General features: G+C 65.9%; 104 protein-coding genes, 2 tRNA genes, 9 pseudogenes and 1 riboswitch (2 of these 116 only partly in view). Of the genes and pseudogenes, 60 read left to right on the top strand and 55 right to left on the bottom strand.

Features of this window, described 5'->3' with window-relative positions:
• Window positions 1-1,151, bottom strand: the 5' portion of a protein-coding gene (locus MAAFP003_RS23175; protein WP_096290015.1) for a helicase-associated domain-containing protein. 1,102 nt of this gene lie to the left of the window's left edge; only the first 1,151 of its 2,253 coding nucleotides appear in the window; its start codon is at window positions 1,149-1,151; the stop codon falls past the left edge of the window.
• Between the two features lie 138 nt (window positions 1,152-1,289).
• Here MAAFP003_RS23175 and MAAFP003_RS23170 point away from each other — a divergent pair, with 138 nt between their 5' ends.
• From MAAFP003_RS23170 to MAAFP003_RS23155, 4 genes are read left to right on the top strand one after another with little or no spacing between them, the layout of a single operon-like run.
• Window positions 1,290-1,490, top strand: a complete 201-nt coding sequence (locus tag MAAFP003_RS23170; RefSeq protein WP_096291359.1) for a hypothetical protein — start codon at window positions 1,290-1,292, stop codon at window positions 1,488-1,490.
• A gap of 11 nt (window positions 1,491-1,501) precedes the next feature.
• Window positions 1,502-2,032 carry a cyclic pyranopterin monophosphate synthase MoaC gene (gene moaC, locus MAAFP003_RS23165; RefSeq protein ID WP_096290014.1) on the top strand — a complete coding sequence of 177 codons (531 nt, stop codon included), beginning with the start codon at window positions 1,502-1,504 and terminating at the stop codon, window positions 2,030-2,032.
• Window positions 2,032-2,514, top strand: a complete 483-nt coding sequence (locus MAAFP003_RS23160; RefSeq protein ID WP_096290013.1) for a MogA/MoaB family molybdenum cofactor biosynthesis protein — start codon at window positions 2,032-2,034, stop codon at window positions 2,512-2,514. Before moaC ends, MAAFP003_RS23160 begins: the two co-directional genes overlap by 1 nt.
• Window positions 2,511-2,936 (top strand): molybdenum cofactor biosynthesis protein MoaE, encoded by a 426-nt coding sequence (locus MAAFP003_RS23155; protein WP_096290012.1) that lies wholly within the window; start codon window positions 2,511-2,513, stop codon window positions 2,934-2,936. Before MAAFP003_RS23160 ends, MAAFP003_RS23155 begins: the two co-directional genes overlap by 4 nt.
• Window positions 2,937-2,966: 30 nt before the next feature.
• Here the strand turns inward: MAAFP003_RS23155 and MAAFP003_RS23150 are convergent, their stop codons facing one another.
• The 4 genes from MAAFP003_RS23150 to MAAFP003_RS23135 form a co-directional block, all read right to left on the bottom strand.
• Window positions 2,967-3,911: a transglycosylase family protein gene (locus MAAFP003_RS23150; RefSeq protein ID WP_096290011.1), complete on the bottom strand. Its 945-nt coding sequence runs from the start codon at window positions 3,909-3,911 to the stop codon at window positions 2,967-2,969.
• Between the two features lie 11 nt (window positions 3,912-3,922).
• Window positions 3,923-4,099, bottom strand: a riboswitch (cyclic di-AMP (ydaO/yuaA leader).
• Window positions 4,100-4,336: 237 nt separating this feature from the next.
• The gene (locus MAAFP003_RS23145; protein ID WP_279304552.1) at window positions 4,337-4,624 is read right to left on the bottom strand and encodes a MoaD/ThiS family protein; all 288 of its coding nucleotides are present in this window, start codon (window positions 4,622-4,624) and stop codon (window positions 4,337-4,339) included.
• The gene (moaA, locus tag MAAFP003_RS23140) at window positions 4,617-5,696 is read right to left on the bottom strand and encodes a GTP 3',8-cyclase MoaA (RefSeq protein ID WP_096290010.1); all 1,080 of its coding nucleotides are present in this window, start codon (window positions 5,694-5,696) and stop codon (window positions 4,617-4,619) included. The genes MAAFP003_RS23145 and moaA overlap by 8 nt, the downstream gene beginning before the upstream one ends.
• Complete coding sequence (locus MAAFP003_RS23135; protein WP_096290009.1) at window positions 5,693-6,097, bottom strand: YccF domain-containing protein; 405 nt, start codon at window positions 6,095-6,097, stop codon at window positions 5,693-5,695. Before MAAFP003_RS23135 ends, moaA begins: the two co-directional genes overlap by 4 nt.
• 165 nt (window positions 6,098-6,262) lie before the next feature.
• Between MAAFP003_RS23135 and MAAFP003_RS23130 the strand changes: the two genes are divergently transcribed.
• From MAAFP003_RS23130 to MAAFP003_RS30165, 11 genes and pseudogenes are all read left to right on the top strand, one after another.
• The gene (locus MAAFP003_RS23130; protein ID WP_085221888.1) at window positions 6,263-6,673 is read left to right on the top strand and encodes a cold-shock protein; all 411 of its coding nucleotides are present in this window, start codon (window positions 6,263-6,265) and stop codon (window positions 6,671-6,673) included.
• Between the two features lie 37 nt (window positions 6,674-6,710).
• Entirely contained in the window at window positions 6,711-7,715 is a 1,005-nt protein-coding gene (locus tag MAAFP003_RS23125) for a glutathione S-transferase family protein (protein ID WP_096290008.1), read from the top strand.
• A gap of 179 nt (window positions 7,716-7,894) precedes the next feature.
• Complete coding sequence (locus tag MAAFP003_RS23120; protein ID WP_096290007.1) at window positions 7,895-8,146, top strand: hypothetical protein; 252 nt, start codon at window positions 7,895-7,897, stop codon at window positions 8,144-8,146.
• A 309-nt stretch (window positions 8,147-8,455) separates the two neighbouring features.
• The gene (locus MAAFP003_RS23115) at window positions 8,456-8,758 is read left to right on the top strand and encodes a WXG100 family type VII secretion target (protein ID WP_096290006.1); all 303 of its coding nucleotides are present in this window, start codon (window positions 8,456-8,458) and stop codon (window positions 8,756-8,758) included.
• Between the two features lie 38 nt (window positions 8,759-8,796).
• On the top strand, window positions 8,797-9,084 hold the full coding sequence (locus MAAFP003_RS23110; protein ID WP_096290005.1) for a WXG100 family type VII secretion target: 288 nt from the start codon (window positions 8,797-8,799) through the stop codon (window positions 9,082-9,084).
• Window positions 9,085-9,197: 113 nt separating this feature from the next.
• Window positions 9,198-10,718: an EspA/EspE family type VII secretion system effector gene (locus MAAFP003_RS23105; protein ID WP_133160885.1), complete on the top strand. Its 1,521-nt coding sequence runs from the start codon at window positions 9,198-9,200 to the stop codon at window positions 10,716-10,718.
• On the top strand, window positions 10,715-11,044 hold the full coding sequence (locus MAAFP003_RS23100; protein ID WP_096290003.1) for a type VII secretion target: 330 nt from the start codon (window positions 10,715-10,717) through the stop codon (window positions 11,042-11,044). The genes MAAFP003_RS23105 and MAAFP003_RS23100 overlap by 4 nt, the downstream gene beginning before the upstream one ends.
• Window positions 11,045-11,074: 30 nt before the next feature.
• Window positions 11,075-11,689 (top strand): hypothetical protein, encoded by a 615-nt coding sequence (locus MAAFP003_RS23095; protein ID WP_096290002.1) that lies wholly within the window; start codon window positions 11,075-11,077, stop codon window positions 11,687-11,689.
• Between the two features lie 50 nt (window positions 11,690-11,739).
• On the top strand, window positions 11,740-12,084 hold the full coding sequence (locus MAAFP003_RS23090; RefSeq protein ID WP_165796478.1) for a PE domain-containing protein: 345 nt from the start codon (window positions 11,740-11,742) through the stop codon (window positions 12,082-12,084).
• A 152-nt stretch (window positions 12,085-12,236) separates the two neighbouring features.
• Window positions 12,237-13,565, top strand: coding sequence for an EspA/EspE family type VII secretion system effector (locus MAAFP003_RS23085; protein WP_207768598.1), 1,329 nt, complete (start codon window positions 12,237-12,239; stop codon window positions 13,563-13,565).
• A 75-nt stretch (window positions 13,566-13,640) separates the two neighbouring features.
• A pseudogene (locus tag MAAFP003_RS30165) lies at window positions 13,641-13,877 on the top strand (type VII secretion target); the annotation flags it as partial.
• On the opposite strand, the gene MAAFP003_RS23075 reads toward MAAFP003_RS30165, so the two are convergent.
• Complete coding sequence (locus tag MAAFP003_RS23075) at window positions 13,777-14,985, bottom strand: alpha/beta hydrolase (RefSeq protein ID WP_243394222.1); 1,209 nt, start codon at window positions 14,983-14,985, stop codon at window positions 13,777-13,779. The pseudogene MAAFP003_RS30165 and the gene MAAFP003_RS23075 sit on opposite strands and share 101 nt — an antisense overlap.
• A 32-nt stretch (window positions 14,986-15,017) precedes the next feature.
• A complete protein-coding gene (locus MAAFP003_RS23070) occupies window positions 15,018-17,387 on the bottom strand; it encodes an arylsulfatase (RefSeq protein WP_096289998.1) in 2,370 nt (789 codons plus the stop codon).
• A gap of 79 nt (window positions 17,388-17,466) precedes the next feature.
• Here MAAFP003_RS23070 and MAAFP003_RS23065 point away from each other — a divergent pair, with 79 nt between their 5' ends.
• Window positions 17,467-18,081 (top strand): TetR/AcrR family transcriptional regulator, encoded by a 615-nt coding sequence (locus MAAFP003_RS23065; RefSeq protein WP_165796476.1) that lies wholly within the window; start codon window positions 17,467-17,469, stop codon window positions 18,079-18,081.
• Between the two features lie 17 nt (window positions 18,082-18,098).
• Here the strand turns inward: MAAFP003_RS23065 and MAAFP003_RS23060 are convergent, their stop codons facing one another.
• Both MAAFP003_RS23060 and MAAFP003_RS23055 read right to left on the bottom strand, forming a co-directional pair.
• Complete coding sequence (locus MAAFP003_RS23060; RefSeq protein WP_096289996.1) at window positions 18,099-18,587, bottom strand: DUF2771 domain-containing protein; 489 nt, start codon at window positions 18,585-18,587, stop codon at window positions 18,099-18,101.
• Window positions 18,584-20,179 carry an MFS transporter gene (locus MAAFP003_RS23055; protein WP_096289995.1) on the bottom strand — a complete coding sequence of 532 codons (1,596 nt, stop codon included), beginning with the start codon at window positions 20,177-20,179 and terminating at the stop codon, window positions 18,584-18,586. Before MAAFP003_RS23055 ends, MAAFP003_RS23060 begins: the two co-directional genes overlap by 4 nt.
• 209 nt (window positions 20,180-20,388) lie before the next feature.
• Here MAAFP003_RS23055 and MAAFP003_RS23050 point away from each other — a divergent pair.
• Window positions 20,389-21,165, top strand: a pseudogene (locus MAAFP003_RS23050) (DUF3027 domain-containing protein); the annotation flags it as partial.
• A 239-nt stretch (window positions 21,166-21,404) separates the two neighbouring features.
• Here the strand turns inward: MAAFP003_RS23050 and MAAFP003_RS23045 are convergent.
• A complete protein-coding gene (locus MAAFP003_RS23045) occupies window positions 21,405-21,860 on the bottom strand; it encodes an SRPBCC family protein (RefSeq protein WP_096289993.1) in 456 nt (151 codons plus the stop codon).
• 19 nt (window positions 21,861-21,879) lie between these two features.
• A complete protein-coding gene (locus MAAFP003_RS23040; protein WP_096289992.1) occupies window positions 21,880-22,155 on the bottom strand; it encodes a DUF2530 domain-containing protein in 276 nt (91 codons plus the stop codon).
• Between the two features lie 131 nt (window positions 22,156-22,286).
• Here MAAFP003_RS23040 and MAAFP003_RS23035 point away from each other — a divergent pair, with 131 nt between their 5' ends.
• Genes MAAFP003_RS23035 through MAAFP003_RS23025 form a run of 3 tightly spaced genes read left to right on the top strand, consistent with a single transcriptional unit; the run spans window position 22,287 to window position 23,879 of the window.
• Window positions 22,287-22,718: an Rv0880 family HTH-type transcriptional regulator gene (locus MAAFP003_RS23035; RefSeq protein WP_096289991.1), complete on the top strand. Its 432-nt coding sequence runs from the start codon at window positions 22,287-22,289 to the stop codon at window positions 22,716-22,718.
• Window positions 22,715-23,533 carry a TrmH family RNA methyltransferase gene (locus tag MAAFP003_RS23030; protein WP_096289990.1) on the top strand — a complete coding sequence of 273 codons (819 nt, stop codon included), beginning with the start codon at window positions 22,715-22,717 and terminating at the stop codon, window positions 23,531-23,533. The genes MAAFP003_RS23035 and MAAFP003_RS23030 overlap by 4 nt, the downstream gene beginning before the upstream one ends.
• Window positions 23,534-23,591: 58 nt before the next feature.
• The gene (locus MAAFP003_RS23025; RefSeq protein ID WP_096289989.1) at window positions 23,592-23,879 is read left to right on the top strand and encodes a DUF2537 domain-containing protein; all 288 of its coding nucleotides are present in this window, start codon (window positions 23,592-23,594) and stop codon (window positions 23,877-23,879) included.
• Here MAAFP003_RS23025 and sepH read toward each other — a convergent pair whose 3' ends face one another.
• Complete coding sequence (gene sepH / locus MAAFP003_RS23020) at window positions 23,880-24,635, bottom strand: septation protein SepH (RefSeq protein WP_096289988.1); 756 nt, start codon at window positions 24,633-24,635, stop codon at window positions 23,880-23,882. It lies immediately after the preceding gene.
• 141 nt (window positions 24,636-24,776) lie between these two features.
• Entirely contained in the window at window positions 24,777-25,901 is a 1,125-nt protein-coding gene (serC, locus tag MAAFP003_RS23015; RefSeq protein WP_423790937.1) for a phosphoserine transaminase, read from the bottom strand.
• Window positions 25,902-26,127: 226 nt separating this feature from the next.
• Between serC and MAAFP003_RS23010 the strand changes: the two genes are divergently transcribed.
• Both MAAFP003_RS23010 and MAAFP003_RS23005 read left to right on the top strand, forming a co-directional pair.
• Window positions 26,128-27,153: an AurF N-oxygenase family protein gene (locus MAAFP003_RS23010; RefSeq protein ID WP_096289987.1), complete on the top strand. Its 1,026-nt coding sequence runs from the start codon at window positions 26,128-26,130 to the stop codon at window positions 27,151-27,153.
• Between the two features lie 16 nt (window positions 27,154-27,169).
• Window positions 27,170-28,852, top strand: coding sequence for an FAD-dependent oxidoreductase (locus MAAFP003_RS23005; protein ID WP_096289986.1), 1,683 nt, complete (start codon window positions 27,170-27,172; stop codon window positions 28,850-28,852).
• Here MAAFP003_RS23005 and MAAFP003_RS23000 read toward each other — a convergent pair.
• Together MAAFP003_RS23000 and MAAFP003_RS22995 are read right to left on the bottom strand one after the other, a co-directional pair.
• Window positions 28,849-29,298: a VOC family protein gene (locus MAAFP003_RS23000; protein WP_096289985.1), complete on the bottom strand. Its 450-nt coding sequence runs from the start codon at window positions 29,296-29,298 to the stop codon at window positions 28,849-28,851. The genes MAAFP003_RS23005 and MAAFP003_RS23000 overlap by 4 nt on opposite strands.
• A 126-nt stretch (window positions 29,299-29,424) precedes the next feature.
• Window positions 29,425-30,546, bottom strand: a complete 1,122-nt coding sequence (locus tag MAAFP003_RS22995; RefSeq protein WP_096289984.1) for a citrate synthase 2 — start codon at window positions 30,544-30,546, stop codon at window positions 29,425-29,427.
• Window positions 30,547-30,617: 71 nt separating this feature from the next.
• On the opposite strand from MAAFP003_RS22995, the gene pdxH reads away from it, so the two are divergent.
• Window positions 30,618-31,289, top strand: a complete 672-nt coding sequence (gene pdxH / locus MAAFP003_RS22990) for a pyridoxamine 5'-phosphate oxidase (RefSeq protein ID WP_165796475.1) — start codon at window positions 30,618-30,620, stop codon at window positions 31,287-31,289.
• Window positions 31,290-31,471: 182 nt separating this feature from the next.
• Window positions 31,472-32,764, top strand: a complete 1,293-nt coding sequence (locus MAAFP003_RS22985) for a citrate synthase (protein ID WP_096289983.1) — start codon at window positions 31,472-31,474, stop codon at window positions 32,762-32,764.
• Between the two features lie 7 nt (window positions 32,765-32,771).
• On the opposite strand, the gene MAAFP003_RS22980 is transcribed toward MAAFP003_RS22985, so the two are convergent.
• Both MAAFP003_RS22980 and MAAFP003_RS22975 read right to left on the bottom strand, forming a co-directional pair.
• A complete protein-coding gene (locus tag MAAFP003_RS22980; RefSeq protein WP_096289982.1) occupies window positions 32,772-34,325 on the bottom strand; it encodes a phytoene desaturase family protein in 1,554 nt (517 codons plus the stop codon).
• A 2-nt stretch (window positions 34,326-34,327) separates the two neighbouring features.
• Complete coding sequence (locus MAAFP003_RS22975; protein ID WP_096289981.1) at window positions 34,328-34,585, bottom strand: DUF2630 family protein; 258 nt, start codon at window positions 34,583-34,585, stop codon at window positions 34,328-34,330.
• A 109-nt stretch (window positions 34,586-34,694) separates the two neighbouring features.
• Between MAAFP003_RS22975 and arfA the strand changes: the two genes are divergently transcribed.
• The 3 genes and pseudogenes from arfA to arfC all read left to right on the top strand — a co-directional run bounded on the left by arfA (window position 34,695) and on the right by arfC (window position 35,850).
• Entirely contained in the window at window positions 34,695-35,330 is a 636-nt protein-coding gene (gene arfA / locus MAAFP003_RS22970; RefSeq protein WP_133160883.1) for a channel-forming protein ArfA/OmpATb, read from the top strand.
• Window positions 35,318-35,398 (top strand): annotated as a pseudogene (gene arfB, locus MAAFP003_RS30035) (channel accessory protein ArfB); the annotation flags it as partial. The gene arfA and the pseudogene arfB, both read left to right, overlap by 13 nt.
• A 14-nt stretch (window positions 35,399-35,412) precedes the next feature.
• A complete protein-coding gene (arfC, locus tag MAAFP003_RS22965) occupies window positions 35,413-35,850 on the top strand; it encodes a channel accessory protein ArfC, sunset domain variant (RefSeq protein WP_096289979.1) in 438 nt (145 codons plus the stop codon).
• A 4-nt stretch (window positions 35,851-35,854) separates the two neighbouring features.
• On the opposite strand, the gene MAAFP003_RS22960 is transcribed toward arfC, so the two are convergent.
• Together MAAFP003_RS22960 and prrA are read right to left on the bottom strand one after the other, a co-directional pair.
• Window positions 35,855-37,195 (bottom strand): HAMP domain-containing sensor histidine kinase, encoded by a 1,341-nt coding sequence (locus MAAFP003_RS22960; RefSeq protein WP_096289978.1) that lies wholly within the window; start codon window positions 37,193-37,195, stop codon window positions 35,855-35,857.
• Between the two features lie 22 nt (window positions 37,196-37,217).
• The gene (gene prrA / locus MAAFP003_RS22955; protein WP_090609587.1) at window positions 37,218-37,928 is read right to left on the bottom strand and encodes a two-component system response regulator PrrA; all 711 of its coding nucleotides are present in this window, start codon (window positions 37,926-37,928) and stop codon (window positions 37,218-37,220) included.
• Window positions 37,929-38,182: 254 nt separating this feature from the next.
• Here prrA and MAAFP003_RS22950 point away from each other — a divergent pair.
• Window positions 38,183-39,082, top strand: a pseudogene (locus MAAFP003_RS22950) (ATP-binding cassette domain-containing protein); the annotation flags it as partial.
• Window positions 39,083-39,108: 26 nt separating this feature from the next.
• Here the strand turns inward: MAAFP003_RS22950 and MAAFP003_RS22945 are convergent.
• On the bottom strand, window positions 39,109-40,245 hold the full coding sequence (locus tag MAAFP003_RS22945) for an FAD-dependent oxidoreductase (protein ID WP_341477108.1): 1,137 nt from the start codon (window positions 40,243-40,245) through the stop codon (window positions 39,109-39,111).
• A 103-nt stretch (window positions 40,246-40,348) separates the two neighbouring features.
• Here MAAFP003_RS22945 and MAAFP003_RS22940 point away from each other — a divergent pair, with 103 nt between their 5' ends.
• The gene (locus MAAFP003_RS22940; RefSeq protein WP_096289976.1) at window positions 40,349-40,897 is read left to right on the top strand and encodes a TetR/AcrR family transcriptional regulator; all 549 of its coding nucleotides are present in this window, start codon (window positions 40,349-40,351) and stop codon (window positions 40,895-40,897) included.
• A 13-nt stretch (window positions 40,898-40,910) separates the two neighbouring features.
• On the opposite strand, the gene MAAFP003_RS22935 is transcribed toward MAAFP003_RS22940, so the two are convergent.
• Window positions 40,911-42,383, bottom strand: coding sequence for an acetyl-coenzyme A carboxylase carboxyl transferase subunits beta/alpha (locus tag MAAFP003_RS22935; protein ID WP_096289975.1), 1,473 nt, complete (start codon window positions 42,381-42,383; stop codon window positions 40,911-40,913).
• Between the two features lie 27 nt (window positions 42,384-42,410).
• Between MAAFP003_RS22935 and MAAFP003_RS22930 the strand changes: the two genes are divergently transcribed.
• Together MAAFP003_RS22930 and MAAFP003_RS22925 are read left to right on the top strand one after the other, a co-directional pair.
• The gene (locus tag MAAFP003_RS22930; RefSeq protein ID WP_096289974.1) at window positions 42,411-43,142 is read left to right on the top strand and encodes an enoyl-CoA hydratase; all 732 of its coding nucleotides are present in this window, start codon (window positions 42,411-42,413) and stop codon (window positions 43,140-43,142) included.
• Window positions 43,143-43,147: 5 nt separating this feature from the next.
• Complete coding sequence (locus MAAFP003_RS22925) at window positions 43,148-44,266, top strand: MBL fold metallo-hydrolase (protein ID WP_096289973.1); 1,119 nt, start codon at window positions 43,148-43,150, stop codon at window positions 44,264-44,266.
• Here MAAFP003_RS22925 and mug read toward each other — a convergent pair.
• A complete protein-coding gene (gene mug / locus MAAFP003_RS22920) occupies window positions 44,244-44,777 on the bottom strand; it encodes a G/U mismatch-specific DNA glycosylase (RefSeq protein WP_096289972.1) in 534 nt (177 codons plus the stop codon). The two genes, MAAFP003_RS22925 and mug, sit on opposite strands and share 23 nt — an antisense overlap.
• A gap of 42 nt (window positions 44,778-44,819) precedes the next feature.
• Between mug and MAAFP003_RS22915 the strand changes: the two genes are divergently transcribed.
• Genes MAAFP003_RS22915 through MAAFP003_RS22890 form a run of 6 tightly spaced genes read left to right on the top strand, consistent with a single transcriptional unit; the run spans window position 44,820 to window position 51,253 of the window.
• Complete coding sequence (locus MAAFP003_RS22915) at window positions 44,820-46,400, top strand: serine hydrolase (RefSeq protein WP_096289971.1); 1,581 nt, start codon at window positions 44,820-44,822, stop codon at window positions 46,398-46,400.
• The gene (locus MAAFP003_RS22910; RefSeq protein WP_096289970.1) at window positions 46,397-48,808 is read left to right on the top strand and encodes a cation-translocating P-type ATPase; all 2,412 of its coding nucleotides are present in this window, start codon (window positions 46,397-46,399) and stop codon (window positions 48,806-48,808) included. Before MAAFP003_RS22915 ends, MAAFP003_RS22910 begins: the two co-directional genes overlap by 4 nt.
• A 60-nt stretch (window positions 48,809-48,868) precedes the next feature.
• Window positions 48,869-49,057, top strand: a complete 189-nt coding sequence (locus MAAFP003_RS22905; protein ID WP_096289969.1) for an antitoxin — start codon at window positions 48,869-48,871, stop codon at window positions 49,055-49,057.
• 3 nt (window positions 49,058-49,060) lie between these two features.
• Entirely contained in the window at window positions 49,061-49,534 is a 474-nt protein-coding gene (locus MAAFP003_RS22900; RefSeq protein ID WP_096289968.1) for a type II toxin-antitoxin system Rv0910 family toxin, read from the top strand.
• The gene (locus tag MAAFP003_RS22895) at window positions 49,515-50,762 is read left to right on the top strand and encodes an SAM-dependent methyltransferase (protein ID WP_096289967.1); all 1,248 of its coding nucleotides are present in this window, start codon (window positions 49,515-49,517) and stop codon (window positions 50,760-50,762) included. Before MAAFP003_RS22900 ends, MAAFP003_RS22895 begins: the two co-directional genes overlap by 20 nt.
• Window positions 50,763-50,818: 56 nt before the next feature.
• Window positions 50,819-51,253, top strand: a complete 435-nt coding sequence (locus MAAFP003_RS22890; protein WP_096289966.1) for a hypothetical protein — start codon at window positions 50,819-50,821, stop codon at window positions 51,251-51,253.
• Between the two features lie 4 nt (window positions 51,254-51,257).
• Here the strand turns inward: MAAFP003_RS22890 and MAAFP003_RS22885 are convergent, their stop codons facing one another.
• The 4 genes from MAAFP003_RS22885 to MAAFP003_RS22870 all read right to left on the bottom strand — a co-directional run bounded on the left by MAAFP003_RS22885 (window position 51,258) and on the right by MAAFP003_RS22870 (window position 56,179).
• A complete protein-coding gene (locus tag MAAFP003_RS22885; protein ID WP_096289965.1) occupies window positions 51,258-51,743 on the bottom strand; it encodes a VOC family protein in 486 nt (161 codons plus the stop codon).
• A gap of 37 nt (window positions 51,744-51,780) precedes the next feature.
• Window positions 51,781-53,307, bottom strand: coding sequence for a carotenoid oxygenase family protein (locus tag MAAFP003_RS22880; protein ID WP_096289964.1), 1,527 nt, complete (start codon window positions 53,305-53,307; stop codon window positions 51,781-51,783).
• A gap of 1 nt (window position 53,308) precedes the next feature.
• Entirely contained in the window at window positions 53,309-54,535 is a 1,227-nt protein-coding gene (locus MAAFP003_RS22875) for an acetyl-CoA acetyltransferase (RefSeq protein ID WP_096289963.1), read from the bottom strand.
• 228 nt (window positions 54,536-54,763) lie between these two features.
• A complete protein-coding gene (locus MAAFP003_RS22870; protein ID WP_279304549.1) occupies window positions 54,764-56,179 on the bottom strand; it encodes an MFS transporter in 1,416 nt (471 codons plus the stop codon).
• A 468-nt stretch (window positions 56,180-56,647) separates the two neighbouring features.
• Here MAAFP003_RS22870 and MAAFP003_RS22865 point away from each other — a divergent pair, with 468 nt between their 5' ends.
• Window positions 56,648-58,132: a DUF4185 domain-containing protein gene (locus MAAFP003_RS22865; protein WP_423790936.1), complete on the top strand. Its 1,485-nt coding sequence runs from the start codon at window positions 56,648-56,650 to the stop codon at window positions 58,130-58,132.
• A gap of 15 nt (window positions 58,133-58,147) precedes the next feature.
• Here the strand turns inward: MAAFP003_RS22865 and MAAFP003_RS22860 are convergent.
• A pseudogene (locus MAAFP003_RS22860) lies at window positions 58,148-58,435 on the bottom strand (response regulator transcription factor); the annotation flags it as partial.
• Between the two features lie 440 nt (window positions 58,436-58,875).
• Between MAAFP003_RS22860 and MAAFP003_RS22855 the strand changes: the two are divergent.
• Window positions 58,876-61,617 carry a winged helix-turn-helix domain-containing protein gene (locus MAAFP003_RS22855; protein WP_207768597.1) on the top strand — a complete coding sequence of 914 codons (2,742 nt, stop codon included), beginning with the start codon at window positions 58,876-58,878 and terminating at the stop codon, window positions 61,615-61,617.
• 4 nt (window positions 61,618-61,621) lie between these two features.
• Here MAAFP003_RS22855 and MAAFP003_RS22850 read toward each other — a convergent pair whose 3' ends face one another.
• Window positions 61,622-62,851: a sensor domain-containing phosphodiesterase gene (locus MAAFP003_RS22850; RefSeq protein WP_096289960.1), complete on the bottom strand. Its 1,230-nt coding sequence runs from the start codon at window positions 62,849-62,851 to the stop codon at window positions 61,622-61,624.
• Between the two features lie 340 nt (window positions 62,852-63,191).
• Here MAAFP003_RS22850 and MAAFP003_RS22845 point away from each other — a divergent pair, with 340 nt between their 5' ends.
• Window positions 63,192-64,265 (top strand): GGDEF domain-containing protein, encoded by a 1,074-nt coding sequence (locus tag MAAFP003_RS22845; protein WP_243394179.1) that lies wholly within the window; start codon window positions 63,192-63,194, stop codon window positions 64,263-64,265.
• Window positions 64,266-64,287: 22 nt separating this feature from the next.
• Here the strand turns inward: MAAFP003_RS22845 and MAAFP003_RS22840 are convergent, their stop codons facing one another.
• Entirely contained in the window at window positions 64,288-65,289 is a 1,002-nt protein-coding gene (locus MAAFP003_RS22840) for an AraC family transcriptional regulator (protein ID WP_165796473.1), read from the bottom strand.
• 234 nt (window positions 65,290-65,523) lie between these two features.
• A complete protein-coding gene (locus MAAFP003_RS22835) occupies window positions 65,524-65,919 on the bottom strand; it encodes a MarR family winged helix-turn-helix transcriptional regulator (RefSeq protein WP_096291353.1) in 396 nt (131 codons plus the stop codon).
• Window positions 65,920-66,015: 96 nt separating this feature from the next.
• Here MAAFP003_RS22835 and MAAFP003_RS22830 point away from each other — a divergent pair, with 96 nt between their 5' ends.
• Both MAAFP003_RS22830 and MAAFP003_RS22825 read left to right on the top strand, forming a co-directional pair.
• Window positions 66,016-66,651 carry a TIGR03086 family metal-binding protein gene (locus tag MAAFP003_RS22830; RefSeq protein WP_207768625.1) on the top strand — a complete coding sequence of 212 codons (636 nt, stop codon included), beginning with the start codon at window positions 66,016-66,018 and terminating at the stop codon, window positions 66,649-66,651.
• 231 nt (window positions 66,652-66,882) lie between these two features.
• Entirely contained in the window at window positions 66,883-67,911 is a 1,029-nt protein-coding gene (locus tag MAAFP003_RS22825) for a fused (3R)-hydroxyacyl-ACP dehydratase subunits HadA/HadB (protein ID WP_096291352.1), read from the top strand.
• A gap of 92 nt (window positions 67,912-68,003) precedes the next feature.
• Here the strand turns inward: MAAFP003_RS22825 and MAAFP003_RS22820 are convergent.
• Together MAAFP003_RS22820 and MAAFP003_RS29275 are read right to left on the bottom strand one after the other, a co-directional pair.
• Window positions 68,004-69,184 (bottom strand): annotated as a pseudogene (locus tag MAAFP003_RS22820) (HNH endonuclease signature motif containing protein).
• Between the two features lie 81 nt (window positions 69,185-69,265).
• Window positions 69,266-69,367: transfer RNA gene (locus MAAFP003_RS29275), tRNA-Ser, on the bottom strand.
• Between the two features lie 29 nt (window positions 69,368-69,396).
• On the opposite strand from MAAFP003_RS29275, the gene MAAFP003_RS22815 reads away from it, so the two are divergent.
• Complete coding sequence (locus tag MAAFP003_RS22815) at window positions 69,397-70,104, top strand: hypothetical protein (RefSeq protein WP_096289957.1); 708 nt, start codon at window positions 69,397-69,399, stop codon at window positions 70,102-70,104.
• Window positions 70,105-70,312: 208 nt separating this feature from the next.
• Here the strand turns inward: MAAFP003_RS22815 and MAAFP003_RS22810 are convergent, their stop codons facing one another.
• The 8 genes from MAAFP003_RS22810 to MAAFP003_RS22775 form a co-directional block, all read right to left on the bottom strand.
• The gene (locus MAAFP003_RS22810) at window positions 70,313-71,500 is read right to left on the bottom strand and encodes an IS481 family transposase (RefSeq protein ID WP_096289956.1); all 1,188 of its coding nucleotides are present in this window, start codon (window positions 71,498-71,500) and stop codon (window positions 70,313-70,315) included.
• A 113-nt stretch (window positions 71,501-71,613) separates the two neighbouring features.
• Window positions 71,614-71,686, bottom strand: a tRNA-Arg gene (locus MAAFP003_RS22805).
• A 55-nt stretch (window positions 71,687-71,741) separates the two neighbouring features.
• On the bottom strand, window positions 71,742-72,566 hold the full coding sequence (locus MAAFP003_RS22800; protein WP_096289955.1) for an LLM class F420-dependent oxidoreductase: 825 nt from the start codon (window positions 72,564-72,566) through the stop codon (window positions 71,742-71,744).
• 25 nt (window positions 72,567-72,591) lie between these two features.
• A complete protein-coding gene (locus tag MAAFP003_RS22795; RefSeq protein ID WP_096289954.1) occupies window positions 72,592-73,656 on the bottom strand; it encodes a poly-gamma-glutamate hydrolase family protein in 1,065 nt (354 codons plus the stop codon).
• Between the two features lie 142 nt (window positions 73,657-73,798).
• A complete protein-coding gene (locus tag MAAFP003_RS22790; protein WP_096289953.1) occupies window positions 73,799-74,119 on the bottom strand; it encodes a DUF732 domain-containing protein in 321 nt (106 codons plus the stop codon).
• A gap of 128 nt (window positions 74,120-74,247) precedes the next feature.
• Entirely contained in the window at window positions 74,248-75,477 is a 1,230-nt protein-coding gene (locus MAAFP003_RS22785; protein ID WP_096289952.1) for an Nramp family divalent metal transporter, read from the bottom strand.
• Between the two features lie 137 nt (window positions 75,478-75,614).
• Entirely contained in the window at window positions 75,615-76,691 is a 1,077-nt protein-coding gene (locus MAAFP003_RS22780) for an NAD(P)H-dependent amine dehydrogenase family protein (protein ID WP_096289951.1), read from the bottom strand.
• 80 nt (window positions 76,692-76,771) lie between these two features.
• Window positions 76,772-77,563, bottom strand: coding sequence for an SDR family oxidoreductase (locus MAAFP003_RS22775; RefSeq protein ID WP_096289950.1), 792 nt, complete (start codon window positions 77,561-77,563; stop codon window positions 76,772-76,774).
• A 239-nt stretch (window positions 77,564-77,802) separates the two neighbouring features.
• On the opposite strand from MAAFP003_RS22775, the gene pstS (MAAFP003_RS22770) reads away from it, so the two are divergent.
• The 4 genes from pstS (MAAFP003_RS22770) (at window position 77,803) to pstA (ending at window position 82,138) form a co-directional block, all read left to right on the top strand.
• Window positions 77,803-78,915, top strand: coding sequence for a phosphate ABC transporter substrate-binding protein PstS (pstS, locus tag MAAFP003_RS22770; RefSeq protein WP_096289949.1), 1,113 nt, complete (start codon window positions 77,803-77,805; stop codon window positions 78,913-78,915).
• 185 nt (window positions 78,916-79,100) lie between these two features.
• Window positions 79,101-80,216, top strand: coding sequence for a phosphate ABC transporter substrate-binding protein PstS (gene pstS, locus MAAFP003_RS22765; RefSeq protein WP_096289948.1), 1,116 nt, complete (start codon window positions 79,101-79,103; stop codon window positions 80,214-80,216).
• Between the two features lie 42 nt (window positions 80,217-80,258).
• On the top strand, window positions 80,259-81,218 hold the full coding sequence (pstC, locus tag MAAFP003_RS22760; RefSeq protein WP_165796472.1) for a phosphate ABC transporter permease subunit PstC: 960 nt from the start codon (window positions 80,259-80,261) through the stop codon (window positions 81,216-81,218).
• Window positions 81,215-82,138, top strand: a complete 924-nt coding sequence (gene pstA, locus MAAFP003_RS22755; protein ID WP_096289947.1) for a phosphate ABC transporter permease PstA — start codon at window positions 81,215-81,217, stop codon at window positions 82,136-82,138. The genes pstC and pstA overlap by 4 nt, the downstream gene beginning before the upstream one ends.
• 16 nt (window positions 82,139-82,154) lie before the next feature.
• Here pstA and ku read toward each other — a convergent pair whose 3' ends face one another.
• From ku to MAAFP003_RS22725, 6 genes are all read right to left on the bottom strand, one after another.
• The gene (gene ku / locus MAAFP003_RS22750; protein ID WP_096289946.1) at window positions 82,155-83,060 is read right to left on the bottom strand and encodes a non-homologous end joining protein Ku; all 906 of its coding nucleotides are present in this window, start codon (window positions 83,058-83,060) and stop codon (window positions 82,155-82,157) included.
• A gap of 166 nt (window positions 83,061-83,226) precedes the next feature.
• Window positions 83,227-84,300 carry a GGDEF domain-containing protein gene (locus MAAFP003_RS22745; RefSeq protein ID WP_243394178.1) on the bottom strand — a complete coding sequence of 358 codons (1,074 nt, stop codon included), beginning with the start codon at window positions 84,298-84,300 and terminating at the stop codon, window positions 83,227-83,229.
• A 104-nt stretch (window positions 84,301-84,404) separates the two neighbouring features.
• Entirely contained in the window at window positions 84,405-85,307 is a 903-nt protein-coding gene (locus MAAFP003_RS22740) for a carbohydrate kinase family protein (RefSeq protein WP_096289944.1), read from the bottom strand.
• On the bottom strand, window positions 85,304-86,713 hold the full coding sequence (locus tag MAAFP003_RS22735) for a mannitol dehydrogenase family protein (RefSeq protein ID WP_096289943.1): 1,410 nt from the start codon (window positions 86,711-86,713) through the stop codon (window positions 85,304-85,306). Before MAAFP003_RS22735 ends, MAAFP003_RS22740 begins: the two co-directional genes overlap by 4 nt.
• A gap of 60 nt (window positions 86,714-86,773) precedes the next feature.
• Window positions 86,774-87,631 (bottom strand): HAD family hydrolase, encoded by an 858-nt coding sequence (locus MAAFP003_RS22730; RefSeq protein ID WP_096289942.1) that lies wholly within the window; start codon window positions 87,629-87,631, stop codon window positions 86,774-86,776.
• Window positions 87,628-89,151 (bottom strand): mannitol dehydrogenase family protein, encoded by a 1,524-nt coding sequence (locus MAAFP003_RS22725; protein WP_096289941.1) that lies wholly within the window; start codon window positions 89,149-89,151, stop codon window positions 87,628-87,630. The genes MAAFP003_RS22730 and MAAFP003_RS22725 overlap by 4 nt, the downstream gene beginning before the upstream one ends.
• Window positions 89,152-89,281: 130 nt before the next feature.
• On the opposite strand from MAAFP003_RS22725, the gene MAAFP003_RS22720 reads away from it, so the two are divergent.
• The 3 genes from MAAFP003_RS22720 to MAAFP003_RS22710 all read left to right on the top strand — a co-directional run bounded on the left by MAAFP003_RS22720 (window position 89,282) and on the right by MAAFP003_RS22710 (window position 94,422).
• Entirely contained in the window at window positions 89,282-91,549 is a 2,268-nt protein-coding gene (locus MAAFP003_RS22720; RefSeq protein WP_096289940.1) for an ATP-dependent DNA ligase, read from the top strand.
• Window positions 91,546-93,480, top strand: coding sequence for a fumarylacetoacetate hydrolase family protein (locus MAAFP003_RS22715; protein WP_096289939.1), 1,935 nt, complete (start codon window positions 91,546-91,548; stop codon window positions 93,478-93,480). The genes MAAFP003_RS22720 and MAAFP003_RS22715 overlap by 4 nt, the downstream gene beginning before the upstream one ends.
• Window positions 93,481-93,621: 141 nt before the next feature.
• A complete protein-coding gene (locus tag MAAFP003_RS22710) occupies window positions 93,622-94,422 on the top strand; it encodes an enoyl-CoA hydratase/isomerase family protein (RefSeq protein ID WP_207768624.1) in 801 nt (266 codons plus the stop codon).
• Between the two features lie 3 nt (window positions 94,423-94,425).
• Here MAAFP003_RS22710 and MAAFP003_RS22705 read toward each other — a convergent pair whose 3' ends face one another.
• The 3 genes from MAAFP003_RS22705 to MAAFP003_RS22695 form a co-directional block, all read right to left on the bottom strand.
• Window positions 94,426-95,292, bottom strand: a complete 867-nt coding sequence (locus MAAFP003_RS22705) for an LLM class flavin-dependent oxidoreductase (protein ID WP_096289937.1) — start codon at window positions 95,290-95,292, stop codon at window positions 94,426-94,428.
• 98 nt (window positions 95,293-95,390) lie between these two features.
• Window positions 95,391-96,164: an STAS domain-containing protein gene (locus MAAFP003_RS22700; protein WP_243394176.1), complete on the bottom strand. Its 774-nt coding sequence runs from the start codon at window positions 96,162-96,164 to the stop codon at window positions 95,391-95,393.
• A gap of 257 nt (window positions 96,165-96,421) precedes the next feature.
• Window positions 96,422-97,639, bottom strand: a complete 1,218-nt coding sequence (locus MAAFP003_RS22695) for a DUF4873 domain-containing protein (RefSeq protein ID WP_243394175.1) — start codon at window positions 97,637-97,639, stop codon at window positions 96,422-96,424.
• Here MAAFP003_RS22695 and MAAFP003_RS30160 point away from each other — a divergent pair.
• Window positions 97,592-97,696, top strand: a pseudogene (locus MAAFP003_RS30160) (hypothetical protein); the annotation flags it as partial. The gene MAAFP003_RS22695 and the pseudogene MAAFP003_RS30160 sit on opposite strands and share 48 nt — an antisense overlap.
• Window positions 97,697-97,746: 50 nt before the next feature.
• On the opposite strand, the pseudogene MAAFP003_RS22690 reads toward MAAFP003_RS30160, so the two are convergent.
• A pseudogene (locus MAAFP003_RS22690) lies at window positions 97,747-98,559 on the bottom strand (AurF N-oxygenase family protein); the annotation flags it as partial.
• 158 nt (window positions 98,560-98,717) lie between these two features.
• Between MAAFP003_RS22690 and cobF the strand changes: the two are divergent.
• The 4 genes and pseudogenes from cobF to MAAFP003_RS22675 all read left to right on the top strand — a co-directional run bounded on the left by cobF (window position 98,718) and on the right by MAAFP003_RS22675 (window position 101,167).
• Entirely contained in the window at window positions 98,718-99,470 is a 753-nt protein-coding gene (gene cobF, locus MAAFP003_RS22685) for a precorrin-6A synthase (deacetylating) (RefSeq protein WP_096289935.1), read from the top strand.
• 42 nt (window positions 99,471-99,512) lie between these two features.
• A pseudogene (locus MAAFP003_RS29730) lies at window positions 99,513-99,755 on the top strand (DNA-formamidopyrimidine glycosylase family protein); the annotation flags it as partial.
• A gap of 150 nt (window positions 99,756-99,905) precedes the next feature.
• Window positions 99,906-100,376: a zinc finger domain-containing protein gene (locus MAAFP003_RS29725; protein WP_243394221.1), complete on the top strand. Its 471-nt coding sequence runs from the start codon at window positions 99,906-99,908 to the stop codon at window positions 100,374-100,376.
• 41 nt (window positions 100,377-100,417) lie between these two features.
• Window positions 100,418-101,167: an SDR family oxidoreductase gene (locus tag MAAFP003_RS22675; protein WP_096289933.1), complete on the top strand. Its 750-nt coding sequence runs from the start codon at window positions 100,418-100,420 to the stop codon at window positions 101,165-101,167.
• Window position 101,168: 1 nt separating this feature from the next.
• On the opposite strand, the gene MAAFP003_RS22670 is transcribed toward MAAFP003_RS22675, so the two are convergent.
• Window positions 101,169-102,488, bottom strand: coding sequence for an oxygenase MpaB family protein (locus tag MAAFP003_RS22670; RefSeq protein WP_096289932.1), 1,320 nt, complete (start codon window positions 102,486-102,488; stop codon window positions 101,169-101,171).
• A 91-nt stretch (window positions 102,489-102,579) separates the two neighbouring features.
• Here MAAFP003_RS22670 and MAAFP003_RS22665 point away from each other — a divergent pair, with 91 nt between their 5' ends.
• Window positions 102,580-103,164 (top strand): TetR/AcrR family transcriptional regulator, encoded by a 585-nt coding sequence (locus MAAFP003_RS22665; RefSeq protein ID WP_165796503.1) that lies wholly within the window; start codon window positions 102,580-102,582, stop codon window positions 103,162-103,164.
• Here MAAFP003_RS22665 and pgi read toward each other — a convergent pair.
• Both pgi and MAAFP003_RS22655 read right to left on the bottom strand, forming a co-directional pair.
• Window positions 103,161-104,825: a glucose-6-phosphate isomerase gene (gene pgi, locus MAAFP003_RS22660; RefSeq protein WP_096289930.1), complete on the bottom strand. Its 1,665-nt coding sequence runs from the start codon at window positions 104,823-104,825 to the stop codon at window positions 103,161-103,163. The two genes, MAAFP003_RS22665 and pgi, sit on opposite strands and share 4 nt — an antisense overlap.
• Window positions 104,826-104,935: 110 nt before the next feature.
• Window positions 104,936-105,259, bottom strand: a complete 324-nt coding sequence (locus tag MAAFP003_RS22655) for a chorismate mutase (RefSeq protein WP_279304562.1) — start codon at window positions 105,257-105,259, stop codon at window positions 104,936-104,938.
• Between the two features lie 299 nt (window positions 105,260-105,558).
• Here MAAFP003_RS22655 and pcrA point away from each other — a divergent pair, with 299 nt between their 5' ends.
• On the top strand, window positions 105,559-107,898 hold the full coding sequence (gene pcrA / locus MAAFP003_RS22650; protein ID WP_096289929.1) for a DNA helicase PcrA: 2,340 nt from the start codon (window positions 105,559-105,561) through the stop codon (window positions 107,896-107,898).
• 78 nt (window positions 107,899-107,976) lie between these two features.
• Here the strand turns inward: pcrA and MAAFP003_RS22645 are convergent, their stop codons facing one another.
• A complete protein-coding gene (locus tag MAAFP003_RS22645) occupies window positions 107,977-108,540 on the bottom strand; it encodes a hypothetical protein (protein ID WP_423790935.1) in 564 nt (187 codons plus the stop codon).
• Between the two features lies 1 nt (window position 108,541).
• Entirely contained in the window at window positions 108,542-109,630 is a 1,089-nt protein-coding gene (locus tag MAAFP003_RS22640) for a M23 family metallopeptidase (RefSeq protein WP_243394174.1), read from the bottom strand.
• Between the two features lie 264 nt (window positions 109,631-109,894).
• Between MAAFP003_RS22640 and sucC the strand changes: the two genes are divergently transcribed.
• The 3 genes from sucC to MAAFP003_RS22625 all read left to right on the top strand — a co-directional run.
• The gene (gene sucC / locus MAAFP003_RS22635) at window positions 109,895-111,058 is read left to right on the top strand and encodes an ADP-forming succinate--CoA ligase subunit beta (protein WP_096289927.1); all 1,164 of its coding nucleotides are present in this window, start codon (window positions 109,895-109,897) and stop codon (window positions 111,056-111,058) included.
• A 12-nt stretch (window positions 111,059-111,070) separates the two neighbouring features.
• Window positions 111,071-111,973 carry a succinate--CoA ligase subunit alpha gene (sucD, locus tag MAAFP003_RS22630; RefSeq protein ID WP_096289926.1) on the top strand — a complete coding sequence of 301 codons (903 nt, stop codon included), beginning with the start codon at window positions 111,071-111,073 and terminating at the stop codon, window positions 111,971-111,973.
• Between the two features lie 108 nt (window positions 111,974-112,081).
• Window positions 112,082-113,151: the 5' portion of an acetyl-CoA acetyltransferase gene (locus MAAFP003_RS22625; RefSeq protein WP_096289925.1), read on the top strand. The gene runs 466 nt beyond the window's last position; 1,070 of the gene's 1,536 nt are visible here — the first part of the coding sequence; its start codon is at window positions 112,082-112,084; the stop codon falls past the right edge of the window.

Below are 113,151 nucleotides of genomic sequence, written 5' to 3'. Positions count from 1 at the left end.
CGGTCCAGTGGAGCCGCCGTGGAGTACAGCGAATCCGACAGGGCCGCATAGGGTTTGCCGTCCGGGCCGCGGCCGCCGATCAGCGCCGGTCGGCCCGGAAGATCGAGCCAGGCGCTGGCCAGCAAGTGCCACCGCTCGGCGGCGGACATCGCGGCGAAGCGGTCGGCGGCCACCGTCGGCGCCCAGTACAAACCGTCGGCGTTCTCCGGCTCCGGATCGGGCGTGCCATTGGCGATCAGCCCGGCCGCGGCCGCCACCTCGAGCACCAGGCCCAGCCGCGGCTCGTCGATGCCGGTTGCCTTGGCCAGTCGCTTGACCTCGCGTATTCCCAAACCACCGCTGCGCAGCTCGGAAACCGGTGTGGTGCCAAGGCTTTCCAGCAGCACGTCGAACTCACGCAGCAGGTCGATGACGGCGCCGGCGGCCGAAGCGTCGACATCATCGGATGTCGTCGTGGATACCACCGGGTCGGGTTGAGTCAGCTGCATCGGGCCGGGCTGTTCGCCGCGCAGCACCTGTGCGACGTGGCGGGGCAGGATGACCGTCTCAGCGTCGACCCGGCGCAGCAGCCCCATCGCCAGCAGCTGGGGCACCGGCCGATCCGCCGGGGCGCCGGGCGCGGCGTCACGGGTGCGTCCCATCGGAGAGCCTTCGAGCAGCTTGTCCAGCACCTCCTGCTGCGCCTGGTTGAGCCCGTTGATCAGCTCCGCAATCTGCTCGCCGGTGCGTGAGGCGTCCTCGAGCGTCACCTGCCCCGGATGCCAGGGCAACGCCATGCCGGCGTCGGCGGCCATCCGCGTCGCGACGTCGCCCCACACCAGGGCCCGCCGCCGCAGGTCGTCGAGCGCGTCGATCACGTCGGCCTCGGGAGCGCGGTCGTCGATGAGCGCCAGCAGCTTGGCGGTCGGCACCGGCGTGCTGTCCGCATGCAGCACCAGCAGGGCGTCGAGCACCGCCAGCCGAAGGAAGTCGAGCTCGTCGGTGGCAGCCTTGACCGACTGCCGCGCCCCGGCGCGCGCGGCCAGGGCCGCGATGTTGCCGGGTGGCGGCTGGGCAAGGTCCGGCCGTAGTTCCAGCAGTTGGATCAGCCGCTCGTCGGGCAAGTCGGCCAGCCAGGACCCCAGCGGGATATCCGGGGTGTTGTCGGTCATTGCTGACCAGCGTAAAGCAGCTTGCGGGTGGTCCGGCGACGACGACTGTGCACCAGGGCCTGCTGGCGGCTGTGGGGAAGAAATCTCCGAGGCCGACTAGCGCCACGCGCGCGGGCAGGACCTGTCAGAATGTACGGCGTGGCTGACATTGCTGAGGGCAAGGCGGGCAAAACCAGGTACGTCGACAACGGCTGGCCGACGACGGACCCCGACGACCATGCGGTAAGCGAGCTGGTGACCGATCGCACGGGTGCGCTGTCGCCATTCGGCGACCTGGTGTTCCCGGTGGAATCCGATCACCTGCCCTACGTTCACCCGGTTACGGTCATCAACCGGTAGGCATCCCTCCGATGGCTGGGGCCTCCGGGGCTGCTTCCAGACCTGAACAGGTCTGGCAAGCGCAGCAATCCCGCTCGGACGCACTGTCGCACCTCGATGAGCACGGCGCGGCACACATGGTCGATGTCAGCGAAAAGGGAGTCACCAAGCGCACCGCCGTTGCCGCGGGCGCGTTGCGCACCACCGCGCACGTCGTCGCGCTGATCTCCAGCGGTGGTCTGCCCAAGGGCGATGCGCTGGCGACCGCTCGGGTGGCAGGCATTCTGGCAGCCAAGCGCACCAGCGACCTGATCCCGCTGTGCCACCAACTCGCGCTCACCGGAGTGGACGTCGATTTCACCGTGGGGGAGTCGGACATCGAGATCGTCGCAACGGTGCGCAGCACCGACCGCACCGGCGTGGAGATGGAGGCGCTGACCTCTGTCAGCGTGGCCGCGCTTACGCTTTACGACATGATCAAGGCGGTTGACCCGGCGGCCCGTATCGACGATGTGCGCGTGCTCCGCAAGGAGGGTGGCAAGACCGGAAGTTGGGTGCGCTGATGGGCGAGCGGTCCGCACGGATCATTGTCGCGTCGACTCGGGCCTCGGACGGTGTGTACACCGACAAATGCGGCCCGATCATCGCTGAATGGCTTGAGCAGCACGGATTTTCGGCCACAGAACCTGAAGTGGTCGCCGACGGGAACCCGGTCGGAGAGGCGCTGCGCAACGCACTCGATGACGACGTCGACGTCATTCTCACCACGGGTGGTACCGGGATCTCGCCGACCGACAGCACCCCGGACCAGACCGTCGCGGTGGTCGACTACATGATTCCCGGCCTGGCCGAGGCGATCCGCCAATCCGGGTTGCCCAACGTGCCGACTTCGGTGCTGTCGCGCGGCGTGTGCGGCGTGGCCGATCGGACGCTGATCGTCAACCTGCCCGGCTCGCCCGGCGGCGTACGTGACGGCCTGGGAGTGCTTGCCGACGTGCTCGACCACGCCCTCGACCAGATCGCGGGCAAAGACCACGAGCGATGACGGTCGTCCTGCGTGCGGCGATGACCGACCGTCCGATCTCTCTGGCCGAGCATGAAGAACTGGTAGGCCATCGCTCCGCTGGGGCCATCGTCGGGTTCGTCGGCATGATCCGTGACCACGACGAAGGGCGCCGGGTGGTGCGGCTCGAGTACTCCGAGCATCCGTCGGCCGCGCAGGTGATGGCGGAGGTGGTGGCCGAGATCAGCGAGGCTTCCCACGGCGTGCGCGCCGTCGCGGCCAGCCATCGGATCGGTGTGCTGCACATCGGCGAGGCGGCATTGGTTGCCGCGGTTGCCGCCGATCATCGACAGGAAGCGTTCGCCACCTGCGCCCAGCTGGTCGACACCATTAAGGCGCGGCTACCGGTCTGGAAGCACCAGTTTTTCGACGACGGAACCGACGAATGGGTGGGTTCGGCCTAGCGCCGTCTGTTCAGCGCCGGCCCGCCCGCGTCAGTTGACGGGGGCAGGCTGCGCCAGCGAGTCCAGGGCGTCGTTGCCGTTGACGTCCTCGCCGCGGATCGCTTCCCACAGTTTCTGCGTGTAGCCGACCTTCGTGGCCTGTTGCACGGCGTCGGCGGGCGGCGGTGCGTCGGCGGGCGGCGGTGCGTCAGCCGGAGGCGGTGCGTCGGCGGGCGGCGCCGGTGGCAGCGCGTCCGCGGGAGGCGGCGCGTCGGCAGGAGGCGGTGCGTCGGCGGGCGGTGCCGGTGGCAGCGCGTCAGCCGGAGGCGCCGGCAGATCCGCCGGAGGCGGCGCTGGCAGATCCGCGGGGGGCGGTGCCGGTTGATCGAAGGACGCCAGCTGCACCGGCGCGGGCGGCGGTGCGTCGGCGGGCGGCGGTGCGTCAGCCGGAGGCGGTGCGTCGGCGGGCGGCGCCGGTGGCAGCGCGTCCGCGGGAGGCGGCGCGTCGGCAGGAGGCGGTGCGTCGGCGAGGCGGAAGGGGAAGAAAGAAGAGAAAGCCGGCGGCGGGGCCAGCGGGCCGTTCAGCCCGGGCAGGTCCAAGCCCGCCGGAGCCGGAAGGACCTCGCGCGGGGTCGGGGCCGACAGCCCGGTGCCGCACACGGGCCATGCACCGCGGCCCTGCGTCGCGAGAACTCGCTCGGCGACGGCGATCTGCTGCTCCTTGGTGGCCAGCTGGGCCGACGGGGCGTATTCGCCCCCGCCGTGCGAGGCCCACGTGCCGGCGTTGAACTGCACGCCGCCGTAGTAGCCGTTGCCGGTGTTGATTCCCCAGTTGCCACCCGATTCGCAACGGGCTACCTGATCCCATTCGCCATCCGTTGCCGCGGCTGCTTGACCAGCCATGGCAATGCTGCCGCCACCAAGTACCGCCCCCGTGAAGGCGATCTTGGCGACGCTGATGTTGGATGTCGAGGGCTTGCGGTGACGTCCACTCATACGCGCCGAATATTTCCTCTCGTGACGCGCCTGCGAGGTCAGCTGTCGGGTTCGGGTTCAAGAGGTCACCCGGCTTCCGTCGTCTCGCGAGAGCCGACGTCGGCTTCACCCCAAGGAGTCGCACGCGACCCCAGTCCGGCGGACCGGTGGGTCCCCCGTCTCCATCCAGATTTCGGTGTCCCCCGCCCATTGGATGGAGCTCGGCGCTACGGGTGAGGGAGGACCGCCGCTCGGTTGATCTTGGCGAGCCTTCGGAGACGGTAGCGGGTTCTGTCGACTCCGTCACTTTCTGCGAAACTCGGCGTTTCCCGCACGGACATCTTCGAAAGACGCAGGAGCACCTGGGATTTGCCCAGCTCACCACAACCCGATATCGGGCCGTGTCCGGGCCGTTATCATTCCGTTACGTGAGCTATCTCACAAAATTAGCCGCCGGCGAAGGGGGGTAACACGTCGATCGTGTTACCCGAGCGCAACGGTTTGGTTTCGTCGCGGACCGCGATGCCATCGCAGAGGTACGAGCAGCGATCCAACACGGTTGCAAGGCGGGTACCCGTAGCGGCGAGCTTTTCAACCAACTCGGCCACCGTGGCGCCCGCGCGCAGCACCACCGTTTCCGATTCGGCTCCGGAGGCCGCCCGTGCGGCGGCGAAGTAGCGGATCGTCACCTCGATGCTGTCGGTGTCCTGGAGGTCCAGGGGAAGTTCAGCCACCGATCGCGCTCATCGGGCGGTCAGGCTGGATGAAATTCGGGTTGTTGATCCCGTGGCCGGCGGGCTTGGCCCACATCGCGGTGCGCCAAGCCAACTCGATCGCGTCGTCGGACGCACCGCCGCGTAACAGGCCGCGCAGGTCGGTCTCGTCGGCGGAGAACAGGCAGCTGCGGATCTGGCCGTCGGCCGTCAGCCGGGTGCGGTCACACGTCCCGCAGAAGGCGTGCGACACCGAGGCGATGACACCGAACTTTCCGGCGGGCGTATTCGGGCCGGTGTCCACCAGCCACAGCTCGGCAGGCGCCGAACCGCGCGGCGCGGGGTCCGGGCGCAGCCGGAAGTGCGGCCGCAGCGCCGCCAGAACGTCGTCGGCCGTCAACGCGGCCTCCCGGCGCCACTCGTGCCCGGCGTCCAGCGGCATCTGCTCGATGATCCGCAACTGATAGCCGTGTTCGAGGCAGAACCCCAGTAGCTCCACGACATCCTCGCGACCGGTGGCGGGATCCAGCACCGCGTTCACCTTGACCGGCGCCAGCCCTGTCGCCTGGGCGGCGGCCAGGCCGGCCACCACATCGGCGAGCCGGTCCCGACGAGTGATGGCCGCGAAGCGATCCCGGTTCACGCTGTCCAGCGAGACGTTGACGCGGTCCAGCCCGGCCGCGGCCAGCTTGGCCGCGCGTCGCGCGAGCCCGACGGCGTTGGTGGTCAGCGAGATCTCCGGACGGGGCCGCAGTGCCGCCACTGCCGCGATCACGCCTTCGAGGTGGCGGGACAACAGCGGCTCACCGCCGGTGAACCGCACGCTGGTGATGCCGAGCCGGGTGACGGCGATGTGCATCAGCCTGGCCAGCTCCTCGGGCCGCAGCAGCTGCTCGCCGGGCAGCCAGTCCAGGCCTTCGGCAGGCATGCAGTAACTGCACCGCAGGTTGCAGCGATCGGTCAGCGATATGCGCAGATCGGTGGCGGCCCTGCCGTAGGTGTCGAGCAGTGGGCCGTCCGTTGGCATCCCGGCAGCGGGCGCGCCGCCGGTCAGACTCGGCACCGTTGGTAGACCCAGTGCGGTCAGCGTCATGCGGGCACCCGCGCGAATTGTGCCGTCGACCCCACCGGAACGATCTCCTTGCCCAGCGGCATCAGCGACACCGGGATGAGTTTCAGGTTGGCCAGCGCCAGCGGTATGCCGATGATCGTCACCGCCATGGCCGCAGCGCTCACCAAATGGCCGATCGCCAGCCAGATGCCGAACAGCAGCACCCAGACGACGTTTCCGATCAGGGCGCCGGTCCCGGCGGTCGGTTTGTCGACGATGGTCCGGCCGAATGGCCACAACGTGTACGAGGCGATGCGCAGCGCGGCGAACCCGAACGGAATCGTAATGATGAGCAAGAAGCTGATGAGCGCCGCAGCGAGGTATCCGACGGCCATCCAGAGGCCGCCGAATATCAGCCAGATTATGTTCAGAACCAGGCGCATATCACCTCCAGCAGTAATGCCAGCCTAGCGAGTGAGAAGGAAACGGGGGTGCTGGTCCGGCAACCACCCGAGTAGGATCTGAATCCGCATCGCGTCCTGCACAGGCGGGACGCTTCTTATGTTGTCCATTCCTAGACATTTCCTTCAGACAAGCAGGTGAGACCAGTGCCGACCGGCAAGGTTAAGTGGTACGACGCCGAGAAGGGGTTCGGCTTCCTATCGCAGGAAGACGGCGAGGACGTCTATGTCCGTTCGTCGGCGTTGCCCGAGGGCGTCGAGGGGCTGAAGACGGGGCAGAAGGTGGAATTCGGGTTGGCTTCCGGCCGGCGCGGACCGCAGGCGCTGAGTCTCAAGCTGATCGACCCACCGCCCACCCTTGCCAAGACGCGGCGCGAGGCACCCGCTGTCGATCACAAGCACAGTCCCGACGAGCTGCACGGCATGGTCGAGGACATGATCACCCTGCTGGAGGGCACCGTGCAACCCGAGCTGCGCAAGGGGCGCTACCCCGACCGCAAGGTCGCACGCCGCGTCTCCGAGGTGGTCAAGGCCGTGGCCCGGGAGCTCGACGCCTAGCACCGCCGGTTCTCCTCTGGAGTAGCAGAATGACGACATGGCCAGCTATGTCGCCGGTGCCGGGGAATTCACCCGCGACACCAACTACATCAGCACCCGCATCACCGCCGACGGACGCGACGGCTATCCGGTCGAGCCCGGCCGATATCGGCTGATCGTCGCCCGCGCCTGCCCATGGGCGAACCGCGCGATCATCGTGCGGCGACTCCTGGGTCTGGAAGATGTTCTCTCCATTGGGTTTTGCGGCCCCACGCACGACCAGCGCAGTTGGACCTTCGACCTCGACCCGGGCGGTATCGACCCGGTGCTGGAGATTCCGCGGCTACAGGACGCCTACTTCAAACGCTTCCCCGATTACCCCAAGGGCATCACCGTCCCGGCGATCGTCGACGTCCCGACCGGTGCCGTCGTCACCAACGACTTCGCGCAGATGACGCTGGATCTGTCCACCGAGTGGACCGCCTACCACCGCGACGGTGCACCCGAGCTGTATCCCGAGCGGCTACGCGCCGAGATCGACGAGGTCAACAAGAGGATCTATACCGAGATCAACAACGGGGTATACCGGTGCGGTTTCGCCGGCTCGCAGGACGCCTACGACGCCGCCTACGACCGGTTGTTCGCCACGCTGGATTGGGTGAGCGATCGCCTCACCGATCAGCGATACCTGGTGGGCGACACCATCACCGAGGCCGACGTGCGACTGTTCACCACGCTGGCCCGCTTCGACCCGGTGTATCACGGGCACTTCAAATGTAACCGAAGCAAACTGAGCGAGATGCCGGTGTTGTGGGCCTACGCGCGGGACCTGTTTCAGACGCCGGGCTTCGGCGACACCATCGACTTCGTGCAGATCAAACAGCACTATTACATCGTGCATGCCGACATCAATCCGACCCGCATCGTGCCCAAGGGGCCGGAACTGGCGAGCTGGCTCACCGCGCAAGGCCGAGAGGCCTTGGGTGGCAAGCCTTTCGGTGATGGAACGCCGCCGGGGCCGCCGGTCGACGGCGAGCAGGTGCCCGCCGGCCACGGCGCCTGACATCCCCGACGTGCCTGTCGCCGGGCGCCTAACGCCTTCGGGATGGTGCCCGCCGAAGGCACCCCTGAGTCTCCATGCAATCTCCACGCTGCCTCCAAGCGTCGGGCGTGCGGACGCGAAAGCATCTCTGTAGTTACCCATCGAGCCGCTAACCGGTTCTAACTACAAGGAGTTATCGCATGAGGCAATACCTGATCACCACTGGCTTGGGACTAGCTGCCGCCGCAGTCCTGTTGTCGGCCCCGACGGCCTCGGCCGCCCCGGCAGTCGGCCACGTCGACCGGATCGACGGCACCGCTGCCGCCATCAGGTACGCGCGCAAAACACCGGTCGACCCGCAGGTGCGAGACACACCCGGATCCAATCGCCGGGTGGAACTCGCCAAAGATCGTCCGAGGCACTCCGGGGGAAACACGCCGAAGAAGAATTAGCACCAAGCGACGCCCGCGAACGCGGCCCAACGGCATCGGCAACACGTTTGGTTGTTGCGCCGCGTTCCACCAATCGGGCCCGCCGGTGACGGTCAGTATCGCAACGATTTTCGCGCCGCTGTTTGCACCAGTTGATGATTTCCGTCTTCATTCGTAACTGAAAAGCTCCGTTGCCGAGCGCAATTCGCGGTGCAGCCGCGCCGATGACACAGGCGAGCGCGGGACCATCCCCCAGACTTCCCGGTATCAGGGCCGGAAGACTCACCATTTTTTGGCGAGGACACACGCACACAAAGAAAGAACTACGACATGCCAGAAATGAAGACCGATGCCGCGACACTAAGCGCGGAAGCGGAGAATTTCGACCGCATCTCCAACGAACTCCGACACGTCATCCACCAGGTGGAGTCAGCCGGTGCGGAGTTGGCGCCACAGTGGCGCGGTCAGGCTGGAGACGCCGCGCAGCTCGCGCTGGCGCGCTTCCGCGATGCGGGCCAGATCCAGGTCAAGGAACTCGGCGACATCACCGGCAACATCCAGACCGCCGGAATTCAGTACACCTCGGCCGACGACGAGCACGCCAGCTCGATGTCGTCGCAGATGGGCTTCTAACCCCCACCACCAACACCTCAAGAAACGGAGTACACGAAATGTCAGAACAGTCATGGAATTTCGCAGGTATCGAAGCCGGCGCCAGCACCATTCAGCAAGGGGTCACAGCGACCCAGGGTCTGCTCGACGAAGGCAAGGGCTCGCTGACCAAACTTGCTGCGGCGTGGGGCGGTAACGGCTCGGAGGCCTACCAAAACGTTCAGCGGCGCTGGGACGAGTCCTCGGCCGAACTGAACAGCGCCTTGCAGGGCCTTGCCAGCAGGATCACCGAGGCCAGTCAGTCGATGGCGCAGACGGAATCCGGTGTCGCCGGGATGTTCGCCTAGCACAGCCCAGCACCAAACGAGCACGAGATGGGGCGAGTTCGGCGCGAGCCGAGCTCGCCCCATCGTGTAGTCCCGCCCGGAATCTCCACACAATCTCCATCCGGCATCCAAGCTTGGCGCACCCGGGCACGGAAAAATTCCAATCACAAGATGAGACCAACAAATATGAAAGGACTATCGCGGTGACATCTTCGATTGCTGGCAGTTCTTATCTAGCATCGAACTTTTTCGACGATGCGGCGTCCGTCGCTTCTGCCGCCGGCGGAGCTGCGACCACTAGTTCGACTTACGCCTGGGCCATGGGAATCCATGATTTTGGCTTTATTACTAAGTCTGTTATTTCAGGAATATTCGCGGCAATCGACGGAGAGTGGGCGACTGCCGGGCTCAACTTCGCCGCGGCCGGAGGCAAAATCGCGTGGTTCCTAAAGGGGCACCAGTATGGTTTCAAAGAAACCTTTGAGAAGGCCAAAAAAGACGCTCTGACACCGGGTGCGCCGACGTTCATCCTCGACATGTGCCTGGTCTGGGTCGGGGTAATGGACTTCTTCGGGGGAGTTGGTACGGCCGAAGACGGGATCGAGTTCAAACTCGGCGCATCCCTGTTCGAGACCGTCCAAGCGCAGCTGGAATTGGCTTTGGCAGACGCGAGCAGGTGGAAGGGCGCCGCGGCGGAAGCGTTCAAAGAGCAGGTAACCGAACTGCTGGCTATCGCGTTGGAAATGGAAGACCTGGATCGGCAGACGCGGGACCGGATTGCTGAGCAAGCCGACGAAGTAAAGCGCTATCACCTCATTATCGCTTCGGTACTGGCGGGCATCGTCTTCGCGCAAGGTGTCGCGATCCTGCTCTACAAATTTCTTGGCCCCGTGTCATCGTTTGTTTTCCAAATGAGCTTCGCCGCGACGTCGATCGGCATGGTCATCCCCGCGGGCAAGTGGGAGAAGACGTCGTCCGATGGGGTCAAAACCCAAACTCGGCCGCTCGTCGACGAGTACGCAGCGGCGTTGGCGCGGTCGGAGAAACTCGGCGGCGAATTCGCTGGGGTCGTCTTCCCCGAGGCGCAGCAGACCACGGTCGGCAGTTTCGACAGCGACATGACCGGGGCGTCGGCCCTGGATGGCGAGGCGCCGACCCTGGCCTCGTTGGCCGGCATGCCCGGCGCCAACATCTCAGAGCTGCAACGCGTCATGCTGAGCACCCTGAGCGACGAGGATAGCCCAACGGCCAGCCCGGCGGAGGCGCCGAGCGTGGCGGATGACGGCACGCCAGTCGCCGCGTCGTTCGGCCTGCCCGCCGCCCTGGGCCGGGGGATGAATCGGTTGGTCGCGATGTCAGGGACGGCCGCCGAGATTTCGTCGGGCCTGTCCAAGCACCTCGATGTCGTCGACCAGGTGACCAGCCAGGTCGAGAAGATCTCGGGGATGGCTCAAGACTGGCAGGCGGCCGCGACCCCCGCCGAGGAGGACACCCCTGCCCAGGACGCCGAAACCGCTGGGGCCGCAGCAGGTTCCGAGTCGGCCGAACGCGCCCCGGTGACCTTCGCGGTGGCCAACGCCGCACCCGTGACAGGGCCGGCACCGCTTGCCCCGCAGCCAACCACGATTCCAATCGAAGCGGAGGCCGATCGATGAACACGCTAGTCATCCGACCGCAGGACCTTGAAGAGGCGGCGAAACACCTGGACGAGGCATCGGCGAAAGCCCTAGAAGCGTCGGAGGTGACCACGGATATCGAAAGCGAGCTCAGGAAAACGCACGGCCTGTACAGCTTGCCTTCGAGTAGCGAGTTCGACAGGGCCAACAAGGTACGCCGCAAAGCAGCCGTCTCCATTGCCGTGGTAGCCAACAACCTCGCGGCGAAGCTTCGCTACGCCGGATACCTCTACGACGGCGCCGATGAATTGTTGGCTTCGAACCTCGACAAGCAGTTGCTGCCCAACGATTTTCAGCAAGGTTGATTCGATCGCATCAAATGAAAGGATATTCACGTGTACAGCACATCCTATGTGGACGCTCACGGGACTGGTGATCTGTTTGCGGCACTTGACTTTTCAGGCGGGGTCAGCGCCGAGTCCGACGACTCGAGCGCAGCCTATGACATGCCGGTGGCCGGTGCGGCAGACACTGAGGAGCCGGTCTACAGCTTTGAGGAATACCTCGGCGCCGAGCCGGTCCAGGACACCGATACCGGGATCGCGGCGCTGGCCCACGACTGCGGCCAGCCACGCCACACCGACGACTCATCGACGGAGTTGATGGTCACGGTGACCAACCCGCCGGAGTCGGTCACGGTTGTGGCCTGCGCGAGCGGGCGCCTGCACCAGATTGAGGTGTGGCCGAAAGCCACCGGAATGAGTGGATCCGAGCTCGCCGAGGAGATTCTGATCATCGCCGATTTGGCACACCACCAAGCACGGGCCCGCCAGCGGGAGCTTTTAGTCCGCGACGCCCCGGTGCCGGACCTCCTCGACAACATCGGGGTCGACGGCACGCAGGCGGTGCATGAATTCGTACAGAGCATGGGGCTGCCGACCCCGCAGCAGGCCGCCGCGGCCACCGCGTCGGTGTTCGCCACCCGATACGCCGGCGGTGCTGACTGGTAGCAGGCCGGGCAGCCCGATTTCGACAGCGAAATACGATGGGAGACAGGATGATGACTCGACCACTGCTGGTGGACACCCATGGCCTGGCGAACGCGGGCAGCACGCTTGGGGACTTGGCGTTTCCCGCGCCGCCGCAGACGCTCGGGCCGGCCGGCGGGACCGATCTGGTGTCGGTGGCGGTCACCGAGACGGTGTCCGCCCTGGAAGCACCGGTTGTAGACGGATTGCCGGCCGCACAGGTCGCCTTGAATCGAACCGCGGCCAACTTGACCGCCGCCGCGGGCAGGTATGCGCGAACGGATCACCTTATGGGCCAACGCATCAGGGCTTTGCAGTTGGCCCTCGCCAAGGCCACATCGACCGGCACATGCGAACATGCGACTCAGATTTTTTGACGAAATATGTTGTACTGCTGTGCGTTTCAGCACGAAGCTCCACCAGAACCTCCCCGCAATCTCCACACCGCCTCCAAGTTGCGAACACCCGAATGGGGAAGCATTCCTATCACAGGCAGGCCAACAAACGTGAAAAAGGAGCAGTAGAAGCCATGGTTTACTCACTAAATTGGGGCGTTTCGGGCGCCATGGGAGGGTTTTATGACCTGGGCATCGTCACCGACAGGTTCGCGGTAGGGCTTAGAGGCCTCCTCGACGGGGATTCGACCCTGGCGGGGCTGAACTTCGCCGCGGCGGGTGCCGTCGGACTATATGCCTGGGGGAAAAATGAGTTGTTCTCCGATGCATTCCTCGAGACGACTGACCGCACTACCCCCAATAATTGGTCGCCGACGCTCATCCTCGACAGTTGCTTGATTACCCTCGTGCTCACCGACCACATCGGGGGGTCCGGTACGCCCGACGCCGGTGACGAGATGGCCGCCGGTGCGGACCTACACGAGACCGCCCAAGCACAGCTGGCGTCGGTCGTCACGGGTTCGGCGGGCTGGCAGGGAGCCGCCGCGGACGCGTTCACCGCACAGCACGCCGAGTTGCGTGCTCTCACAGGCGAGATGGCGGAATTGGATCGGCAGACCCAGGCGCAAGTGCAAGACCAAGCCGACGCGGTGACGACATTCCACCGAGGCATGGCAGGGTTAATTCTCAGCATCGTCGTCGCCAAGTACGTAGCGCTGGTTTGGTACAGCTACAACCCGACTCGTTCAATGATATTTCAAGCCGCCCTCAGTGCGGCGACGCTCGCCTCAATGGGGTCAATTATTGGACTTACGGAGAAGGCGTCCCGCAAGGTCGGCGACGAGACCCAGGCATTGAACGCGAAGTATCTATCGGTCGCCGAGCGGGCGGCCGCGGTGACCGGTGAATTCGCCAAGGTCTACCTCCCCGAGACGCAAGACACCACCATCCGTCAGTTCGGGACCGCCCTGACGGGTGCGTCGGAATTGGGTGTCGGTGCGGCGCCGATCCGGACCTCGGCCGCCGGTCGGCCCAACGCCGACCTCGCGGAACTGCAAAGTCCGGCGTTGAACACGTTGAGCGATGACCAGAGCACCTCCGGCGTCATCGCTGAGGAGGCCGATGCGTCCGATGCCAGATCTATTGCAGTGCAAGGGAGTCCGACGTTGAGCCGAGTGATGAATCGGTTGGTCGAGATGTCAGGGACGGCCGCCGAGATTTCGTCGAATCTGTCCGCGCAGCTGGACGTTGTCGACCAAATCATCGATCAGGTTGACAAGATCTCGGGAATGGCTCAGGACTGGCAGGCCGCGGCTCCAGAGGAAGACGCCACCGCCGAGGAGCCCGCGCCGGCCCTGGCGGCCGACACCGTCGGTGCCGCTGCCGGTGCCGAGGCGGTCGAAGGTGCGCCGGTGGAGTTCGCGCCCGTAGCCCAGTCGGAGCTGGCGCAGCTGGCCCTATGACAGGCGGCTCGCCGCAGCGTCGCGGTGAGCCGGTCCGGATAGCAAACCCATTCAATCAAGTTAGGAGATCAACTCATGCGCACGTTAACCGTCGACTCCCAGGGCATGGCAACACTGGCCAAGCCTCACGAGGAAGCATCGGTGCAGGCCCTGCAAGCAGCGCACGCGGCCGATGGGATCGCAAGCAAGGTCGAACGTTCACACGGGGTGTTCAGCGGCCATTCCAGCGCCCGGTTTGCCGACATGGAGCAGATTCGCCGGCACGCTGCCGTGTCGATTGCGGCGGTCGGCAGCGAGCTGGCTGCCAAGCTGCGCGCCGCCGGCTATGTCTATGCACGCGTGGATGATTCGTTGAGCGCCAACCTGGACAAATAACTCGTCGATCCTTTGGCCGGGCCACCCTGATCAGGGTGGCCCGGCCAAACTGTTTCCTACGGGTGGAACGACTTAGCCGAACGCAACGACGTCGTACGGCCTGACCGCTCAAGAATGCGTAGAGGGTGTCATCACGCGGCGTTGGCGGATCCGCATGCTCCCAGCCAACCCTGGCCAGCTCGAGATCCAATGCAGCGGCGCGCTTCTCGTTCTCACTGACGGCGCGCGCCGCCATGCCGCGGGCGTAGCCACCGCACAACACCAACCGGCTGACTCGCTCCGGGTGACGGGCCGCATAGGCAACCGCCACCGCCGCCCCCTGCGACACACCCAACAGCGGAAAGCGGTCCAACTGCACGGCATCGACCACGGATTCGAGATCGGTCACCCAGTCCTCGAAGCAGAAATCCGTTGCCTGCCAATCCGAAAGCCCGCAGCCGCGCTCGTCGTAACGGACGAGGCGATGGTCGAGAGACAGGTCACGCACCCAGTGCCGCCACACCGGGCTCTCGATGTCATAGCCCAGGTGTGTCATCCAGTTGGCGGCGCGGACCAACGGCGGACCGTCGCCGGCGATCCCATAGGCCAGCCGCGTCCCGTCGGCTGCCTGGCAGAAGCCGATGTGTTGGCGAGGTGCGGGGCCCTTGGCAGGTTTTGACTTGAAAAGTGTTGTTTCGGAGCAGGTTTCGGACGCCAAGGTACCGACGAACTGGTAGCCACGTCCGCGCACGGTCCGGATATAGCGCTGTGATCCGCCGTCGTCACCGAGGGCCCGGCGGGCCGTCTTGATCCGGCTGGTCAGCGCCGCCTCCCCGACGAACCGTCCGCCCCACACCGTGTCGAACAGCTCTTCCTTGCTCACGAAGCGCTGGTGGTTGGCAACTAATTGGGTCAGCACGTCGAATACCTGCGGCTCGACCCGCACGGGGTCACCGTCGCAACGCAATTCGTAGCGCCGGGTATCGAGGACGAAATCGTCGAACCGCCACACACCGCTGGGACGGCTGCCGGCGATGGTCGGCGTCGGTGCAAGCGTTGATGCCATCATGGTGTCCGGGCTCTCCTCGGTTAGTCGGGTCAGTCGCTCGTGAAGCCGAGCTGTACGACGGCGTCGGGATGTTGCTCGCCGGGTTCGGAGAAATCAATCGTGACTTCGTCCAGCACCCCGCCGCGGAAGGGGTTCGGCGACACATAATCGCCCGAAACCGAATAGGCGACACTGCGACCGGCCGAGACGGGCTGGGCCGGATCGAAGCCGGTCATCTGCATACCGGTCAGCGAGCCGACCGCGCGCCCGTCGACACTGAGCACTACGTCGCCGATAACGTCGAAGAGGCCGCTGCCCGTACCCTTCCTAGTGAATTCGGCACTAAAAATACTGTGCCCTAATTTGATTGGCTCACTCGAAGTGACGGTCTGCTCGACGCCGTCGAAGTTGCAGACGTAACGCAGTCGCCCACCGGCCAGATAGAGCGCGTGGCCGCACGGCCGGCTGCCCTGGGAGAACAACACGCCTTCGGCATCGGCGCTGTCGATCGACACCATCGCGCGGAGCGCGAACGACCGGCCGCGGATCAACCCGCCGTTCGGTGTACGTCCCGCGGGAGTGTCAGGGATGAAGACGGCCCGCTGGGATGACATGTCCGCTGCGCCCGCGGCCCATCGTGCGATCAGCTCGAACAGGCTGAGATCGTTCAGCGGGTAGGCGTTGCATCGCAGGGCCTCTTCGCGCCACAGGGCTTTGAGTTCGTCGAGCTTGTCCGGATAGTCGGCGGCAAGGTCATGGATCTGGCTGCGGTCGGCAGCGATGTGGAACAGCTCCCACCGGTCGTGGTCGAACTGCGACCAGCCGGGAACATGCGGCACCGCAGAGATGGTGGGGTGCACCGTGTTGGCGAACCAGCCGTCGTGCCAGATGCCGCGGGTGCCCAGCATTGAATAGAACTGGGTGTGCTTCTCGGTTGATGCGGTCGAATCATGCAGTACTGCAGCGAAACTCACTCCCTCGAGCGGCTTTTGGGGGATTCCCTTGACCGTGCCGGCCGGGTCGATGCCCAGTAGGTCGTACACGGTTGGCGTGATGTCGCTGACGTGCACGTAGTGATCACGCACCTCGCCGCAAGTGCTCAGCCCCCGGGGCCAGGAGATGATGCACGGGTCGGCGATCCCGCCTTCGTGAGAGGCGTAGCGCTTGAACAGTTTGAAGGGCGTGTTGAACGCCATCGCCCAGCCGTTGGAGTAGTTCATCCTGGTGCCCGGCCCGCCGAACTCGTCGTATTTCTGCAGTGTCGGCACGGATTCGCGGCCCGCGCGCAACGAGACAAATTCGTCAAGGCTTCCGGTGGGCCCACCCTCGCCGCTGGCTCCGTTGTCGGACATCACGACGATGATGGTGTTGTCCAACTGACCGGTCTCTTCGAGATGGTCCAGGATCCGGCCGATGTGTGCGTCGGTGTAGCTGAGGAATCCGGCGAACACCTCGGCCATTCGGCACGACACTCGCTTCTCGTCCTCCGACAGCGAGTCCCAGGGGGTGACGGTGTCGTGTTCGGGCCACGGCAACCCGTCGGGGTTGGTGCAGTCGGCGTAGGGGTTTATCGGGGAGAGTTCGGTGTCCCCGGGCAGCAGACCCTGGGCCTTCTGATTGGCCAGGGCGATTTCGCGGTAGCGGTCGTAGCCCATGTCGAATCGGCCCGCGTATCGGTCGGCCCATTCCGCGGCGACCTGATGGGGCGAATGCCCAGCTCCGGGACACATGTACATGAACCACGGCTTGTCGGGCGCGGCGGAGCGGTGGTCACGCAGAAAGCCGATCGCCCGATCGGCGAGGTCTTTGGACAAGTGGTAGCCCTGCTCGGGGGTCGCGGGCGGATCGATCGGCTGGCTGTCGCTGACCAGGCTCGGGTACCACTGGTCGGTCATGCCGTCGAGAAAGCCGTAGTAGCGGTCGAACCCGCGGCTGAGCGGCCAGTACCGGCGTGCGCCTGCCGCGTGGCATTCCTCGGGCGGCGCCAGGTGCCATTTGCCCACGGCGTAGGTCGACCACCCGCGCTCGGCGAGCACCTCGGACATCAGGGCCGTCTCTGAGGGAATGCGTCCGTGGTGTCCGGGGAAGCCTTGCGCCATGTTCACCACCGCGGCCACCCCAACCGTGGTGGCGTTACGTCCCGTCAGCAGGGCGGCGCGGGTGGGCGAACACAATGCCGTGGTGTGGAATTGTGTGAGCCGGACTCCGCGGTCGGCAATGCGCTTCATGTTGGGCATGTCGACCAGGCCGCCGTAACAATCCCAGGTGGCGATGCCGGTGTCGTCCCACAGCAGGTAAAGCACGTTGGGCGCACCGTCCGGCGCCGACGGGGTGCGCCACGGTGCCCAGTCCGGCTCGGAGTCGCGGATGTCCTCGGCGATCGTCCCCTGGAATTCCGTAGGACCCGTAAAATCTGTCATAGATGACAGATTAGGGCAAAGTGTCACTTGTGACAAGTTTTTGCCTTTTCGGTCGTCCGGTGCTGTCATAGTGGCTGTGGTGAGCACTGAGGTGGGCAAGCGCGAGGCACACAAGATCGCCACCCGGCGTGCCATCCAAGCCGCGGCCGACAGCCTCTTCGACGCTCGGGGTTATGCCAACACGACGGTCAAGGACATCGCCGACGCTGCCGGCGTGACCCAGCGAACCTTCTTCCGCTACTTCCCCGGCAAGGAAGTGCTGCTGGTCAACGACATCGAGAAATGGCTGCCGACGCTGGGCGCCGAGATCAGGCAGCGCCCGGCCGAGGAGATTCCACTGGACGCCGTCGAGAACGCGTTCTCGGCCCTCGTCGACCAGCTGCACGAGGTTCAACTGGACATCTCATGGCTGTTCCTCGAGGGCCCTCCGGGTCCGAGGCTGGCGAAATCGATCCCTGGGTTGATGCTGCGATTGGAACAGGAGATCGTCGACGCCCTCCTGGAGCGCTTGCAACGAAGCGCAGCGGTGCAGCCCGACGAGGAATTCCAGGTCCAGGTTCTCGCGCGCTGCGCGGTGGCCGCCTTCCGCAGCGCCGGGATCAGACACTGGCAGTTGGGCTTACGCAATGATGACGGCCCGAGCCTGGCCGAATTGTTGACTCAAGCGTTCGAGATTTTGCGGCGCGGTCTCTGAATCCACGTTCGAGGCGTCTAGCGCTTCAGCCGCACCGACCACTCCGCATGCGGGGCCTCGTGCAGTTCACCCGCCTGGTCGACCACCAAGGTCAGCAACTGCACGACGATTCCGGTCAGCCGCCCGCGTTGTGGGTCGTCCGATGGGATCGTCACGGCCAGCCGGGTGCCGGGCCGGAACATGGTGGTCGACGTGTTCGCGGGGTTTTCATACACCTGGAGCAGCCGCCACGGTGCGCGCGAAATCGCCTCGGGGACCGAGAGTTGGACCGGATAGCGGCCGGTGACCCGCAGCTCGCCCTGAGCTTGTGGTTGCTGGCAGTCATCAAGGTTGAGCACATTGCAGTACATGTAGGGCCCCACCCGGATCGAGTGCCCGTGCGAGTACGCGCTGATCTCCGGTCGCTGCGGGCCCGAGTCGCGCAGCAGCCACCAGGTGCCGACTCCAGCGCCGGCGGCCAGCAGCACGACCACGACCGCAAGGGCAACGGCCGCACCACGTTTCACTTCGGGACCGCCGCGGTCATGCCGCTGTCGCGGGGCATGCCTTCCTGCTCGACCATCACCGGCCGGTTACCGCCGAGGCCCGGGATCAACGAGTTGCCGCGGAAGCTGACGATGGTTTGCGCCAGACCCAGAATCAATATCGCACTGATGGCCGTGAAGCCTACCCACAGCTCGGTGTAGACCATCACCCCCACCGCGCCGCCCAGCACCCAGGCCAGCTGCAGCGTCGACTCCGAGCGCCCGAACCCCGACGCCCGGCTTTCTTCGGGCAGGTCGTCTTGCAGGGATGCGTCCAGCGACGCCTTGCCGATGGCGGCGGCGGCGGACGTGATCAGGGTGGCGATCGCGGCCGCCATCAGGCTGCCGGCCAGTGCGGCGGCCAATGCGACCGCGCACACCGCCACGGTGCAGCGCACCACCAGCACGGCGGGCCGGCCAAGTTTCAGCCGTGCGCTGGTGAAGTTGCCGGCGAAGTTTCCGAGCCCGGCCGCCGCGCCGATGATGCCCAGCATCGCGAGCTGCTCCCAGCCGTTGGCTTCGTGCGACTTCGCGACGAACGCGGGATACAGAAACAGGAACCCGACCATTACCTTGATCGTGCAATTCCCCCACAGCGAGGTAATGATGTTGCGGCCCAACGGCTGTCGCAGTGCCCCGCTGACTTCCTTATGCCAGCTGCGGCGCAGTGGCTCGCTGTCCTGGCGATAACTCAGGGTGGCCGGAACTTCACCCTCGGTCACCTCGACCCATCGTGGTATTCGCATCGACAGGAAGGCGCCCGCCACCGTCACCGCCACCACGACGAACAATGCTCCCGGCAGCTTGAGCAGGTTCGCGCCGGCGTACTCGACGCCGCCTGCGATCGCGCCGCCGACGATGGTGCCACCGAGCAGACCGAACATCGTCAGGCGCGCGTTCACGCGCACCAGGTCGATGGTCGGCGGCATCACCCGGGGCGTCACCGCGCTGCGCAACACACTGAACGACTTGGAGAAGACCATCATCCCCAGCGCACACGGATAGAGCACCCACGATGGGAAACTGCCGCTGGCGCCGTCGTAGTTCATGATCAGCAGCACCGCCAGCGCGGTACGCAGCCCGAAAGACAACGCCAGCGCGACGCGCCGGCCGTGCTGCAAGCGATCCAGCGCGGGCCCGATCAGCGGCGCGATCACCGCGAACGGCGCGATCGTAATCAACAGATACAGCGCGACTTTCGATTTGCTCTCGCCGCTGGCGGCGGCGAAGAACAACGTGTTCGCCAGCGCGACGGCCATCGCGGAGTCCGCCGCGGAGTTCGCGACCACCGGCCACGTCAGCGCGGTAAGGCCCGACTTGTCGGCGCCATCGGCGGTGGCCGCCCGTTGCACCATCCAATACATCCGGGAGCCCATCTCGCGGCTGCGCAGGGCGGCGGCGCGGGTGACAGTGATCCGTTCACGTTCACCCGAGGATTCGCGACGCGGGGGCGCGGCGTCGCGGTTCGGTTCTTTCTGCCGGCCCAGCGGGGGCAGGTAGCGGTTGGCACTGGGTGGCGCAGGTGGGCGGCGCGTGCGTCGATAGTCCGCGTCGTCGGTGGGGTAGTTGGCCATGCCGGGGTGCTGATTAGTCGATCCAGTGCGGGTCCGGCGGCCCGGGTTGGAGGGCCCACGGCCCGGATCGTCACGCCGCCGTCCAGACACAAATCAATTCTGTCCTATACCGGGGGGCAACCGGGCGTGGCTCGCCAACTTAGACCGAGGGGCAACCGGGTGCGGCTCGCCAACCTACTATTGGAGACGCGATGCATGGAGAAGACAGCGTGACCGGACCCATCGAGGAATCCGCCGTGGCAACCGTGGCCGACTGGCCGGCAGAGTTGACGGCGGTGCTCACGCGTGCGGTCGACCAGGCCAGGGCGGCCGTCGAGGAGTTCAGCGGACCCGACGCGGTCGGGGATTATCTGGGCGTCAGCTTCGAAGACCCGAACGCCGCCACGCACCGGTTCCTGGCTCACCTGCCCGGTTACACCGGTTGGCAGTGGGCCGCCGTCGTCGCTGCCTACCCCGGCGCCGACCAGGCCACGATCAGCGAGGTCGTGCTGGTCCCCGGGCCGACGTCGCTGCTGGCGCCCAATTGGGTGCCCTGGGACCAGCGGGTGCGCCAGGGGGATCTGAGCCCCGGCGATCTGCTGCCGCCGGCGGCGAACGACGAGCGGCTGGTTCCCGGCTTCATGTCCAGTGGTGACCCGCAGGTCGACGAGACCGCCGCCGAAGTCGGGCTGGGCCGGCGTTGGGTGATGAGTCTGTGGGGCCGGGCCGACGCCGCCGAGCGCTGGCACACCGGTGACTACGGCCCCGACGCGGCGATGGCGCGGTCCACCAAACGGGTGTGCCGCGACTGCGGCTTCTTCCTGCCGCTGGCGGGATCGCTGGGCGCGATGTTCGGCGTCTGCGGCAACGAGCTGTCCGCGGACGGGCACATCGTCGACAAGCAGTACGGCTGCGGCGCACATTCCGACACACCGCCACCGGCGGGCAGCGGTTCGCCGGCGTACGAGCCCTACGACGACGGTGTCCTTGACATCATGGCGCCTCCGCCGGCCCCGCCCGAGGCGCCGGCCGTGGTGTCCGAGCCGCCCGACGAATCGCCCGAGGCCGTGGCCGAAACGCCGGAGTCGCCGGACGAACCGGCCGAGGCCGTGACCGAAACGCCGGAGGCCGTGACCGAAACGCCGGAGGCCGTGGCGGAAACGGCCGAATCGTCGGATTCGCCGCAGGCCTCCGGGACAGCCGAGTCACCGGATGCCGCTTCGGAATCCGCGACGGATTCACTCGACTAGCTTTTCTCGGCCGCGGCCTTGATTCTCGCCAGCGAGGCGTTCATACCCTCGACCAATTCGCGTTCGAAGTTCGCTGTCCCGCCCAGGAACGCGTTGATCGACAGGCTCGCGTACGCACTGAGGCCGTTTTCGGCATGCCGACTTTCGACGACCCGGGTGCCGTCGCCGTTGGGCTCGAGTTCATAGCTCCAGATCGTCCGGTTTGTGTCGACCCGGAAAGCCAGCTTCTGCTCCGGAATGACCTCGACGACCGTGGCCGTGGTGGGCCAGAGCAGGCCCAGGCGCCGGTTGAGGTTCAGCGTGCGGGTGCCCGGACGCAGTGGTCCGAACGCCTTCATCCAGCGACACTGCGGACTCCACTCCGGCATGCGGCGGAAGTCGGAGATCAAGGCCCAGACTTTCGCGGCCGGCGCGTCGATGTCGATCTGCGCCTGCAGTAGCGGGGCTACCATCGCTTCCTCCCGGCTGAAGCTATTTAGGGTCGAGAAAGGTTTCCAGGCCTGTCTGGGCGCCTCGCTCGCCACGACGGGCCCCGGCGAGCTGCAGTAAGAAGATGGTCGTACCCACCGCGCCGGTTCCCAGCCCGGCCAGCGCCACCGGACGCCAACTCTCGAGCGAGGGAACGAGAAACGCGGCGGCCACGGCGATCAGCCAGCCCACGGCGCCGATCGTGATGAACGGCCACACTCGCAGCAGCCCGGATGGCAGCGGTGGCGGCTCGGGACTCCGGCCAGGTTCGGCGCTCATCGCGATCAATCTAACCCCGCAGCGGGGGCCACCGCGGCGTGGGCGTCGCTGTCTGTCCCAGCGAATGCGCGATAGGCGACCGTTCGACGTTTCTCAGCCCGAACTCTCGGGTTCCGATGTAACCTCGCGCCATGCCTGACAGCGATGCGCGGCTGGCGGCCGACCTGTCGTTGGCGGTTATGCGGTTGGCGCGCCAACTGCGGTTCCGGAATCCGTCCTCTCCGGTGTCGCTTTCTCAGCTGTCGGCATTGACGACCCTGGCCAACGAGGGTGCGATGACGCCCGGCGCCTTGGCGATTCGCGAACGCGTCCGGCCCCCGTCGATGACCCGGGTGATCGCGTCGCTCGCCGACGAGGGCTTCGTGGACCGCACGCCGCACCCCGTCGACGGCCGGCAGGTTCTGGTCTCGGTCTCCGAGTCCGGCGCCGAATTGGTCAAGGCCGCCCGACGCGCCCGCCAGGAGTGGCTGGCCGAGCAACTGGCGACGATGGACAGCGGCAAACGCGCCACCCTTCGCGAGGCGGCCGACTTGATGTTGGCGCTCGTCGACGAAAGCCCGTGAGCCCGCGCCTGGATGTCCAGGACGTCAACGATCCCGACGACCCACGGCTCGACGATTTCCGCGACCTCAACAGCATCGACCGCCGCCCGGACCTGCCGACCGGCAAAGGGCTGGTGATCGCCGAGGGAGTGCTGGTCGTGCAGCGCATGCTGGCGTCGCGGTTCACCCCGCACGCACTGCTCGGCACTGGGCGCCGGCTCGACGAACTCAAAGGCGACCTGCCCGGAGTCGGTGCGCCGTATTACCGCACGTCCGCGGAGGTCATGGCCCAGGTGGTCGGCTTCCACCTCAACCGCGGTGTGCTGGCCGCCGCGCGACGGGTGCCCGAGCCGAGCGTTGCGCAACTCGTCGAGGGCGCGCGGACGATCGCCGTGCTCGAAGGGGTCAACGACCACGAGAACCTGGGCTCGATCTTCCGCAACGCAGCGGGGCTGGGGGTGGACGCGGTGATGTTCGGCAGCGGCTGCGCCGACCCGCTCTACCGTCGCGCCGTGCGGGTGTCGATGGGACATGCGCTGCTGGTGCCGTATGCGCGCTCGGCGAATTGGCCCGGCGATCTCGGGATGCTCAAGGAACAGGGATTCCGGCTGCTGGCGATGACCCCCGACGCCGGGGCGTGCTCGCTGGCCGAGGCGATGGCGGCCGCACGCGATGACCGGATCGCGGTGCTGGTCGGCGCCGAGGGCCCGGGCCTGACCCCGGCCACGCTGCGGATCAGTGACGTGCGGGTGCGCATCCCGATGTCGCGCGGTACCGACTCGCTCAACGTCGCGACCGCCGCGGCGTTGGCGTTCTACGAGCGGGTCGCCCGGTGACGATGCGGGCCGCGACGCGGCCGGAGGAGGAACCGGGCAATCAGGTTAGGCTCGGCGCGTGAGCGACAAACTCGGCCCGCCCGCCCAGTCTGTGCCCTGGGCAACGGGTTTGACGGTCGCGGGTTTTGTCGCCGCGGTGACCGGTGCCGCGATCGTGGTGCTCAGTCTCGGGCTGGTCCGGGTGCATCCCCTGTTGGCCGTCGGGCTCAACGTGGTGGCTGCCGGAGGCCTGGCGCCGACGCTGTGGGGGTGGCGGCGCACCCCGGTGCTGCGCTGGTTTGTGCTGGGCGCGGGAGTGGGCGTGACGATCGCGTGGCTGGCGCTCCTCGCGCTCACGCTGTCGTAGCTAGCGCTGTCCGCCCGAGCGCACGCCGAGCAACACGTCTTCCCACGCCGGAATGACCGGCTTGCCGCGGCGGCTGTGCACCGGCGGATCCGGGGTGGGAGCGGGTGCCACCGGCTCCGGTTCTTCGAATTCGACATGGGCCACCCGGGCCAGCGGGCGCAGCGGACGCTCGAAGTCCGGGTCGATCAGCTCACTGGCCGCGTCGTCGACCGCGGTGACGGTGCCGCCGTGGGCGCCCGGAACGAAGAAGAAATGCGCAAGGTTGTCGGAGCGACCGACCTTCCAGGCCAGCTGCACGGTCCAGCGGTTGTCCTCGTTGCGCCAGGCGTCCCAACTGAGTCCGCTGGGGTCCAAGCCACGGGTGACCATCGCGGCGCTGACGGTCTCCAGCAGGGTCATCACCGCGGGGCCATCGGCCAGCATCGGATGCGCGGCGGTTGCCAGCTCGGCGGCGCGGTAGCGCTCCAGCAACACCGGGTGGGCGAACCGGCGAACCCGCGAGAGGTCAGAGCCCGATGCCGCGGCCACCTGCTCGACCGAGGCGCCTGCGCGGATCTTGGCCTGAATCTCCTTGGGGCTCAGCATGTTGGTGACTTCCATGTCGAGGTGTGGTTGCTCCGGCGGCGTCACTTCGCCACGCAGCAGGTCACGCAGTCGATCGTCGGCCGCCAGCTTGAATCGCTCTTCCGGGCCATCGCCCTCGCAGATGACGTATTTGCTGTCGGCGTCCAGCCCGACCATTTTGAGTTCCCGCATGGCTTCTCCTCGCAGGCTTTGTGCAGGTCAGCTTCAATTTCTCCGGACCCGTCACTGTGCCGCACTCTAGTCCAGCTAACGCCCACAACCTGTGCTGACACGCTGGGCGGTTTGCGCGCCGATGGCCGGAGGGCCCGATGGCTAAAGCCGCTCGACGACCCAGTCGACGCACTGCGTCAGCGCGCTGACGTCATCGGGGTCGACCGCGGGGAACATCGCGATCCTCAACTGGTTGCGGCCGAGCTTGCGGTACGGCTCGGTGTCGACGATCCCGTTCGCCCGCAATATCTTGGCGACCGCCGCGGCGTCGACGTCGTCGACGAAGTCGATCGTGCCCACCACCTGGGAGCGCAGCGCCGGGTCGCTGACGAAAGGCGTGGTGTACGGCCGCTCCTGCGCCCACGAGTACAGCCGCTGCGACGAGTCCGCCGTGCGCTTGACCGCCCAGTCCAGTCCGCCGTTGCCCAGCAGCCAGTCGAGCTGCTCGGCCATCAGCGCGAGCGTGCCGATCGCCGGGGTGTTGTACGTCTGGTCCTTCAAGCTGTTCTCGATCGCGATCGGCAGCGACAGGAAGTCGGGGACCCAGCGACCGGTCCCGGCGATGGCCTCGACCCGGGCCAGCGCGGCGGGGCTCATGATCGCCAGCCACAGTCCGCCGTCACTGGCGAAATTCTTCTGCGGCGAGAAGTAATAAGCATCGGTGTCGGTGATGTCGACCGGCAGGCCGCCGGCCCCGGACGTCGCATCGATCGCGACGAGTGCGTCGCCCGATCCGGCCGGACGCTTGATCGGGACCGCGACCCCGGTCGACGTCTCGTTGTGCGCCCACGCGATCAGGTCAACCGACGGGTCGGTTTGCGGCTCGGGTGCACTTCCGGCGTCGGCCTTGATGACGATCGGATCCCCGACGAACGGGTTCTTGGCGACGCAGGACGCGAATTTCGAGCTGAACTCGCCGTAGGTCAGGTGCAGCGAGCGCTTGTCGATCAGCCCGAACGCGGCCGAATCCCAGAACGCGGTCGCGCCCCCGTTGCCCAAGATGACCTCGTACCCGTCGGGTACGGAAAACAGCTCCGACACCCCTTTGCGCACCCGGCCCACCAAATTCTTGACCGGCGCCTGCCGGTGCGAGGTGCCGAACAGCGCGGCTGCGGTGGTGGTCAGCGCCTGCAATTGTTCGGGTCGGACCTTGGAGGGGCCGCAGCCGAAGCGGCCGTCGCGGGGTTTGAGGTCAGCGGGGATCTGGAGCTGGTCAGCCATGCTCATCAGGGTAGTGAGCCGACCCGGGACGGTGCTGGGGCGGGCTGTTTGTTCTGTTCCGCCGACGGCTACACATCGAGGATAGCGCCGCTGAGTGTGAGCCATACCACACGAAGTCGGTGACCACCGGTCAGGCAACAGTGGCCGTCCGGGCTCTAGAAAGTTCCCGGTACCTGCGGTACTGTTTGGACACAGTACGGCCGAATGTAAACCTCGCTGGGGAGGCTTGGGTATGGCTAGAACGCGAACGGTCCGGCGTTGGCGCAAGAGGATGGAAGTGCGCGACGACGCTGACTACGTCAAGATGCTCGCCACACTGTCTGAGGGGTCGGTGCGGCGGAACTTCAACCCGTACACCGACATCGACTGGGAGTCGCCCGAATTCGCCGTCACCGAGAACGATCCGCGGTGGATCCTGCCGGCGACCGACCCGCTGGGTCGCCATCCCTGGTATCAGGCCCAATCGCAAGAGCGCCAGATCAAGATCGGCATGTGGCGTCAGGCGAATGTGGCCAAGGTGGGTCTGCACTTCGAGTCGATCCTGATCCGTGGCCTGATGAACTACACGTTCTGGGTGCCGAACGGGTCTCCCGAATACCGGTACTGCTTGCACGAATCGGTTGAAGAATGCAACCACACGATGATGTTCCAGGAGATGGTCAACCGCATCGGTGCCGACGTCCCGGGCATGCCGCGCACGCTGAAATGGCTCTCGCCGTTGGTTCCGTTGGTGGCGGGGCCGCTGCCGGTGGCGTTCTTCATCGGTGTGCTGGCCGGTGAGGAGCCCATCGATCACACGCAGAAAAACGTTCTGCGTGAAGGCAAGTCGCTGCATCCGATCATGGAACGGGTGATGGCGATTCACGTGGCCGAGGAAGCGCGGCACATTTCGTTCGCGCACGAATTCCTGCGTAAGCGGCTGCCGGAGTTGACCAAGAGGCAACGATTCTGGACGGCGCTGTACCTGCCGCTGACCATGAAGATATTGTGCCGGGCAATCGTGGTGCCGCCCAAAGCTTTCTGGCGCGAGTTCGACATCCCGCGCGAGGTCAAGAAGGAACTGTTCTTCCGGTCGCCGGAATCGCGTAAGTGGCTGTCCGACATGTTCGGCGATGTGCGCATGCTGGCCTACGACACCGGCCTGATGGAGAATCGGTCCGCGCGGCTGATGTGGCGGATCTGCAAGATCAACGGCAAGCCGTCGCGCTACCGCAGCGAGCCGCAGCGCCAGCACCTGGCCGCTGTGCCGGCCGCATAGCACTGCGAGTTCGTCTATGCCGCACGTTATTACCCAGTCGTGCTGTAACGACGGGTCCTGCGTCTTCGCCTGTCCGGTGAATTGCATCCACCCGTCGCCGGACGAGCCAGACTTCGCGACGACCGAGATGCTCTACATCGATCCGGTCGCCTGTGTGGACTGCGGGGCATGCGTGAGCGCCTGCCCGGTGGGCGCTATCGCGCCCGACAGTCGGCTGGAGGACAAGCAGCTGCCGTTCGTCGAGATCAACGCGTCGTTCTACCCGGAGCGACCCTCCGACGTGAAGCTGCCGCCGACATCGAAGCTGGCGCCGGTGATCCCGGCCGCACAGGTGCACGCCCGTCGCCGGCCGTTGACCGTGGCGATCGTCGGGTCCGGTCCCGCGGCGATGTACGCCGCCGACGAGCTGCTCACCCAGCGCGGCGTGCGGGTCAACGTCTTCGAAAAGCTGCCCACGCCTTACGGTTTGGTGCGCGCCGGGGTCGCCCCCGATCACCAGACCACCAAGAAGGTCACCCGGCTCTTCGACCGGGTCTGCAGCCATCGCCACTTCCGGTTCTATCTCAACGTCGAGGTCGGCAAGCACCTGAGTCACGCCGAGTTGCTGGCGCACCACCACGCCGTGCTCTACGCGGTCGGTGCGCCTGACGACCGGCGGCTCGACATCGACGGCATGGGCCTGCCCGGCACCGCAACCGCCACCGAGCTGGTCGCGTGGATCAACGGTCATCCCGACTTCGTTGATCTGCCAGTCGATTTGAGTCATGAACGCGTGGTGATTGTCGGCAACGGCAACGTCGCGCTCGACGTCGCCCGCGTGCTTACGACCGACCCGGACGAGTTGGCCCGGACCGACATCTGCGACCGTGCACTCGAAGCGCTTCGCCACTCGGCGGTCCGCGAGGTGGTCATCGCCGCCCGGCGCGGGCCTGCCCACTCGGCGTTCACCCTGCCCGAATTGATCGGGCTCACCGGCACATCCGACGTGGTGCTCGATGCCGGCGACCACGAGCTGGTGGCGCGCGACCTCGCCACCGCCTCGGACCGGTTGACCCGAAACAAGCTCGAGAACTTGAGCAAGCTCGGCGACGCGTCAGAGCCCGGGCCCCGCCCGCGTATCCGGCTGGCCTATCAGCTCACGCCCTCGCGCGTCCTGGGTGAGCGGCGCGCCACCGGGGTGGAGTTCTCGATCACCGGCACCGAAGACACGCACCGGATCGATGCGGGTCTGGTGCTGACGTCGATTGGCTACCGCGGCAAGCCGATTCCCGGTCTACCGTTCGACGAGTCGACGGCGGTTGTTCCGAACGACGGCGGTCGTGTGGTTGATCCCGAGTCCGGCCAGTCGGTGACCGGGGCCTACGTGGCCGGGTGGATCAAGCGCGGCCCGACCGGTTTCATCGGCACCAACAAGTCGTGCTCGTTGCAGACCGTCCAAGCGCTGGTCGCCGATTACAACGCCGGCGCGCTGACGGACCCGGTGACCAGAGCCGACGGGCTGCAGCGACTGGTGCGCGCCCGCCAGCCCGACATCGTCGACTCCGCGGGATGGGCCGCAATCGATGCCGCCGAGGTCGCCCGTGGCATTGACGACGGCCGCCCACGCAACAAATTCACCGACGTCGCCGACATGCTGGCTGCCGCGGCGACCGCGCCACCGGCGCCGAAACGCCGGCTGTTGGCGCGGCTGCTCGGCTAGCTGCTCGACATCGCCGCCTGGATCTCGTCGGGACTGACCTCGCGCACCGGCTGACCCAATGACCAGCGGTGGCCGAACGGGTCCTCGACCACGCCGTACCGGTCGCCCCAGAACATGTCCTCGAGCGGGACCACCACCGTCGCGCCCGCGTCGACCGCCCGCTGGAACTTGGCGTCGACGTCGGTGACGGTCAGGTGGATCGTCACCGGCGTTCCGCCCAGCGACTTCGGTGTCATCGACTTGCCGCCGCAGGTCTCCGGGAAGTCGTCGTTGAGCATCACGGTGAAGCCGTTGATGCGGACCGCAGCGTTGACGATCTTGCCGTCGGGACGCGGCACGCGTCCCAGCTCTTCAGCGCCAAAAGCCTTGACGTAGAAGTCGATCGCGGCGGCAGAATCGCTAACGACCAGGTGGGGGATTACTGCGGGTTCGATGGTGATGGGCATTGCGATCTCCTTGCTGTCGTGTCGCGCGCCGGCCCCGGCTGGGGACTGGCTCACGGTTATTGACTGCGCCCGCGACACAAACTCATCGCGGCGAGACCATTCAAACGCCGGGCACCGACAAGTGGGTTAAGCGTGGCTGAGAACCCGGTCCCAGCCCTCGACGGATTCCGGGCTGCGCGGGCCCGGCCCCACATAGATGGCCGATGGGCGCACCAGCTTGCCGAGCCGCTTCTGCTCGAGAATGTGCGCGCACCAGCCCGCGGTGCGCCCGCAGGTGAACATCGCCGGCATCATGTTGGCGGGCACCTCGGCGAAGTCCAGGATGACCGCGGCCCAGAACTCGACGTTGGTCTCGATCGCCCGGTCCGGACGCCGCTCGCGCAGCTCGGCCAGGGCGGCCTGCTCCAGCGCGACGGCGACCTCGTGGCGCGGCGCTTTGAGTCGCTCGGCGGTGGCACGCAGTACTCGCGCCCGCGGGTCTTCCGCGCGGTAGACGCGGTGCCCGAATCCCATCAGCTTGTCCCCGCTGTCCAGGATCTTCTTGACCAGGCCACGCGCGTCACCGGTGCGCTCGACCTCTTCGATCATCGGCAGCACCCGCGCCGGCGCGCCGCCGTGCAGCGGACCGCTCATCGCCCCGATCGCCCCCGACAACGCCGCGGCGACGTCGGCGCCGGTGGACGCGATCACCCGCGCGGTGAACGTCGAGGCGTTCATGCCGTGCTCGGCGGCCGAGACCCAGTAGGCGTCGATGGCCTCGACGTGCCGCGGGTCGGGCTCACCCTGCCAGCGGGTCATGAAACGTGCTGTGACAGTTGGGCATTCATCGATCACCCGCTGCGGCACGGCCGGCTGGTAGATTCCGCGCGCGGACTGCGCGACATAGGACAGCGCCATCACCGACGCCCGGGCCAGCTGGTCGCGGGCGACGCCTTCGTCGGTGTCGAGCAGCGGCTGGTAGCCCCAGATCGGCGCCAGCATCGCCAGGCCCGCCTGGACGTCGACGCGCACGTCGCCGGTGTGGATCGGCAACGGGAACGGCTCGGCGGGCGGCAAACCGTGGCCGAACCTACCGTCGACCAGAAGAGCCCAGACATCGCCGAATGTCACCTGCTGATCCACCAGATCCTGGATGTCGACGCCGCGGTAGCGCAGGGCGCCGCCGTCTTTATCAGGCTCGGCGATCTCGGTGGTGAAGGCGACGACGCCCTCGAGACCGGGGACAAAATTTTCCGGGACCACAGACATAGGAAAATTCTTGCACCTTGGCTTTTTGCCGACGCTACCGGCCGGTAGCTAACGCCGGTAGCGTTGGTCCGATGGCCGGACCAGACCCCTTGACTGACCAAGAGCACCTGCAGCGGATGCGCGTGGAGTACGGGTCGGCGGAGCGCGACGGCAGCTCCGATCTCGACGCTTCCTGGCTCGACGACGGCTGGCTTGCGTTATTGCGGAAGTGGATTGAAGACGCCGAACGTTTCGGGGTCGCCGAGCCCAACGCGATGGTGCTGGCGACGGTCTCCGACGGCACGCCGACAAGCCGCACGGTGCTGTGCAAGAGCGTCGATGAGACCGGTATCACCTTCTTCACCAACTACGACTCCGCCAAGGGCCTCGAGCTGGCCGAGACGCCGTATGCGTCGGCGACCTTTCCCTGGTATCTGCTGGGGCGCCAGGTTCACGTCCGCGGCGCGGTGACCAAGGTCGACCCGCAGGACACCGCGGACTACTGGTCCAAGCGGCCGCGCGGCTCACAGCTGGGTGCGTGGGCGTCGCACCAGTCGCAGCCGATCGCATCCCGGGCGGCGCTGCTCGATCAGCTCACCGACGTGACCGCTCGCTTCGCTGATTCCGAGAGCGTTCCGGTGCCGCCGAACTGGGGTGGGTACCTGATCGCGCCCGAGACGGTGGAGTTCTGGCAGGGCCGGGAAAACCGGTTGCATAACCGCATTCGGGTCGCCGGCGGTCGCGTCGAACGCCTGCAGCCCTGATCACATACGGCGCGCGGCTGTGAGGCCTAACACCGCACGATAAGGCGCGGTTCACCTCGAGGAAAGCCGCGAGGTCAGGAGAGCAGACCCCGGGCAGGCGCATCGCCGCGAGAACGACTACCTTCAGCTGTACGCACCTAGCCAAGGCGCAGCCATACCAGCCAGAGCGCAAAGGGGTTCTCGTGGCCGAAACCGACGACACCGCAACTCTGAAGTACCCAGGCGGTGAGATCGACCTGCAGATCGTCAAAGCCACCGAAGGCGCCGACGGTATTGCTCTTGGCCCGCTGTTGTCCAAGACCGGCTACACGACGTTCGACAACGGCTTCGTCAACACGTCCGCGTGCAAGAGCTCGATCACCTACATCGACGGCGACGCCGGCATCCTGCGTTACCGCGGTTACCCGATCGATCAGCTCGCGGAGAAGTCGACCTTCCTCGAGGTCTCGTACTTGCTGATCTACGGCGAGCTGCCCACCACCGACCAACTGGCCGACTTCACCAAGCGGATCCAGCTTCACACGATGCTGCACGAGGACCTCAAGCGGTTCTTCGACGGCTTCCCGCGCAACGCACACCCGATGCCGGTGCTGTCCAGCGCCGTCAACGCGCTCTCGGCGTACTACCCCGATTCGCTCGACCCGATGGACACCGAGGACGTCGAGCTGTCCACAATCCGGTTGCTGGCCAAGCTGCCGACGATCGCCGCCTACGCCTACAAGAAGTCGGTCGGACAGCCGTTCCTCTACCCGGACAACTCGATGTCGCTGGTGGAGAACTTCCTGCGGATGACGTTCGGGCTGCCCGCCGAGCCCTACCACGCCGACCCCGAGGTGGTCCGGGCGCTGGACATGCTGCTGATCCTGCACGCCGACCACGAGCAGAACTGCTCGACGTCGACGGTTCGGCTGGTGGGCTCATCGCAGGCCAACCTGTTCACCTCGATCTCCGGGGGCATCAACGCGCTGTGGGGGCCGCTGCACGGCGGCGCCAACCAGGCCGTGCTGGAGATGCTCGAACAGATCCGCCAGAGCGGGGACGACGTCGGCGAGTTCGTCCGCAAGGTGAAGAACCGCGAAGAGGGCGTCAAGCTGATGGGTTTTGGCCACCGGGTCTACAAGAATTACGACCCGCGTGCCCGGATCGTCAAGGAGCAGGCCGACAAGATCCTGGCCAAGCTCGGCGGCGACCCGCTGCTGGACATCGCCAAGCAGCTCGAAGAGGCCGCGCTGACCGACGACTACTTCATCGAGCGCAAGCTGTACCCGAACGTCGACTTCTACACGGGGCTGATTTACCGGGCGCTCGGCTTCCCGGTCCGGATGTTCACCGTGCTGTTCGCGCTGGGCCGGTTGCCCGGCTGGATCGCGCACTGGCGTGAGATGCACGACGAGGGTGACAGCAAGATCGGCCGTCCGCGCCAGATCTACACCGGCTACACCGAGCGCGACTACGCCCCGATCGACGGGCGCTAGGCGCGCTCTAGCCAAGCGACGCCAGAACCGCCATCGCGGCGTTGTGGCCGCCGATGCCCGACACGGCGCCACCGCGGCGAGCACCCGCGCCGCACACCATGATTCGTTCGTGGGCGGTCGCCACCCCCCATTGACGGGCCGGGCTGTCGAGCGCTTCGTCGTCGTCGGCGAACGGCCAGGACAGGGCGCCGTGAAAGATGTTGCCCGCCGTCATCGCCAGCGTGTGCTGCAGGTCCAGTGTGGTTGTCGTCTCGATGCAGGCCCGGCCCTGCGCGTCGCTCATCAGCACGTCCTGAACCGGTTCGGCCAGAACGGAATTCAGCGACGCCAACACCGACTCCGTCAGCTGGTCGCGGGAAACGTTGTCCAGCAACGGGTGTGGTGTGTGCAGGCCGAATACGGTCATCGTCTGCGCACCCGACTCCCGCAGCCCGGCCGACAGGATGCTCGGATCGGTCAGCGAATGGCAGTACGCCTCACACGGCAGCGGTTCGGGTAGCTTGCCGGCGGCCGCGCGTGCGTAGGCCGTATCCAGTTGGCTCCACGTCTCATTGACGTGGAACGTGCCGGCGAACGCCTGCTCGGGGGTGACGCTGTCGTCGCGCAATCGGGGCAGCCGCCGCAGCACCAAGTTCACCTTCACCTGCGACCCCGGTGCCACCGGTCCCGGCGGCTCACCGAGCAGCTCGGCCAGCACCGTCGGGGTGACGCCGGACAGAACGAACCGGCCTCGAATCCGGCGCTGTGCGCCCTCCTGACGGTAGTGGACCTGGCCGTCCGGCTCCACACCGTAAACTTCTGCGCCGGTGACTATTTCGGCCCCATGGCGGACAGCGGCGGCGGCCAGGGCTGCCGTCACCGCGCCCATCCCACCGATCGGGACGTCCCAGTCGCCGCCGATCACGTGGTACAGAAAGCAGATGTTCTGGCGCAGCGACGGGTCGTCGAGGCGCGCGAACGTGCCGATCAATGCGTCGGTGGCGATCACCCCGCGGACCAGGTCGTCGCGCACCGCGTCGGCGATCGCGCATCCGATCGGCTCCTCGACGATCGAGTGCCAGGCCGCGTCGGCAGCCGAATCACCGCCGTCGCAGACGAGGCGGCGGGCCTGCTCTCGGGTGCGCAGCGGTTCGGTCAGCGTCGGCCACAGCGGCTCGGTCACCAGGCGGGCGCGCCGGTAGAACTCGGCGAAGCCGGGCTCGTCGTCGGCGGCGCCGATCGCGCGGAACGACTCCGGGGACCCGACCAGCAGTCCGCCGCGTCCGCCGGTCGCGGGTTGGGGTGTGTACGACGAAAATGGCCGCCGGGCCAGCCGTACGTCGGCGCCTAGGTCCGCGACTATGCGCGATGGCAACAGGCTGACCAGATAGGAGTATCGCGACACCCGGACATCGACGCCGTCGAAGGCGCGCGCCGACACCGCGGCCCCGCCGGTGTGCCCCAACCGCTCCAGCAATCGCACCCGGAGACCGGCTCGGGCCAGATAGCCGGCCGCCACCAACCCGTTGTGGCCCCCGCCCACGACGACGGCGTCGAAATCCGGCGCGTCACCGAGGGACATGGCTATCCCAGATAACCCTCGACCTGGTCGGCGGGGCGTACCGCGGCTTCACGTGGATCACCACCGGTTTCGCGCAGCGCGCGCCGCTGTCGTAGCAGGTCCCAGCACTGGTCGAGTTCGACCTCGACCCGCCGGAGCCGTTCATGCTCCTCGGACTCGCTGATGTCGCGGTGCTGCAGCTGTGCCCGGAGCTCTTTTTCCTCGTTGACGAGGTTGCGGATGTGCGCCAGGGTTTCGCTGTCGGTCGGTTTGCTGCCCATCGCTCCAGTGTGCCCGACGCAACGAGTGACCACGGGTGCGGCCGGTAGGCTGCAATATCGTCGGCAGAACGGACGCGTCAGGGCGCCGGAAGTCGAGGAGGGGGCAGTCGTGGGGCTAGGGGGGCGCTTCGGCCGGCCGGGCGAAACGCCGCGGCGGACCCCGATCTCCTACCCGCGTTCGCTGGGTATGGGCTGGCTGATCGGCTTGGTGGTTATTCCCTTGCTGATAACCGCGATCGGCTACGCCCCGTCCCGGGCTGCCCATGCGCCGCCGGTGGTCGTGTCGTCGGGCAACCCCGGCAAGCCACCGTTGTCACTGGCGCCACTGTCAATTGTCCGCAACGGCAACGACATAACCCTGACCGGTGAATTCCCCGACGATTCCGCGAAGGCGGTGCTGACGAAGGTGCTGAAAGGCGCATTGCCCGCCGGCCTCAGCATCATCGACCGAATCCAAATCGACCCGAAGGTCGACACACTCGATTTCTCCAATGCCGGAAAGATTTTCAAGAACAGCGCGTCGATTACCGACTTCGGTCTCACCGTCAACGGGGACACGATCTCCTTGACCGGTACCGCGGCGTCACAAGACCAGAAGAATACGATCGACTCCGAGGCCGCGCACACCTGGTCGAATCTGACCGTCGTCGACGAGCTCGCCGTTGACCGCACGCCGACGATCGCGCCAAGAATCGCCGCGTCGAAATCGTGGGCGGTCAGGCAGGATCCGCTATGGATTTCGTGATCCAGTGGTTGTGGTACCTGCTGGCCTTCGTGGCGGGCTCGGGCCTCGCCTGGGTGATAACCGCGGTCATCGGTGTGCGTCGATGAATCACGTGAACTGGTGGCTCTTCGGCGTGTCGTTCACGATGGGATTGGTGTTGACGCTGGCGTTTTTGGCCCGGCCCGTCAAACGTTCAGTGCCACTTGATGTTCCGGTCGACCACCCAGTGATACCCGACCCTCCGACGACGAGGATCGTGACGGATCCCGCGACGACGAAGATTCTTGGCGTGCAACGGGAGTCGCCGACCAGGAAAATCGCGGTGCCGCCGCCGGCCCCCTACGGGCCCGGCTCCGCGCCCGCCGGCCCCGATGGACGTGGACCGGCGGGATGGCTGGTCAAGGCGCGCATCGACACCCGGCTGTACTACACCCCCGACACCGCCGGCTACGACCCGGCGATCGCGCAGGTGTGGTTTTCCGACGAGCAATCCGCTTTGAGGGCGGGATTTACGCCGTGGCACAACAACTCCGGCACGTGAGGGTTTAACTGGGCGCGGGCAGGCTGAGCAGCAGCCGCGCGCCGCCCAGCGGGCTGTCTTGCAGCGACGCCGTCCCGCCGTGCAAATGGGCCTGTTGGGCCACCAACGCCAGCCCCAGACCCGAGCCCGAGTGCGAGGCGGTCGACCCGCGTGAGAACCGCTCGAACACCACCTGACGCTCGCCTTCGGGCACGCCACTGCCGTTGTCGTCGACGGCGATGTCCACTCCGGCACGCGAACTGACCGCCGACAGCTGGACCCGGGTGGCGCCGCCGTGCTTGACGGCGTTGGCGATCGCGTTGTCGACCGCGAGGCGCAACCCGGCCGGCATCCCGACGATGATGCAGGTGGGCGAGGGCACCAACGACACATCGAGGTCGGGGTAAACCCTTGTCGCGTCGTGGGCGGCGCGGTCCAGCAGTTCGGTGATGTCGACCGGTACGTGATCGTCGGAGGTGGACAGTTCGCCCTGCGCCAACCGCTCCAGCGCGGTCAGCGTCGCCTCGATGCGGGACTGGGTCCGGATGACGTCGCCGAGCACCTCGTTGCGCTGGTCATCGGTCATATCGAGGGTCGACAGGACCTCGAGATTGGTGCGCATCGCGGTCAGGGGAGTGCGGAGTTCGTGGGAGGACACGGCAGCGAAATCGCGCGCCGACGACAGTGCCTCCTTGGTTCGGTTCTGCTCATCCCAAATGCGTTGCAGCATCCCGCGCATGGCTTCGGCGATCTCGACGGCCTCGGTGGCGCCGTGCACTTCGACCCGGGGTGCCTCGTCGCCCGCCTCGATCGATCGCGTCTGCTGCGCAAGCTGTTTGAACGGTCGCACCGCGAAAGAGGCCAGCAGCCAGGCGAACACGGTCGACGCGAAGATGGCAAAGCCGCAGATGAGCAGCACCCTGCGGTGCAGGTTGTTGGTCTCGGCGAGGGTGGCGTCATACGTCGCGCCGACGGCCAGCGAGGTCGGCTCCGGCCCCGGGATCTCCACCGTGCGCACCCGGTAGCGCACGCCGTTCACGTAGGTGTCGGCATAGTCGACGTCCAGCCTGGGCAGCGTCACGTCCGAATTCGACTTCATCCGGGTGCCGCGCCGGACCGTCATGATCGCGTCACGGTCGTTGGGTGAGCGCGGGATCTCGTCCAGGCCGCGCGGCAGGAACGGGATCGCGAAACCGGCGGCCTCGTCGAGCCGGCGGTCCAGCCGCTCCTTGCGGTCGTTGGTGATGCCGACCCAGACGACGGCACCGACGATCAGGACTGGAATCGCGGCGCCGATGGCCGTCGCCAGCACCACCCGGGTCCGCAGCGATGGGGTCCGGGCCAACATCCGCGATAGGAAATTCATGGCTGTGCTGCCCACCGCGTCGTCACTGCATTCGCAGTACGAATCCAACCCCGCGGACGGTGTGCAGCAGCCTGGGACCGCCGTTGGCCTCCAGCTTGCGGCGCAGGTAGCCGATGAAGACGTCGACGACGTTGGTGTCGGCGGCGAAGTCGTAGCCCCACACCAGCTCCAGCAGCTGCGCGCGGGACAGCACGGCGGTCTTGTGCTCGGCCAGCACGGCCAGCAGGTCGAACTCACGCTTGGTCAGGTCGACGTCGACGCCGTTGACCCGAGCCCGCCGGCCGGGAATGTCGACTTCCAGCGGGCCGACGGTGATGGTTTCCGACGAGGTCGACGCGACGGCACCGCGGCGGCGCAGCAGCGCTTTCACCCGCGCGACCAGCTCGGCCAGCACGAATGGCTTGACGAGGTAGTCGTCGGCGCCTGCCTCCAGGCCCGCGACGCGATCGTCGACCGAGCTGCGGGCGGACAGCACGCAGACCGGGACGTCGTTGTCCATCGCCCGCAGCGCGGTGACGACGCTGACCCCATCCAGCACGGGCATGTTGATGTCCAGCACGATCGCGTCCGGGCGGGTCTCGGTGGCGCTGCGCAGGGCCTCGGCCCCGTCGACGGCGGTGGACACTTCGAAGCCGGAAAGCCGCAGGCCACGCTCCAGCGAGGCGAGCACATCGGAGTCGTCGTCGACGACCAAGACGCGCGGTGAGCTGACACCAGAGTCCATGCCGCCCATTTTGCCGGATTGTTGCCGCGGACGGGTCATCGGGGAGTGGCCCGGTGCCCAAATGGTTACGTTTTCGAGTCTGCGCCGCGACTAGCGATCGGTACCGCCATGCCATGATCGAATCCAGGTGGCAGCCCAGCACATTGGAAGCCTTGGTCGGCGTTGTTGTTGCGGGCCTTCGATTTCGGTGCCACTGCGCGTAACGGAACTCCAGAGACGGAATCGTTGTGACTGAGGCCATGCGCCCGCCGGATGCACCTGCCTTCCTGCCGTCGATGCCCCAGGAAGCGATGGTCACATCGGGCCGCATCGCCGAAATCTTCGATACACCCGGCGATATCGCGGACGGACCCAGCTCTCAACCGGGCCGGGCCGGCCGTCTCGAGCTGCACGACGTGGGTTTTCGGGTGCCCGACCCGGTCGCCGGCGACAAATGGTTGCTACGCCATGTCACGCTGGTGGTCGAACCTGGCGAGACGGTGGCCCTGGTCGGTGCGCGGGGCGTGGGGAAATCGCTTCTGACAGCGTTGCTTTCCCGACTCTACGACGCCGCCGAGGGGCGGATACTGCTGGACGGCAGGGATATTCGCGACATGTCGCTGCCGTCGCTGCGCCGCGCGGTATGTACGGCATTCGAGGACCCGACCGTGTTTTCGATGTCGGTGGCCGAGAGCCTGCGGATCGGCCGGCCGGATGCCACCGACGCGGAATTGTCCGCGGCCATCGACATCGCGGCGGCGCGGTTCGTCTACGACCTGCCGTTCGGCATCGATACCCGCATCGGCGAGCAGGGCATGCGCCTGTCCGGCGGCCAGCGCCAGCGCTTGTGCCTGGCCCGGGCGATTGTCGCGACTCCCAGACTACTGGTGATCGACGAGGCCCGGCCCGGCCTCGGCGTGCATACCGGGACCGAGACCGCCCCGGCGCTGCGGGTGGCGCTGAAGGCGGCCACCGGCATCGTTGTCGCGCGCCGGTTGTCCACCATGCTGCTCGCGGATCGGGTGGCCTTCGTGGACGAGGCTGCATCGGGCCCCACGATCACCCATGTCGGCAGGCATGCAGAGCTTTTCGCTCGAGTGCCGCGATACCGCCATCTTTTGACCGACCGTCGCAGGCCCGTCGGCGACGCCACCGACCGGACAGCAAGAGACTTCGAGATCTAAACCGTCGCCGCGACCCGCAGTGCGGATCAACGGTGCCGCAGGCCGCTCAACTGCAACGCCAGCTGCCTTCGCACAGCGGGGAACTGCGCGGCCAGGCGCATTCCGGAGTTACGGATTGGGCGTATCGGGCGCGGCAGCGTCGAGATCCGGGTGAGGCGACCCGTGAGTTTCAGAACCTGCTCGGCCCGCTGGCGCTGAACCGCGCAGTACCGTTCCAGCGTCGCATCCGATTCGCCCGAGAGGACCTCGGAGAGCGCCGCGGCCAGTGAAATACCGTCGGCGATACCGAGATTCATGCCCTGACCGCCGGCGGGGCTGTGGACGTGCGCGGCATCGCCGGCGAGTATTACGCGACCTGCCCGGTAGTTGTCGGCGACGCGATGGTGAATGCGGAACCGGGTCCCCCACAGTAGCTCCGTGACCGCCGTCCGGCCCGGCCCGAACCCGCGGGTATCCAACAGTGACTGCACGAACTGCGATGAAGGCGCCTGAGGGGCATCCGTAGTGGGAGCAACGACACGAAAGATGTTGTCAGGCAGAGGGGCTAACACATTCAACCCTTCCTTGGCATAGAACAGGACTACCTCGTCACGAGGCGCCTCGCCGGACACGCGGACATCGGCAAGCGTGAAAGATTCAGCGAATTCGCCACCGGTGAAACCGATTCCGGCTTGCTGACGCACAGTGCTGTGCATCCCGTCCGCGCCCACGAGGTAGGCGGCCCGAATGCCGTCGTCATCCTCGAAAGTGGCCGTCACGCCGTTTGCATCCTGGGTGACGCGGCTCAGGATCTTGGGTCGGATCACGTCGGCGCCCAGTTCGTGCAGTCGCTCCAGCAACAACCGCTCGGTGTCGGCCTGCGAGAGCATCAGGGTGTAGGGATGCGCGGTCGGCAACTCGGTGAAGTCGACCGGAATCAGTACGCGCCGCCCTTGGCGGATGGTGAAGCGCGGCGCGATCAGCCCCGCTTTGACCATTCGCCGCGCCACGTCGAGGTCTTCGAGCACCTCGAGTGTGCGGGCGTTGACCGCGGCCGCGCGGGAGGTGTTCGCTCCCTGGGCCTGCTTGTCGACGATGACGGTTCGGATCCCGCGGGCGACCAGTGCGGCGGCGAGGGTAAGGCCGGTGGGTCCGGCGCCAAATGACCAGGACATCGGTGTCATACATGATTTCGGCTCCTCGGAAGCTAGTCAACGCTTGTTGGCATACCCAATGCTTGCGCGCCGGAATCCCGATGTCAACAGTTGTTGGCCTACAATTGTTGACATGAGGCGGACGTCGGAACAGACCAAGGCGGTGATCCTGGCCGCGGCCCGGGAGCGGTTTGGGTCGGCCGGCTTCCAGGGGGCGACGATCCGGGGGATCGCCGCCGATGCCGGGGTGGATCCGGCGATGGTGATGCGTTACTACGGCAGCAAAGACAAGCTGTTCGCGGCCGCGGCGGAGTTCGACTTGCGGTTCCCGGATGTCGCGGCGATGGACCCCGCCCAGATCGGACGGTCGCTGGTCCGGCACTTTCTCGAACGCTGGGAGGATGACGCGTTGGTGATTCTGCTGCGGTCCAGTGCCACCAACGACGAAGCGGCACAGCGCATGCAGGAGATTTTCCGTAGCCAAATCCAGCCGTTGGCAGCATCTTTCGTACCCGAAAGTGAATCCGCCCGGCGAGCTGGGCTGGTTGCCAGCCAAATTCTGGGTATGGCGTTGTGCCGCTTCGTGTTACGAATTCCGCCCATTGTCGACATGACCCGCGACGAGGTTGTTGACTGGCTCGGCCCGACGATCCAGCGCTACTTGGGGCTACCGGAGGGCTGACGACCCAAGTGCCTCAAGGCAATCCGATGCCGCGGTAGCGGCGCAACCGCTCGGCGATCCGTTCCTCGCCGGGGATGTCGCGCAGCGCGTGCACCTCTGCGGCAATCGCACTGGACAGTCGCTGGGAGAACTCGAGCGGCTCGTCGGCGGCGTCGGGATGCTCGGGCACGATGGCATCGACGATTCCGGCCCGCAACAGGTCTGCCGACCGAATGCCTTGGGCCGCAGCAAGTTCAGGCGCATGATCGGTGTCGCGGAAGACGATCGCGCTGGCGCCCTCGGGCGGCAGCGGCGCCAGCCAGCCGTGCAGCGCGGCCAGGACCCGGTCGGCCGGCACCATCGCCAGCGCCGGCCCGCCGCTGCCCTGACCCAGCAGCACCGACACAGTCGGGGTGTCCAGCGTCACCAGCTCGGCCACGCATTGGGCGATCTGACCGGCCAGCCCGCCCTGCTCGGCTTCGGCCGACAGCGCGGGGCCCGCGGTGTCGATCACCAGCACCAGCGGTAGCCGCAGCTCGGCGGCCAGCGCCATGCCACGACGGGCTTCCCGCAACGACGCGGGCCCCACCAGTCCACCGGTGAGGCGCTGCTGGCCGAGGACCACCGCGGGCTGGCCGGCGAATCGGGCCAGCGCCAACAGGGTGGTCGCCGCTTCCCCGATGCCGGTACCGGACAGCAGCACCAGGTCGGTGGCGCCGTGGCGCAGCAGATGCCCCACACCCGGCCGATCCGGTCGCCGCGACGCAATCACCGAATCCCAGGCCGGCACATCGGGTATCGATTCGCCGGGTGCCGCGGGAGGCAGCGGTTTTGGAGCGTCGGCGATGACGGTCAGCGCGCGATCCACCGTCCGGCGCAACTCGTCGATCGCGATGACGCCGTCGATCACCCCGTGCCGCTGCAGGTTCTCCGCGGTCTGGATGCCCTTCGGGAACGGCTCGCCGTAGAGCTGCTCGTACACCCGCGGCCCGAGGAACCCGATCAGCGCGCCCGGTTCGGCGACGGTGATATGGCCCAGCGATCCCCAGGACGCGAACACCCCGCCGGTGGTCGGGTTGCGCAGGTAGACGAGGTAGGGCAGATGTGCCCGTTTGTGCAGCCGGACGGCCGCGGCGATCTTCACCATCTGCAGGAACGCCACGGTGCCCTCCTGCATGCGGGTGCCGCCGGAGCTCGGCGAGGCCAGCAGCGGGAGCCGCTCGGCCGTGGCCCGCTGCACGGCGGTGGTGATCCGTTCGGCCGCCGCGACCCCGATCGAACCGCCGAGGAAGCCGAACTCGCACACCACGACCGCCACCCGGCGCCCGTGTATTCGTCCCTCGCCGGTCAGAACCGCTTCGTCCAGGCCGGTGGCGGCCCGGGCGTCGGCGAGCTCGCGCGCGTAGGCCTCGCTGATCGGTATCTGTAACGGAGCGCTGTCCCACCTCACAAACGAGCCCTCGTCCAGCACGGCTTCCTGCAGTTGTTCGGTCGTGATGCGACTCACGCGGCCAGGCTATATAGGCTGGCGCCCATGATCGGTATCACGCAGGTCGAAGCCGTAATGACCATCGAGTTGCAGCGTCCGGAGCGTCGCAACGCCCTGAACTCCGAGCTCGTCGACGAGCTCCGGGAGGCCGTGCTGAAGGCCGGTGACGGATCCATCCGGGCGATCGTGCTGACCGGCCAGGGCACGGTGTTCTGCGCCGGCGCGGACCTGTCCGGCGATGCGTTTGCCGCCGATTACCCGGACCGGCTCATCGAGCTGCACAAGGCCCTGGACGCCGCCCCCATCCCGGTGATCGGCGCGATCAACGGCCCGGCCATCGGCGCGGGTCTGCAGCTGGCCATGCAATGCGATCTGCGAGTCGTCGCCCCGGACGCGTTTTTTCAATTTCCAACGTCGAAATACGGCCTGGCCCTAGATAACTGGAGCATCCGGCGACTGTCGTCGCTGGTCGGCCACGGCCGGGCCCGGGCGATGCTGCTGACGGCGGAGAAGTTGACCGCCGAGACCGCGCTGCAGACCGGGATGGCCAACCGGATCGGGACGCTGGCGGACGCCCAGGCCTGGGGCGCCGAGATCAGCGGTCTGGCGCCGCTGGCGATTCAGCACGCCAAGCGGGTACTCAACGACGACGGTTCGATCGAGGAGGCCTGGCCGGTGCACAAGGAACTGTTCGACAAGGCGTGGGGCAGCCAGGACGTGATCGAGGCGCAAGTCGCCCGGGTGGAGAAGCGGCCGCCGAGGTTCCAGGGGGCCTGACGGTCATGGTGCCCGCAACGCTTCGCCTGGCCGCCGGCACGGTCTCGCTCGCCGCCGGCGGCTGGATGTTGCGCGCGCTGCAGGGGGCGCCGGCCGCACTCGGCGCCGGCCCGTCGTCGATCCGGGACGTGACGCAGCACTCGCCCAATGTGCGCGACGGCGTCTTCGTCAACCTCGACCCCGCCTCGAACGCCAGCTTGGACCGCGAGCAGTTTGCACTGATCGCGTGGGAGCTCGTCGGGCGGCGCGGCCGCAGCCGTCCGCCGGGACCGATTCCGCTGGGTGCGCCGGGGACGTTCGACGCCGACCCGGGCCGATTGGCCGTCAGTTGGCTGGGTCACTCGACCGCCCTGCTGGAGATCGACGGCTACCGGTTGCTGACCGATCCGGTGTGGAGCCACCGCTGCTCGCCGTCGGACGTGATCGGACCCGAGCGTCTGCATCCCCCGCCGGTGCAGCTCGAAGCTTTGCCCGCCATCGATGCGGTGGTGATCAGCCATGACCACTACGACCATCTCGACATCGACACGGTCATGGCGTTGGCCCGTACCCAGCGGGCGCCGTTCTTCGTCCCGCTCGGTGTGGGCGCTCACCTGCGCGCGTGGGGGATACCTGGGCACCGCATCGTCGAACTCGACTGGAATGAAAGCGGTCACGTCGACCAGCTGACCCTGAGTTGCCTGCCGGCACGGCACTTTTCGGGTCGTTTCCTGGACCGCAACACGACGCTGTGGGCGTCGTGGGGAATCGTCGGCCCCACCCACCGCGCCTATTTCGGCGGAGATACCGGATACACGAAGAGCTTCGAGCAGATCGGGTCCGAGCACGGACCGTTCGACCTGACGCTGTTGCCCATCGGCGCCTACAACCCGGGATGGCCCGACATCCACATGAATCCGGAAGAGGCGGTTCGGGCGCACCGAGACCTCACGGCCGGCGGGTCCGGTCTGTTGGTGCCGATCCACTGGGGCACCTTCCGGCTGGCGCCACACCCGTGGGCAGAGCCGGTCGAGCGGATGCTGGTGGCCGCCGAAGCCGCCGAAGTCGCGGTGGCGGTTCCGGCCCCCGGACAGCGGCTGGATCCGTCCGGGCCGCTGCGCTTCAACCCGTGGTGGCGGTTGTAGAGCTATCCGCTAGCGCGCAACGCAATTCGGTGTATGCGCGAGTCAGATCGTCGAGGGTGAACCCTCGGTTGAGTCCGCTGGGGTTAGGCAATACCCATGCCATGGCGCCGGCAAATCCGGGGGCGTGGTGGCCCCACGGGATACTGGGTACGCCGGTCATCGCCGCCAGGGCACGCTTTCCGAGAAAGCCGATCGCGCGTGGCGCGTAACGTCGCATCTTCGCTTCGAACTCGGCTCGGGCGCGCCGGAATTCCTCGGTCGAGACATCACCGGCCCGACGAGTCGGTCGAGCAACGACCGCGGTGATGCCGCAACCGTAGTCGAGCAATCGGCGCTCATCCGCGGGCCGCAACCGCGTATCGGTGAAGCCGGCCAGATGCAAAACGGGCCAGAACCGGTTGCTGCGATTCGAGAAATTGTGCCCGTCGGCGACAGCCGTCGCTGCCGGGTTCATGCCGCAGAAGACGACGTCGAGACCCGGGGCGAGGATGTCCGATTCGTATCGCATCATGGGTGATACTCCCATCGGGCGAGCACGCTAAAGTCTGCGGGCATGACGAAACGCGCGGTGATCGCCGCTGTCGTGGTGTTGTTGTCGCTGGTCGGATGCGGCTCAGGTCATCCCGTATCGAGCCCGCTCTCGACGCTGTCCGAAGCGCCCCCCAACGAAATGTCGGGCCTGGACATTCCCGCCGGCCGCATCGACGCGGCGATCGCGAAGGTCGACGGCCTGGTCGGCGACCTGATGCGCAGCACCGGGGTCCCCGGCCTGTCGGTTGCCATTGTCCGTGGCGGAAAGACCTTGTACGCCAAGGGATTCGGAGTGAAGGACGCGACCAGAGGCAACGCTTCAGACAACAAGGTCGACGCCGACACGGTCTTCCAGTTGGCATCGGTGTCGAAATCGGTGGGCGCGACCGTGGTCGCACACGAAGTGACCAGCAATGTCGTCACCTGGGACACGCCGGTGGTTTCCAAGCTGGGATGGTTTGCGCTGTCGGATCCCTATGTCACCGGCCATGTGACCGTGGCCGACCTGTACTCGCACCGCTCTGGGCTGCCCGATCACGCCGGCGACAAGCTGGAGGATCTCGGGTATGACCGCCGGCAAGTGCTGGAGCGGCTGAAGTACTTGCCGCTCGCTCCTTTTCGAACAAGCTACGCCTACACCAACTTTGGCTTGACGGCTGCAGCTGAAGCGGTGGCGGCCGCCGCGGGCAAATCCTGGGAGGACCTGTCCGACGAGGTGCTCTACCGCCCCCTGGGTATGGCGTCGACAAGTTCGAAATACGCCGATTTTCTGGCCCGGCCCAACCGGGCGGTGCTGCACATCAAGGTCGGCGACAAGTGGGAGCCGCGCTTCCAGCGTGACCCCGACGCGCAGACGCCGGCGGGTGGGGTGAGTTCGTCGATCAACGACATGGCGCGCTGGCTGACCATGGTGATGGCCAACGGAACCTACAACGGGCAGCAGATCACCTCGCCCGAGGCCCTGCTGCCCGCGATCACGCCGCAGATCGTTTCCTCGCCCGCGTCATCGCCGAAAGCCAGGGCCGGGACCTACGGTCACGGTTTCAACGCGTCGGTGACCTCGTCGGGACGCACCGAGTACAGCCACTCCGGCGCCTTCGCATCGGGCGCGGCGACCAATTTCGTCGCGATGCCGTCGGAGGACGTCGGCATCATCGCGTTGACCAACGGTGCGCCGTACGGCATCCCCGAAGCGCTGACCGCCCAATTCATGGACCTGGTGCAGTACGGCCAAATTCGAGAGGATTGGCCGGCGCTGTACAACCACGCCATCGGTTGGATGAACAACGCTGAGGGCTCGCTGGTCGGCAAGCAGGCCCCCGCCAACCCCGCGCCGGCCCGGCCGCTCACCGACTACCTCGGCGTCTACGCCAGCGACTACTGGGGCCCGGCCGTCGTGACCCAAAACAACGGGCAACTGCTGCTCGCGCTGGGGCCGAAGAATCGGACATTCGGACTCACACACTGGGACGGCGACACCTTCACCTTCTCGATCACCGACGAAAATGCCCCGCCCGGAACGATTTCCAAGGCCGTGTTCTCGCCGAACACCCTGAACCTGGAGTACTACGACTCCGACAAGCTGGGAACGTTCACCCGATGAATCCCGGGCTAACCGATGCAGAGGTGGCGCAGCGGGTAGCCGACGGTCACAGCAACGCGGTGCCGGCACGCGCGGCCCGCAGCACCGCGGACATCGTCCGGGCCAACGTCTTCACGCGCATCAACGCGATCCTGGGCGTGCTGCTGGCGATCGTGCTCGCGACCGGCTCGGTCATCAACGGGCTGTTCGGCCTGCTGATCATCGCCAACAGCGTCATCGGCATGATTCAGGAGATCCGGGCCAAACAGACGCTGGACGCCCTCGCGATCGTCGGTCAGGCAAAACCTCTGGTGCGCAGGCAATCCGGGACCGCGGTACTGCTGCCCGGCGAGGTGGTGCTCGACGACGTCATCGAGCTCGGTCCCGGAGACCAGATCGTCGTCGACGGAGAGGTGCTCGAGGCAGACAACCTGGAGGTCGACGAATCGCTGCTGACCGGCGAGGCGGACCCGATCGGCAAGAACGTCGGCGACGCCGTCATGTCGGGGAGTTTCGTCGTCGCCGGCACCGGTGCCTATCGCGCCACCAAGGTCGGTCCGGCGGCCTATGCCGCCAAGCTCGCCGAGGAAGCCAGCAAGTTCACCCTGGTGAAATCCGAGCTGCGCAACGGCATTAACCGGATTCTGCAGTTCATCACCTATCTGTTGGTGCCGGCCGGCCTGCTGACGATCTACACGCAGCTGTTCACCACCACGCATGCGGGCTGGCGGCAGTCGGTGCTGCGCACGGTCGGCGCGCTGGTGCCGATGGTGCCCGAGGGCCTGGTGCTGATGACCTCGATCGCGTTCGCGGTCGGTGTCATCAGGCTCGGGCAACGTCGTTGCCTGGTACAGGAATTGCCCGCGATCGAGGGATTGGCCCGTGTCGACGTGGTGTGCGCCGACAAAACCGGCACGCTGACCGAAAGCGGCATGCGGGTCCGCGACGTCGTCGAACTCACCGGCAACAAGACCATGCCCGACGCGCTGGCCGCGCTGGCCGCGGCCGACCCTCGCCCCAATGCCAGCATGCGGGCGATCGCCGAAACCTTTGACCGGCCACCCGGCTGGATCGCCACCGCCACAGCACCGTTCAAGTCGGTCACCAAATGGAGCGGCGTGTCCTACGCCGACCACGGCAACTGGGTGATCGGCGCGCCGGACGTATTACTCGATCCGGCTTCGGCCGCGGCCGCACAGGCCGAACGGATCGGCGCCCAGGGATTGCGGGTACTGCTGCTCGGCGCCGCCGATGTCGCCGTGGACCACCCCGACGCGCCGGGACAGGTCACGCCGGTCGCGCTGGTGGTGCTCGAGCAGAAAATACGCCCGGATGCCCGCGAAACAGTGGAGTACTTTGCCGCCCAAGATGTTTCGGTGAAGGTGATTTCTGGTGACAACGCGGTATCGGTCGGCGCTGTCGCGGCCAAGCTCGGGCTGCACGGCGAGGCTGTCGATGCCCGCCAATTGCCGACGGAGCCAGACGAATTGGCTGACACGCTGGACGCCTACACCACCTTCGGCCGGGTGCGGCCCGATCAGAAACGGGCCATTGTGCACGCCCTGCAAGCGCACGGGCACACCGTGGCGATGACCGGCGACGGCGTCAACGACGTGCTGGCGCTCAAGGACGCCGACATCGGCGTGGCGATGGGTGCGGGAAGCCCGGCGTCGCGCGCGGTGGCGCAGATCGTGTTGCTGGACAACAAGTTCGCGACGCTGCCGTACGTCGTCGGCGAAGGCCGGCGGGTGATCGGCAACATCGAGCGGGTGGCCAACCTGTTTCTGACCAAAACGGTGTACTCGGTGCTGCTGGCGTTGTTCGTGGGTATCGAATGCCTGTTGGCCAAACCCCTCGGAGCCGATCCGCTGCTGTACCCGTTTCAGCCGATCCACGTCACGATCGCCGCCTGGTTCACCATCGGGATCCCGTCGTTCGTCCTGTCGCTGGCGCCCAACAACGAGCGCGCCTATCCCGGCTTCGTCAGGCGGGTGCTGACCTCGGCGCTGCCGTCCGGATTGATCGTCGGCACCGCGACTTTCGTCTCCTACCTGGTGGCCTACCACGGCCGGCATGCCACCTTCACCGAACAGGACCAGGCGTCGACCGCCGCGCTGATCACGCTGCTGGTGACCGCGCTCTGGGTGCTGGCGGTGGTGGCGCGTCCCTACCAGTGGTGGCGGGTCGCGCTGATCACGGCCTGCGGCCTGGCGTACCTCGCGATCTTCAGCATCCCGCTGGCGCAGGAGAAGTTTCTGCTCGATCCGTCGAATCCGGCCGTGACGTCGACCGCGCTGGGGATCGGTGCATTGGGCGCCGCGGCGATCGAGGCGACGTGGTGGATCGGGGCCAGAATGCTCGACATCGAGCCCCGGTTGTGGCGGACGGCCGACGAGGCCGATGGCGCCAGGGCGGACTTCGGCCAGTAGGGTTTTACCAGCAAAGCAGGATCCCCGGCGGCCCCGGGGATCGGCGGGGAAGGACAGCGCATGGGATTCCTGGACAAGGCAAAGGACCTGTTGGCGCAGAACGCCGACAAGGTCGAGACCGCGATCGACAAGGCCGGTGAGTTCGTCGACGACAAGACCGGCGGCAAGTACTCCGACACCATCCACAAGGTGGCCGAAGAGGCCAAGAAGGCCGCTGGGTCTGCGGCTCCGGGCGACCAGCAGAACTAGCACATGGCGAAACTTTCCGGATCCATCGACGTGCCCCTGTCGCCAGAACAGGCCTGGACGCACGCGTCTGACCTGTCGCGCTTCAAGGACTGGCTGAGCATCCACCGGGTGTGGCGCAGCAAGCTGCCCGACGACCTGCAAAAGGGGACGATCATCGAATCGATCGTCGAGGTCAAGGGCATGCTCAACCGGATCAAGTGGACGATCGTGCACTACAAGCCGCCCGAAGCCATGACACTCAACGGCGACGGTGTCGGAGGCGTGAAGGTCAAGCTGCTGGCGAAGGTCAAGCCGAAAGACGATGGCTCGGTCGTGAGCTTCGACGTGCACCTCGGCGGCCCTGCGCTGTTCGGCCCGATCGGCATGATCGTGGCCGCCGCGCTGCGAAGCGACATCAACGAATCCCTGGAAAGATTCGTCACCGTGTTCACCGCTCCCGATCCCGGCCGCAACGGACATGGCGGCGCCGGCCGCTGACTGTCTGGCGGACCTGCTTGCAACCACCGTCGGTGTCGAGCTGCCGGTCAGGCTGCGCGCCTGGGATGGCAGCGAGGCTGGGCCCCTAAACGACCCAGACGGCCCGGTCCTGGTGGTCCGTTCGCGTCGCGCATTGCGCCGATTGCTCTGGTGTCCCGGCGAACTCGGCTTAGCCCGTGCGTATGTGACCGGCGATATCGATGTCGAGGGTGACCTGGCCGACGGCCTGCGGCGGGCCTGGCGCCACGCGGGCGAGCGCGAGCGCGTCTCGATCTCCCCGCGGGCCGCGATGGCGGCGGTCCTGCGCGCTGCGCGGCTCGGGGCGCTCGGGCCGCCGCCGAGAACCCCGGCCAGCGAGGCGCGGTTGTCCGGGCGATTGCACAGCCGACGGCGCGACCGGGCGGTGATCGCCCATCACTACGACCTGTCCAACGACTTCTATCGCCTGCTGCTCGATGAGCATATGGCTTACTCGTCGGCGTATTTCACCGATGCAGGACAACCGCTACACGACGCCCAAACCGCGAAGCTGGATCTGATCTGTCGCAAGCTCGGGCTCGAACCGGGCATGCGCCTGCTGGACGTGGGATGCGGCTGGGGTTCGCTGATCCTGTACGCCGCACAGCGCTACGGCGTACGCGCCACCGGTATCACGTTGTCGGGCCAGCAGCGCGAATTCATCGCGGCCCGCGCCGCCGAGCGCGGTCTGGATGAGGCCATCGAGGTTCGGCTGCAGGATTACCGCGACTTCGGCAATGACCCGCAGTGGGCGGGTGTCTTCGACTCCGTCGGCTCCATCGAGATGGGCGAACACGTCGGCGAACAGTGGTATCCCGCCTACGTGCGGATCCTGCGCCGCGCGCTGCGACCCGGCGGCCGGCTGTTGCTGCAACAGATGTCGCGGCGGGCCGACGCGGCGCCGGGCGGGGGAGCGTTCATCGAGGCCTACATCGCGGCCGACATGCACATGCGACCGCTCTGGCAGACGTTGCGCTACCTGCAGGACGGCGACTTCGAGATTGCGTCGGTTCAGGCGATGCGCGAGCACTACGCCCGCACCGCGCAGTGCTGGATCGCGACGCTGGACGAGCGCTTCGACGAATTCGTGGCGCTGCTGGGGGAGGAAGTCGCCCGCGTGTGGCGGCTGTATCTGGCCGGCGGCATGCTGGCCTTCGAGCAAGGACGGATGGGCGTGGACCAGATCCTCGCCGTCAAACCTCCGGCCTGAGGATCCCGAGCGTGGCAAGCGGGCGCTGCGTCCAGCGCCCTATTAAGGTCGCACCCATGACCCGCCGCCTGCGTCCTGGATGGCTGGTGGCGTTGTTTGCCCTGGTCGTTTCGACCAGTGCCTGGATGCCGTGGCTGACGACGTCGGTGGGTGGCGGCGGCTGGGCCAGCGCGATCGGGGGCAAGCACGGCAGTCTGCAGCTTCCCCCGGGATTCGGCGCGGGCCAGCTGATCGTGCTGCTGTCCTCGGCCTTGCTGGTGGCCGGGGCAATGGTGGCCCGCGGCCTGTCGATGCGGATTGCTTCAATTGCCGCGCTGGTGATTTCACTGCTCATCGTGGCGCTGGTGGTCTGGTACTACAAGCTCAACGTCAACCCGCCGGTGTCCGCGGAGTACGGGCTCTATGTCGGCGGGATCGCCGCGCTGGGCGCGGTCGCGTGCTCGGTGGCATCGCTGATCGCCGCCGTCATGGCCGGCCGCGCCCGGCGGTGAGACCTCAGCGCGACGGAAACTCGTGTTTGCCCGACACGGAGCTGTCGGCGGGCTCGTTGACCCCGAACACGAACGGCGCGAACACGACCTCGCGACCGTCGGGGTCGCGATAGGTGACCGCACCGGTTGCTGCCCAGTACGGATGCTGTTCTACCTCTTCAACCCCGGCATCGCGTAGGCGCGCGATCGCGGCGCGCTGAGACTGCTCGTCTGGAAAGTACAGGCACAGCTGTTCGTGATGATCGACGGCGACGTCGCCGTCGGGGGCCGCGACGATCTCCATCGTCAGGTTCCAGCTGGGCAAGCCGAAAATCGCGCCGTTGCTGCCATAGCTGGCCTCGAACGTCTCGAAGAGCGGCAAACCCACCAGCTCACGGTAAAACCGCACGGTCGCTTCGAAATTCGACGACCTGCGGGCGAAACGGATGGCGCCGATCGGGGCCAATTGCATGGGCCAGTGTGTGGTCCGGCGGGGCTTTTCGGAGTTCATTGCCATCCTATGATGACGTGTCGCCGAGTCGGGGGGTTCACAGGCCCACGGCGGACGGCGCCGACTCGGCAGAGTCCCAGCGGCGCAGTTGGGCACCGGGCGCCCACGTCGAATGTGTTCCGCTCGAAATACGTTCCGGCAGTTGTAGTTTGCATACCGGGCCGTCGGTGACGCGAGCCGCGTCGAACACCACGCAGTAGGAGGCGTCGGTGTTCATGTCGGTGGTGAGGGTGACCAGGTAGCCGTCGTCTTCACCGGTCGCACCCACCCGGGGCGCCATCGCGGTTTCACTGCCGTAGACGCCGTCGCCGAACGAGATGCTCTCCTGGCTCCCGGTGCGCAGGTCGTGTTTGACCAGCCCGTCGAACAGGAACCAGCCCGGCTTCCCGGTGGCGGCGTAGGTGTAGCGGTAGCTGCCGCCCGCGTAGTCGGCGTTGATCGTGCCGAACTCGGTGATCGAGTCCGACAATTGCTCCTCTTTGACCGCGCCGGTGACCAGGTTGAAACGCCAGCGGTGCAGCCGGGCCTGCAAGCGGTCCAGTGCGAGGAAGCGAAATAGCTTGTCCCACTTGGTTCCTCCGGTGTCAAGCGGTTGCGGATCGCCCTCGAAGAAGCCGTCCAGCACGATCTCGTCGCCGTCCTCGTAGGCGTTGGTGAAGTGCAGCACGAACGTCGGGTCCGCTTCGAACCACTGGATGTCGGCGGTCGATCCGCGGCGTGGGATCACCGCGAAGCGCGACGGAATATCGGGGTAGAAGCGGGGTAGGTGCACGTCGTGTTCGAGCAGCCGCGGATCCCAGAACAACGGGAAATCGTTGAGGATGGCGTAGTTTTCGGTGAACGCCATGTCATGGGGCAGACGCGGGCCGGGCAGCGGGATGTCGACGTAATGGGCCAGCTCGTTGGCTTCGTCGACCACGCCGTAGCGCATGTACGGGTCCTGCTTGCTGTAATTGAAGAACAGCAGTTCTCCAGTTTTGTTGTCCACCTTGGGATGTGCGGAGACGCCCCAGTCGCGGGGAAAGCGCCCGTTCCAGCTTTCCTTGCCGAGGGTGTTGGCCGAGTACGGGTCGATCCGGTACAGATCGCCGCACTGGTAGAAGCTGGTGAGTGCGATTCCGCGGTGCACGATGACATCGGTGCTCGACGCGTCTTTCATCTTCGTGCGCGCGCCCCAGCCCTCTGCGCGCTGAGCCAACTGCACCGGTTCGGCCAGGCCCGGCCAGAGCGGCTGCCCGGCGTCGTTTTCGGCCAGAAAGCCGTCGGTGCGAATAAAGCGATTGCGGTAGAAGGCTTTTCCATCGCGGAAGCCGACCACGTGCACCATGCCGTTACCGTCGAACGGGTGATACGTCTTGATTGCCGGATGCAGCGGGTTCTCGGTGTTGCGCAGGTAGATCCCATCCAGGTCGACCGGGATTTCCCCCTCCACCGCGATCAGATCGTTGGCGTCCCACTCGGTGGTCTGGGGCCGCCACGGGCCGGTCCGGTACGGGTGGTCGTCTTCTTCGGGCAGTGTCGACAAGAACTTGCCGACGATCGTCACGTCGTTCTGCAAGTCCATGTCATGCGCCTTTGGTTGTGCCCACCACGAAGCTGACCGTCGTGGCGGTGCTGCCGCCGAAGTTCAGCGCCCCGAACGTCTTCGCGCCCTCGCCCTGATAGTCCCCGGCGCCGCCGCTGACCTGCTTGGCCGCGTCCAGCAGCATTCGCACGCCGGAGGCCCCAACCGGGTGTCCACCGCCGATCAGCCCACCGCTGGGGTTGATCGGGAGCCGCCCCCCGATCTCGATCTCCCCGTTCTCGATGGCCTTCCATGCCTCCCCCGGTCCGGTCAGTCCGATGTGGTCGATGGCCAGGTACTCGCTGGGCGTGAAGCAGTCGTGCACCTCGAACCCGTCCATGTCGTCGAGCGCCACCCGTGCGCGCGCCAACGCATCGAGCACCGCCGAACGCACGTGCGGCATCACGTACGGGTCGTCAGCGGCGCGGTCGAGTTTCTGCTGCAGCCCCAGCCCGACGGTGCGATGCCCCCAGCCCTCGATGCGGCCGATCGGGCGCACGTCGGGATGATCGCGCAGATAGGCGTCGTTGACCAACACCAATCCCGCTCCGCCGTCGGTCATTTGGCTGCAGTCGTAGCGGCGCAGCCGGCCCTCGGTGACCGGGTTGGTCGCGTCGTCGGCGGTGATCGGGTCGGGGATGCTCCATGCGCGGGTCTGAGCGTTGGGGTTGCGCCGCGCGTTAACGAAGTTGAGCTGCGCGATGGCCCGCAGATGGCTGTCGTCCAAGCCGTAGCGCCGGTCGTACTCGTCAGCGACCTGTGCGAACATCGACGGCCACAGATAGCGCGCGTCGGCTCCCTCGTGTCCGGTCCACGCTGCCGCGCCGAGATATACCGCGGCGATGTCGCCGGGCACGGGTTTCTCCAGCTCGATCCCGATCACCAGCGCGGTGTCGTAGGCACCGGAGCGCAGGTCGGCGATCGCCGACAGGGTCGCCACACTGCCGGACGCGCAGGCGGCCTCGTGCCGCGACGCCGGGGTGTCCCACAGCCCGTCACACACCGTCGCCGGCATCGCGCCAAGGTGGCCCTGGCTGGCGAACATCTCGCCGAAGGCATTCGCGACGTGAACCACGCCGATGTCGGAGGCGTCCATCATGGCCGCGGTGAGGGTGCCGTCGACCACCTCCTCGGTCAACGCCGCGTAGTCGCGGTTCTCCTTCGTGAGGTTGCGAGCGAAGTCGCTCTGGTAACCACCGATGATCCACACGTTTGCCGAGCCGTCCATACCAGCGCACGGTACTCCTGGATGACCCCAGAAATGGCGGACCCGTCGGCTCTCGGGCTGAACCGACGGGACCTAGATGGGCGCGTAGGCCGGCCGACGCGCACACCCTGTTGGGGCATTACCATCCCCGGGGCCGGGCAAACATGGCAAATCACGCTCGCCGTGATTCGCTCAGCCGCCTTTGACCTGTGCGAACGACGATTCCCCCTGCTCACCGGCGCATTGCGGCTAGAGGGTGCCCCCGACAAGCTCGGTCGGTTCGGGTCCCTCGGGAGGCCGGGCAGACCGACCCGCGGCATCCTGAGCGTCGGCGCGGTCCACCTCGGCAAGGTCGATGCCCTTAGTCTCAGGGGCGGCCACGGCGGCCACGGCGCTCACCGCGGCGGCGCCCGCCAGGTACCAGGCGATGGGCACCGCCGAGTTGTAGATCTCGAGCAGGCGAACCGCGATGATCGGCGCCAGAGACCCGGCCACGATCGACGTGACCTGGTATCCCAGCGACACGCCCGAATACCGCATCCGGGTGGGGAACATCTCGGCCATGGCGGACGGCTGAACCGCGTACATCACCCCGTGGAACACCAGGCCGATGACGACCGCGGACATGATGACCGCGTTGTGGCCGCTGTTCATCATCGGGAAGGCGAAGAAGCCCCAGCTGGCGGTCGCGACAGCGCCGACGAAATAGACTGGGCGCCTACCGAATCGATCGCTGAGGTGCCCGAAAAAGGGAATGACCGCGAAATGCGCGGCGTGCGCGGCCAGCAGCCACCACAAAATGGTTTTGGTGTTCGCGTGCACATGCACCTTGAGATAGGTGATAGAGAAGGTGACCACCAGGTAGTACATGATGTTTTCGCCCACCCGTAGTCCCATGGCGGTGAAAATGGCGCGCGGATAACGCTTTATCACTTCCAAAATGCCGGCCCGAGACGACTTGGCGCGCTCCGCCTCCCGCTGTGCCTCGACGAAGATCGGGGCGTCGGTGACCTTGGTGCGGATGTAGTAGCCGATCAGCACGACGACCGCGGACAGCCAGAACGCCACCCGCCAGCCCCAGCTGAGGAACTCCGCGTCCGACAGGGTCGAGGTGAGAACCAGCAGCACCGCGGTCGCCAGCATATTGCCGCCCGGCACACCGGCCTGCGGCCAACTTGCCCAGAAACCGCGGCTGGCGTTCGGGCTGTGCTCGGCGACGAGCAGAACCGCCCCGCCCCACTCACCGCCGACGGCGAAACCCTGGATGAACCGCAGCGTCACCAATAGCGCCGGGGCCCAGTATCCGATCTGAGCGAACGTCGGCAGGCAACCCATCAGGAAGGTGGAGGCGCCGACCAGCACCAGGCTCAGCTGCAGCAGCTTCTTGCGCCCGTGCCGATCCCCGAGTTGGCCGAAGACGACGCCGCCCAGCGGGCGCGCGGCAAAGCCGACGGCGTAGGTCACGAACGCGGCCAGGATGGCGTCGAGGTCGTTGCCGCCCTTGGCGAAGAAGATCTTGGCGAACACCAGGGTGGCCGCGGTGCCATAGAGAAAGAATTCGTACCATTCGACGACGGTGCCGGCCATGGAGGCGGCGACCACTCGGCTGAGGTAAGCGCGTCCGGCTCCGAATCGGTTGCGCTGCAACCCATCACCTGTATTCACCGCTCGCCCTCCTTGGCGGACTGCCCACCCGCGATGACGGGTTTGCTGCGCATGGGAGCGTACCCGGGCCGGCCTGGCAACGCAGGTTGTCCATGTCATTTGTTCCGCGGGCCGCGTGCCGCAGGGCCGCAAGGAGTCTCCGCTCAGCGGGTGCCGTTGTGCCCGCCTCGCAGCGACAGTCCACGGCTCGGCGGCGCACAGCCTCCGAACGTCGCTGAGAGGCGGGCATAAGCCACCCTGGTCCGGCGCCGGTGGCTGGCTGGCCGCGCGACGAGAACGAGTGCCTAGCAAATCCGGCTGGGAAGGGCTTGAAACCAGGGTTTCGACACGGTCACGGATGCATACCTATTAGCTGATCGCTGGTCACACAAGCCCCTTAAATCACTATCGTCACATGAGCCAACTGCGTACGTCAATGTGGCGTCTCGCTCCTGGAAAGGTATGACTTTGTCGGGGATTCTTCGGACCATGTCGCTAGCGCTGGTGCCGGTGGGCGCTATCGCTTACATCGTCGCGGCAGGCCCCGCGCCGTTAGCAAACGCCACACCATGCGGTGCGCCCGAGGCGAACATCGAGCCTCCCGTGCAGGCGCCGATACCCGCGCCTCAGCCGGTCGTCCAGCCGCCCACCGGGCGGCGGCCCTCGCACGCGAATGACCAGGCGCCGCTGCCCAAGTTGGGCCCGCTGATCTCGTCGTTCCTCAAGCCGACCACCGGCGGCGGCCAGCGATACTCGGCACCGATGGTTCCGCAGGCGGGGGGGGTGCCGCCGCCGGCGCCGAATCCGCCGGTGCCCGGACTGCCGCAGTCGCCGAACGCGGCGCCCCTTCGGCCGAACGCCGCCCCCCCGGCTCCGCCGGCCGCAGCACCGCAGCCGGCGCCCGACGCGGCAGCGCCGCCGGCTCAAATCGCCGGAGCGCCGACGTCGCTGGTCGACTGGGTCACCGGGCCCAACGGCCCGAACAAGACGTTGCAACGTTTCGGTATTTCCGGCACGGACCTCGGGATCATCTGGGACAACGGCGATCCCGCCAACCGCCAGGCGTTGATGGCCTTCGGTGACACCTTCGGCTATTGCAAGGTTCGCGGGCAGCAATGGCGATACAACGTGCTGTTCCGCAGTAACGACCATGATCTGTCGCAGGGCATTCACATCGGCGACGGGGTCCCCAACAACAACTACTCCGGCTCCCCGGTCTGGACCAACGGCCTTTCCAAGCAGGTCGTCAACACCATCCACAAGGCGAACCACGAAACAGGCATCATTCCGACCTCGGCCATGTCGCTGGGCCGCACGCAGTACATGAGTTACATGTCGATCCGCCAGTGGGGTCGCGACGGCGAATGGTCTACCAACTATTCGGCCATCGCGAGATCCAACGACAACGGCCAGAACTGGGGGATCTTCCCCGGTTCGATCCGCACGTCTTCGCCCGACACCGTGCCCGGCGCCGGGTACACCCCCGGCAACGAGAACTTCCAGATGGGCGCGTTCATGAAGGGGCAGGACGGCTACATCTACAACTTCGGAACGCCGTCGGGACGAGGTGGTGCGGCATACCTGTCGCGTGTTCCCCCGGCCCAGCTGCCGGACCTGAGCAAGTATCAATATTGGAACGGCGACAACGGCGGGCACTGGGTCGCGGCCAATCCTGGTGCGGCGACCCCACTTTGGCCCGGGCCGGTCGGCGAGATGTCGGCCCAGTACAACAGCTACCTGAAGCAGTACCTGGTGCTGTACACCAACGGCGGTAGTAACGACGTCGTGGCGCGGACCGCGCCGACGCCGACGGGACCGTGGAGTGGGGAGCAGCCGCTCGTGTCGTCGTTCCAGATGCCCGGCGGCATCTACGCGCCGATGATCCACCCGTGGTCGTCGGGCCGGGACCTGTACTTCAACCTGTCGCTGTGGTCCGCATACGACGTGATGTTGATGCACACGGTGCTGCCGTAGGCCATCGGGTCGCGACGGGGCGATGATGCGGTGTTCGTAGGCGAAGACGATCGCGGCGGCGCGATCGCGCAACCCGAGCTTGGTGAAGATGCGTCCGATGTGCGTCTTGACCGTGAGGCCCGAGATGAATAGCTCTTCGGCGATCTCAGCGTTGGTGTGCCCCTTGGCAATCAGCGTGAGCACATCGCGCTCGCGGGGAGTGAGCTCGTCGATCGAGACGGTCGGGACCGCCGATGGTGCAGCACTGGCGCGATAGTTGCTCAGAACCCGCGCGGTGACGGCGGGGTCGAGGAAACTGTGGCCGTTGCCGCCTCGCGCGCTCCTACCACCAAGTCCGCGAGTAAGCGGCCAATACTGTTGTGCGGTAACGGGAACGACCCGACGCCGACCTGGGCTGAATTCGCCGGGAAAACCACCCCGGCACACCAGCCGGTCACCGATGCACGTTCGACGGATGCCGGACGCCGCGACACATCGCCGATGTCAGCCATCGGATCGCTCCTCGTGTTGTGTCATGCATCGACGCTACGAATTTCGGCTATTCCCACGCATCGTGCTGAGGTTCGATCTTGATCTGCGACCGTAGTAGGAGCCCGCGGCCGCGCCGCCTGCGACCGCCGTATCACCCGGTCCGAAAGTCCCAGGTCTAGCAAAGGGCGGACGGTTTGGATAAAGATGTGATGGGGGATCGGATAAGCTGCCTCGCTGCATTCCGGGCAGCCGCGGGAGGGGAGGCGTATTTGGTGCAGACCAACGCGCGCTCCGCACGGATCGTCGCCACCAGGATCCAACCGCCCACCTACCTCGGCAAGCTCGTCGCCCGCGACCGCCTCATCGACTTGCTGCGCGCCAACCGCAGCAAGCGCTTGGCCTTGATCCACGCACCGGCCGGATTCGGCAAGACCACCCTGGCGATGCAATGGCAGCGCGAATTGCGTGCCGAAGGCGTACCAACGGCATGGATCAGTCTCGACCGCGACGACAACGACGTCTACTCCTTCCTGCGCAGCCTCATCGAGGCGGCCCGTCGCGTCGAGCCCACGGTGGGCGCCGAACTGGCCGATCTCCTCGAACAGCACTCCCGCGACGCGCGGCGTTACGTGCTGGCCGAGCTGGTCAACCAGGTCGCGGAATACCGTCTGCCCGTGGCGATTGTGCTCGACGACTGGCATCTGATCGACGATCCCGAGACGATCGCGGCGCTGGAATTCCTGCTCGACGTCGGCCCGGACAACCTGCACCTGATCGTGATCAGCCGGACCCGTACACCGGCGATCGGCAAGCTCAAGGTGCGCGACCAGGTCAGCGAAATCGACGCGACGCTCTTGCGGTTCGACCAACGTGAATCCGCGGCGTTCCTACTCGACCTCAACGCGCTCGAGCTCGACGGCGACGACGTGCTGCGGCTGTGGTCCAGCACTGACGGCTGGATCGCCGCGCTGCAACTGGCCACCCTGTCGCTGCGCAACACCAAGGACGCCGTCGGGCTGATCAGCGGCTTCTCCGGCCGTCACCATTCGATCGGCGACTATCTGGCCGAGAATGTGCTGGACGGCCTGCCCAGCGAGCTGCTCGACTTTTTGCTGACCACCTCGATCTGCGATCGCCTGTGTGGTGGCCTCGCTGCGGCCGTCAGCGGCCAGCCTCGCGGCCAGGCCATTCTCGAAGAGCTCGAACGCCGCGACATGTTCCTGATGCCACTCGACGACAACCGCGAGTGGTTTCGCTACCACCACCTCTTCGGCGGATACCTGCGCCAGCGTCTGGAACGCGATCACGCCGACCGGATCGTGGACCTGCACCGGACCGCGTCGGGCTGGTTTTCCGAGCAGGGACTGCTCGGTGAGGCGGTCACGCACGCGCTGGCCGCGGGTGAGGAGACCGAGGCCGTCGATCTGGTGGAGCAGCAGGCCATGTACCTCGTCGAGCACAGCCGGATGGCCAGCCTGCTCGGGCTGGTCAACAGACTGCCGAAGGATCTGGTGCCGACCAGGCCTACGCTGCAGATCGCGATCGCGTGGGCGAATTGTCTGCTGCAGCGCGCCGAGGACGCTCAGATCGCACTGGATCACGTCCGTGCCGCCCTGGACGGGGCATCCGATGCGGCGGCTTCCGCGATCCTCGGCGAGGCCGACGTCGTGCAGGCGTGTACCGACGTCTACCGCGACCGCATCGATCGTGCCGCCGCTCTGGTTGCGCCCTGCCTGGTGGAGAAGCCGGCCTGCCGGCCGTTCCTGGTGGCGGTCTCGTCGAACATCTGCACGTTCGTCGACATCCACACCTTCGCCTACGACAGGGCGCTCGCGCGCCAGCAGTGGGCCAACCCATTTCACGAAATGGCCAGTGGCCCCTTTGCCGGCGTTTATGGACGATGCTTCGCCGGGCTGGCGGCGTTCGCCCAGCTCGATCTGGACGCCGCCGAACAGCGCTACGTCGAGGGCCGTGATCTGGCCCGGAGCATGGCCGGCGAGCATTCACACGCCGCGCGGCTGGCGGGCGCATTGGTAGGTCGGCTGTGCTACGAGCGCGGCGAAATCGAAGCCGCCGAAACACTTTTGGAGGAATGTCACGAGCTCGGGGCGGAAAGTGGTGTTGCCGACTTCATGATCGCGACCTACAACACCCTGGCGCGGATCAAGGTGTTGCGCGGCGACATCGATGACGCTTACTCCTTGCTCGACGAGGGAAATCAAGCGGCACAACAACTCTCGCTACCCAGATTGTCTGCCGCCCTCGACTGTGCCCGCCTGAGCCTGCACCTGGCGGCGGGCGACATCGACCGGGCGCAGGACGTTCTCGACCGCCAGGCCACCGAACTGCCGTCGGGTGCCAACAGCATCGCCATGGCCGTGCGTCACTACCGGCTGGTGATGCGTGCGCAGATTCTCAGCGCACGCGGCAATCACGACGCCGCGATCGATCTACTTTCCGCGGTCCGGCAGGACAACCGTGACGCGGGCGCGCGCTATGCCGACGTCGCCAGCACCGTAGCCCTTTGCCGGGCACACGCTTTGGCGGGCAATGCGTGCGCCGCTACCGAGGAACTGGTGCCCGCACTGATCGCGGGTGCTAAGGCCGGTCTACTTCGCACCGTCGTCGACGCCGGGCCCGAGTTGCTCAATGTCATTGTCGGCCTTCGGGAGGCGAGCCGGACCGGTCGACGAGACACCGAATTGCCTGAGGTGCCGGCCGAATACCTGTCATTGCTGCTGACCACCGCGCACTTCGACGCCCAGAAGGCGGCGATTCCGATGATCGGTCTTCCCGGCGAACGCAACTCCTTGCCCGAGGAAGGGCTCAGCAGCCGTGAAGTGGAAATCCTGCGCCTGCTGGAACGCGGCATGACAAACAAGCAGATCGCCCGCAATCTCGGCGTCACGATCAACACCGTCAAGTGGTACCTGAAGGGTATCTACGTCAAGTTGGGGGTCGCACGACGCGGCGAATCAATCGCGGAGGCGCGTCGGCGCGAAATCCTGCCCTGATCGATCACGCGAGCCGGTCGAGCAGGCTTCGCGCCGCCGCCGTGACGCGGGCCCGGTCGAAGGTGATCGACATCTCGTAACGCCGATCTCCCTCCGCGTCGGGCCCGCACGCGGGGAACGTTCGCTCGCGCGCGATCAGCGCCGCGGCGGTGTCGGGGCCGAGCACCAAGACGGTCGATTCGTTCGTCAACGGGTCGTCGGGGTCAAGCCGCACCTGCCTGACTCGCGGTCCCAGCTCTTCGGGCAGATGCTGGCCGAAAACCGCTACCAGCGGCGATCTTTCGGCAAGCATCGAGAGGTTTTGTTGTGACATCTCGTGAATGTCGCGGGTGTCCTTCAGCGTGAAGAGAATCATCGGCGGGGTTTCAGCAGTGACGGCCATCCGGCCGATGTGTCGGGCGAGTTCGGTGACGGTGTCCTTGCGGACGATCCGGGTGGTCGGAACCGCTTCTGCCAGGCCAAGATTCGCCGGGGCGATTTTCGTCGGTGCTGACTGCATCTTTCGCGCCGGCCACGAGAACGCCCGTCGCGTGCTCGGAAGCTCCCCGGGACCGCCGAACCGCATACCTTGACCGAGCGTGGCGCCGTACGCCAACGCCTGTTCGAGATGCTCCTCCGTTTCGATACCTTCCGCGCAAATCACGGCACCGGTCCGCTCGTGGTGCGCGGTGATGGCCGCGACGGTGCGGGCCTGCAGCCGATCCGGTTGGCGTTGTATCAAGCCCATGTCGAGTTTCAAGATTTCGGGCGACAGCACGTCAAGCAACACCAGCGAATCGGGGCGTGAGCCGATGTCGTCGAGCGCGATCGCGAACCCCAGCGAACGCAGCGCCACGACCTTGCGCAGCAGCGCGCGCGGATTGGTCAACAATCCCCGCTCGGTGACTTCGAAAGTGAGGCGGAAGCGCGAGGCGGCGTGCATGAGGTCGTCATCTTGTGCCAGGTCGATGTGCGACGTTGCGGGTTCGCAATTGATCAGCAGCAGCATTCCGGGAGTCGACGAGCCCAGCAACGCTCCTCGGGCAGCGGCAGTAATGCAGGCACGATCCAGCGTATTCAAACGGCCGGTCTGTTCGGCGCGGGCAAATACGTCGATGGGCGATGGATTGTCCAACTCTGGCCAGCGAGCCAATGCCTCATAGCCAACGACGATTTCGCTCGGCAGCGCCACGACCTGCTGATATGCCGAGCTCAGCCCCGTACCCATGACCGCCTCGTCAAGAGCCTCGGTCATTGTCGGGCCAGGGGTCATCACAGGGCTACCTGCGCGAACATCCAGCGGTCATGAATTCAACGCTAACTCCGAACACCGTGTTTCATTGCATCACTACCCGCTTTCCCCACGCCGACTACCCCAATGAGTGGTCGGCCTGGGGCCTCTTCATAGGGTGGATGGCGACGCGGTCCCCGGTTCACTTGTTAGCGCACACACCGGCTACTCCGCTAGGTAGCGCCAGTGGAGTGATGAATGCGGTTCTCCGATATGCGCCAACAATGTCTTAGGTATTTAATTCTTCACGTGGCAATTCCGGTGCATGATGTCGTTGCGCCCGATTCGGGTGAGCAGGTCGATAATGCAGCAATCTGATCACTATGACCTGCTCAGCACCTATTTGAAGAACCGCGGTCTGCAGAAAGTCTGGCAAAGGTCAAATTTCGTTGCTATCGCCGCACAGAGCACGCTGCCGACGATCATGCTGTGGAGCCCCACCGGACCCAACCAGCCGGTTTTGCGGGTAATTTCCGTCGCGATATCGGTGCTGGGGGTGGTCGGCGCGACATTGTGGTTGGTCCATTGGCCCACGAGACGGCAATCGATCCTGTTCGCGTTTTCGGCAATGGCGGCTATTGCCGTCGCATCCCTGTGCTTGTCCAATCCTTACACCGGGCTGATGGGTTGCACGGTTTTCGCCATTCTCGGTGGCTTCATCGCATACTTCCACTCGCGTCGCATGGTGATCACCAACTTCGTCGTGGCCGTGATCTGCGCGGCGATCTTGGCGCACCGATTCATCGCCGCCGACGGCGACGTAGCGCTGATCAGCGCCGGGCTGATCACCATTGCGGTGCTCAATATCGGCGTGCCCTTTGGCGTTCTGTCGCTGATGCATACGTTGCGCAACGACCTGCGCAGCACCGACCGCGATTCACTCACCGGCCTGCACAACCGGCGCTCGTTCTACAACGCGGTGGCGGAGTTGATGGCATTGCACGGTCGGCCGCCGGGCACCTATCTCGTGACGGTGGTCATCGACCTGGACAACTTCAAGCAGATCAACGACACCCAGGGGCATGCGGTCGGCGACCAGGCGTTGGTCGCGGTCGGCTCGGCGCTCGAACAGAACTGCCGGCCCGCGGCGGTGATTGCTCGTGTCGGCGGCGAGGAATTTGTCGTTGTCGACACCGCAGCCACGCCGCAGCACGCCACCATGACCGAACGGCTCCGTCAAGCGGTCGCCGACATTCCCTTCTCGATCACCGCGAGCATCGGGACTTCCGCGATCGCTCTTGCCGAGCTTCCGACGATTGCCGACATGAAAGTGATCGACGATTTGATCGGTAGCGCCGACGCCGCGATGTACGAGGCCAAACGCGCCGGGGGGAATCGGGTCTGTCACTGCCCGGAGTTAATGCGCGCGGCGCGTTAGGTTGCTAAGGGCTTCCCGTCCATCAGGGCGCGGTGGAGCAATCCTTCGCGTGGTGCAAGAGCAGACTCGCGCGGTGATCGCAATCCCGTTGTGGCACACCGCGAATCCGCGCCTCGCTCGGGGTGATGCCGAAATGCTGCTTGAAGACGGTGTTGAAGGTGCTCCTGGAACGAAAGCCACTGGCGGTCGCGATGGCGTCGATCGGGGTGTTCGGCGGCGACTGGCGAAGCAGATCTGCGGCGCGGGTGAGCCGTGTGGTGCGGATCAGATCGCTGGCCGTGGTCCCGGCGCGTTGCAAGGCCAACTGGATTTGACGCACCGACCAGCCCAGTGCGTGGGCGACGCCGGTCGGCGTGAGGTCCGGATTGCTCGCGTACCGCGCGACGTGTTCGCGCACCGCTTGCTCGACTGAACCGAGGGTGTCAGGAGTTCCGCCGCGACCGGTCATGCACGCGAACAACAGGTCGTTGATGGTGGCGCAGGACCGCGAGAACTCGTAGTCGTCGAGGGTGTCGTGCTGCAGGCTCACGGTCGAGATCATCGCGCTGACCACCGAGCCGAGCCCGCGCCGGAAGTCCATCGCGACGGGGCCTTCCGGCAAGTTGAGGGGCCGGCGTGCGTCCGCCACATCGAACGTCCAGCCCCGCGCCCAGGAATTGTGGCGGATCTGAAGAGCACGGGACTTGCTCAGCAGCAGAGCCTGTCCCGGCTGTAGCCGGACCTGGCGGCTGTCTTGCTCAAAGTCGAGAACGCCGCTGCGGATGATGAACAGCATGCTCCCGAGATCGCCGTCGGCACGCACGTCGGCGTTGGTTTTCGCGTAATGCAGGCCCTCCGACCAGAAATCGACGACGCGGTGATCTCCGTTGTGCTGGACGATGCTGCCTGCTCTGAACTTCGCCATGTCTGGAAAAACGAAGTGCAGCGAGCCGTGATTGGCGCAGACGTGGTCGACCCAGTAGCCGGCGGGATCGCCGAGGGCGCTACGCGTGTCGCTGCGCTGGGCGACGTAGCTACTCACCACGCGTGGTCGCTGCGCCCTGACGCTGACTTGATTCCCGCTATTCATGGCAGCTCGGATTCGCCTCTTCCCACCCTCGTGCCCGACCAAATGACCATCGAGTATGCCCGTCTAGGAGAACCGGCCTACTGGATGTGCGATCCAGCGCATCGCGTGCGGGAATCCCGCATTGTTTGGATGTACCTAATTAGCCAGCGCTTTCCGGTGGGCAAATATTTCGTGCCACCGTGTCATCTGTCATCCCCAATCGCGGGGAGCCAGCCGCTGGAGGGACCGCAGGAAGATCCTTCGCTCCTCGGCGCTGAGTTCACCGAGCCAGCGTTCTTCGCCGCGCTGGATCTCACTCTGCACGGCGTCTTTGACGCGCCGACCGGCTTCGGTGATGGCGAGCAACCGCACTCGGCGATCCTCCGGGTCGGGCCGTCGTTCGATGTAACCGTCGTCCTGCAGGTCGTCGAGCGTGCGAATAATGCGGGTCTTGTCGGCGCCGATCGCCGTGGCCAGCGCGGCCTGGGTGCGCATCGACGACCGGTCCAGCGCCAGCAGCACGACGTAGCCCCACATCGTCATGCCGTGGGCGGCCAGGACCGGTTCCTCGGCCGCGACCAGCTCGCGCAGCAGCGGCGCCATCATCGCGGCCAGGTCAGGGCGCCGGTCCGGCGACTTCGCAACCACCGCGCCATCATAGGCATTGCAATATCGTATGCGTGCGCATATGGTAAGCAAATGATTATTAATTCGGCCGACATCCGCCCACTGCATCGCATCGCGCTGTTGCACTCGATCGACATCGTCAACGCTGTCACGCATGCCGACTTCGCCAAGCCGACGCCCTGTGGAGATTGGACGCTGCTGGATCTTCTCGCCCATATGACCGTTCAACATCGTGGTTTCGCCGCGGCGGCGCGAGGCGCCGGTGCAGATCTCGATAAGTGGAATGCGGACGCTGTCGTCGACGCGGTGAGGGCCGATCACGGGCGCGTCTATGCCGATGCCGCCCTCGACGTAATCGACGCGTTCGCCGCGGATGGCTTAAGCGAAACGCCTTTCCGGCTGCCCGAGTTCGGCGAGGGCGCTGCGGTTCCCGGCGCGATGGCGATGGGCTTTCACTTCGTCGACTACGTCGTGCACGGCTGGGATGTCGCCGCATCGCTGGGCCAGCGCTACGAGCTACCCGCCGATGTTATTGCCGCCGCGTTGCCCCTGGTGCTGGCCGTGCCCGACGGCGAATTCCGCGGCGATCAGGGTGCCCCGTTCGGGCCCGCGCTCGAGGTGGCGGGCGGCGACGATTTCGACCGCATTCTGTGCCACCTCGGCCGTCGTCCGGACTGGGCGCAACGGCCTCCGGCGGTCACCGGTGCGTGATCCGGCCATCATCGATCTGTAATGAATAGTCCAGTGCTGGAATAGATTTAGTCTTGCGCTATCGCGTCTATAGCGAATAGCTAAGGCGTCCAGTCTATTTGGCGAAGTGGTTTCGGATTGTGCTGTGATTTTTCGGCGAAACAGTATCGGTGCGTATTGCCATGGTGTCCGCACGCTAGTGTTCTTTGGTTGGCCTCAGGGGGCAACCGAATAGAACAGGTGGGGAAACTGATGACGGCAGCAGACTCGTCGACGCTCGAATCGCGGGTCGGCCATTACTACGCGATGGAAGACATCTATCAGGTCGGCCGCGAGAAGCTGCGCGAATTCGCGCGTGCCGTTCAGGACTATCACCCTGCGCACTGGGATGTCGCCGCTGCCGCGGAGTTGGGATATTCGGACGTCGTGGCGCCGCTGACGTTCACGTCGGCCCCGGCCATGGCGGCAAACCGGCGCCTCTTCGAATCGGTGGTCATTGGGTACGAGATGTACCTGCAGACCGAGGAGGTCTTCGAGCAGCACCGGCCGATCGTGGCCGGCGACGAACTGCACATCGACGTCGAATTGTCCTCGGTGCGCAGGTTCGCAGGCAGGGACCTGATCACCGTGACCAATACCTTCACCGACACCGCCGGCGAGCGGGTGCACACCTTGCACACCACCGTCGTCGGCGTCACCGCCGAGGACGTCGATCCGGCGATCAGGGGGACCGCGCAGCAAGTGATGATGCACGACGTGAACCTCGCCGGCATCGACTACTCGGACGCGGACTACCAGAAGACAGTGCGCCCGGCGGACGAGGTTCTGATCTCCCAAGGAGGGACCGCCCGCACCCCGGGGACGCCGTGTTTCGATGACGTGAAGGTCGGCGACGAGTTACCGGTGCACCACGCCCGGTTGTCCCGCGGCGACCTGGTGAACTACGCCGGGGTGGCCTGCGATGCGAACCCGCTGCACTGGGACGAGAACCTCGCCAAAATGGCGGGACAGCCGGACGTGATCGCCCACGGCATGCTCACGATGGGTTTGGGAGCCGCGTTTGCCTCGACCTGGACTGGCGACCCGGGCGCGGTGACCCGCTACGCGGTGCGGCTGTCCCAGCCCGTGGTCGTGTCGGCCGCCGAGGGCGCGGACATCGAGTACAGCGGCCGGGTCAAGTCGTTGGATCCGGAAACTCGCAGCGGTGTCGTCATCGTCGGCGCGAAGTCAGGCGGCCGCAAGATCTTCGGTCTGGCGACATCAACCGTCCGCTTCAGCTGATCTACACGCCGAATCACTCGACCCGGTGGCGCGAATGAATTTCGTTATGCCCCGGTGTGTTTGGGGTTCGATGCATTCGCCCGGTGACTGGTCTAGTTGGGTGGTGGTTGGGGTTGGAAGGGTTCGTACCACCACCATTGGGCGCGTTCGCCGGTGGGTCCGGGGCAGGGTCGGTTTCGTCGGTGACGGTGAGAGCGTCGGCGGGTCCGCTGATGGTGATCAGGCCGCGGTGGTGGCAGCGGTGGTGATACGGGCAGAGCAGTACCAGGTTGGCTAGTTCGGTGGGGCCGCCGTCTTCCCAGTGCCGGAGGTGGTGGGCGTGCAGACCGCGGGTGGCCCCACACCCGGGCACCGCGCAGCTGCGGTGGCGGTGCTCCAGCGCGCGGCGCAGCCGCCGGCTGATCACCCGGGACGCACGGCCGGCACCGATGACCTCGCCGCCGCGTTCGAACCAGACCTCGCAGGTGGCATCACAGGTCAGGTATTGGCGTTCGGCGTCGGTCAGCAGCGGACCCAGATGCAGCGCGGCAGCACGCTGCTGCACGTCGAGGTGCACGACCACGGTGGTGTGCTGCCCGTGCGGGCGGCGGGCCGCCTCGGCGTCCCAGCCGGCCTCCACCAGGCGCATCAACGCGTCGACGGTGCCCGGCAGCGGTGGCCTGTCCTCGGGGTCGCTTTCGGCGTGATCGCGTTTCCATTCGGCGAAAAGCGCGTCCCGGTGTGAGGCCAAGGCCGCATCGAACTTCGCGGCATCTAGGTGGGGGAGTTTGATCCGGTAGCAGCTGCCCTCGTCGGTGGAGGTTTTGGTGATCGAGGGCGCCGGTGCGGGGCGTGCGGGATCGGGGTCGGGTCGTGGTTCGAGTTTGACCGCGGTGCGCAACTGGCTGACCGTGGCGACCTCGGCCAGCGCCGCATAGTGCTCATCAGATCCCTCACCGGCCCGGGCGGCGATGACGCCGACCTGATCCAGCGACAGCCGACCCTCGGCCAGCCCGGCCGCGCAGCGCGGGAATTCCTCGAGCCGGCCCGCGACGGTGGTGATCGTGTGGGCATTGGCCGGAGACAGGGCGAGCTTCCAGCCCAGCAATGCTGCGACTGAGCGTGCGCCGGTGGCTCCGCACAGCTCGTCGCGCTCGATCTCAGCGGCGATTTCCACGATGCGCCCATCAATCGCATTACGCTGACCGGCCAACTCCGCCAACTCCTCAAACAACACCCCCAGACGGTCCGCCGGGCGCGATTCAACAGCGCTACACGAAGCGGCCAACGACATAACCACATCATCGCAGCGGGGTACGACAACTTTCGGGTGTCCCAGGCATCATCGGACGGCATACGCGGCGGCCTGTGCCCCGGCAGGATTCGAACCTGCGACACCGGTTGGTGACGGACACGGAAACCGGGTCTCCGGGCTGCTGGGATTCTCGAGACAGCTGTCCTACCGCTGGCGCAAACTAATCGAGAAGCGAACTAGGGGGAGGCGCGATGGCCGCCGACGAGATTGCTGATGGTCAGCCGGCTACGACAGTCGGCGCCGCAGACGACCCAACCACCGTGGTGTCACCGCCGACCGAGGCTGCGTTCGGTCATGCATGGTCGAACGAGGAACCCGCCACCGTCGCGTTGTCGCGGCCCTGGCGATCCGTGTGGATGATCGCGGGCGTCGGCCTGTTGTGCGGCGTCGTCGTCGCTTTCGCCATCTTTGGCGTCGTTGCCCTATTCAGCGACGGCAATGACACCAAGCGTGCGGCGACCCCGGTGACGCCGGTCCTGTTAGCCCCGGCTGCGGCACCCGCTAACTTGCCGACGGCATCGCCTGGTGGTGTCGCCCAGCCTCCACCGACTGTCGTAGCTCAACCCCAACCGACGGTGACCGTGACACCACCGCCGACCACCGTTACCGCTCAAGCCGCACCCCCGCCAGCCGCTGGCGGCAACGACGTCTTCACCATCTGCCCGGACGGGCACGAAGGCGTCGTGGGCGGCCACACCACATGCGCATTCGCCGCCAACGTCCGCCAAATCTTCTACGCCACAGGAATGTCCAGAAACTTCACCGCATACTCGCCTGTCACCGGCAACGGCTACGACATGACCTGCATCAGCGGATACCCCGCCTACTTCAGCGACGGATCGACGAAGATCTCAACGCGATGCTATGGCGGCGACAACGCCCAGGTGGTCATCTGGTGACCCCTCGTGACCCCTCATCAACCCGAAAACCACGGGCGGCAGCTCTGATTTGATTTTGAAAGAAACGACGGGAGCCCGGACATCGAGCGCCGAAGCATGAGCACCGCCAAAACAATGCAGCTGCTCCCATCCCTGACGTGCCCCTGTTCAGAGTCGGTTGATGGGTGACGTTTCTGTTTCGGTTGATCCTTGACACTCGTGTTGTGTTTTAGGGTCCTGTGCTGGTGCGCATGGCCCGTTTGATTCGTACCTCGCCGGTGCTGCGGCGGGCGGTGGTTTTGACTATTTGATCCCCGATCCAAAACCGCAGCAGCTGGCCGTCGACGTGGACATCGCAGCGCGCACCGGCGTAGTAGCGCCCGATGCTGACCTGCTGCCAGGCCACGCAGACCGCCCCGTTGGTGGTCACCCGGCGACTGACCCAGGCATCGCCGCTTCGGTCGACCGCCGGTGGCGCCGGCGCGCTGGCCCGGGCCACGGCGGCGGGGCGGGCGAACCGCTGGGCGGGGGTGTCCATGTTCAGCGATTGGTGTGGTCGGGCGGTGTTGTAGTCATCCACCCACTCATCGAGGGCTTGCTGGGCGGCCTTCAAAGTCGCAAAAGGTGCTGCGCTGCCTAGGAATTCCGCACGCAGACTGCGGTGGAACCGCTCGATCTTGCCCGTCGTTGTCGGCGAACGGGGCTGGGTGAGCAGATGCTCGATCCCGTTTTCGCGGCAGATCGCATCGAAGAGCACCTCCACCGGCGGATGAAAGAACCGGCCGGTGAACACCTTGCCGTTATCGGTCAAGATCTGCTCGGGCGCCCCGTAGGTCGCTAGTGCCGCCCGCAAGCCGTCACAGACCGCACGGGTGCGCTCACGCGCCATCAACTTAGCGCACACGCACATCCGGGAATGATCATCAATACCCGTCAACGCCTTCGCCGAGGTGCCGTCGGCCAGCGGAAACCCGCCGACGATGTCCATCTGCCACAACTCCATCGGCGCCCCCCGCTCCCAGCGTTTCCACTTGCGCGAACGCCGATCCCGGGCGGTCGGGTCAATCAAGCCAGCCCGCAGCAACGCCCGATACACCGCCGACGACGACGGCACCGGAGACACCTGGCGCTTGGCGAGCTCGAACACCAACCGCCGCGGCCCCCAATACGGACGCGACCGCCGCAACTCCAGCACCGCGGCCTCCACGGCCGCGGGCATCTGATGCGGACAACTCACCGGCCGATGCGACCGATCCGCCAACCCGTCGAGGCCCTCGGCCTCATAGCGGGCTAACCACGAGTGCAGCGTTTGGCGCGACACTCCCACTTTCTCGGCGACCTGCGAAATCGACAACCCATCACTGACCACCGCCAACACGGCCGCATACCGTTGCTCGGCCACGCTCAACTCCCTCATCTAGGGAGTGTCAAGGATCAGCCGAAACCGCTGTAAAGGATCAACCGAAACACTGTCAGGCATCACCCGGAATCGAAACGTCAAGCATCAGCCGAGGTCATACATCCCTGACGTGCCCCCGGCAGGATTCGAACCTGCGACACCGGCTTTAGGAGAGCCGTGCTCTATCCCCTGAGCTACGAGGGCGGACGGGCCTGAGCTTACCGTGACGGCAGGCGCAGACCCCTTGGTGCGACTAGCGTCAGCGCAGTTCGGCGATCACCTTCGAGAAGTTGGCGATGTTGTTGTCCTGCACGGTGAAGGAGGACACGCCGTACTTCTCCCGGTAGCCGCGCAGCGTGTCGGCGATTTCGGCGGGAGAACCGCTGAGCACCGACGCCTGGGACAGGATCTCCTCATCGGAGAGCTCCGGGGCGTAGGCACGGGTGAGCTTGAGGTCGGGCTCGGTCTCGCCGTCGCGCGGCATCGCCGTGATCGCCAGATTCAGCTCGAGGGACTCGAAACGGTCACCGGCGGCCTTGCGGACGAAGTCGACTCTTTCGGCGAACGGGTCCTCGACGTCGTTCACCTTCGAGCCGGTCAGCCCGATGATGTTGGCGTTGCGGGCCGCGATTCTCAGCACGCGGTCACCGTTGCCGGCGATGATCAGCGGTGTCGAGGGGTGGTGCTCCTTCAAATATTTCGTCATGTGCTCGAGGTAGTCGACCCGGGCACCGGCGCTCGGGTAGGGGATCTCCGCGGCTTCGAACTCTTCCCGGACGTAGCCGGTGCCGAGCCCGATTTCGAGGCGGCCGTCACTGAGTAGGTCCAGGCCTTGCATGTCCCGGCTGAGCAATGCCGGTTTGTAGAACGCGGAGTTGAGCACATACATGCTCAGCCGCAGTGTCGTGGTCACCATCGCGACCGCGGTCAGGGTGGGAAAAGGTGCCGCGGCGCCCAAATGGTCTGGCACACAAAGAATGTCGAAGCCGGAATCCTCAGCGCGCTTGGCCTTGTCGAGGAGCGCCTCGCGCGACTTGTAGAACCGCATGCTCATGCCAAATCGAAAATCCTTGGCCACCAACAACCTCCGTAAAATGAGTTAGAAATAATTACCAGGAGCGAGCCGCGGCCGCCAACCCCTGAACCAGGGCAGAGGTGACCGACGATAGGCCATCAGGTCCCGGCAGCGGGCTGCGCGGACTGAGACCCCTGACGCGAACGGACAATTCGAGTTGTGTTCCGCCTTCGCGTACCCGGTTTACCGGGTTGTCAGGATGTAACCCCCGTAGTTCGAGCGGGATATCGTCAAGGTCGGTGACGACCTGATAGCCGCTCAGCTGAATGTGTTTGGCGAGGTGGACGGCCAGCGCGCGATTGCGGCCCCCGGCCAGTAGTTGTGTGCTGCGCCCGAAGCGGCCAAAACCGTGCAGTGAAACCGCGACGTCGACATGGCCGAGAAACTCGGCGAGCCGTGGCGACTCGGCCGGGTCGAACCGCGCCGAGGGTAAGTGATGGGGGTAGCGCTCGGGATGGCGCACCACGTATACCGATGCCCCGGCGGCCTCGGCCGCGCGCTCGGCAATGACGTCGGTCATCTCTTCCAGGCCGCCGCCGTGGATGGCCATGAAACCGAAACGCGACCGCAGCTGACTCGCCTCGAGCACCCCAGGCTGAATCAGCAGCTCCGAAAGTGATTGTGGCCCAGGCCCGGACGCCGATCTCTTGGACGCTGGGCGAGGCCAGCGGGTGGGGTCCCAGCGCCGTAGGTAGTCGATCCAGCGTTGCGGAAGCCCGTGATGGACGGCGCCATCGATGACCTTTGACAGGTAGCCGGGGCGGGGCGGTCCGGGGGTCACCCGGTGATCGATGTAGACCCAGGCCGGTGACGGGCCGTCGTTGGTGTGCACGGTCAACTCGTCGCGTCGATAGCGCACCGGAACGCCCTCGGCGCTGTCCAGGGTGGCCAGGTCGTGATCGGAGAGTTGCCAGAGCACCCCGTGCACGTGGTTGCCGGCGAAGGGTTCGACGGTCGCCACACCGCGCTGATTGATCAGCCAATCGTGATCGGAGAGCACCGCCGGGCGTGGATCAGTGGCATCGGGACAGCGCCGAGCCATTTGCCTTAAGCACAGGTTGGAGCCGTATGCGAAGTAGAAATGCCGGCGCGCCTGCATTCAGCGGCTCACCGTCAGACAAATCGGCACCAGGTGAGCCTATGTGCTTCGTATAGCTATGTAAAACAACTCTCGAATTTCGGGGCGGTGCCCCGTCCGATATCGCCCGCGGACCTGGACGAACGTCGGCTGACCACGCGCCCTACGGGCAGTAGGTCGACACCGCCAGGTTCACCATCGAGGTGGTGTCGCCGAAATTTATGCCGCGCGGGCCCAGCGTGTTGTGGATGTCGTCGGCAATCTGTTGTGACGACCATCCATTCCACCGGTCGGCGCAAATGTGGTGCGCCATAAAGAGGATGTCGGGGTCCTCATTCGGCGGCCAGGTGAATCCCAGGGCGCGCATTTGGGTCAGGAAGTTGGTGTCGGTGGCGTCGGCGGCCGCAACCGCAGCGGTGGTTACCAGGGCGGCGCCAACGATTAGCGGGGCGGAAAGTCTGGCCAGCCAGCGAGGTGAAGGCATTTGACGCGTTTCCTTCCGTATTCACGTTTAGGCCGCGTAAGTGTGCGAGCCGAAAGCGGCGCAAATATGAAGAATAGAGAAACCTCGGACAAATCACACGGAACGGCTGAACTGTGAACGTGCGGTTGTCAGTGCCCTGTGACGGTGAGGTAGATCAGCACCACGTTCAACAGGGTCACCAGTATCGCGACCGCCCAGCCGATGGCCGTCGTGATCGGGTGGTTGGTGTCATCGCCCATCAGCTTGCGATTGCTGGTGAGTCTGACCAGCGGCAGCACCGCGAACGGGATGCCGAACGAAAGCACGACCTGCGAAATCACCAGTGAGCGCGTCGGGTCGAGACCGATCGCCAGCAGCGCCACCGCCGGGCACAGCGTGACCAAGCGGCGCACCATCATCGGTATCGACCGATGCAGCAGACCCTGCATGATCATCGCGCCGGCATAGGCGCCCACCGACGACGACGCCAAGCCGGAGGCGAGCAAGCCGACCGCGAACAGCACCGCGATCGCCGGGCCCAGCGTGTGGTGGATCGCGCTGTAGGCGCCGTCGATGGACGCGACGTCGTCGTGGCCCTGCAGGTTGATCGCGGCCACGAGCAGCATGGCCGCGTTCACCGTCCCGGCGACGGCCATCGCCAGCACGACATCGACGCGGGTGACCCGCAGCAGCCAGCGCCGCTGAGGGCCGGGCTCGGGATGCCCGTGCCGATCCAGGACCAGACCCGAGTGCATGTACACCGCATGCGGCATCACGGTGGCGCCCAGGATCGCGGCGGCCAGCAGCACGCTTTCGGCGCCGTGGAAGCGCGGCACCAAGCCGCCGAGTACGGAGTCGGACGGTGGCGTGGCGACGAAGAAACTGGCCGCGAAGCCGATTGCGATGATCAGCAGCAGCCCGGTGATGACGCGCTCGAAAATGATCTGGCCCCGACGGTCCTTGATCGAGAGCAACAGCAACGAGATCACTCCGGTGATCACCCCGCCCAGCGGCAGTGGCAGACCGAACAGGATCCGCAGCGCGATCGCACCGCCGATGACTTCGGCGACATCGGTTGCTATCGCGACAATTTCAGCCTGCGCCCAGAAGGTCAGCCGCAGCGGGCGGCTCATCTCCTTGCCGATCGCCGAGGGCAACGAGCGTCCGGTCACCAGCCCGAGTTTGGCCGAAAGGTACTGCACCAAGCCGGCCATCACGTTGGCGGCGACGATGACCCACAGCAGCAGGTAGCCGAATTGCGCGCCGGAGCTGACGTTGGCCGCGACGTTTCCCGGATCGACATAGGCGATCGCGGCGACGAATGCCGGCCCCAGCAGATACCAGGTGGTCTTCAACGAGGCCCGGGTGCCCTGCGCCAACTGTCCGACCTTCGATGCGTATTACCGAATAAAAAAGTGAGGCTATCCGATAAACGCTACCCGGCGAACTGTGCCCCCGGGTCGGTGGCCCGCCCGCAGCCGCGACCGACAGCGGTCCGTCGCACGCCGGTATTCGATCACCCGGGCAGATAGAGCCCCTTGCCCGTGACCAGTGGCAGGTCGAGAGTTGTCACGATTCCCGGCGCGGCGGCCACCACCGCCGGGATCGCGTTGACCACCCGCATCGCGGTGGCCACCAGTCCGGCGTGGTTGTGGTCGCCGTTCGGGCTGCCCAGACAGACGTCGACGGCGTACGAGGGCTCGCCGGTGATCTCGATGCGGTAGGAACCGCCCTCCTGAGCGGGCTGCGGCCACTCGGGCTGCAGGTCGGGGCGCAACCGGGTGACGTGTTCCAGGACCACGGCGGGCTTGCCATCGACCATGCCGAACACCTCGAAGCGCAACGCGGCGGCGGTGCCCTTGGCGATATGCCCCGACGCGATGTCGAAGTCCTCGGGCGCCGGGATCCGGACATACTCCTGAGTGACCGCGTCCAGCGTGATGCCCAGCCCCGCCGCGATCTGCCGGATCACCGAGCCCCACGCCAAGCTGAGCACGCCGGGCTGCAGCAGCATCGGGATGTCGTCCATCGGCTTACCGAATCCCATGACGTCGAACATCACCGCGGCGCTGTCGTAGGTCGCATAGTCGACGATCTCCATGCACCGGATCTGCTGGATGCTCTGACAGGTGCCGGCCAGCGCCAGCGGTAGCAGGTCGTTGGCGAAGCCGGGGTCGATACCGTTGACGAACAGGCTCGAATTACCTTCGCGGGCGGCATCTTCCAGTGGCTTGATGAGATCCTCCGGAATCACCTCCCACGGGTATTGCAAGAAAACCGGACCGCTGCCGACGATGTTGATGCCGGCCGCCAGGACGCGGCGGTAGTCCTCGAGCGCCTCGGGCAGCCGGTTGTCGGCCAGTGCGTTGTACACCGCGCATTGCGGCCCGGTGGCAAGCACGGCGTCGAGGTCGGTGCTGGCCAGCACGCCGGTCGAATCCGGAAGTCCGGCAAGTGATGCCGCGTCCTTGCCGGCCTTGGCGTCGGACGAGACCCAGACGCCGCGCAGTTCGAATTCGGGGTTTGTGATGAGTGCTCTCAGTGCGTGGATACCGACATTGCCGGTGCCCAATTGGACGACGGGGATAGGCATTACTGGTTCCTTAGCGGTCGAAGGTGAGGGTCGGCACGGCGAGCAGCCCCCGCGAGCGGGGGGCCGCGTGCGTCATCGGATCACAGGTCCGGAACGGGGATGTCGAGATTGGGATAGGTGAGGCCCCCGTCGACCTCGAGCGTCTTGCCGGTCAAGAAGTTGCCGGCTGGAGACGCCAAATACACTGCGGCAGCGGCAATGTCGACTGGATCTCCGAGCCGGCGCATCGGGGTCACCTTCTCCATCGGCTCGCGTAATTCGTCGTTGGAGGCCACCACGTCCAGCGCGGAGGTCAGGATCGAGCCGGGTGCGATCGCGTTGACCCGGATGCGTGGGCACAGGTCCAGCGCTGAGGACCGGGTGTAATGCGCCAGCGCGGCTTTGGCGGTGGCGTAGGCGGCGAAACCCCGCCCGGCCAGTCGGCCCATGGTCGAGGTGATGTTGATGATGCTGCCGCCGCCGGAGTGCTCCAGCATCAGCGGCACCGCCGCGATGGTGAGCGCGTGCGCGGTGGCGACGTTGAAGGTGAACGCGTCCTTGAGGTCCTTCGTCGACGTGGTGAGCAGCGTGTTGGGCATGGTGCCGCCGACGTTGTTGACGACGATGTCCAGTTTCCCGAACGCCTCGACGGCTTGTTCGGCGAGCTTCGCGGTGGCCTCGGGATGGGCCAGGTCGGCGGCGACGATGTGTGCCTTGCGGCCCGCGGCGCGGACCTCTTCGGCGACGGCCTCTAGTTGGGACTGCGTGCGCGAGGCGATGAGCACGTCGGCGCCGGCTTCGGCGAACGCCACCGCGATGGCCGCCCCGAGACCACGGCCGCCACCAGTGATGACGGCGACTTTATCGTCGAGACGGAACCTGTCAAGGATCATTGCGGCCTCTCTTCGTTGAGGTGTCGGCCGAAACGGAAGCAAGACTGACCGTCTCGGATCGCGGCATTTCTGGAACAGGTTCTAGTTTGGCATACGGTAGTCGCGTTGTGGCGTCCGCATACCGGGTCGGTGTGGCCGCCGGGGAATTGCGACCAAAATTGCACACGCGGGCGATGGCCTGCGACGATGGCTGACGAATTCGCCGAACATTGTCTCGTTTGTAACGACGAAGGATTGAATTGAGAATCAACCGATTTGGTGCCGTCCTGTGCGTTCTGGCCACCGCTGCGGTGATGTTGTCGGCGTGTGGCAATGACGACAACGCGGTTGGTGAGAAGACGACCACACCGGCCGCACCGGTGAAGGTGGTCTGCGGCGGCAAACCAAAACTCAAGGCCAGCGGATCCACGGCGCAGGCCAACGCGATGACGCGGTTCGTCAAGGCGTATGAGCAGTCGTGTCCGGGCCACACGGTGAATTACACAGCCAACGGGTCAGGTGCTGGAATCAGCGAATTCACGGGCGATCAAACCGATTTCGCGGGCTCGGACTCGACGTTGGGGCCCGGCGAATACGAGGCCGCCCAGCGTCGCTGCGGCTCGCCGGCGTGGCAGCTGCCTGTGGTGATCGGGCCGATCGCGATCACCTACAACGTCGACGGGCTTACTTCGCTGACCCTCGATGGTCAGACCGCGGCCAGGATCTTCAACGGCGGCATCACCAAGTGGAATGATCTCGCGATCCAGGAACTCAACCCCGGCGTCAGCCTGCCCGCCGAGCCGATTCAGGTCGTGTTCCGCAGTGACGAGTCGGGGACAACGGACAATTTCCAGAAGTATCTCGACGCCGCTTCCAAGGGCGCATGGGGTAGGGGCGCGGGAAAGAAGTTCAACGGCGGCGTCGGCGAAGGCGCCAAGGGTAACGACGGCACCAGCGCGGCGGTCAAGGCCAACGACGGGTCGATCTCCTACAACGAGTGGTCGTTCGCGCAAGCCCAACATCTAGGCACCGCCAAGATCGTCACGTCGGCAGGACTGGATCCGGTGGCGATCAGTGCCGACTCGGTGGGCAAGACGATTGCCGGAGCTGCGATTATCGGACAGAGCAACGACCTGGCGCTCGACACGATTTCGTTTTATCGCCCGAATCAGCCTGGCGCGTACCCGATCGTGTTGGCGACCTACGAGGTGGTCTGCTCGCGGTATCCCGATCCGGAGGTCGGTGCGGCGGTCAAGGCGTTTCTGCAGAGCACCATCGGTGCTGGCCAGAATGGCTTGGGGGACAACGGATATGTTCGCGTTCCGGATACATTCATATTCCGTTTGTCGGTTGCCGTCAACGCGATCTCGTAAGTTTAGGCGGTTCGAATTCGCGATCGCGAGCGGGGTGCGTCACCGAGCCGAAAGGTGATGGCGGGGACAAATTTTGCCGAACGTTAACCTGTTCTTACTGTAGCTTCCCGGTCGCGAGGATGACGGTTGGTTTTGTAAGCTGCGGCTAGTGCTGCGGCATCCAATCGTAAAGGTGAGGAACTGAATTGAAACTCAACCGGTTTGGCGGCTTACTCGGGGTGCTGGCTGCTGGAACATTCGCTATCGCGGGGTGTGGCAGCGACAACAACGCGACCGGGGGCGGTACCACGTCGGGTGCGCCGTCGGGCAAGGTGACCTGTGGTGGCACCAAGACGCTGAAGGCAAGCGGTTCGACAGCCCAGGCGAACGCGATGACGCGGTTCGTCAAGGCGTTCGAACAGGCCTGCCCGGGTCAGACGTTGAACTACACGCCCAACGGCTCGGGTGCCGGCGTCCGCGAATTCACGGGCGGTCAAACCGATTTCGGCGGCTCCGACTCGCCGTTGAGCCACGATGAGTACGCGGCGGCTCAAACCCGCTGCGGCGGCTCGCCGGCGTGGAACTTGCCCACGGTGTTCGGCCCGATCGCGGTCACCTTCAACATCAACGGCGTGACTTCGCTGAACGTCGACGGTCCCACCCTGGCGAAGATCTTCAACGGCGGTATCAGCACGTGGAACGATCCGGCGATCCAAGCGATCAACGCCGGCGCAACTTTGCCAAGCGAGCCCATTCACGTCGTATTCCGCAGTGACGAGTCCGGCACGACGGACAACTTCCAGAAGTATCTCGACGCCGCTTCCAACGGCGGGTGGGGCAAGGGCGCCGGCAAGAAGTTCAACGGCGGCGTCGGCGAGGGCGCCAAGGGTAACGACGGCACCAGTGCGGCCGTCAAGAGCACCGAGGGATCCATCACCTACAACGAATGGTCCTTCGCCCAGGCGCAGCACCTGAACGTGGCCAAGGTCGTCACGTCGGCGGGCCCCGACCCGGTCGCGATCAGTAGCGACTCGGTGGGCAAGACGATTGCCGGTGCCTCGATCATCGGGCAGGGCAACGACCTGGTCCTCGACACGATTTCGTTCTACCGGCCGAAACAGTCGGGTGCGTACCCGATCGTGCTGGCGACGTATGAAGTTGTCTGCTCGAAGTACCCCGACTCCCAGGTCGGTTCGGCAGTCAAGGCATTCCTGCAGAGCACCATCGGTCCCGGTCAGAATGGTTTGGCGGACAACGGATACATCCCGATTCCGGACGCCTTCGGTTCGAGGCTGTCGACTGCCGTCAACGCCATCGCGTGACCTGAGGTTGTGGTGTCCGAAACGCTGCGTGTGAGTCCGCCGGTGACGAAGCCCGTCCCGGCGGCGGTGACTCGGCGCGTGGTGCGGCGGGGCGACCAAATATTCAAGTCGGTCGCCGCCGCCGCCGGATCCACGATCGTGATCGCGATCGCGTTGATCGCGATATTTCTGTTGATTCGCGCTATCCCATCGCTGCAGGCCAATCACGCGAATTTCTTCACCAGCAACGAATTCGATACCAGCGACCCCGCGAAGCTGGCGTTTGGTATCCACGACTTGCTGATGGTCACCGTGCTGAGCGCGACCAGCGCACTGGTGGTGGCCGTGCCGGTAGCGATCGGCATCGCGGTCTTCCTCACCCAATATGCGCCGCCGCGGCTGGCCCGCCCGTTCGCCGCGATGGTCGATTTGTTGGCAGCGGTGCCGTCGATCATCTTCGGGCTGTGGGGAATATTCGTGCTGGCGCCCAAACTGGAGCCGTTGGCCGAATTTCTGAATCGCAACCTGGGGTGGATCTTTCTGTTCAAGCAGGGCAACGTGTCCTTGGCGGGCGGCGGGACGATCTTCACCGCCGGGATCGTGCTTTCGGTGATGATCTTGCCGATCATCACCTCGGTTTCACGAGAAGCCTTCCGCCAAACCCCGCGCATCCAGATGGAGGCGGCCCAAGCGCTCGGTGCCACCCGGTGGGAGGTGGTGCGGTTGACCGTGCTGCCCTACGGCCGCAGCGGTGTGGTCGCGGCCTCGATGCTGGGACTGGGCCGCGCGCTGGGCGAAACCGTTGCGGTGCTGATTATCTTGCGCGCAGGGGCCCGTCCCGGTAACTGGTCGTTGTTCGACGGCGGTTACACGTTTGCCTCGAAGATCGCCTCGGCGGCATCCGAATTCAGCGAGCCGCTGCCGACTGGGGCCTATATCTCGGCTGGGTTCGCGTTGTTCGTGATCACCTTCGTGGTCAACGCTGCCGCCCGTGCGGTCGCCGGCGGGGAGGTCAACGCATGAGCACCGAGACACTGCGTGGGCCGGTCAAAGCGTCGGTCGTCGAGCCGGTCGGTATGCGGCGCAAGATCAAAAACAACGTTGCGACAATGCTTTTCCTCACGTCGTTCGGTGTGGCGTTGGTGCCGCTGGTCTGGGTGCTCTGGGTGGTGATCGAGCGGGGAGGGTACGCCGTCACCCGGTCGCATTGGTGGACCCACTCGCTGCGCGGAGTGCTGCCGGAGGAGTTCGCCGGCGGGGTGTACCACGCGCTGTACGGGACGTTGGTGCAGGCCGGCGTGGCTTCCCTGCTGGCCGTACCGCTTGGTTTGATGACGGCGGTGTTCCTGGTGGAATACGGTTCGGGACGGTTGGCGCGGGTGACCACTTTCATGGTTGACGTGCTCGCCGGGGTGCCCTCGATCGTGGCGGCACTGTTCATCTTCAGCCTGTGGATCGCCACGTTGGGTTTCCAGCAGAGTGCCTTCGCCGTGGCGCTGGCGCTGGTCCTGCTGATGTTGCCGGTCGTGGTGCGGTCCACCGAGGAGATGCTGCGGTTGGTACCCGACGAACTTCGCGAGGCCAGTTACGCGTTGGGCGTGCCGAAATGGAAAACGATTGTGCGGATTGTCTTTCCGATCGCGATGCCGGGCGTCGTGTCGGGCATTCTGCTCGCCCTCGCGCGCGTCATCGGCGAAACCGCCCCAGTGCTGGTCTTGGTCGGTTACAGCCGGGCTATCAACCTCGATGTCTTCCACGGCAACATGGCGTCGCTGCCGCTGCTGATCTATACCGAGCTCACCAATCCGGAGCACGCGGGCTTCCTGCGGATCTGGGGCGCGGCGCTGACCTTGATCATTATCGTGGCCGCCATCAACCTCATTGCCGCGGGATTCCGCTTCTTGACCGGCCGACCGCGCGGAGAGAGTTTCACCCGGGCTTGACGGCGATCCTCACCGATCAGGATCGCGACGCCGCTTTGGCGGGCGACTTCTTGGCCGGCGCCTTCTTTGCGGCAGTCTTTTTGGCGGGCGCTTTCTTGGCGGCCGTCTTCTTCGCCGGTGCCTTCCCGTCGCTGGAGCGCGCCTTGACGCTGGCCTCCAGCTTGGCGAGCAGATCGGAGACATCTTCGGTCTCGTCCAATTCCTTGGGCTTCTCCTCGGTGGTAAACGCCTCTCCGCCTTCGAGTTTCGCGTCGACGAGTTCCTGTAGCTGCTCCTGGTAGGTGTCTCGGTAGCGGTCCGGATTGAAGTCCTCGGCCATCGACTCGACCACCTGCCCGGCCATCTTCAGCTCCGCGGGCTTGATCTCGACCTTCTTGTCCAGCACCGGAAAGTCGGGATCGCGAATCTCGTCCGGCCACAACAAGGTGTGGACCACCATGACGTCACGCTTGCCAAAGTCCTTGACCCGCAGGGCCGCAAGCCGGGTCTTGTTGCGCAGTGTGAAATGAACGATCGCCATGCGGTCCGTCTCGGCCAGTGTCTTGGCCAGCAGTACATACGATTTGGACGACTTGGAGTCCGGCTCGAGGAAGTAGCTGCGATCGAACATCATCGGGTCGACGTCGGCGGCAGGGACGAACTCCAGCACCTCGATTTCGCGGCTGCGTTCTTCGGGCAGCGTGGAGATGTCGTCGTCGGTGATGACCACCATCTGCCCGTCGTCGGATTCGTAGGCACGGGCGATGTCCCGGTATTCGACGACCTCGCCATCTAGCTCGCACACTCGCTGGTAGCGGATGCGGCCGTTGTCCTTGGCGTGCACCTGATGGAACTTGATGTCGTGGTCTTCGGTGGCGCTGTACACCTTGACCGGCACGTTGACGAGCCCGAACGCGATCGAACCCTTCCAGATGGAGCGCATGTTGTCAGTATGCCCATACCGCCGCCGGCAAAACAGCCCGACAGGCCCGTGAGCTGGGATTGAGCGGATTTCACCGGGGTCGCCGCGGGCCGGATCGCCCTGGGCCGCGGCTACCGATCATCGGCGAAAACGGCGAAACGTGTTGAGAGTCAATGCGGTCAGGCGGTCACCGGAAGGGCGTGTCCCCGCAGTAGTGGCGAACCTGATTGCCGCCGGCGCGTTTGGCCTCGTACATCGCGGCGTCTGACGTCCTGATCAGATCGTCGATCAGCTCCGTGGCCGGGGTAGGCGGGCCGGTGTGCAGCGGCGCGCTGGAGGTGCCGATGCTCGCGGTGATATCGAACGGGATGGCGGCTATCGCGTCGCAAATTCGTTCGGCCATTCTCGCGGGATCGGGTGTGGTCCTGACGTCGGCGACGACAAATTCCTCTCCACCGGCCCGGCCGATCACGGCGGTGGCGCGACAGCTCTGCTGAAGCGCCGCGGCGACCGCGACCAACGCCTGATCACCCGCGGCGTGGCCGTGCGTGTCGTTGAGCCGTTTGAAGTCGTCGAGATCGATGACCGCAACCACCAGATAGGAGCCCGCGGTGTTGCGGTGGGCCCGGATCAGTTCGTACGCCGAGTTGGTGAAGGAGCGCCGGTTGTGCAGGCCGGTAAGGGGGTCGCGACCGGAGCTTTGCAGATCGGTCCGCAGCGTATGCACCAACGACTGCATGCCCAACGGCACACCGATGTTGAGTCCTACCACCACGATCACCGAAGCGACGGTCAGCGCTACATCGCCGGTGCCCGCGATGATGCGATACGACAGAACCGCCACGCACGTTGCGGCCACGGCGAAGTTGGTCAGCACGTAGCCAAAGGCGTGGAAGTAGGCGATGTAGCCACCCAGCATCGAGAAAGTCGTGCAACACATCAATCCCACGTACGGGTTCGACAGCGTTAACAGCACCGCCGCGATGCCCGCCATGCCGATGAGCAACCAGCTGCTCGACTGACGTCGTGACGGCCAGCGTTTCAGCCGCAGGCCCGCGCCGACGATCCCCAGTGCCGATGCCGCGAGTGTCACCGTTCGGGTCACCGGTTCTGCGGGTCCGGCCGGGCTGCAGAGCATGATCAGCGGAAACGCGGTGAATGAGGCGATGAAGACCGCCGATATCCGGCGCCACGGTGTCAGAAGGCCATGACCGTCCAGGTAGGCAGTGATCCAGTCGAACTGGTCTGGCTGCTTTGCCACGGAACTCGCCATACCTCCCGGTGTTCGCCAACCCTCACCAGCGCCGACTCAAAGGCAATGCGCTGCGGCCTGACGAGCCGACTCTACGCTCGAATTCGACCGGGCTAGAAAGCGATTGAGCGCAGGGCGGCACGGTCGGGTAAATCAGCGCCGGCGCGGCCGACGGTCAGTGCCGACACCAACCCTGCCGCCTCGCATGCCGCGGTCAATTCGTCGAGCTGGATTTTGGCCAGAGCGGCCCGTCGCCGGCCGCCCAGTAGGTCCATTTCCCAGAGTGCATCGAGCAGGCCGACCATGAAAGCGTCGCCGGCGCCGATGGTGTCGACCACTTCGGCTTGCTTGGCGGCCACGTGTGCCTCACCGGCCGCGCAGAAGGCCCGCGAACCGTTTTCACCCATCGTCACCGCCACGATCGCGGGCCCCAGTGCCAGCCAGCCGCGGGCCGTATACCGCGGCTCGCGGTCGGGATCGACCCAGCGTAGATCCTCGTCGCTGACCTTGACGATATCGCTGCGTGCGACGAGATGCTCGATGCGTTGCCGCGCCAGATCCCGGTTCGTGATCAGCGACGGCCGGACGTTGGGATCCAGCGTGATCGTGGCCGACAACCGGTAGGCGTCGAGCAGCGCCGCGACCGCCAAGCCCCCCGGCTCGCGCACCGCCGCGATCGACCCGGTGTGCACGAACAACGGCGGTGGAACTTCGGGTGTGCCGCAGAGCTGCCAGTCCAGATCGAAGGTGTAGGTGGCAGATCCGTCCTCGGCGATCGTCGCCGTCGCGGTCGGTGTGCGACCGGCAGTCATACTTCCCGGAACCAGTTGTGCGCCAGAAGAATTGATGTAGTCCGCGATCCGTCGCCCACGCGAGTCCCCGGCGATGTGGGTCAGGAAGTCGACGTCGCGGCCCAGGCGGCCGAGTCCGACGGCGACGTTGAGCGGACTGCCGCCGACATGTTCGCCACCTTCGACGATATCGATCAGCGACTCGCCGATCACCAGGCCCCTCATTGCACCAGCGCTTCCAATGTCGCGCGAGCTCCCTTGCCGTGCAACGAATCCAGCGCCCAGCGGTATGCCTCGACAAACCGATGCTGATGGGACAGGTCGGCGAATACCGCGGTGATTTCAAGGAACGCGCATGCGTTTTCGCGATGCGACCGGGCAATCGGGACGAGCGAATCCGACAGCTGGTCGAGCACCTCGTACGGCTCGCCCCACTCGTCGACGCCTTCCGCGTAACGGGCCCAACTGGCCACGGCCGCCGACGCCATCTGAATCGGACCATCGTTGGCCAGGTTGTCGCGGATGACGGGGAACAGCCATTTCGGTATGCGGTCCGACGAGTAGGCGCACAACCGGGCTACGGTGTCGCGCACCGCGGGGTTGGCGAACCGCTCGATCAGGGTGCGTCCGTAGTCATGCAGATCGATCCCGGGCACCGCCGGCAGTGTCGGGATGGCCTCGGTGTCGAAGTAGGCAAGCAAGTACTTGGCGAACAGCGGATCCTGCGCCGCTTCGTGCACGAACTCGAAGCCGCAGAGATGGGCGAAGTAGCACAGGCACTGATGCCCCGCGTTGAGCAACCGCAGCTTCATCAGCTCGTACGGGCGCACATCGTCGACCATTAACACGCCCGCCTTCTCCAGGGGCGGCCGGCCATCGGTGAAGTCGTCCTCCAGCACCCAGGCGGTGAACGGCTCGGCCACGACCGGCCACCGGTCGTTGACGCCGAAGTCGCGCCGCACTTCCGCGGCCATCTCCAAAGTCGTTGCCGGAGTGATGCGATCGACCATCGAACTCGGAAACCGGGTGTGCTCGGCGACCCACGCCGCCAGCTCGGGGTCGATGCGTTCAGCACTTGCGAGCACCGTACGCCGGGCGACCTCCCCGTTGTTCTCGATGTTGTCGCAGGACACGATCGTCGGCGCGGGGAGTCCTCGATCGCGGCGCCGGGCGAGCGCCCGGGTGATCAAGGTGAACGCGGGCCCGTCGGGATCGCGGTACCCACCTTCGGTGATCGTCAGCGAAATGATCCGGGTGGACGGCGCGGCAAGCACCTCCAGCGCCGACTCCGGATCATCGGGGGCATAGCGGTAATCGACGATTGAGCCGATCACTTGGGCATCCCGGCTGCCGTCGGGGTTCTCCAAGATCAGCGTGTACAGCCCGTCCTGATCGGTCAGGACATCGCGCATGGTCCAGTCGGCGGGCATCACACCCACCCCGCAGATACCCCAGTCGTGCGCCAGGCCCTGCTGCTGCAGCAAGTTGATGTACGCCGCCTGATGCGCCCGATGGAAGTGACCGGCGCCGATGTGCGCGATACCGACGGTGACGCGGTCGCGGTCGTATTTCGGCGCGTCGATCGGCAGTCGGGAGAGCGACGCATTGCTCAGATTGATTGCGCTGGCCATCGTTGGCCACCTCCTCCCCGGGCCACCGCCCGGATCGCTACTGCGGGGGCCGTCGCCCCCCTACGCGAGCGGGGAACCTCCGGCCGGCACCGCCGACAGCAGCAGGAAATCGGCCAGCGCACGCCACGACTCGGTGATCGCGACTGCGCCGGCGTTGATCAATTCCGCACGGCGGCAATCCCGTTCGTCAGGTAGTAGAAACATCAGGTTACCGACGGTGGGGTAGCCCGCTGCCACCGCGGAAGAAACGCCTGCCACGGAGTCTTCGATGGCGAGACCCTGTTCGGGTGCGACGCCCAGCGTCTGGCCGGCATGCAGGTACACCGCCGGGTCGGGTTTGCTGGTCGGCACCGGAAGCGAATCCTCCGCGCTGAAGGTCACCGACTCCGATATCAGCGCATCGAGGCCGGTGGCAGCGAAGCAGGCGCCCAGCCGCGTGGTGGCACTCGAGCTGACCGCCGCGAGGGCGTAATGCGCCGCGAGGTCGCGCAAGGGTTCGAGCACCTGCGGATCGGGTGTCAGGGTGAGAGCCAGATGAGCGGTGACTCGTTCACGCTCCTCGCGCACCCACCCCTCGAGTTCGTCGACCGACAACGCGTTGCCGCCGGCCAAGTCGCCGTCCGAGGCGACCAGCGCCGCGGGACGGCCCTGGGCCAGCGTCTGCTCGAGCGGGACGTCGCACTGCACCGCCAGGTCGAGCGCGGTGGTTCGGAAGTTCTTCCCGACCGCCCGCTTGCGCAACTCCTCCGCGCTGAGCGGGGCTGTTACGCCGAACCTGGCCAGGAAACGATTCACCACCTCGGTTGATGCTTCGAACGCAGGTCGCTCCGAAGCAAACAAGTTGTCGTCGGCGTCGCAGAGCAAGGTCGTTACCGGTGCCGGTTCGAAGCTGTGCACCAGCGTCAGTCCGCCGTTCATCGCGACACCAACTCCCGCTCGTCCGCGCGCATCGCGTCCCGCAGCGTGGGCACCACACCGCGCTCGTCGATATCGGCGATCATCTCGCCCAGGCGCTCGGCAAAACCGGGAACCCGGCGCACCTCGGCGAACATTTCATGGCCCAGCAGCGGATCGGGGTTGTTGCTCGCCATGTTGGCCAACCTAGCCACCGGAATCGCCTGCGAGTCCTCGAGGCTGATTTTGCGCCCGTCGAGGTCGTGGCCGCGCATGTAGCGAGCCCACCCGGCAACAGCCAACGTCAGCAGCGTGTGCGGCCTGCCCTGCGCAATCGCCTCCTCCAGTGAGGGCATCACAAACTGGGCGATCTTGCTGGTTCCCCGTCGAGCCAGCCGCGACAACTGATCGCTCATTCGGGGATTGCTCAGCCGATCGAGCAAAGTGGCCCGGTAGTCGGGGGTGTTCATCCCGGGGACGGCGGGCAGCAGCGGTTGAATCTCGTCACGCAGCAGCTTCTCGACGTAGCCGAAAATCACCCGATCCCGCATCGCCTCGTCGGTGCGCCGGTACCCGGCCAGGGTGGCCAGACACCCGAGCGCGATGTGGGATCCGTTGAGCAGGCGGGTCTTGATCAGCTTGTGGTCGCGAACGTCGGCCACGAATTCGGCACCGACGAGGTCCAGCGGCGGACGCCAATTGCAGAACGAGTCCTCGATCACCCATTGGCGATACGGCTCGGTCACGACCGGCAGTTTGTCGGCCACGCCGAAGGTCTGCTCGACGAACTTGCACTCCGAATCGGAGGTCTGCGGGGTGATGCGGTCGACCATCGTCGACGGGTACGCGACATACGTGTCGATCCAGCGCGCGAGCGCGGGGTCCGTCAAGGCGGCGAACGACACCAGCGCGGTTCGCGCCGGCTGGCTATCGCCGGGAATGTTGTCGCAACAGAGCACGGTGAACGGTGCGACGCCCGCGCGGCGGCGACGGTCGAGAGCTTCGGCCAGATAGCCCCACGCGGTGGCGTACCCGTCGGACGCGACCAGGTCGGCGCGCACGTCGGGGTGCTCGGCGTCGAACTCGTCGGTGACCGGGTTGAGGAAGTATCCGTTGTTGGTGATGGTCAGGCTGACGATGCGGGTTTGCGGGTCGGCCAGGGCGGCGCGGACTGCCGCGCCGTCATTCGGTGCGTAGTGGACGGAGCCGATCGAGCCGACCACGCGGGCATTCTGGCGGTCGTGGCCGCGCTGTACGACCGTGTACAGCCCATCCTGCGCCGAAAGCAGGTCTTTGGCGTTTGGGGAGTTCAGGCTGACGCCGGTCACGCCCCACCTGTCGGAAATGCCTGAGCGGGCGAGGTCGTCGAAATAGACGGCCTGGTGTGCGCGGTGGAAGTTGCCCGCACCGATGTGAACCACACCACGCTGCAGCGCCGACCTATCGTAGGTGGGCACGTCAACGCGCTGCGAATGCAGTTGTAAGGTCGCGTCGCTTAGCGGGACGCCGCTTTTTCGACGCCAGGGCGCAGTGACATCAAACATTGTCCATCTGTGCCCGAGGCGACCACGGGTCTAATCGCTCCGTGGTTGATGTCACAAAGAAATCGACGACACCGAGCCATAATCGGCGGTCAGCGGAGTTAACAACGCAGAAACGCGTAGGTTGACTCTCATGGCACTGAGGGTGAAGCTGACGAACCCCGATAAGGTGCTTTACCCCGCGACCGGCACCACCAAGTCCGACGTTTTCGACTACTACACCGGCATCGCGGAGGTGATGCTGCCGCATATCGCCGGACGTGCGGCCACCCGTAAGCGGTGGCCCAATGGTGTTGAGCAGTCATCGTTTTTCGAAAAGCAGTTGGCTGCCTCGGCTCCGGAGTGGCTGCCGCGCGCCAGTATTTCGCACCGGTCCGGGACGACGACGTATCCGATCATCGACAGTGTCGACGGGCTGGCCTGGATCGCGCAGCAGGCGGCGCTGGAAGTCCACGTGCCGCAGTGGAGGTTCGTTGCGCAGTGGACCCGCAGTAAGGCCGAAGAACTCAAGCCCGGTCCCGCAACACGATTGGTGTTCGACCTGGACCCGGGCGAGGGCGTCACGATGGCGCAGCTGGCCAAGGTGGCCCGCGCCGTCCGCGACCTGATCGCTGACATCGGGCTGACGACCTTTCCGCTCACCAGCGGCAGCAAAGGACTGCACCTCTACGCGCCACTGGAGAAGCCGGTGAGCAGCCGCGGCGCCTCGGTGCTGGCCAAACGTGTTGCCCAGCAATTGGAAACCGCCATGCCCAAGCTGGTCACGTCGACGATGACGAAGAGTCTGCGGGACGGCAAGATCTTCCTGGACTGGAGCCAGAACAACGGCGCAAAGACCACCATCGCGCCGTACTCGTTGCGGGGCCGCGAACATCCCACGGTCGCGGCACCGCGCACCTGGGACGAACTTGACGACCCGGGCTTGGGGCAGCTGCGTTACGACGAGGTGCTGGCCCGCGTCGCCCGCGACGGAGATCTGCTGGCGGCACTGGACGCCGACGCTCCCGTCGCGGACCGGCTGAGCAAGTACCGCAGCATGCGCGACGCGGCCAAGACGCCGGAGCCCGTTCCTCACGCTAAACCCACTGCGGGACAGGGAAATACATTCGTCATCCAGGAACACCATGCCCGCCGGCTACATTACGATTTCCGGCTGGAACGTGACGGCGTGCTGGTGTCGTGGGCTGTGCCGAAAAATCTGCCCGACACCACATCGGTGAACCATCTCGCGGTGCACACCGAGGACCACCCGCTGGAATACGGCAGCTTCGAGGGCGCCATCCCGAAGGGCGAGTACGGCGCCGGCAAGGTGATCATCTGGGACGCCGGCACCTACGAGGCCGAGAAGTTCAATGACTCCGCCGAAAAAGGTGAAGTCATCGTCAACCTGCACGGTAGCCGAATATCCGGTCGCTACGCGCTGATTCAAACCAACGGCGACCAATGGCTGGCACACCGGATGAAGGACCAGCAGGTATTCGACTTCGACGGGATAGCGCCCATGCTCGCCACTCACGGCTCCGTCGCGGCGTGCAAGGCGGGCCAGTGGGCGTTTGAAGGCAAATGGGACGGCTACCGACTGCTGGTCGAAATCGACCACGGCACCCTGCGGGTCCGGTCCCGGCGCGGCCGCGAGGTCACCGACGAATATCCCCATTTACGTTCGCTGGCAAAAGATCTGGCCGATCATCATGTCGTGCTCGACGGCGAAGCCGTGGTCTTGGACGCCGGTGGGGTGCCGAGCTTTCACGCGATGCAGAACCGCGGCCGGGGTAGCCGCGTGGAATTCTGGGCCTTCGATGTGCTGTATCTCGACGGGCGTTCCCTGCTGCGGGCCCGCTATCGAGACCGCCGAAAGTTATTGGAAACACTGGGAAGTGGCAGTGAACTCATCGTCCCCGAGTTGCTGCCGGGTGACGGCAAGCAGGCGCTCGAGCATTCCGGCAAGCGTGGGTGGGAGGGTGTGGTCGCCAAGAAGCGCGACTCCACCTACCAGCCGGGCCGACGCTCGGCGTCCTGGATCAAGGACAAGCATTGGAACACCCAGGAGGTCGTCATCGGCGGCTGGAAGGCCGGGGAGGGCGGGCGTAGCAGCGGCATCGGCTCGCTGCTCATGGGCATTCCGGTCGACGGCGGCCTGCACTTCGCGGGTCGCGTCGGTACCGGGTTCACCGAGCGTGACCTGGCGAACCTGAAGAAGACCCTGGCGCCGCTGCACACTGACCAATCTCCCTTCACCCCAACGCTTCCCCGCAGCGAGGCCCGCGGCGTGACCTACGTCGAGCCGGTCCTGGTCGGTGAGGTGCGCTACAGCGAATGGACCCCGGACAACCGGCTGCGCCAATCGAGTTGGCGCGGGCTGAGGCCGGACAAGGAACCAAGTGAGGTGGTACGCGAATGAAATGGCTGACCTACCGCGATGCCGGCGGGCAGCGGGCCGGTGTGCTGTCCGGCGACGAGATCCATGCTGCTCCACCGGGGGTGACCCTGCTGGACCTGGTCGGTCGCGGGGAAGACGGCCTGCGGCAGGCCGGCGAGGAGGCGTTGCGGTGCGGCGCCGCCGCGCGGCTCGACGATGTGACATTGCTGGCGCCCATCCCGAACCCGCCGTCGATCCGTGACTCGCTGTGCTTCCTGGACCATATGCGCAATTGCCAGGCGGCCCTGGGTGCCGGGCGTGAACTCGGCGATACCTGGTATCGCATACCGGCCTTCTATTTCGCTTGTCCGGCAACAGTTCTGGGGCCTTACGACGATGCGCCGATGGCGCCCGGAAGTGCCTGGCAGGACTTCGAATTGGAGATTGCCGTGGTCATCGGGACCGGCGGTAAGGACCTGACCGTCGACGAGGCGGAGCGGGCCATCATCGGTTACACGATCTTCAACGACTGGTCCGCGCGCGACCTGCAGCAGTTGGAGAGCCAACTGGCGATCGGGCAGGGCAAGGGCAAAGACAGCGGAGTCACGCTGGGCCCCTACCTCGTGACACCCGATGAGCTCGAGCGGTATCGCCAAGGCGGCAAGCTCGACCTGCAGGTCACCGCGCTGGTCAACGACGACGTGATCGGCTCCGGCTCGACGGCCCAAATGGATTGGAGCTTCGGCGAAGTCATCTCCTACGTCTCACGCGGTGTAGCGCTCATGCCCGGTGACGTCATCGGCTCCGGTACGGTGCCCACCTGCACGCTGGTCGAGCATCTCAGCCTGGCCGATCTGGAATCCTTCCCGGGCTGGCTGCGTGACGGTGACGTCGTCGCGCTGCGGGTGCAGGGTTTGGGGGAGACGCGCCAGACCGTTCGGGCCAGCATCCCGCCCCACCCGTTGGCTCCCCGGCCCAATCCGGCAGCCGCGCCCGCGCCGAACCGGGTCAACCGGGCGCCGGCGCGGGTGCCCTACACCCGCGGGCTGCACGAGGTCGGTGATCGGGTGTGGGCGTGGACATTGCCGGACGGGGGCTACGGCTGGAGCAACGCCGGTCTGGTCAGCGGTGACGGCGCTTCACTATTGGTCGACACCCTCTTCGACCTGGCGTTGACCCGCGAAATGCTGACGGCCATGGGCCCACTCACCGAGCGGGCGCCGATCACCGACGCGCTGATCACCCACTCCAACGGCGACCACACCCACGGCAACCAACTGCTCGACGCGTCGGTGCGGATCATCGCCGCGCAGGGCACGGCCGACGAGATCGAGCACGGGATGGCACCCGCCATGCTGGCCATGGTGCAGACCGCCAATCTCGGACCCGTGGCGACGCCGTACACGCGAGACCGGTTCGGGCCCTTCGACTTCAGTGGCATCCAGGTGCGCAACGCCGACCAGACCTTCGAGCGTGAGCTGTCCATCGAGGTCGGCGGCCGGCGGATCGAGCTGCTGAATCTGGGTCCGGCGCACACCGCGGCGGACTCCGTGGTGCATGTGCCCGACGCCGGGGTGCTGTTCGGTGGCGATCTGCTGTTCATCGGCTGCACCCCGATCGTGTGGGCGGGCCCGATCGACAACTGGATCGCGGCCTGCGATGCGATGATCGCGCTGGACGCCGCGACGGTGGTACCCGGGCACGGTCCGGTGACGGACCCGGATGGGATCCGTGCTGTCCGTGGCTATCTCGTGCACGTTGCCGATCAGGCCAAGGCCGCACATGACAGGGGTCTGTCGTGGGCCCAGGCCGCGGACACCATCGATCTCGGCGAGTACGCTACCTGGCTGGACGCCGAGCGAGTGGTAGTCAACGTCTACCAGTGCTATCGCGAACTCGACCCGGACACACCGCAATTGGAGACGATGGCGTTGCTGGTGATGCAGGCCGAATGGTTGGCCAAACGCTCTTAGCCGCGAGACTGTAACTGGCGACGCGTATCCCGGGAGCGGCCGTCGGTAGTTACAGTCTCGCGGCCTAACGCGTGGCTGTCACGAAGCCGATGTGCCTGTTCGGCGGATAACGGCGTCGCATACGGTTTCGCTATGCCTGCCGTGGAATTGGAAACTCTCGAGGACAACATCGCCTGTATCACCCTGAACCGCCCGCAGCGCCTCAACGCGATTGACGGGTCGTTGATCGACGGCGTAGACGCCGCCTTGGACGTGCTCAACAGCGGTCAGTACCGGGTCGCGATCATCACCGGTGCCGGACGCGGATTCTGCGCCGGCGCCGATTTGAGCGGCACCGGCCAGCCCTGGACCAGGCCCGCCGGCCCGGAAACTCCGGCGTTCAAGGTCAACTACGACGCGCAGGTGCGGCTGGCCGGCCTCTACACCCGGATCTACGAACTGAACATCCCCGTGATCGCGGCGGTCAACGGCGTCGCGGTCGGCGGCGGCCTGGCGTTCACGTTGGTCAGCGACATCCGGGTGGCGTCGCAGCAGGCCCGCTTCGGGTCGGTGTTCATCAAGGCCGGCTTCTCCTCGATGGACATGGGCACCAGTTACCTGCTGCCGAAAATCGTCGGTGCGGGCGTGGCGCGCGAGCTGATGCTGACCGGCCGGATCATCGACGCCGACGAGGCTTACCGCATCAAGCTGGTGCACGAGGTGGTCGCGCCGGACGACCTGATGCCTGCGGCGTTGCGCAAGGCCCGCGAGATCGCCGCGAATAACGCTTATGGCGTGTGGCAGACCAAGATTGGGTTGAACGCCGCGCTGGACGCCCCCAGTCTGCGGCACGCCATCGAGATCGAGAACCGCACTCAGATCCTCAGCGGCTTCACGAACAACCCGGTCGAGGCCGCCAAGGCGCACATGGAGAAGCGGGCTCCGCACTGGGATCCGCTGTGACGGTCAGACCTTCGCGATGACGTTCTCCGCGAACCACTCCAGGTTGCGGATCTTGTCTTCGAGCGGCTCGGTGTCGGTTCCCATGATGTAAGGGATGCGGAACCCGACGATGGCGTCGGTGACGCCCTTGTCCTCCAGTCGCTTGACGCCGTCCACGGTGAAACCGTCGGCCGAGATCACGTGAATCTGGAACGGGCCCGTCTTGCCCGCCTCCTCGCGGTACCGCTTGAGCTTGGCGAGCAGCGCGTCCAGTTCCTCCGGGTCACCGCCGCCGTGCATCCAGCCGTCCAGCCGCGCGGCGCGTTTCAGCGCGGCGTCGGCGTGCCCGCCGATCAGGATCGGGATCGGCTCGGTGGGAGCCGGTGTCATCTTCGTCTTGGGGATGTCGTAGAACTCGCCGTGGAATTCGAAGTAATCGCCTGAGGTGAGGCCCTGGATGATCTCGATGCACTCGTCCATGCGCTTGCCGCGCTTGGCGAACGGGACACCCAACAGCTCGTAGTCCTCGACCCAGGGGCTGGTGCCCACCCCGAAGCCGACCCGGTTGTTGGTCAGCGCGGCCAGCGATCCGATCTGCTTGGCCACCAGCGCCGGCGGCCGGATGGGCAGCTTGAGGACGAAGAAGTTGAAGTGCAGCTTCGTCGTCACCGCGCCCAATGCCCCTGTCAGCACGAAGGTTTCGATGAACTCCTTGCCGTCCAGAAATTCGCGATTGCCGTCGGGCGTATACGGATACTTCGAGTCGGACTCGAAGGGGTAGGCGATGCTGTCGGCGATCGTCATCGCGTGGTACCCGGCCGCCTCAGCGGCCTGGGCCAGCGGGATGTAGTACCGGTAGTCGGTCATCGCCTCTGCGTAGGTGAACCGCACGTCATCCGCCTTCCTTGTGGGGGCCGTCACACGACACTAGAACGTGTTCTAGTTTGGCTTGCGGGCGGGGTCCTACACAACGGGATGGAGCGACCCGGCTACAGCTGATTCTCGGGGCCGATAACGGCCCAGACCGTCTTGCCCGACGCCGTCGGCGTGCTGCCCCAGGCGCGCGACAGCGCGTCGACGATCGCCAGCCCCGACACATCGATGCCTTTGTCCGGCGACGGCAGCCGCACGGCCGCCGAAGTGCTCTCGTCGGATACCGCGATCGTCGCGGTTTCGCCGTCGGTCTCGATCCGCATCTTCGGAACGCTGCCGGTGTGTTCGAGCACGTTTTCCACGAACACGTTGACGACGACCAGCGCGACTGGGATCAGCCCGGATTGCTTCCATTCGGTCAGCCACTCGCGGACCAGCCGGCGTGATTCGCGCAGACTGGTCAGGTTCGCGGGCAACACGGAATCGGCCCGCTGGATGGTCTGACGGGTGAGCTTGCCGAGCGCTTTGATAGCCGCCTTTTCCGTCGAGTAGACCGGCATGAAGCGCGCAACCTCGCTGCGGGTGAGCGCATCGCGGGTCGTGCGCTGCGCGCTGACCAGCACAATCGGAACCCTTGTCTGAGTGCCCAGCTGCAAGTGGGCACTGATGAAGGCCGACCATGCCGACTCCGCGGGCACCTTGAGTTCGCTGATGTTGACGATGACGGCCGTCGGCTCGTCCAGCGTTGCCTTTGAGATGCTCTCGCGCAGCGCCCCGAAGTTGCTGGCGTCAAGCACGCCGCCGACGGTCAGGACGGCGATCGAGTCTTCCGTCCGAGTCGCAACGGCCAGCGAGCTCGGCGACTCAGCTACCGCACTCACGAGAGGCACTCCTTTCCGTCTAGGACATTATCCCTGCTTATCGCGCTCCGTGATGCAGCGGTTTGTGGGCGCGTGTCCTAATTGCGGTTAGGGCACACGAATCCTAGCGCGGTCGGAAAGTAACCGAACGTATCGATCCGGCATTCCATCTCCTGCTCCCTTGAATTCCCATCCGGCAAACCGAATCAGGAACCGCCCCCCGGCGGCAGAGACTTCTCACGTTAGTTCAGTGGCATCGATGCCACCAGACGAGAGAATCGGAGCCGTCAGGAATTCGTCATTGCAAAGGGGGGAGTACCCACACCGGCCACCGCGTGGGTGCCCCACGGTGTCTGTTCGACGATGCGGGCCGCCGCGCTGCGTTCGCCGACCGTCAGCGTCGCCGTACGGATCTGCTTGAACGCTTCGTCCGGCAGGGGCTGGGCCGGGGAGCCGAAGAGCGTTCCCTGCCAGTGGTAACGGCCGTCGATCGGATCGAGGCGCCCGGCCAGCCGCACCCGTACCGGAAGGGACGTGCCGGCGATGGTCAGCGTCGCGCCGCCGTCGTATATCGCATCGTCGGCCGCACCGGATGACAAATCGAACGCGGAGGTCACCCGAAATGGCGGGGTGGGCTGGAAATGTGCGCGTTCGTTGAAGACTTGCTGACTACTGCGCAATACCTCGATACGGGGGCTCTCGCTGCGTTTGCACAACGCGAGGCACTCGACGACATAGCGCGTTTGCGCGACGACATCGGGCCCGGTGATCGTGAAGTAGTTAGGGAAACCGTGTATCGCTACGCCCAGAAAGGGCTCGGTGCCGTCGGCCCAGTTGTGCTCGAGCGATAATCCGCCGCTACCGATCAGCGCGGGCGCCTGATCGCTGATGGTGAACCCGGTGCCGTAGATGATCGCGTCGGCGCGGTGGTCGACACCATCGCTGGTGCGAATGCCCGACGCGGTGATCGCGGCGATGGGCGACGCCACGCGTGTGGGTCGAGATTGGCTGCGGCCCAAGGATGCCAGGGCTTTGCGGCGCAGCCACCGCCTGACACGGGTTGGCGGCAAGGGCATTTCGGCGACGATCCGGCGCGGCGGGTGCGCGAAGACGGTGACCGAGGCCGCCGCCGCGGTCAGCCGCGGCAGGTGGTGGCCGGCGGTGGAGTCGGTGCCGACGACCGCGATGTGCTTGCCGGTCGGATCGAAATCGGCGTCCCACTGCGCCGCGTGAAACGAGATACCGCGAAAGTCATTGCGCCCGGCCAGCTCTGGCGTCCATGCGACGAACATCGATCGATCGACCGCGACGACCGCCCGGGCGTGCAGCGTCTCGCCCGCGGCGGTGCGCAACTCCCAGGCGTGGGTGCCGTCGTCGAATCGCGAGCTGACCACCGGGGATTCATCGAGGACGACGACGTCGGTGAGGCCCACCGCGAGCAGTTCGGTCGCGACACCGTGGCTGGGCGCTCCCGCGCCGATAACGATGACCTGCGTCGGGCTCACAGAAAGCCGGTGCGCTTCCAAGCGCGACGCGCGATCGGGCCCAGCAGGCCGATCTCGGTCAAAAACGCTGCGAGCGGGGCGAATCCGGCTGCCTGGACGTCGTTGCGGTGCGGGCTGCTGCGCGCGATGGCCCGCGCCCGTGCGGGATCCAGCCCGGTCCGCGCGTAAGGGATCGGATTGCTGAACAGAAAACGGAAGAAATCCCCGCCGAGCCCGTTGATGTTGGCCATGAAGAATTTGTTGAATCGCGGCATGGTCTGTGCGCGCTTGCGGGCGCCGTCGCGGGCGAACTGGATATGGCGGGCCTCTTCGGTGACGTGAATACGCATGAGCCGCTGAATGATTGGCTGCAATTCCGGATCGTCCATCATCTGGCGTTGCAGTGAATCGAAGATCTCTTCACCGATCAGGGCGGCTATCCACAGCATCGAGCCACGCTGGAAAAACAGTGGCAGCGTGTTGATGATCATCCGGTGCAGCCGCCGGGGGCGTACCGGCTTGGCGCCGATGCGCTCGATGGCTTTGCCGAACATCACCATGTGCCGGGTTTCGTCGCCCAGCTCGGTCAGCTTGTAGTGCGTGGACCGGCTTGTCGGGTCCTCGTGCAGGATCGTGCGCAGCAGTGACTGGTTGAGCATGTTCTCGAACCAGATTCCGGCCGACAGCGTATTGACCAGTTCCTGGCGGGACAGCTCGATTTGTTGCTCACGGCTCATCTCGTCCCACATCGGCGTGTGGTACAGCGAGACCAGCCGGGGCGGCAGATAGAACTTGTCCGGGTCCAGCGGGGCATCCCAGTCGATGTCGACGATCGGCTCGTAGGACTTCTTGACGGAGCCTTTCAGTAACCGCTCCGAGAACTCTTCACGACTCGGCCCGCCCGGCCTCACCGCAGCGGTCACAGCGCCGCTCCTCCTCATCGCTTCGCCCTGCATCGTCTCGGCGCGGGTCATCGCTGGCGTCCCTTCATCGGGTGCTTCAGACGGTACCCATGGTACTGGGTACTTGCGACCCCGACTAGGTGTTCGAGGTTGCGATTCGGCAATGTGGCGGGGAACGAGGCATGAGGAGGTAGCGGGTGAGTCGGCATATCCACGTGATCGGCATTGGCGCCGGCGACCCCGACTACGTGACCATGCAGGCGATCGAGGCGCTCAACGACACCCAGGTGTTCTTCGCGGCGGACAAGGGCCAGGCGAAAAGTGATCTGGTCGCGCTGCGACGGGAGATCTGCGCGCGGTTCATCCGCGAACCCGGCTATCGCTTCGTGGAATTGCCCGATCCGAAGCGGTCCAGCCCGGGCGACGAGCAGGGCCAGTACCGGGACGCGGTCGCCGATTGGCACGCGGCACGTACCCGGATCTGGGCGCAGGCCATCGCCACCGAGCTGGGCCCAGACGGCGTCGGGGCGTTCCTGGCCTGGGGGGATCCGTCGCTGTACGACAGCACGCTGCGGATTCTGGACGCGGTCGTGGCCGAGATCGACTTCACCTTCGACGTCATCCCGGGCATCACCGCCGTCCAGGCGCTGACCGCCCGGCACCGCATCCCGCTCAACGACGTCGGCGAACCCGTGCTGATCACCACCGGCCGCCAGCTACGCACCCACGGGATGACGGGCTCGACGGTGGTGATGCTCGACGCGGACTGCTCGTTTGCGGCCTGCCCCGCCGACACCCGGATCTGGTGGGGCGCCTACCTGGGTACCGACGACGAGGTGCTGGTCGCGGGCACCGTCGGCGAGGTGGGGTCGCGCATCGTGGCGCTGCGTTCGCAGGCCCGCGAACGGCACGGCTGGATCATGGATACCTACTTATTACGGCCATCCTGAGTTCGATGGACACGTCACAGCTGCGGTCGGCAAACTGAATAGATGCCCGAACTGCCCGAGATCGAAGCGCTCGTCGACCATCTGCGGCGCCATGCCGTCGGCTCGACGATCGGCCGCGTCGATGTCGGGGCATTGTCGGTCCTGAAAACCTTCGATCCGCCGATCAGCGCGCTGCACGGCCTCACCGTCACCGGGGCCAACCGGTGGGGGAAGTATCTGGGGCTGCAGGCCGGCCATCTGTTGTTGATCGCCCACCTTTCCCGCGCGGGCTGGTTGCGCTGGTCGGACAAGTTGGCCGCGGCCCCGCTGCGGCCCGGTAAAGGACCCATCGCGCTGCGCGTGCACCTGGGCACGCCGGGCGAGGCGCCGGGCTTCGACCTCACCGAGGCCGGCACCCAGAAGCGGCTGGCCGTGTGGCTTGTCGACGACCCGGAGGTGGTGCCGGGCATCGCCGCGCTGGGCCCGGACGCCCTGGATCTGGGCGTCGACGACCTGGCCGTGGTGCTGGCCGGCAATACCGGGCGGATCAAGACCGTCATCACCGACCAGAAGGTGATCGCCGGAATCGGCAACGCCTACAGCGACGAAATCCTGCATGTCGCCAAGATGTCGCCGTTCGCCACGGCCGGAAAGCTGACGCGCGAACAGCTCGTCACCCTGCACGACGCGATGATCTCGGTGCTGACCGACGCGGTGAACCGCTCCGTCGGCCAAGGCGCGGCGATGCTCAAAGGGGAGAAGCGCTCCGGGCTGCGGGTGCACGCCCGCACCGGGCTGCCCTGCCCGGTGTGTGGCGACACCGTGCGGGAAGTGTCGTTCGCGGACAAGTCTTTCCAGTACTGCCCGACGTGTCAGACCGGCGGCAAGGTGCTGGCCGATCGGCGGATGTCACGGCTGCTCAAGTAGCCGATCGTGGCGAACTTGACACCTGTCGATATGCTGCCCGGGTGACACGCCAGAAGATCCTCATCACCGGGGCCAGTTCCGGCCTGGGCGCCGGCATGGCGCGTGCTTTCGCCGCCAAAGGGCGCGATCTGGCGCTGTGCGCCCGTCGCACCGACCGGCTCGATGAGCTGAAAGCCGAGCTCTCGCAGCAGTATCCGTCGATCAAGGTCGCGGTGGCCGCGCTGGACGTCCGGGAGCACGAGCAGGTGCCGAAGGTGTTCGCGGAGCTCAGCGACGAGTTGGGCGGCATCGATCGCATCATCGTCAACGCCGGGATCGGCAGCGGGGCGCCGCTGGGAAGCGGCAAGCTGTGGGCGAACAAGAAGACCATCGAGACCAACCTGCTGGCCGCGCTCGTGCAGATCGAAACCGCTCTCGAGATGTTCAACAAGAGCGGCTCGGGCCACCTGGTGCTGATCTCGTCGGTCCTCGGCAACAAGGGCGTCCCCGGCGTCAAAGCCGCCTACTGCGCAAGCAAAGCCGGACTGACGTCGCTGGGCGAGTCGCTGCGCGCCGAGTACGCCAAGGGCCCCATCAAGATTTCGTCGATCGAGCCCGGTTACATCGAGTCGGAGATGACCGCGAAATCGGCGAGCACAATGTTGATGGTGGACAACGAAACTGGCGTTCGGGCACTGGTGGCCGCGATCGAGCGCGAGCCCGGCCGCGCCGTGGTGCCGCGCTGGCCCTGGGCGCCGCTGGTGCAGCTGTTGCGGGTGCTGCCGCCGCCGCTGACCAAACCCTTCGCCTGATTCAGTGCGGTACGGGTGTGTAATGTGTTGCGTCGCTGGTGAATTCGGGCTTACCGTAGGTCTTTAGCCGCAGCTTGAGCAGCCCGATCACGTAGGCGTCCGTGATGTCCCGAAGCACGGGGATGCGACTGGCGTGGCTGACCGCGGTGAACCGTCCGAGGATGAACGGCGCGGTCAGCGCGATGCGCAGCAGATCCGTCGGGTCGAGGCAGACGCCCATGGCCTCAGCGACGTCGCGATTGCCGCCGCAGAACGTGCGCACGAAAGTGAACTTGCTGAAACTCTTTTCGACCGCGTCGGCGCAGCGGTCGAACAGCGTGGTGTCGGGGCGCAGATACGCGGCCATGGTGCCGCGCACCAGCTCCTGGCAGATCTTGTCGAATCCGTGCCGCAGCAATGCCGAGCGCGCATGCATGACGTGGATGATGTCGGCGGGTTCGGCCGGCAGCAGTTCTTCCGGCAGGCCGAGCAGAAAGCAGCGATACCGGGCGAATTCGACGACGGCACGTTCTTCGGCGGTGAATTCGGTGCGGCCTTGCTGTCTTGCCTTGCGCGCCAACAGATACTGGCCGATCATCCCGGCCGGCATCTGGTCGACCTGCGGCACCGGCATACCGTAGATGGCGACGTCCCACTTGTCGGATTTCTTCAGCGCGTTGTAGCGGACCATCGAGTGCATCAGCCGGACCATCGCCGCGGCTTCGAATCCGGGGCCGTAGCGGTCCAGTGCACCGGGCAGGGTGGTGACGGCGAAGAAGCTGGCCGTCTCGTTGACCCGTCGGGCGGCCCGCTTGCCCGAGAGGGCTCCGGTCAGAGCCATCGGCAGCGCGGCGTAGGTGTTGGTGAACGTCGCGACGAAGGCACCGCGGGTGATGAATGGGGCCAGCAGCGCCGCCGGAATGCGTTCTTGCCGAGCACCTTCGCGCACCAGGTCGAAGTCGATCCACCGCGGGGTCGCCTCCATCGCGGCGATGAACGACACCAGCTCGGGGGGTGCGTCGGGCACCGCGTCGAGCCCGTGGCGGCAGGCCGTCTTGAGCATGTCGATCAGGTGCGTGACGCTGTGCGTGTTCATCAGCGCCGCATAGGGATCGGCGACCACATCGCCGAGTAAGGTCGCCGTGCTCATCAACTCGACGACGCGGTCGTCCTGCAGGATCGGCTCCCGGTCGGCGACCCACGCGGGCAGAGCCGTGTCGACGTCGGGCTCGGTGGCCAGGCGATCGGGCCGCTGGTCGAAGTCGAAGTTGCCGTAGAGCTCGGGCTGCAGATCGCGCTGGCTACGGACCCTCTCCGCGAGTTCGGGGTAGTACGTGACCATCACAACCTCCGCTAACTAACAGTTAGTGAGTAATACTCACAATTTGTTAGTTATGCTGTCAAGCGTGACTGTGGTCAGCCCCAAGCGGCGCATGACCGCCGAGGAGCGCCGCGAGCAGATCCTCGACGTCGCGCATGCGATCGTCGACGCCGAAGGCTTCCACGCGGCGACGCCACAACGCATCGCGGCCCAAGCCGGTATCGACCGGTCGTTGATCTATCAGAAGTTCGGCGACTTGGCCGGGCTGTTCGTCGAGCTGATCGACCGCGAGGCGGCGCGGGCCGGCGCCCAGTTCGCCGAGGCGATCTCTGGACTGGAAACCGTCGCCGAAGATCAGTCGCTCGTGCTTGCGTTCGACGGGGTGCTGGCCGCCGTCGACGCCCACCCGGCGACGTGGCGGCTGTTTATGTTCCCGCCGCAGGGCGCGCCGCCGCAGTTGTATGCCCGCCTGGCCCAGTCCGAAGCCGTCGTGCTCGAGTTCTTCGTCCGCGAACTGCTGCGCATCAACCCGCAGGTGCACGATCCCGAATACACGGCCCGGATCCTGCACGCCTCCGGTCGCGAACTGCTGCGACTACACCTGTCTGACCCGCAGACCGCGACCGTGGAACGGCTTCGCACCTTTGTGCGGCGACTCGGGTCCGACGTGATGAGCCCGACTGCCGCAGACGCCTAGCTGACTCGTCCGCGTTCGGTCCGGTAACGACGAACCAGGGCGTCGGTCGAGCTGTCCGACTGTGGCGCCGGGGAGGTGTCGCTGGTAAGCACCGGAAGCAGCGCCTTGGCCTGTGTCTTGCCCAGCTCGACACCCCACTGATCGAACGAGTCGATGCCCCACACCACGCCCTCGGTGAACACCTGATGCTCGTACAGTGCGATCAGCTGTCCCACCACCGACGGCGTAAGCCGTTCGGCCAGAATCGAAGTCGACGGCCGGTTGCCGGGCATGACCTTGTGCGGCACCACGTCGGCGGGCGTGCCCTCGGCGGCGATCTCCTGCGCGGTCTTGCCGAATGCCAGCACCTGGGTCTGCGCGAAGAAGTTGCTCATCAACAGGTCGTGCATGCTGCCGGTGCCTTCGATGGTGGGCAGGTCGTCGGTGGGTTGGCTGAAGCCGATGAAGTCGGCCGGTATCAACCGGGTGCCCTGGTGCAGCAATTGGTAGAAGGCGTGCTGACCGTTGGTTCCTGGTTCGCCCCAATAGATTTCACCGGTATCGGTGGTAACCGGTGTGCCATCCGCACGCACCGACTTGCCGTTGGATTCCATGGTCAGCTGTTGCAGGTAGGCGGCGAAGCGGGCCAGGTCGTTGGAGTAGGGCAGCACGGCGCGGGACTGGGCGTTGAAGTAGGTCGAGTACCACAGCCCGATCAGGCCCAGCAGGGCGGGCGCATTGGACTCCAGCGGCGCGGTTCTGAAGTGCTCGTCGACGATGTGGAATCCGGACAGGAAATCGGCGAAGGCCTCCCGGCCGATCGCGGCCATCACCGACAGGCCGATCGCCGAATCGACCGAGTAACGTCCGCCGACCCAGTCCCAGAACCCGAACATGTTGTCGGTGTTGATACCGAACTCGTCGACCAGGCGCTTGTTCGTCGAGACCGCGACGAAATGCTTCGACACCGCGGCGTCGCCGAGCGCGTCGGTCAGCCAGCGGCGCGCGGCCGTCGCATTGGTGAGCGTTTCCAGGGTCGAGAACGTCTTGGACGCGACGATGAAAAGGGTTGTCGCGGGGTCTAAATCGGCAAGCTTTGCAACCAGGTCCGCGGGGTCGACGTTGGAGACAAAACGTGCCGAAATTCCGGCGTCCACGTAATGGCGCAATGCCTGATACACCATCACCGGACCCAGATCCGAACCCCCGATGCCGATGTTGACTACGGTGCGAATTCGCTCGCCGGTGGCGCCGGTCCATTCGCCGCTGCGCAGCCGATCGGTGAAATCGCCCATCGCATCCAGCACGCTGTGGACGTCCTCGACGACATTTTGGCCGTCGACCACCAACTCGCTATCCCGGGGCAGCCGCAGCGCGGTGTGCAGAACCGCGCGATCCTCCGAGGTGTTGATGTGCACGCCGGAGAACATTTGATCGCGGCGCTCTTCGAGGTTGGCTGCGCGCGCCAGTTCGACCAGCAGCCGCAGCGTCTCACGGCTGACGCGGTGCTTGCTGTAGTCGATGTAGAGGTCGCCGACCGTCACCGCCAGATCGCGACCGCGATCGGGGTCGTCGTCGAAGAGTTGGCGCAGGTGGGTTTCGCCGATTTGCTCGTGATGCCTACGCAGGGCGTCCCACGCCGGAGTGGCGGTGATGTCGGGGATGGTGAGCACGGAGGTCATGGTTCGACCCTAGTGCCGAGTCACCGGCCACAGCCACCGCTGGCGGGCAGCACGATTCGCCGCGGGAATAGCAGAAATTCGCGGTAAAAAATCCTCGGTGTCGGGGATTGTCAGTGGCCGAGCCGGCCCCGGCCCAGGCGCAGCAGCAGCATCGCCAAGTCCTTGCCCTCCGGGCCGAGCTCGCTGTAACGCTGGATGACCTTCATCTCCCGGCTGTGAACCAGGCGCGTCCCCCCGGACGCCATCCGGGCACGGCCGATCTCCCGCGAAACTTCGGCACGCCTTCTGACGGCCGCAAGAATCTCGGCATCCAGCCGGTCGATCTCAAGGCGCAACTCTTCAATGTTCGCCAACTGTTCAATGTCGATCATCTCGACGCTCATCCCTGCTACCCCCGTGTTGTTTTGTGTTGTTCTTTTCGTCTTGTTCGCTATTCGGCTTGAAAACGTTTCTCGCTCTGGAAAAAGTTCGAGCCCTGAATCCGGAAGGCGGACCACAGGGCTCTAGCAATCACAGCTAGACCATGGGCACCGCGGGCCGGTACCCACAGAAAAATCGGCGACGCCACTCGAGGATCGAGAGGCGGCGATGGAGCTGCGTATTGTCCATGTAACGAGTGTGCCACACCCACGGACACGCGGGAGCAAAACGAAAAGTTGATCCCGTTCGACCCCGCAATGCGGCCGTGGCCTGGGCACTTGCCGTCGGTGGTCGGCGGTAAATTGAGGCGGACATGACTGTGCACGCAACCGATGCCAAGCTCGCCGCCGAGATAGACCAGCTGCTCGACGGACTCAATCCGCAACAACGCCAGGCCGTCGTCCACGAGGGCTCGCCACTGCTGATCGTGGCCGGCGCGGGCTCCGGGAAGACCGCGGTGCTGACGCGCCGCGTGGCCTATCTGGTCGCCGCACGCGGCGTCGGGGTCGGGCAGATTCTCGCGATCACCTTCACCAACAAAGCCGCCGCTGAGATGCGCGAACGGGTGGTGCGGCTGGTCGGCAACCGCGCTCGCGCGATGTGGGTGTCCACCTTTCATTCGACGTGCGTTCGCATCCTGCGCAACCAGGCCTCCCTGATCAAGGGTCTCAATTCGAACTTCTCCATCTACGACGCCGACGACTCGCGGCGCCTGCTGCAGATGATCGGGCGCGACATGGGTCTGGACATCAAGCGGTACTCGCCGCGACTGCTCGCCGTCGGGATCTCCAACCTGAAGAACGAACTGATCGATCCGGACCAGGCTGTGGCCAAACTCACGGACGAATCCGATGACTTGGCTCACACCGTCGCCTCGGTTTACAGCGAATACCAACGCCGGCTGCGCGCGGCCAACGCGCTGGACTTCGACGATTTGATCGGCGAGACCGTCGCGGTGCTGCAGACCTTCCCGCAGATCGCTCAGTACTACCGCCGCCGGTTCCGCCACGTTTTGGTCGACGAATACCAGGACACCAACCACGCCCAATATGTGCTGGTGCGGGAATTGGTCGGGCGCTGGGACGCCAATTCGTCCGACGACGACGTGCCGCCCGCGGAATTATGTGTGGTCGGCGACGCGGATCAGTCGATCTACGCGTTCCGGGGCGCCACCATTCGCAATATCGAGGAGTTTGAACGCGACTACCCCGACGCCACCACCATTCTGCTGGAGCAGAATTACCGCTCGACGCAGAACATACTTTCGGCGGCCAATTCGGTGATCGCGCGCAACTCCGGGCGCCGGGAGAAGCGGCTGTGGACCGACGCCGGTGAAGGGGAGTTGATCGTCGGCTATGTCGCCGACAATGAGCACGACGAGGCCCGGTTCGTCGCGCAAGAAATTGACGCGCTCGCCGAGCAGGGCGAAATTACCTATAACGATGTGGCCGTCTTCTACCGCACCAACAATTCGTCGCGGTCGCTCGAGGAGGTGTTCATCCGCGCCGGCATCCCGTACAAGGTTGTCGGGGGGGTGCGCTTCTACGAGCGCAAGGAAATCCGCGACATCGTCGCCTACCTGCGGGTGCTGGACAACCCCGGCGATGCGGTCAGCATGCGGCGCATCCTCAACACCCCGCGCCGGGGTATCGGCGACCGCGCCGAGGCGTGCGTGGCGGTCTACGCCGAGAACACCGGCGCCAGCTTCGCCGACGCGTTGGTCGCGGCCGCCGAGGGTAAAGTTCCGATGCTCAATTCCCGTGCGGAGAAGGCGATTTCGGGATTCGTCGAGCTGCTCGACGAGTTGCGGGGCCACCTCGATGACGACCTCGGCGATCTGGTCGAGGCGGTGCTGGAACGGACCGGATACCGTCGGGAGCTGGAGTCCTCGACCGATCCGCAGGAGTTGGCCCGGCTGGACAACCTCAATGAACTCGTCAGCGTCGCACACGAATTCAGCATTGACGAGGCCTTAGAAACCGGGGGAGCCGCCGCGCTCGATGAGGCGCCGGAGGACGAAGACGTGCCCGAGACCGGTGTGCTGGCGCAATTCCTGGAACGGGTGTCACTTGTCGCCGATACCGACGAGATTCCCGAGCATGCGGCCGGCGTGGTGACGCTGATGACGTTGCACACCGCGAAGGGTCTGGAGTTCCCGGTGGTGTTCGTCACCGGCTGGGAGGACGGGATGTTCCCGCACATGCGGGCGCTCGACGACCCGACCGAGCTGTCCGAGGAGCGGCGGCTGGCCTACGTGGGCATCACCCGCGCCCGGCAACGGCTGTATCTGAGCCGGGCGATTGTGCGTTCCTCTTGGGGGCAGCCGATGCTGAACCCCGAATCGCGTTTCCTGCAAGAGATTCCGCAAGAACTGATGGAGTGGCGGCGCACCGCGCCGGCCCCGTCGTACAGCGCGCCGGTGAGCGGTGCCGGACGGTTCGGAACGCCGCGCGCGGCGCCCACCCGCTCCGGGGCAGGCAAGCGCCCGCTACTGGTGCTGGAGCCCGGCGATCGCGTGACCCACGACAAGTACGGGCTGGGTCGCGTCGAAGAAGTGTCCGGAGTCGGTGAATCGGCAATGTCGCTGATCGACTTCGGCAGCTCCGGGCGGGTCAAGCTGATGCACAATCACGCGCCGGTCAGCAAGCTCTGAACCATTGCGCCGAGCGTGCGGCCACAGCGAAAAGATGGCCGGCGGTTTCGCCATCGAAGCACGTTCGGTGAGACGGGCTTACCTCTGCAGCCAGCGGGTGGTCTGCGGGTGCATCGCCAACAGAACACTGGCGATCGGCAGCACCGGGAAGGCGTGCACGATCCAGGCGACGCGGGCCCCCGCGATGAAAACACCGCCGTAGGTCAGCACCGCGACCACCGCTCCGGTGATGATCAGGTAGCGGCCCAGCGCGCGACGTTGCAGCAGCATGATCACGCCGGTGATGGTGGCGGTCGCGAACACCAGCGCCAGGAACGCGATCGCGATGCAGAACAGGCGATCGGTCCGCCACCAGCCGGCGATCAGATCCGTGGCGACCACCGACGTGGCCCAGCCGCTGACGATGCTGACCGCGGCGGCCGCGGTGACCGTCCGGGGAGCCGGTTCATCGATCGGCCGGTCGGCCAGGCTGCTGCGCGCGGCCGCGCGCGTGGCTCCCTGATCGAGTGCGGCCGGGCCTGGCAGGTGCGTGGTGGGGTTGTCCGGGATCGAGGGCATCGGCCCGCTCGGGGCACGTCGAATGATCCGTGTTCGTGATTCGGCGGGCGGCTCAGTTGGTCCGGGGTCGTTCGGCGCGGTCACCTCAACCAGCGTAATTGCCGACGAAAATTCCTCGCTTGGCCAGCCATGGGACCGGGTCGATGCGTTCGGTGCCACCTTGGAGCACCTCGAAGTGCAAGTGTGGGCCGGTGGAATTACCCCGGTTGCCCATCGTGGCGATCTGGTCGCCGGCCATCACGCGCTGGCCCACACTGACCAGGGCGGTGTTGATGTGGCCGTACAGCGTGACGGTGCCGTCGGCGTGGAGCAGCTTGACCCACATGCCGTAGCCGGCGGTCGGGCCGGCGTCGATCACGACACCGTCGGACACCGCCACGATCGGCGTTCCGATCGAGTTGGCGAGGTCGATGCCGGCATGCAGCACGCCCCAGCGATAGCCGAAGTTCGACGTGAAGATCCCGTGGGTGGGCATCACGTACAGCGGTTGCTGCAGTCGCGCCTCGCGCTGGGCGCGGTCGTTGGCGAAAGCGACGCCCTTGGCGAGCTCCTGGTTGTGCAGGGCGTTGGCCGCCGGCTGGACCGCGATCACCTGGGCGCCGCGGGTCGCGTTGCCGCTCGATCCGCCGGTCAGGGCCGAGGCGTTGGCGGTCAGCACCGTCTCGGCCTTGGTGGTCTCGGCTTGGCTGGTCGCGGTGTGGGCCGCGGCGGCCGCCGCGCCCGCGGCCATCGCCGAGATCAGAACCCGGCCCTTGGCCGCACTGGTCGGCTGCTTGCGGTGCTGGCCGCTGCGGCGCACACCGCTGACGTCGATGTCGTCCGAGCCCGGGTCTGCGCCGAGCTTGAGGGCGAGCTGGGCCAGGCCCTCGTTCACGGCAGTGGCGGCCACCGTGGCGGGAGCCGCCAGCCGCAGCGGGGTCAGGTCGTCGATCTCGGCGAGGTCGTCGAGCTCGGGAGCGAGCAGCACCTGCGCTTCGTAATCGAACGTCGAGTCATTGCTGAGGTCCAGCTCGTCGAGCTCAACGGAGTCCGCGAAGTCCAGGTCGTTGAAGTCGAAGCCGTCCAACGGCAGGATCTCGGTGACTTCGTTCTGGTGCGGTTGCGCCCACAGGTCGCGATGATGGCGACCGGCTCCTGACAACGCAGGAGTACGCGCGAGACGGTGTTGGGACAAGCTGAAATGTCCTCGTATCGTGACCATAACGTTATCTGGACTTTAGGACGTTAACCGTTTACCGATCCGGCTGGCAACCTCGGGGACGGATTGTGAACTGGATCACGTTTGAGCTCTCCGGGCGTGTCGTGACCTGTGCCACATGGGTGGATGCGGCGGTAGGGGCCGTTTTGCGGGTGGATACAGTTCCACCGTGCGAGTCGCCGATTCCGGCACCGCCCAGCTGTAGGCCTTGCAAATAACTCGAGCGAAGACAGTGAGTTCATGGACCTTTTCGAGTATCAAGCGAAAGAACTGTTCGTTAAGCACAACGTACCTACTACGCCCGGTCGTGTAACCGACACCGCCGAGGGTGCGAAGGAAATCGCGACCGAGGTCGGTGCCCCCGTGATGGTCAAGGCGCAGGTCAAGGTCGGCGGCCGCGGCAAGGCCGGTGGCGTGAAATTCGCCGCGACACCCGACGACGCGTACGAGCACGCCAAGAACATCCTCGGCCTGGACATCAAGGGTCACATCGTGAAGAAACTGCTGGTCGCCGAGGCCAGCGACATCGCCGAGGAGTACTACATCTCGTTCCTGCTCGACCGCGCCAACCGCACCTACCTCGCGATGTGCTCGGTCGAGGGCGGGATGGAGATCGAAGAAGTCGCCGCCACCAAGCCCGAGCGGCTGGCCAAGGTCCCGGTGGACGCCGTGACCGGTGTCGACCTGGCGACCGCCCGGTCCATCGCCGAGCAGGGCCACCTGCCGGCCGAGGTGCTCGACGCCGCCGCGAACACCATCTCCAAGCTGTGGGAGCTTTTCGTCGCCGAGGACGCCACGCTGGTCGAGGTCAACCCGCTGGTGCGCACGCCCGACAACCAAATCCTGGCTCTGGACGGCAAGGTCACCCTCGACGCCAACGCCGACTTCCGGCAGCCCGGCCACGCCGAGTTCGAGGACCGCGACGCGACCGACCCGCTGGAGCTCAAGGCCAAGGAGCACGACCTCAACTACGTGAAGCTCGATGGCGCCGTCGGCATCATCGGTAACGGCGCGGGTCTGGTGATGTCGACGCTCGACGTCGTCGCCTACGCCGGGGAGAAGCACGGTGGGGTCAAGCCGGCCAACTTCCTCGACATCGGCGGTGGCGCCTCGGCCGAAGTGATGGCCGCGGGTCTCGACGTCATCCTGAACGACAAGCAGGTCAAGAGCGTGTTCGTCAACGTGTTCGGCGGCATCACCTCCTGCGACGCCGTCGCCAACGGCATCGTGACCGCGCTGAACATGCTCGGCGACGAGGCCAACAAGCCGCTCGTGGTCCGGCTCGACGGCAACAACGTCGACGAAGGCCGCCAGATTCTGGCGAAAGCCAACCACCCGCTGGTGATCCAGGCCGAGACCATGGACGCCGGTGCCGACAAAGCCGCCGAGCTGGCGAATAAGTAAGGGAGCCAAGCAATGTCTATCTTCCTGAACAAGGACTCCAAAGTCATCGTCCAGGGCATCACCGGCGGGGAGGGCACCAAGCACACCGCCTTGATGCTGAAGGCCGGCACCGCGGTGGTCGGTGGCGTCAACGCCCGTAAGGCCGGCACCACCGTGTCGCACGTCGACGCGAAAGGCAAGGACGTCGAACTTCCGGTGTTCGGCAGCGTCGCCGAGGCGATGAAGGAGACCGGCGCCAACGTGTCGGTCGTGTTCGTTCCGCCGAAGTTCGCCAAGGACGCCATCATCGAAGCCATCGACGCCGAGATTCCGCTGCTGGTGGTCATCACTGAGGGAATTCCGGTGCAGGACAGCGCATATGCGTGGGCCTACAACGTCCACAAGGGGCGCAAGACGCGGATCATCGGCCCGAACTGCCCCGGCATCATCACTCCGGGTGAGGCGCTGGCCGGCATCACCCCGGCCAACATCAGCGGCCCCGGCCCGGTCGGGCTGGTGTCCAAGTCCGGCACGCTGACCTACCAGATGATGTACGAGCTGCGTGATTTCGGCTTCTCGACCTCGATCGGTATCGGTGGTGACCCGGTGATCGGCACCACCCACATCGACGCGATCGAGGCGTTCGAGAAGGACCCCGAGACCAAGATCATCGTGATGATCGGCGAGATCGGCGGTGACGCCGAGGAACGGGCCGCCGACTACATCAAGGCCAACGTGTCCAAGCCGGTCGTCGGCTACGTCGCGGGATTCACTGCGCCGGAAGGCAAGACGATGGGCCACGCGGGCGCGATCGTGTCCGGCTCGTCGGGCACCGCGGCCGCCAAGAAGGAGGCCCTGGAGGCCGCCGGGGTCAAGGTGGGCAAGACGCCGTCGGAGACCGCGGCACTCGCCCGGGAGATCCTGCAGAGCCTGTAGTTCTTTCGAGACCGCGGTCGGGTCGCGAATTCGCGATCTGGCCGCGGTTTCGTTTTGGTCCCAGGCATCGATTAGCCTGTCGAACTAACAGTTGCCAGGAGGTTTGTCATGCCGGTGGATCCGCGTACTCCGGTGCTCGTCGGCGTCGGGCAGTTCACCGAGCGCATCGACGACCCCGACTATCGGGGCATGTCGGCGGTCGAGCTCGCGACGGCGGCCGTGGCCGAAGCGCTTGCCGACACCGGCGCCAAAGGCGTTGCGCAGGCCGTCGACACGGTATTCGCGCTGCGGCAGTTCGAGATCTCGGGACCGATGCCGGCCACGCTCGGCAAGTCGAACAACTACCCGCGTTCGGTGATGAATCGTCTCGGTGGCGACCCGGCCCGAGTGGTCCTCGAACCCGTCGGAGGACAGGGTCCGCAGAAACTGGTCACCGAGGCGGGCAACACGATCGCCGCGGGCGACGCCGACGTCGTGCTGATCATGGGCTCGGAGCCGGGATCGACGGCTCGCTTTTGGCGCCAGGCCGCCGAGAGCGGAAAAGCCAAGCCCAACTTCACCGAACACATCGAGGGTCAGCTGGAGGATCGCGGCCACCAGATCTTCAGCTACATCGACGATTACACGATCCAGCACGGCTTGACCGGGGCGCCCGTACAGTACGGGCTGATGGAGAACGCTCGTCGCGCGCGCCTCGGCCACAGCGTGGCGCGCTATCGGCGCGAGATGGCCGAGTTGTTCGCCCCGATGTCGAAAGTGGCTGCCAAGAACCCGCTTTCGTCATCGCCGCTTGAGCGCTCCGTCGACGAGATCATCACCGTGAGCGACGACAACCGGATGATCTGTGACCCGTACCCGCGGTTGCTCGTCGCCCGCGATCAGGTCAACCAGGGTGCCGCGGCGGTGCTGATGTCCGTGGCGGCGGCGTCCCGACTCGGGGTCGCGCAGGACAAGTGGGTTTATCTGCACGGCCACTCGGACATGATCGAGCAGGCGATGCTCGATCGCGTCGACCTCGGCGCCAGCCCCGCGGCGGTTCATGCGGCCCGAGAAGCGTTGCGGGTGGCCGGAATTGGCGTCGACGATATCGCCACCTTCGATCTATACAGCTGCTTCCCGTTCCCGGTGTTCGTCATTTGCGAAGCCCTGGGCATCGAGGGCGACGACCCGCGCGGCCT

The organism is Mycobacterium ahvazicum (assembly GCF_900176255.2).
Classification (GTDB): Bacteria; Actinomycetota; Actinomycetes; order Mycobacteriales; family Mycobacteriaceae; genus Mycobacterium; species Mycobacterium ahvazicum.
This window is presented reverse-complemented; position numbering and strand designations above follow the sequence as displayed.

Excerpts from the sequence above, each read along its gene's own strand:
- moaC (WP_096290014.1), top strand. The coding sequence starts at position 1,502 with ATGGCTGGGGCCTCCGGGGCTGCTTCCAGACCTGAACAGGTCTGGCAA.
- MAAFP003_RS23160 (WP_096290013.1), top strand. The coding sequence starts at position 2,032 with ATGGGCGAGCGGTCCGCACGGATCATTGTCGCGTCGACTCGGGCCTCG.
- MAAFP003_RS23155 (WP_096290012.1), top strand. The coding sequence starts at position 2,511 with ATGACGGTCGTCCTGCGTGCGGCGATGACCGACCGTCCGATCTCTCTG.
- MAAFP003_RS23150 (WP_096290011.1), bottom strand. The coding sequence starts at position 3,911 with ATGAGTGGACGTCACCGCAAGCCCTCGACATCCAACATCAGCGTCGCC.
- moaA (WP_096290010.1), bottom strand. The coding sequence starts at position 5,696 with ATGACGCTGACCGCACTGGGTCTACCAACGGTGCCGAGTCTGACCGGC.
- MAAFP003_RS23135 (WP_096290009.1), bottom strand. The coding sequence starts at position 6,097 with ATGCGCCTGGTTCTGAACATAATCTGGCTGATATTCGGCGGCCTCTGG.
- MAAFP003_RS23125 (WP_096290008.1), top strand. The coding sequence starts at position 6,711 with ATGGCCAGCTATGTCGCCGGTGCCGGGGAATTCACCCGCGACACCAAC.
- MAAFP003_RS23120 (WP_096290007.1), top strand. The coding sequence starts at position 7,895 with ATGAGGCAATACCTGATCACCACTGGCTTGGGACTAGCTGCCGCCGCA.
- MAAFP003_RS23115 (WP_096290006.1), top strand. The coding sequence starts at position 8,456 with ATGCCAGAAATGAAGACCGATGCCGCGACACTAAGCGCGGAAGCGGAG.
- MAAFP003_RS23110 (WP_096290005.1), top strand. The coding sequence starts at position 8,797 with ATGTCAGAACAGTCATGGAATTTCGCAGGTATCGAAGCCGGCGCCAGC.
- MAAFP003_RS23100 (WP_096290003.1), top strand. The coding sequence starts at position 10,715 with ATGAACACGCTAGTCATCCGACCGCAGGACCTTGAAGAGGCGGCGAAA.
- MAAFP003_RS23090 (WP_165796478.1), top strand. The coding sequence starts at position 11,740 with ATGACTCGACCACTGCTGGTGGACACCCATGGCCTGGCGAACGCGGGC.
- MAAFP003_RS23085 (WP_207768598.1), top strand. The coding sequence starts at position 12,237 with ATGGTTTACTCACTAAATTGGGGCGTTTCGGGCGCCATGGGAGGGTTT.
- MAAFP003_RS23075 (WP_243394222.1), bottom strand. The coding sequence starts at position 14,985 with ATGGCATCAACGCTTGCACCGACGCCGACCATCGCCGGCAGCCGTCCC.
- MAAFP003_RS23070 (WP_096289998.1), bottom strand. The coding sequence starts at position 17,387 with ATGACAGATTTTACGGGTCCTACGGAATTCCAGGGGACGATCGCCGAG.
- MAAFP003_RS23055 (WP_096289995.1), bottom strand. The coding sequence starts at position 20,179 with ATGGCCAACTACCCCACCGACGACGCGGACTATCGACGCACGCGCCGC.
- MAAFP003_RS23045 (WP_096289993.1), bottom strand. The coding sequence starts at position 21,860 with ATGGTAGCCCCGCTACTGCAGGCGCAGATCGACATCGACGCGCCGGCC.
- MAAFP003_RS23040 (WP_096289992.1), bottom strand. The coding sequence starts at position 22,155 with ATGAGCGCCGAACCTGGCCGGAGTCCCGAGCCGCCACCGCTGCCATCC.
- MAAFP003_RS23035 (WP_096289991.1), top strand. The coding sequence starts at position 22,287 with ATGCCTGACAGCGATGCGCGGCTGGCGGCCGACCTGTCGTTGGCGGTT.
- sepH (WP_096289988.1), bottom strand. The coding sequence starts at position 24,635 with ATGCGGGAACTCAAAATGGTCGGGCTGGACGCCGACAGCAAATACGTC.
- serC (WP_423790937.1), bottom strand. The coding sequence starts at position 25,901 with ATGAGCATGGCTGACCAGCTCCAGATCCCCGCTGACCTCAAACCCCGC.
- MAAFP003_RS23010 (WP_096289987.1), top strand. The coding sequence starts at position 26,128 with ATGGCTAGAACGCGAACGGTCCGGCGTTGGCGCAAGAGGATGGAAGTG.
- MAAFP003_RS23005 (WP_096289986.1), top strand. The coding sequence starts at position 27,170 with ATGCCGCACGTTATTACCCAGTCGTGCTGTAACGACGGGTCCTGCGTC.
- MAAFP003_RS23000 (WP_096289985.1), bottom strand. The coding sequence starts at position 29,298 with ATGCCCATCACCATCGAACCCGCAGTAATCCCCCACCTGGTCGTTAGC.
- MAAFP003_RS22995 (WP_096289984.1), bottom strand. The coding sequence starts at position 30,546 with ATGTCTGTGGTCCCGGAAAATTTTGTCCCCGGTCTCGAGGGCGTCGTC.
- pdxH (WP_165796475.1), top strand. The coding sequence starts at position 30,618 with ATGGCCGGACCAGACCCCTTGACTGACCAAGAGCACCTGCAGCGGATG.
- MAAFP003_RS22980 (WP_096289982.1), bottom strand. The coding sequence starts at position 34,325 with ATGTCCCTCGGTGACGCGCCGGATTTCGACGCCGTCGTCGTGGGCGGG.
- MAAFP003_RS22975 (WP_096289981.1), bottom strand. The coding sequence starts at position 34,585 with ATGGGCAGCAAACCGACCGACAGCGAAACCCTGGCGCACATCCGCAAC.
- arfC (WP_096289979.1), top strand. The coding sequence starts at position 35,413 with ATGAATCACGTGAACTGGTGGCTCTTCGGCGTGTCGTTCACGATGGGA.
- MAAFP003_RS22960 (WP_096289978.1), bottom strand. The coding sequence starts at position 37,195 with ATGAATTTCCTATCGCGGATGTTGGCCCGGACCCCATCGCTGCGGACC.
- prrA (WP_090609587.1), bottom strand. The coding sequence starts at position 37,928 with ATGGGCGGCATGGACTCTGGTGTCAGCTCACCGCGCGTCTTGGTCGTC.
- MAAFP003_RS22945 (WP_341477108.1), bottom strand. The coding sequence starts at position 40,245 with ATGACACCGATGTCCTGGTCATTTGGCGCCGGACCCACCGGCCTTACC.
- MAAFP003_RS22940 (WP_096289976.1), top strand. The coding sequence starts at position 40,349 with ATGAGGCGGACGTCGGAACAGACCAAGGCGGTGATCCTGGCCGCGGCC.
- MAAFP003_RS22930 (WP_096289974.1), top strand. The coding sequence starts at position 42,411 with ATGATCGGTATCACGCAGGTCGAAGCCGTAATGACCATCGAGTTGCAG.
- MAAFP003_RS22925 (WP_096289973.1), top strand. The coding sequence starts at position 43,148 with ATGGTGCCCGCAACGCTTCGCCTGGCCGCCGGCACGGTCTCGCTCGCC.
- mug (WP_096289972.1), bottom strand. The coding sequence starts at position 44,777 with ATGATGCGATACGAATCGGACATCCTCGCCCCGGGTCTCGACGTCGTC.
- MAAFP003_RS22915 (WP_096289971.1), top strand. The coding sequence starts at position 44,820 with ATGACGAAACGCGCGGTGATCGCCGCTGTCGTGGTGTTGTTGTCGCTG.
- MAAFP003_RS22910 (WP_096289970.1), top strand. The coding sequence starts at position 46,397 with ATGAATCCCGGGCTAACCGATGCAGAGGTGGCGCAGCGGGTAGCCGAC.
- MAAFP003_RS22905 (WP_096289969.1), top strand. The coding sequence starts at position 48,869 with ATGGGATTCCTGGACAAGGCAAAGGACCTGTTGGCGCAGAACGCCGAC.
- MAAFP003_RS22900 (WP_096289968.1), top strand. The coding sequence starts at position 49,061 with ATGGCGAAACTTTCCGGATCCATCGACGTGCCCCTGTCGCCAGAACAG.
- MAAFP003_RS22895 (WP_096289967.1), top strand. The coding sequence starts at position 49,515 with ATGGCGGCGCCGGCCGCTGACTGTCTGGCGGACCTGCTTGCAACCACC.
- MAAFP003_RS22890 (WP_096289966.1), top strand. The coding sequence starts at position 50,819 with ATGACCCGCCGCCTGCGTCCTGGATGGCTGGTGGCGTTGTTTGCCCTG.
- MAAFP003_RS22885 (WP_096289965.1), bottom strand. The coding sequence starts at position 51,743 with ATGAACTCCGAAAAGCCCCGCCGGACCACACACTGGCCCATGCAATTG.
- MAAFP003_RS22880 (WP_096289964.1), bottom strand. The coding sequence starts at position 53,307 with ATGGACTTGCAGAACGACGTGACGATCGTCGGCAAGTTCTTGTCGACA.
- MAAFP003_RS22875 (WP_096289963.1), bottom strand. The coding sequence starts at position 54,535 with ATGGACGGCTCGGCAAACGTGTGGATCATCGGTGGTTACCAGAGCGAC.
- MAAFP003_RS22865 (WP_423790936.1), top strand. The coding sequence starts at position 56,648 with ATGTCGCTAGCGCTGGTGCCGGTGGGCGCTATCGCTTACATCGTCGCG.
- MAAFP003_RS22850 (WP_096289960.1), bottom strand. The coding sequence starts at position 62,851 with ATGACCGAGGCTCTTGACGAGGCGGTCATGGGTACGGGGCTGAGCTCG.
- MAAFP003_RS22845 (WP_243394179.1), top strand. The coding sequence starts at position 63,192 with ATGCAGCAATCTGATCACTATGACCTGCTCAGCACCTATTTGAAGAAC.
- MAAFP003_RS22835 (WP_096291353.1), bottom strand. The coding sequence starts at position 65,919 with ATGATGGCGCCGCTGCTGCGCGAGCTGGTCGCGGCCGAGGAACCGGTC.
- MAAFP003_RS22825 (WP_096291352.1), top strand. The coding sequence starts at position 66,883 with ATGACGGCAGCAGACTCGTCGACGCTCGAATCGCGGGTCGGCCATTAC.
- MAAFP003_RS22815 (WP_096289957.1), top strand. The coding sequence starts at position 69,397 with ATGGCCGCCGACGAGATTGCTGATGGTCAGCCGGCTACGACAGTCGGC.
- MAAFP003_RS22810 (WP_096289956.1), bottom strand. The coding sequence starts at position 71,500 with ATGAGGGAGTTGAGCGTGGCCGAGCAACGGTATGCGGCCGTGTTGGCG.
- MAAFP003_RS22795 (WP_096289954.1), bottom strand. The coding sequence starts at position 73,656 with ATGCAGGCGCGCCGGCATTTCTACTTCGCATACGGCTCCAACCTGTGC.
- MAAFP003_RS22790 (WP_096289953.1), bottom strand. The coding sequence starts at position 74,119 with ATGCCTTCACCTCGCTGGCTGGCCAGACTTTCCGCCCCGCTAATCGTT.
- MAAFP003_RS22780 (WP_096289951.1), bottom strand. The coding sequence starts at position 76,691 with ATGCCTATCCCCGTCGTCCAATTGGGCACCGGCAATGTCGGTATCCAC.
- MAAFP003_RS22775 (WP_096289950.1), bottom strand. The coding sequence starts at position 77,563 with ATGATCCTTGACAGGTTCCGTCTCGACGATAAAGTCGCCGTCATCACT.
- pstA (WP_096289947.1), top strand. The coding sequence starts at position 81,215 with ATGAGCACCGAGACACTGCGTGGGCCGGTCAAAGCGTCGGTCGTCGAG.
- ku (WP_096289946.1), bottom strand. The coding sequence starts at position 83,060 with ATGCGCTCCATCTGGAAGGGTTCGATCGCGTTCGGGCTCGTCAACGTG.
- MAAFP003_RS22740 (WP_096289944.1), bottom strand. The coding sequence starts at position 85,307 with ATGAGGGGCCTGGTGATCGGCGAGTCGCTGATCGATATCGTCGAAGGT.
- MAAFP003_RS22735 (WP_096289943.1), bottom strand. The coding sequence starts at position 86,713 with ATGGCCAGCGCAATCAATCTGAGCAATGCGTCGCTCTCCCGACTGCCG.
- MAAFP003_RS22730 (WP_096289942.1), bottom strand. The coding sequence starts at position 87,631 with ATGAACGGCGGACTGACGCTGGTGCACAGCTTCGAACCGGCACCGGTA.
- MAAFP003_RS22725 (WP_096289941.1), bottom strand. The coding sequence starts at position 89,151 with ATGTTTGATGTCACTGCGCCCTGGCGTCGAAAAAGCGGCGTCCCGCTA.
- MAAFP003_RS22720 (WP_096289940.1), top strand. The coding sequence starts at position 89,282 with ATGGCACTGAGGGTGAAGCTGACGAACCCCGATAAGGTGCTTTACCCC.
- MAAFP003_RS22715 (WP_096289939.1), top strand. The coding sequence starts at position 91,546 with ATGAAATGGCTGACCTACCGCGATGCCGGCGGGCAGCGGGCCGGTGTG.
- MAAFP003_RS22670 (WP_096289932.1), bottom strand. The coding sequence starts at position 102,488 with ATGGTCACGTACTACCCCGAACTCGCGGAGAGGGTCCGTAGCCAGCGC.
- MAAFP003_RS22665 (WP_165796503.1), top strand. The coding sequence starts at position 102,580 with ATGACCGCCGAGGAGCGCCGCGAGCAGATCCTCGACGTCGCGCATGCG.
- pgi (WP_096289930.1), bottom strand. The coding sequence starts at position 104,825 with ATGACCTCCGTGCTCACCATCCCCGACATCACCGCCACTCCGGCGTGG.
- pcrA (WP_096289929.1), top strand. The coding sequence starts at position 105,559 with ATGACTGTGCACGCAACCGATGCCAAGCTCGCCGCCGAGATAGACCAG.
- sucC (WP_096289927.1), top strand. The coding sequence starts at position 109,895 with ATGGACCTTTTCGAGTATCAAGCGAAAGAACTGTTCGTTAAGCACAAC.
- sucD (WP_096289926.1), top strand. The coding sequence starts at position 111,071 with ATGTCTATCTTCCTGAACAAGGACTCCAAAGTCATCGTCCAGGGCATC.